Genomic DNA, 109485 nt, shown 5'->3' on the forward strand with positions numbered 1-109485 from the left:
AGCGATCTTGGCCGCCTTGCGGAACGCCTCCTTGGCGGCCGGCGGGTCCCACAGGTAGCCCTCGAGGTAGACGTGGCGGGCGCTCCGCACGGTCTCCTCGTCCACGTCCGCGGCGGAGAGGCCCTGGCAGGCGCCGAGATAGGTGTTCATGGTGCGCTCGCCGTCCGGCGTCACCAGCACGAAGCAGCGGGCGGTGGCCGGGCCTTCCGTCGCCGGGGCGACGCCGAAATGCACGCCGGTGGCGTTGAGGTCGTGGGCGAAGAGGCGGCCGAGCTCGTCGTTCCGCACCTTGCCGATGAAGGCCGCCCGCGCGCCGAGGAGCGCCGCGCCGACCGCCGTGTTGGCGCCCGAGCCGCCCGAGATGATCGTGGCCTGTCCCATCACCCCGAACAGGTGCTCGGCCCGCGCCTCGTCGATGAGCTGCATCGCGCCCTTGTGCACGCCCTCACGCACCAGGAAGGCCTCGTCGGTGCGGGCCATCACGTCGACGATGGCGTTGCCGAGGACGAGGAGGTCGAGGGAGGAGGTCATGCAGGGGCTCGCGCGCAAGGAAATGGCGCGGCTGTCGCATCCGCCGCCGGGAGGGTCAAGCGCCGCCTCACGGCTCTTCGAACAGGGATGCGATGGTGAGTTCGAGGCCCGGCGGGTCGAGGACGAGGGTGCCGTCCTGCAGGGACGTGCTGTCGATCCCGTCGCCGGCCCGGCGATGGTGGACGACCGTACGGCGATCCGGATCGACCATCAGGTAGTGATGGATGCTCGGCACCCGGAAATAGCCGGAGAGCTTCTCGCTCGCATCGGTCCGGCGGGTGCTGGGAGACAGGACTTCGACGACGATGACCGGATCGGGAATCTCGACGGAGTTCGCGTCCCTGCGTGGTCCACAATAGACCAGGGCATCCGGCTCATACGCCGTACGAGCGTCGATCCGGACGGTCATGCCATCCGGCAGGGCTCGGCAAGACAGCGCAGCAGCCCGGATGCCGCGCCTCAACGCGACGTAGACGGCGGCCTTGACCTCGGCGTGCAGCACGCGCTCCGGTGTCATCGTGTAGACCTCGCCCTGCACGAGCTCGTAGCGTCCTGGATTGGTTTGGCTCCAGGCCAGGTACTCGTCCACGTTCATGTGTCTCTGCGGAAGCGGCGTCATCGCGTCGAACCTGTCGGTGGCACTCCTGCGGCCGGCATCGTAGCACGCCGGCCACCGCCCGCCGAAGCGGTCTCTCCCCCGCGAGCGCGATGGTCCGGCCGAGAGGGCAGCCCTTCCTCGGCCCCGATCCGGGCCCCGGGCGCCGGGCGGATCGACCAGTGCCGGGATGCGATAGTCGCTTTCTGCTGAACCGCTCATTTCCGTGACGGTAGGGTTGTCAAAACAACCTCAATGCTACAATCATCGGTCGCTCCGAACGATTCGTTCGTCGCCCGGAGACCGGCAAGTACTCACGAAAACGGATCGACGTCGCTCCGAAAAAGGATGGGTGCGATCATGGATCCTGTCGTCAAGTCGATTGAGGTGATCCATGGCTGATGTGTCCGGCCTGTGGACCTATCGCAGCTACAGGAACGATCCCGCTTTGATCTCCGGTGATCCGGACAAGGCGGCGCAGAACATTTTTGGCGAGGGCGTGTTCGACCTTCGTCTCGACGGAGAGGCCGTGACCGGCATGCTCGACATGGGCGGCGGCTACGTGCTCGATCTCACGGGGAGCGCCGCGGCGGGAGCGGAGATCGCCCTCGTCGGCCTGGGCCGCGCCGGAACGCCGACGGCGGGCTGGGAATACGATTATCGCGGCGTGCCCGCCTATCGCTGGCCCAACGGCGTGGGCCAGGTCCCGGCCCTGGTCGGGACGGTGATCCGGGCAAAGCCCCATGGCGGTGCGCCGGCCGGCACCGTCGCCTCGTTCATCGCCGTGAAACGGGCCTGAACCCCCTGCGAGGCCGGCCTGCGCGCCCTCCCATCGACCCGATCAGACACGAGGCCTTGACGCATGCCGATCGACCAGGCTGGACGCCCGACGACCGGGCCCCGATCCGCTCCGCCGCGCCGGCGGCGGGCCGTGCCCCTCGCCCTGCTGGCGGCCCTCGCGGCCGGGCCGGTCGCGGCGCAGACCGGGCCCGCGGCGGCTCCGGCCGGGCCTGCGGCGGCGCCCGCGAAAAGCCCGCTCTTCGCCAACCCGCCGATCCTCGGCGAGCGGGGCGCGAGCACGCCGCGGCTCCGGGGCTTCGCCCCGGGCGCGGCGGTGACGGCGCCGGCACCGCGGCGCACGCTCGACCTCCATGTCAGGAAGATCGCCGGCACCCTGTACAACCCGGCGACGGGCCGGAACGACCAGGTCAGCCTGCGCAGCTATACCGGCGAGGGCGTCGATCCGTCGGCGCCCTACGTGGCGCCGGTCATCGAGGTCGCCCCGGGCCAGCGCGTCACCGTCGCCCTGCACAACGATCTCGAGCCCGAGCCGGATTGCGCCGGCGGCCATGCCGCGCCGAACACGCCGCACTGCGCCAACAGCACCAACCTCCACTCGCACGGCCTCTGGGTCAGCCCTGCCGGCAACGGCGACAACGTGCTGGTGTCGATCGATCCGAAGCAGAGCTTCACCTATTACTACGATCTCCCGGACGATCACCCGTCCGGCACCTTCTGGTACCACACCCACCGGCACGGCTCGACGGCGTTGCAGGTGTCGAGCGGCATGGCCGGCGCCCTCGTCGTGCGGGGGAACCGCCTGCCGCAGGCGAACGCCAACGGCGACATCGACACGCTGCTGACCAACGGCGACGGCAGCAGCATGGAGGAGCGCCTGCTCGTCCTGCAGCAGATCCAGTATGCTTGCCGCGACGCGACGGGTAAGATCAAGACGGGACCCGACGGCGGCTGGGTCTGCGATCCGGGCGACGTCGGCGGCATCGAGCTGGGTCCCGATCCGACGAATCGCTACGACCAGTTCGGGCCCCAATCCTGGTCGACCTCGGGCCGCTTCACCACGATCAACGGGCTCATGCGCCCGCATTTCGAGGCCCGGGCCGGGCGCGTCGAGCGCTGGCGCCTGATCCATGGCGGCGTGCGCGACACGATCGTGCTGGCCTTCCGGCCGCGCAAGCCGGGCGCTCCCGATCCGGTCAATCTCGGCAAGGCGCAGATCGCGCAGTACCTCGCCCGGTATTGCGACGGTGCGCCGATCGCCTACCATCTGGTCGCCGCCGACGGCCTGACCATGAAGGCGGCGTTCAAGACCACCGCCACGACCCTGCAGCCCGGCTACCGCAACGACGCCCTCGTGATCTTCCCGGAGGCGGGCGATTACTGCGTCACCAACGAGGCCGTGGTGGGCGCCGCCAGCGTCACCCAGTCCGCGCGCGAGCGCCAGCTGCTCGCCACGGTCGCGGTCGCGCCCGGCACCCCGGCGCCGGACCCCGCCGCTGCCCTGACCGAGGCGCTGGTGGCCGCGGCCGAGCGGACCATGCCGGCTTCGGTCAAGCCGAGCGTCGTCGCCGACCTGAAGGACGGTCTCAAGCTCACCCGCTTCGTGCCCCATCCCGACATCGCCGAGGGCGAGGTCACCGGCCGGCAGGAGCTGACCTTCTTCATCAAGATCGAGCCCGGCAAGCCGGCGACCTTCGAGGTCGGCAACACGTCCTTCGACCCGAAGAAGTTCGATCCGGCGACGTTCGCGCCCCGGCCCTACGATCCGAGTGTCGTCGACCGGCTGCTGCCCCTCGGCGGGGTCGACGAATGGACGCTGCAATCGGCCTTCGCCAGCCACCCGTTCCACATCCACGTCAACCCGTTCCAGATCGTCGAGATCCGCGATCCGAACGGGGTCGACGTCAGCGCGCCGGGTGCGGTCGACCAGGCCGGCGGCACCGACACGCAATATCCCGGCCTGAAGGGCGTGTGGAAGGACACGTTGTGGGTCAAGAACCTGATCGAGAAACCGGCGGACTTTCCCGCCAAGCTCGACTCCTCGACCTACACGATCAAGATTCGCACCCGCTATCAGCGCTACATTGGCGAATATGTCCTGCATTGCCACATCCTCGATCACGAGGACCAGGGCATGATGCAGAACGTCTGCGTCGACCTGCCGAACGGCAGCGGCACCAATTGCGGCCGCCTGCTGCGCCCGGACCGGGTATCGACCCCGCGCCCGCACCATTGAGGCCTCACCCGTGGCGCGCATGCGGCGCGCCACGGCTCACTGGCGATCCACTCCTCCGGACGGTCTCTTCCGGGTGGCGGATCACTGCATCGACTGCATCTCGCAGTTCGCGTAGGCCACGCTGCCGTCGGCAAAGGCCTTGAGCTTGCGCGCATAGGCCTCGGCGCCGGTGCGGTAGGGGCCGAGCTGCGCGTTGTAGGCCTTGATCCCGTCATTGTAGGTGTAGGCCTCCCAGCCCGGGCAGCCGCCCTTGGCATCGAGGCAGGCGGGCTTCTGCGGCAGGGCGGGCTTCACCGGCTTCTCGCTCGCCGGCGGCGGGGCCGGCGGGGTGGGGCAGGCTCCTTGCGCCGCGGGCGCCAGCAGCATCAGGAGGGCGGCGAGGGCTTTGCGCGGCACGGCTTCGTCTCCGGTGAGGGGCGGCCTCTCACGCCATCGTGTGGTCGGCGGATCGGGTCAAACCTCCGCTCGCGGCTTATCTGTGGCGCAGTCAGCCCTGCTCCCGGTTCCCGAATGCTCGCCCCACCCCGGATCGCCTTTCCTCGTCTGGCCTACCCTTGGCTCGACCGCGCCGGCCGCCTGTCGCGGTTCAAGCTCGCGGTCTTCCTCCTCGCGCTCGCGCCCGGCCTGTGGTTCACCGGGGCCTACGCCCTCGACCGCCTCGGCGCGAAGCCGCTGACCGCCTATCTCCACGCCATGGGCGACTGGTCGGTGCGGTTCCTGATCCTCTCGCTCGCGGTCACGCCGATGCGGCGCATCGCCAACGCGCCGAAGCTGATCCTGGTGCGGCGGATGCTGGGGCTCACCGCGCTCGCCTACGCGCTGGTGCACTTCACCCTCTACATCGCCGACCAGAAGTTCGACCTCGCCCGGGTGGCGAGCGAGATCGTTTTTCGCATCTACCTCACCATCGGGTTCGCCGGTCTGCTCGGCCTCGTCGTGCTCGGCGTCACCTCGACCGACGGGATGATCCGCCGCCTCGGCAAGGCCTGGCCGCGGCTGCACCGGCTGGTCTACCCGCTCACCGCCCTGGCCCTGCTGCACTTCTTCATTCAATCGAAGATCGACGTCTCGAACCCGGTCTACTGGAGCGGGCTGTTCCTGGCCCTGATGGGCTGGCGGCTGATGCACCACCTCAAGGTGCCGACCGCGCCGCTGCCGCTCTTGGGCCTCAGCGTGGCCGCCGGGCTCGCCACGGCAGGGCTGGAGGCCCTGTGGTACGCGCTCGCCACCGGCGTGCCCCCGCTCGCCGTGCTCGCTGCCAACCTCGACTTCTCCTACGACGTGCGCCCGGCCTGGTGGGTGCTCGGCACGGTGCTCCTGACCGTACCGCTCAACCTGTGGCAGGGCCGCGCGGCGTCGGGCGGGAGGGGGTCGGCGGCGAAAGGACCGGTGGCACGGGCTGCACGAGCCTGACGGTCTCGGGCTGACGATCGCACAGGGAGACCTGAAACCCTCCGTGTCATCCCGGAGCCGCGCGGCGGAACCCGGGATCCATAACCGCTGACTCTTCAGGATAGAGCCGGCCATGTTCAGCCTGTTCCCGAGCCGTCAGCGGTTATGGCTCCCGGGTTCTCGCCTCCGGCGAGCCCCGGGATGACGGGCAGGAAAGAATGACGAGCGTTCGACTTTGACAGGAGGTCGAGCCTTCCTTTGCCGAAGCGAAATACGAGAATAGCGCAGGAAAGCTCGGTCAGCTTTCTTGCCAATCTCGATCAATGGTCTGGAATGTTCAGAGAAGTGGTGCCCGGGGACGGAGTCGAACCGCCGACACTGCGATTTTCAGTCGCATGCTCTACCAACTGAGCTACCCGGGCGCACCGCCGCGCGAGGAGACGGTTCAGGCACCAGAGATCGTCCCCGTTCAGGGACGGCACCACCCTTACGAAAGATAAGGAAGTGGTGCCCGGGGACGGAGTCGAACCGCCGACACTGCGATTTTCAGTCGCATGCTCTACCAACTGAGCTACCCGGGCCCGCCGGCTGCGTGGGGCAGCGGCGTTGAGCGGCGGTATAGAGACGCTCGGATCGCCTGTCCAGCCGTCTCGTGCGGGCGCGCGGGCGATTGTTTGCCGGCAGCTACCTCTTGCCTCTGTCTGCCGGCAGCCGCCTCATGCCTCGGCGGTACGGCGACGGCGGGGCGCGCGGGCCGGGCTCGCAGGGGTGCGCGGGCGGCGGGTCTTGGTCGCGGCGGCCTTCTTCATGGCGGTCTTCTTGACCGGGGCCTCGCGGGAGGAGGGCGCGTTGGCCTCGCCGCCCGCATGAGCGTCGAGGAAGGCGCGGCAGGCGTTGAAGTCGGTCTCGATCTCGGGCGGCAGCGCCTCCAGGCGCTTCTCGCGGGCGAGCGAGGCGGCGAAGCGCAGCATCGCCGGGGTCGGTGGGCGGGTCGCGCCATCGCCCGTCGGAATGGTCCTGTCCTCCCCCAAGGCGGTCCTGGGCCCCGCATGGGTGTTGAGGAAGAGCCGGCAGGCGCCGGCCTCGCGGGTCGCCTCCGGGGGGAGGGGGATCCCCTTGCGGGCGGCGAGCGACTTGGCGAAGGACACCATCGCGGCGGTCGGCGCCCGGCCGCCGCGGGGCGGGGCCTCGCCCTCGACCGCCAGCCGCTCGGCGCCCGAGACCGCGCCGATCAACGCCTCGACCCGCTCGCGGGTGCGCTGGCGGAAGGCCTCGGCCCGCCGCACGGCTTCCGATTTCGTCGTCGCCCGACCGATCTCGGCCAGTTCCGATTCGAACACCGCCCGCCCGACCGGGTCGCCATAGGCCGGAAACACCCGGCGTACCGCGGCCACGAAGGCGAGGCCCACGTCCGTCACGGTGATCGCCGGGTCCTTGCCCTTGAGCAGCGTGACGTAGTGGCTCTTCATCAGCTTCGGCAGCACCGCGTCGCGGGTCGCGGCGGTGCCCAGCCCCTTCGGCTCGGTCGGGTTGGCGGGGTTCTCCAGCGCCCGCTTCAGGGCCGGATCCTCGATCTGGTCGATCAGGCGGCCCATCACCACCGGCAGCTCGCCCCGGGTGATGCGCCGGGGCGGCTCGGTCCGGGCGGTCTCGATCGTCGGTTCGCCGCCCGTGCCGGCCTCGCCGTCGCGGACCGGCGGCAGGCGCCCGGTGGTCGGCTCGTCGTCGGCCTTGGCCTTGCCGGGCACCACCTCGTCCTCGTCGGCCTCGGTGCCGTAGAGGGCGCGCCAGCCCGGCACCTTCACCACGCTGCCGGTGATGACGAAGCGCTTCTGTCCGAGCGGCGTCGCCACCTCGGCCGTCACCGTGGTGCGGGCGTCGATCCCGTCGGCCATGTGGGCGGCCAAAAAGTTCTTGGCGACGAGCAGCCACAGCCGCAACGCCTCGGGCGCGGCGTCGCCCGGGCCGGGCACCTTGCGCAGGGGCACGATGGCGTGGTGCTCGCCCGGGTCCTTGACGTAATGCCCCTTCGGCCCGCAGCGGATCTGCGGCGTCGCCGGGTTGTGGGCGGAGAGATCCTTGTCGGCCACCGCGATCGCCGCGAGCACCGCGGCGGCGTCCTTGGCTTGCGATTCCGGCAGGTGCACCGATTCGGTGCGGGGATAGCTGAGATAGCCCTTGTCGTAGAGCGCTTGCGCGTGGCGCGCCGTGACTTGGGGGTCCCAGCCGAAGCGCTTGGCGCAGGCGCGCGCCAGGGTGTCCTTCGAGAAGAGCTTGGGCGGCGTCCGGCGCACGTCCTTCTGCACCACCGCGAGGGGGCCGGCCCAGCCCTCGGCGGCGTCGCGGATCGTCTCCGCGTCCTCGATCGCGAAGATCTTGTCCTTCGGCGCGTGCCAGAGCGTCAGGCCGGCGCCGCTCTCCGTCGTCACCGGCAGGGCGACCTTATAGAAGTCGCGCGGCACGAAATTGCGGATGCGCTCCTCGAGATCGGCCAGGATCGCCAGCGTCGGCGTCTGCACGCCGCCGAAGCGCCAGGGCTCGCGGAAGGCCGGCGGGCGCAGGCGCAACGACACCGCCCGCGTGCCGTTGAGGCCGAGATGCCAATCCTCGTATTGCCGGCACAGGGCCTCGAGATAGGCGGCATAGTCGCGCTCGCCGGAATCGTCCTCGCGCGCCAGCAGCCCGAAGGCGCGGCGGATCGAAATCTCGTCGAGCGCCCCGAGGCGCAGGCGATCGACCCGGCCGCGCCAGCCGAGATGCTCCAAGACCTCCCAGGCGATCATCGAGCCCTCGCGCCCCGGATCGGTCGCGATGATCACCCGCTCGACCCCGGACAGCGCCTGGCGGATCGCCGCGAGCTTCGGCGCGTGCGACTGGCCCGAGCGGCCGTGACCGGGTGCGACCGGCAGCCGCTCCATGGCGATCGGCAGCGCGTCGAAGCGCCAGGGCTTCCAGTCCGGTCGGATCTCCCCGGGCTCGGCCACTTCCAGGAGGTGCCCCTCGGCCGCGACGCAGACCGTGCTGGGCGAGCGGAAGAACCGCTGCACCTGGCGCATCGCCGAGGGTTTCTCGAAGAAGAACAGGGTCTTGCCGCGAGGATTCGAACCGGAGGGTGAGCCGGGGGAGGTGGCCTGCGCCATGGCAGCGGGACGCTCCTGGGCGGGCGGAGGAGCCCGAACGAAGCGGGAACATACCGGAGGCTCCCGGGTACGGTCAACGCGGCGCATCGCGAAAAGAAAGGGCGCGGGCTTCTCCTCTTCCCGCGGGTGCAGGGCTGTCCGGGGAAAGATTGAGGCGCGAGTTTTCCCCTCTCCCCGCGGGCGGGGAGAGGCCTTCACCCCCCTCGTCGGGGGTGAAGGGAGCAGCGAACCGCAGGTTCGCCGCGAGGGTGAGGGGGTGTCTCAGGATGAGGCTCTTCCGGAACCTCCCCCTCACCCTCGCTCCGGCTTTCGCCTCCGCTCACTTCATCGACGACAAGGTCGATCAAGTCCTCTCCCCGCCCGCGGGGAGAGGGAGATTTCCCGCGCCTCCTCTTTTCCCCGGACAGCCCTGCCGTCCGCGGGGAGAGGGGAAACCCGGCGCCACACCGTTCCCCAGACGGCCCTTCCCCGAATGAGCGCCGCTCTCGGCTCCGCGTTCGCGCGATTCACCCTCACCGCCACGTTTCTGCCCGCGAAACGCCGCTTGCGCCCCGTGCATTCATCACATAAAGATATCTTTATGTTTCGCATCGGAGGCGAGGAGCCCCCAGTTATGACCGCCACCGTCCCCTTCGTCGACGCTTTGAGCGTGCTGCGGGCCGCCGCGGAGGAGACGCGCCTGCGCATCCTGGCGCTGCTCGGCGAGGGGGAGTTGTCGGTCTCCGACCTCACCGACATCCTCGGCCAGTCGCAGCCGCGGATCTCCCGCCACCTCAAGCTCCTGGTCGAGGCCGGGCTGGTGGTGCGCCACCGTGAGGGCGCCTGGGCGTTCTTCCGCCTGCGCGAGGGGATGGCTGCCTTGGTCGCCCCCCTCATCGCGGCCCTCGACACCGCGGCGCCGCCGCTCTCCGAGGACCGGGCGCGCCTCCAGGCGGTGCGGGCGCAGCGCGCGGAAGCCGCCCAGAGCTTCTTCGCGCGGCTGGCGCCGCAATGGGACCGAGTCCGCTCGCTCCACGTGCCGGAGGCCACCGTCGAGGCGGCGGTGCTCGACGCGCTGGGGAGCGGCCCGATCGGCAGCGTGGTCGATCTCGGCACCGGCACCGGGCGGATGCTCGGTCTCCTGGCGCCGCGGGCCGCCCGGGCGACGGGGTTGGATGCCAACCACACGATGCTCTCGGTCGCCCGCGCCAACCTGGAGCGCCAGGGCCTGACCCGGATCGACCTGCGCCAGGGCGACATCCACGCCCCGCCCTTCGGCCGGGCGAGCTTCGATCTCGTGTTGATCCACCAGGTGCTGCATTATCTCGACGACCCGGCGCGGGCGCTTCGCGAGGCCGCCCGCCTCGTCGCTCCGGGCGGCCGCCTCCTCGTGGTCGATTTCGCCCCCCACAGCCTGGAATTCCTGCGCGCGGACGAGGCGCATCGCCGCCTCGGCTTCGCTCCGGAGCAGGTCGCGAGCTGGCTCTCCGAGGCCGGCCTGGCCGACGTGCGGCTGCGCCACCTCGCGCCCTCCGGGGCCGCGGAGCACCAGCTGACCGTCACGCTCTGGCTCGCCCATCACCCCGAGGCCGCCGCCGATCAGCAGATCGGTGCCGGGCTGCCCGACCGCGCCGTCGCCTGATTCTCCCCTTTCTCGATCGTCCGCCGAGGCCGCCGATGTTCCCCTCCTCCTTCCGCCCCAGCCGCGACAGCCACCGCCCGATCCGGGTCTCGTTCGAGTTCTTCCCGCCGAAGACCGCCGAGATGGAAGCGACCCTGTGGTCGTCGATCGAGCGCCTGGCCCCCTTGGGCCCCAGCTTCGTCTCGGTGACCTACGGCGCCGGCGGCTCGACCCGCGAGCGCACCCACAACACCGTGGCGCGCCTGGTGCGCGAGACCGACCTGAAGCCCGCCGCCCACCTCACCTGCGTGGCCGCCACCAGGGGTGAGGTCGACGACGTGGTGCGCGCCTATCACGAGGCCGGCGTGCGCCACATCGTGGCCCTGCGCGGCGACCCGGCGGAGGGCGTCGGCACCGCCTACACGGCGCATCCGGGCGGCTACGAGCGCTCCTGCGACCTCGTCGCCGGCATCAAGCGCATCGGCGACTTCGAGGTCTCGGTCTCGGCCTATCCGGAGCGCCACCCGGAGGCCGGCTCCCTCGACCAGGATCTCGACGCGCTGAAGGCCAAGGTCGATTGCGGCGCCGACCGCGCCATCTCCCAGTTCTTCTTCGAGAACGATCTGTTCTTCCGCTACCTCGACCGGGTGCGGGCGCGCGGCATCAATATTCCGATCATCCCCGGCATCCTGCCGGTACAGAACTTCAAGCAGGCCGCCAACTTCGCCCGCCGCACCGGCGCCTCGGTGCCGGACTGGCTCGCCGCCCGCTTCGAGGGGCTGGAGGACGACGTCGCCACCCGCAAGCTGGTGGCCGCGGCGGTCGCCGCCGAGCAGGTGCTGGATCTCGTTGACCGCGGCATCACCGATTTCCATTTCTACACCATGAACCGCGCCGACCTCGTCTACGCGATCTGCCACCTCTTGGGCTTGCGCGCGGCGCCGGTGGTGGCGGAGAAGGCGGCGGCCTGATCCGTCTTCTCTCAAGGAGAGCCTTCCGTGGCTGAACCGCAGGACATGATCGTTCCGCTGCTGCGTGAGATGCGCGCAGCCTTCGAGCAGCGATTCGACCGGATCGACCGCAAGCTCGACGAACACGATGCGCGCTTCGACAAGATCGAGCGGCGGTTCGACAATCTTCGGCAAGCGGTCAACGGTGAGTCCATCCTCGGCCGCTATGCAGTTGCGGAAGTCGAGGAGCGCCTGGACGCGATCGAGCGACGCCTCGCCGAGATTGAAACCCGGCGCTGAGTCGGGAAAAATCTCGTATTGACCGACACAGACAAACCGGGTCGTACTGCGCGACCCGGCTCAATTTTGCATCTATTGTACTGCCCGACCCGCTGGAACCACACCCCGATGACCGATTTCCGCCCCGCCGACGGTGCCGACATCCTGACCGCCCTGCGCCGGCGCGCGGCGGAGAAGATCCTCGTCCTCGACGGGGCGATGGGCACGGTGATCCAGCGCCTCGGCCTGACCGAGGCCGATTTCCGCAGCGAGCGCTTTCGCGATCACGCCCATGACCAGAAGGGCAACAACGATCTCCTGATCCTCAGTCAACCGGACGCGATCCGGCAGATCCACCTCGACTATTTCCTCGCCGGCGCCGACGTCGTCGAGACCAACACCTTCTCGGGCACCACGATCGCCCAAGCCGATTACGGCATGGAATCGGTGATCCACGAGCTGAACGCGCAAGGCGCGCGGCTCGCCCGCGAGGCGGCGGTTCTCGCCGAAAAGCAGGACGGGCGCCGCCGCTTCGTCGCCGGCGCCATCGGCCCGACGAACCGCACCCTGTCGATCTCGCCGGACGTCAACAATCCGGGCTACCGCGCTGTCACCTTCGACCAGGTCCGCGAGGCCTATGCCGAGCAGGTCCGCGGCCTGATCGCCGGCGGCGCGGAACTCATCCTGATCGAGACGGTGTTCGACACGCTGAACGCCAAGGCGGCGGTGGCGGCGGCCTGGCAGGTTTTCGACGAGACCGGCACCCGCCTGCCGATCATGATCTCGGGCACCATCACCGACCTCTCGGGCCGCACCCTGTCGGGCCAGACCCCGACCGCGTTCTGGCACTCGCTGCGCCACGCCGAGCCGCTGACCTTCGGCCTCAACTGCGCGCTCGGCGCCCGCGAGATGCGCGCGCATATCGATGAATTGTCGCGCACCTGCGACACCCTGGTCTGCGCCTACCCCAATGCCGGCCTGCCGAACGAGTTCGGCCTCTACGACGAGAGCCCGGAGGCGATGGCCAGGCTCGTCGGCGAGTTCGCCGAGAGCGGCCTCGTCAACATGGTCGGCGGCTGCTGCGGCACCACGCCGGACCACATCCGCGCCATCGCCGGTGCGGTGGCCGGCAAGGCGCCGCGCCGGGCGCCGACCGTGAAGCCCTTGATGCGCCTGTCGGGCCTCGAGCCCTTCACGCTGACGCCCGAGATCCCGTTCGTGAACGTGGGCGAGCGCACCAACGTCACCGGCTCGGCGCGCTTCCGTAAGCTCGTCACCAACGGCGACTACGCCGCCGCCCTCGACGTCGCCCGCGACCAGGTCGCGGCCGGCGCCCAGATCATCGACGTCAACATGGACGAGGGCCTGCTCGACTCGCAGAAGGCGATGGTCGAGTTCCTCAACCTCGTCGCCGCCGAGCCCGACATCGCCCGCGTCCCGGTGATGATCGATTCCTCGAAGTTCTCGGTCATCGAGGCCGGCCTGAAATGCGTGCAGGGCAAGGCGATCGTGAACTCGATCTCGCTCAAGGAGGGCGAGGAGAAGTTCATCCACGAGGCCAGGATCTGCCGCTCCTACGGCGCCGCCGTGGTGGTGATGGCCTTCGACGAGGACGGGCAGGCCGATTCGCTCGAGCGCAAGGTCGCGATCTGCACCCGCGCCTACAAGGTGCTGACCGAACAGGTCGGCTTTCCCCCTGAGGACATCATCTTCGATCCCAACGTCTTCGCGGTGGCGACCGGCATCGAGGAGCATGACGGCTACGGCGTCGCCTTCATCGAGGCGGCGCGGATCATCCGCGAGACCCTGCCGCACGCCCATATCTCGGGCGGCATCTCGAACCTGTCCTTCGCCTTCCGCGGCAACGAGCCGGTGCGCGAGGCGATGCACGCGGTGTTCCTGTACCATGCGATCAAGGTCGGCATGGACATGGGCATCGTGAATGCCGGCCAGCTCGCGGTCTACGACGAGCTGCCCGCCGAACTCCGCGAGCTGTGCGAGGACGTGGTCCTCAACCGCCGCGAGGACGCCACCGAGCGCCTGCTCGACGCCGCCGCCCGCTTCAAGGAGGGGGGACAGGCGCGCGACAAGACCGCCGATCTCGCCTGGCGCGAGGCGCCGGTGGAGAAGCGCCTGGAGCACGCGCTCGTCAACGGCATCACCGAATACATCGAGGCCGATACCGAGGAGGCCCGCGCCGCAGCCGCCCGTCCGCTCCACGTCATCGAGGGCCCGCTGATGGCCGGCATGAACGTGGTCGGCGACCTGTTCGGCGCGGGAAAAATGTTCCTGCCGCAGGTGGTGAAGTCGGCCCGCGTGATGAAGCAGGCGGTGGCCTACCTGATGCCGTACATGGAGGCGGAAAAAGCCGCCAACGGGGGCGTCGGCGGGCGGCAGGCGGCCGGCAAGGTGCTGATGGCGACGGTGAAGGGCGATGTCCACGACATCGGCAAGAACATCGTCGGCGTCGTGCTCGCCTGCAACAACTACGAGATCATCGATCTCGGCGTGATGGTGCCGGCAGCCAAGATCCTGGACACCGCCCGCAAGGAGAACGTCGACATCGTCGGTCTGTCGGGCCTCATCACGCCCTCCCTCGACGAGATGGTCCACGTCGCGGCCGAGATGGAGCGCGAGGGCTTCGACGTGCCGCTGCTCATCGGCGGGGCGACGACCAGCCGGGTCCACACCGCGGTGAAGATCCACCCGGCCTATGCCAAGGGCCAGGCGGTCTACGTGACCGATGCCAGCCGCGCCGTCGGCGTGGTCTCGAACCTGCTCTCGCCCGACACCAGGGGGCAGACGATCGAGACGGTGCGCGCCGAGTACAAGCGCGTCGCCGAGGCCCATGCCCGCTCGGAGGCCGACAAGCAGCGCCTTCCCCTCACACGAGCCCGCGCCAACGCCTTCAAGCCCGACTGGTCGGCCTACACACCGGTCAAGCCGACGTTCACCGGCACGCGGGTTTTTCGCAGCTACGAGGTGGCGGAACTCGTCCCCTATATCGACTGGACGCCCTTCCTGCAGACCTACGAGTTCAAGGGCCGCTATCCGGCGATCCTCGACGACCCCGAGCAGGGGCCGGCCGCCCGCGCCCTGTTCGAGGACGCGCAAGCCATGCTGCGCCAGATCGTCGAGGAGCGCTGGTTCAACCCGAAGGCGGTGATCGGCTTCTGGCCGGCCAACGCGGTCGGCGACGACATCCGGCTGTTCACCGGCGAGAGCCGGACCGACACGCTCGCCACCTTCCACGGCCTGCGCCAGCAGCTCTCGAAGCGCGACGGGCGGCCCAATACCTGCCTGTCGGACTTCGTGGCGCCGGCCGAGAGCGGGCTGCCCGACTATGTCGGCGGCTTCGTGGTCACGGCGGGCCTGGAGGAGGTGCGGATCGCCGAGCGCTTCGAGCGCCAGAACGACGATTACAAGTCGATCCTGGTCAAGGCGCTCGCCGACCGCATCGCCGAGGCCTTCGCCGAGCGGATGCACGAGCGGGTGCGGCGGGAATTCTGGGCCTATGCGGCCGACGAGACCTATTCCCCGGCGGACCTCGTCACCGAGCCCTATGCCGGCATCCGCCCGGCCCCGGGCTACCCGGCCCAGCCCGACCACACCGAGAAGGTCACGCTGTTCGACCTGCTCCAGGCCGAGCCGCGGATCGGCGTCAAGCTCACCGAATCCTACGCGATGTGGCCGGGCTCCTCGGTCTCGGGCCTCTACCTCGCCCATCCGGACGCGCATTACTTCGGCGTCGCCAAGGTGGAGCGCGACCAGGTCGAGGATTACGCCGCCCGCAAGGGGATGGACGTTGCCGAGGTCGAGCGCTGGCTCGGCCCGGTGCTGAACTACGACACGGCGCGGTATCGCGTGGCGGCGGAGTAGGGGGCGGACTGGGGCCTACGGTGCCGCGGCGGGAACCTGCCGCTGCGGCATGCACTTGCGTCGGGACTCGTCCGGCTCCATCTTGGACATGAACCCCGGAGGCGCGCATGGGTGAGATCGCGAAGCTGTTCTGGGCCGACGGCGCACAGGCCGTGCGCCTGCCCGAGGGGTGGCGCCTCGAAGGCGAGGCGGTGCAGGTACGCCGCGAGGGCAATGCGGTGATCTTGGAGCCGATGCCGGGAAACTGGGATTGGCTGAAAGCTCTCGTTGGTCCGGTTGATAATGATTTCGAGGCGGCCGTTGCTGAGCAGCCACCGCTGCCGGACAGCGACATGTCCGATGTCTTTCCGTGATTTACCTCCTCGACTCTAATGCCGTGATCGGCCTGTTGAAGGGGCATGCTGGGCTTTGGGCCCGGGTCAATCAGCAAAAAGATACAGATATCGTTTTCTCAAGTGTCGTTGCACACGAACTCTTCTATGGAGCGTTCCGTAGCCAGCATCGAGCAGCCTCCCTCGCTCGCGTCGATGCCTTGCGGTTTCCGATCCTGCCTTTCGACGCCTCCGATGCCCGCCGGGCTGGGGAAGTGCGAGCGTCTCTGGCAGCTATCGGTACGCCGATCGGTCCCTACGACGTGCTGATCGCCGGACAGGCCAGCCAGCGAGGCTTGGTGCTGGTGACGCATAATCTGCGAGAGTTCCGCCGCGTCCCTGGTCTCGCGGTGGAGGACTGGGAAGCCGCAGACCTTGCCACATGACCCGGGCTTGACCGCCGCGCCCGCCCCGGCTCAAAGCTGGGCTTGAGGATGCGGGAAGGATCGGGGATGCGGACAGGACCAGGGAGGCTCGCCCTCGTCGCCGTGGCGGGCGCCGTCGCGGCGGCGGCCGGCTGCACCGAATTCTCCTACATCTCGAAGACCTATGTCGGCCTCCAGCCGCAGGTGGTCACGATCGGCTGCAACGACCCCTACGAGGTCTACGATCAGCGCCAGCAGCGCAAGGTCCTGATCGTCTCGAACAACCTGCGGGAGATCACCGGCTGCGGCCTGGAGGGCAAGGACCCGGCGCTCACCCGCCGGCGCCGCTTCTCGGAGGCCGCCGCGACCTATCTCAAGGAGACGGCGCGGGAGACCTGCACCATCGTCGGCGAGACGGTGTTCACCGATCTCCAGACCGAGTTCGTCTATTCCTGCGCCGAGCCGATCGAGAAGCCCGGCACCAAGGTGCCGCGCCTGCCGGGCCGGTACTGAATCCTCAATCGCCGTCGTGAATCGCCGGGTGCGGGAAGGTGCGCTCGGCCGCGTCGCCGGCCGCCGCCAGCATCGCCCGGGCGAAGCGGCGCGCCTCGGCCCGGTCGAGGGCGATCGCCGCCGTGACCGGCGCGCCGTCGAGGTCGGCGAGGTCCAGTTCGAGCCGTACGCCCGCCTCGGTCGGCGTCACCCGCAGGGTCCAGTCGCGATCGCTCATCCGTCCGCTTCAATTCGTTGTCCGGCGCCAATGCCCGTGACATCGGCCCTATAGACCAATTTCCGGAGAGGTCGATGGGTTCGCGCCGGTTGACGCTGCGACCGTCGCCGTGGTCGACCCGCGCCGGGATGTGAATCGAGAGAATCGGACCATGAGCGAGATCGTCTTCCGCACCGGCGAGGCCACCGTGCTGGCCGCCGATGGCCAGTACACCGACGCGATGCCCGAGGTGCTGATCGGCTCGGTGCGCGGACCGGTGGGGCAGGCCTTCGCCTCGATGATGGGGCAGGTCCAGGGCCATACGCGGATGTTCGTGGTGCGCGACCTCAACCAGCTCGTCCGCCCCGCCACCATGATGACCACCAAGGCGACGATCCACACCGCCGAATACGTCGAACTCCTCGGCGGCGTGGTCCAGGCCGCGACGGGGGACGCCATCGTCGATTGCATCATCGAGGGCATCCTGCCCCGCGACGGGCTCGACGAACTGTGCATGATCATCATGATCTGGCTCGACCCGCGCTGCCCCGAGGATCCGAACCTCGACCGCAAGGACCTCTACCGCACCAACTACGAGGCGACGAAGCTCGCCATCGCCCGGGCGCTCAAGGGCGAGCCGAGCGTCGACGAACTGATCGCCAACCGCCACACCGTGCGCCACTACGCCCTCGAGGGCGTGCTCGACGACGAGGCCTGACGGGTCTGTTTCGGCGGGCGGCTGCGCAGTTGACCGCAGCTTGACAGCGCCGCAAGGTGCGCCGCCCGCCACCTCGACTCCGCGCGCGGGCCGTCCATCACGCCTTGTGGGGCTCAAGATGCGTCCAATCCGCGCCGCGTTGATCCTGTCTGCGGCCCTGTCCGCCTGTGCCGTCCTATCCGGACCGGGTCTCGCGCAGCAGCCCCAGGGTGGCGCGCAGGCGCCGGCGGGCGGGCGCACCGCCACCCCGGCCTCGTCGCCGATCACGGTCTGGGATGCCCGCATCGCGGCCGGCGATCTCGTCGTCTCCGGCAGCGTCGGCAAGGCCGGCGTGGTCGTCACCCTCGATGACGACATCCCGGTCACCTCCGACAAGCGTGGGCGCTTCACCCTGAAGGTGCCCTACGTGCCGCAGAACTGCGTCGCGACGCTCAAGGCCGGCGAGGCCTCGCGCGAGATCGCGATCGCGAATTGCGGTGCCACCGGCGCCCCGGGCGCGAAGGGCGAGCCGGGCCCGACCGGGCCGCAGGGCATGGCCGGCCTCGCCGGGCCGCCGGGCCCGAAGGGCGAGGCCGGACCCAAGGGTGATGCAGGGCCCAAGGGTGACGCAGGGCCCAAGGGTGAGCCCGGCCCGAAGGGCGAGGCTGGTCCCAAGGGCGAGGCTGGTCCCAAGGGTGAGGCTGGTCCCAAGGGTGAGGCTGGTCCCAAGGGTGAACCCGGCCCGAAGGGCGAGGCAGGGCCTAAGGGTGAGCCCGGCCCGAAGGGCGAGGCGGGTCCGGCCGGGCCGGTCGGCTCGGCGGGCGCGACCGCCACGGCGAGCGGTGCGCTGCCGTTCCGGATGCTGCGCACCGACGGCTGCTCCAAGCCGCATTGCGAACTGGTCTGCGACGCGGGCGAGACCTTCGTGTCGGCCTATTGCCTGCGCGGCGGCACCGCGAACTTCACCCGCCGCGAGAGCGGCGAGGCGGTGGCGCTCTGCCCGCCCGACAGCTCGGGCATGGTCGGGTTCTGTGCCAAGCTGTGAGGCTGTATCAGGCCGCTGAAGAAGAGGCTTGTTGCTCTGCGGCCTGGCTCGGCGTCGTTTGGTCTGGCGGGGTGTGCCGATCCCCGGCGTCGCGGCGGCCGGTCGTGCCGGGCCGGCCCGCTGCGCTGGGGCAGGGCTCAGCGGCAGGCAGCAAGAGGGAGGTGCCGTCGCTTCGTCACGGGTCCGCTCACGCGGCCAGGAATTTCGACGCAGGCTCGTCGGCTGCATCGCAGTCTTCACCAAAAGGTTCCCGGCAATATTTGCTGCGGCCGCGCTTGCCCCGGCCGATGTCCATCATACTCTCAGAGAGTAGGCGGGACGAGGCGCCGCGAGCGGCCGACATCCCCTCGGGATCCTCTCCCGCGACCGCTCGATCGGAGGATGAACATGGCCAAGGCCGACAGGCACAACATGGGTCCCGGGGCGCAGGGCAAGGGCTCCGGCACCGGCGCGATGACCGAGCTGCCCGAGGGCATCCTCGAGGAGAACATGGTGCTGAGCAACCGCGACAAGGCCCAGCACGGCTCGGCGCGGGGCCTCGACGGCAAGTTCGTGCAGACCGAGCAGTACCACGACCACGCCGCCAACCGACGCAACTTCGACCAGACGCTGGGTGACCGGGCCGACCCGGGCAGCGGTGGCCAGAATACCAGCGGCCTGGAAGCCCCGATGACCACGGTGTCGGGTGACGACAGTGCGCTGGCGCGCCGGCAGCAGAAATAGGCGTAGGCGTCGCTCGGCGGGGGCATTCGACCCGTTCGGATGCGGGGTCTCATCGCTGATTATCGTCGGCGAGAGTCGTGGCTCGTACGGACCTTGTCGAAAGCTCGGTTGACTCGTTCATGCCAGTTGTCTGGCACAGGCATCGACACTTTCCATGGTCATCCCGGGGCTCGACGACGTCGAGAGCCCGGGATTCATAGCCGCCGACGTTCCAGGACCAGGCTACCGGCGTTCCGCTTCGCTCGGTATCGTCAGCGTTTATGGATCCGGGGTTCCGCTTCGCGGCCCCAGGATGACGTGGAGAGTCGGAGGTTTATCGGAAACCCGTCCTCGCCGATCGCCTGGACAGCAATCAGGGATTTCCCCGCAGGCCGTTCGCTAACTCGCGGTTGATCCGGATCAGCGCGGTCAGCTTGTCGGCGGTGGGCTCGATCATCGCGTCGAGGGTGCGGGTGAAGACGAAGGCGCCGAGGCGGGCCATCGAGGTCTTCAGCTCCTCGGGCAGCGGCGCGTCCGGCTCGGTCGCGGCGGAGGAGAGCAGCGTCCAGACCTTGCGGTTGAAGCCCAGCGCCTCGTTGAGGGTCGTCTGCTGGACGTCCCAATTGTCCTGGATCGCCTGCAGGCGGGCGGCTGCCTTGATCAGCACCGCGGCCTCGGCCTCGCGGGGGGTCAGCGCCACCTGGGCCGTTCTCGCGTAGGCGTTCGCCGCGTAGCTCATCGTCTGCCTCTCCGGCTGGCCTCTGAAGCGGCCACGGGGGCAGGTCTGCCATCGATTTGTTAAGCTAGGGTTGTGAAAGAAGACCGACGTTGCGGCAACAGGCTTGGCGACGGGCCGGTGATTCGCCCTCAAACCGCTACGATGTCGGCGCAAGGACCGGCCGCTATGCTGAATTTCCTCCTCGGCGCCGTCGCGGGCGCATTGATGGCCGCCGTTGCGACGGTCGCGGCCCTGCGCAATCCCGAAGCCCAGGTGAGGATGGGGATCGTGCAGCCCGTCCCGGCGACGATCCAGACGCGCCGCCCCGATCCGGTCTGTCCCCCGCCGCCGGTGCAGACCCATGTCCAGGCGGGAAGCCCGCAGGTCGGCCATCCGGACATGCTGTTTGCCCGGCGTCGGTTCTGGTCGGTGGCGCCGTAGGGTTCGGCGCCGCGCGAGCCTCAGACGCTGCTGAGCAGCAGCATCACCACGGTCGTCGCCGCGGTCGAGCCGAGGAAGCCGCAGAGCGCCGCGGTGAACGAATGCGCCCCGGCGGTCGGAGCGGAGAGGCGGGACTCGGAGGGGGTCTGGCTGGCGCTGGTCATGGCGGATGATCCGATCCGGCGCGCCTCAAGTCGCGGCAGCGCCCGGTGAGAGTGATGGGTTAATCGTGCGTGGAATGGTGTGCGTTACGGCACGCGCTCAATCGCAGCGGAAGAACCGCTTCTCCTGGCGCACCGAGCGGATGGCGCTCTTGAGGTCGACGGAGGCGACGCCGAGGCCGCAATCGTCGAGGCGGTCGCGGGCATCCTCGTAGCGGTCCTCCGCATCGCCGAGATTGTCGCAGACCCGGTCGCGGTCGCCGATCCGGGCATCCTGGCGCGCCTGGAACCTCAGGGCGCCGGCCTCGTCGATCTTGCGCTGGGCCGCGATGCAGGCCGGCTGGGCCAGGGCCGGGCCGGCGACGAGCAGGAGGGCGGCGGCGAGCGGCCAGCCGAGCGGGAGACGACGCGGTGTGGTCATCGCTGAACTCACGAACAGATTCGGGATTTGCAGCTGCGGCAATCGGCCCCATGAGTGAGGCGTGATGCCAAGCTTGCTTATTGTGACCGAGGAACGTCGAGGGCGCCCGCGGGGTTCCGCGCAAAACTGCTCAGATGGATGGCAGGGTGTCTGCCCGAGGTGAGCGCGGCGGGCTTCAGGTCGTCGGCCGCTTGCGCCGCGTCGTGCGGATCGTTTCCAGCGTCACCGGCCGGAAATCCCAGGCATCGACGCCGACATCGTATTGACGGGCAGCCGGCTTGAGCTTGCCGTGGGAATGCCCATGCAGGTCGAGGACGCCGCGTCCCATCCGGTTCCAGGTTCGGAAGGCGTAGTGGCACAGGACGAGGTGCTGTCCGTCGACGTCGATCTCGGCGTAATGCGCGATGCTGAGCCAGCCCCGCGCGGCGAGCGTCGCCGGCCCGTCGTTGTTGCCGACGATCAGGTGCTTCTGCCCGTTGAGCGCCGAGAGCAGGGCCTGGACCCGCTCCGGCGGCGGTCCCAACGCGAAATCGCCGAGATGCCAGACCGTGTCGTCCGGCTCCACCACGGCATTCCAGTTCTCGATCAAGGCCGCGTCGTGGGTGGCGAGATCGGGAAAAGGCCGGCGGTCGATGCGCAGCACCCGCGGGTCGCCGAAATGGGTGTCGCTGGTGAAGTAGGTGGTCATGCGGCATCCGATCGGTCGCCCGGCGTCATAAGCCGGGCTGCCGATCGGAAATCCCGCCGGCCGGCGGGGTTCCGCCGGCCTGTGCTCAGTTGAACCGCACCGGCAGGGTGAAGCTCTGCTGCGCGCCGGTGAATTCCGGCGGGGCGGGCGGTACGCTGCCCGAGGCCGCCGCCACGGCCGCGGCGTCGATGCTGCCGTTGCCGCTGCTGCCGGCGAGCGAGGCGCCGATGACCCGGCCGGACCGCGAGACGGTGAAGCGGACCGTCGCGGTGCCGCTCGCCCCGACGCTGCGGACCCGCCCCTGGATCGCCCCGCGCACCATCGCCCCCCAGGCCCGGGCCGCGTTGGCGCTGGCGGCGGCCGAGGCGCCGCCCTGATTCATCTGCGAGGCGGCGGCCGCGCTGCGGCGCAGGCGGGCGGCCTCCAGCCGGCGCTCGGCCGCCTTCTCGGCCTCGCGCCGGATCTCCGCCTCGCGCTTCACGTCGCGCACGGGCTTTTGCGGCGGCTTCTTCGCCTCGACCGGTTTCGGCTTCTCCACCGGCTTGGGCTTGGCGACCGGCTTCGGCACGGGTTTCGGAACCGGCTTCGGCGCCTCGACGGGCTTGGCCACCACTGCGGCGGGGGCCTCCGGACTGGTCGAGGTGACGACCTGCTCCTCGGGCTCCTGCACCGCCTGCACGGCCTCGGGCGGCTTCTCCATCGGCACCGCCTCGGCCGGGACCTGCTCGACCGGGGTCTCCTGCGGCGCCTCCTCCGCCTTCGTCTCGGGCGGCGGCGTCTCCATCGGCACCGTGTCGGACGGGGGCTCGGCCGTCGGCACGGTCTTCGGCTCGGTCGTGTCGGTGGGAGTCGGCGCGGTGTCGACGTCCTGCGCCTGGTTCGGCACGTCGACCGCCGCCATGTCCGGCGCGAGATCGATGGTGATCTCGTTCTCGCCGGGCGGGGCCGGGGGGCCGCGCCAGTAGGTCAGGGCGAAGAGGCCGCCCGCATGCAGGGCGAGCGCCACCAGGAAGGCGAGGCCGAGGCCCGCCCCCGGCTCGCGCGGCTCCGGCGCGTCGGTCGTCACGGTGTGGTTCATCGGTCTACTGCGGAGACGCCGGCGCGGGGGCGGCCGGAGCGGGCGTCGCCGCCCCGCCCGAAGGGGCGTTGGCGATCAGCGAGACCTTGGCGAAGCCGGCCTGGCCGACGAGGCCCATCACCTCCATGACACGCCCGTAGGGCACGTCCTTGTCGCCGCGCACCAGCACGGTCTGGCCCGGATCCTCGGCGGCGAGCGCCTTCAGGCGAGCGAGCGCGGTGTCGGCCGGAAGCGGCTCCTTGGCGAGGAAGGCCTGGCCGTCCTTGTCGATCGAGACCACCACCGGCTTCTTCGATTCGGAACTCTTGGCGGCGGCGGTCTTCGGCAGCTGCACCGGCACGCCGACGGTCATCAGCGGGGCCGCGACCATGAAGATGATCAGCAGCACCAGCATCACGTCGACCATCGGGGTGACGTTGATCTCGGACATCGGCGCGGCGTCGAAGCCATCCTCGTCGCCGGCGCCGGCCTGCACCGGTCCCATACCCATCTGGCGGGCCTCCGGCCGCCTGCCTCGATCACGGCAGGGGCTGTACGCGTTGAAGGGAAGAAGGGTTACTCGGCCGCGGCGCTGCGGGGATGGTGGCTGCGGTCGCGCGCCAGCCGGTTGCCCAGGGTGCCGATGCCGGCGACGAAGGACGCCTGGATCTTGCCGAGGTCGGTCGAGAACTTGTTGTAGGCGAGCACCGCGGGAATCGCGACGACGAGTCCGATCGCGGTGGCGAACAACGCCTCGGCGATGCCCGGCGCCACCACCGCGAGGCTGGTGTCCTGGCTCTTCGCGATCGACGAGAACGAGTTCATGATGCCCCAGACCGTGCCGAACAGGCCGATGAACGGCGCCGCCGAGCCGGCGCTGGCCAGGAACGGCAGGCCGATCTGCAGGCGCTTGATGTCGAGGGTCAGCGCCGCCCGCATCGCCCGCTCGATGCGCTCGCGCCGCTCGGCCCGGGTCTCGCTCGAATCCTGGTCGCGCCAGGCCTCCTGGGCGGCGGCTACCACCCGGGCGGAGATGCCCGAGCGCGCCTCCGGCATGCCGCCGGTGGCGACGAGGCGGTTGAAGGCCTTGGCCTGGCGACGGGCGCCGGCGAGGCGCACCACCTTCTCGAGGATGATCGTCCAGGAGACCAGCGAGGCCAGGACCAGGAGGATCATCACCCCCTTCACGATCGGGTCGGCCTGCAGGAAGAGCCCGAGGAAGGAGAAGTCGTGGCCGGCAGTCGCTGTCGTCGGATCCATCTCGGCGGTCTCCGGAAAGAATGGGATGAGGAGGGGACGGTCAGCGCACGAACGGCGCGGCACCCTTGGCGGAGGAGGGCTCGATGCGCTCCAGGCAGGAATCGCGGGTCAGGTCGTACCCCGACGCGTCCTTGCCGTCGCAGGCCGCCACGTCGTTGAGCAGCACCCGGCCGACCTGGGAGCAGGGGGTGGGGGAGATCTCGAACTGGCGCAGCGTCGTCTTGCGCGCCGGCAGGGGCCCGAGCTCGACCATACTGCGCTTCTGCACGATGCCGTCCGGGTCGAAGGCGTAGAGATCGAGGCGCAGCGACTTGATCGGGCCGCCCTTGCCGTTCTCGACCACCAGCACCGCCTTGCAGGCCTCCCCGGCGGTCTCGAGCTTGTTCAGCTCCACCCGCAGCGGCGGGGCGGCGGGCTGGCTCACGGCGGCTTGGGTGACGGTCGCGGGCGTCTCGGGCGCCGGTGCCTGGGTGCCTTGCGCCTCGACCGGTGCCGCCAGGGCGATCGCCATCGGCGACAGGGCGAGGCCGAGGGCCAAAGCGCGGCCGATGCGGGCCCGGGACCGGGGCAACCCTTGCGTGAGCACGTCGTGCGACTCCTCTGGGACGGCGAAAAGCCAACGGCCATCGGCACGCGGGCCGGCCGCCCAGGGGAGCGTCGGCGCGACGCCGTCCCGGCTCTCGCTCCTGTTCGTCGGACAAGGCCGGCATCCCCGAAAGACGATCCCGGGCCGCCGGCAGCACCGAACTAGCGAGGGGACCGGGCGGGATCAAGGCCGCCGGCGAAACTCAGAGGAATTCCAATCTGTTACACGATCCATCGCGGGAACGGCCGGGCGAGACAGGCAAGTCGTCTTGCCGGATTGTCCCGCCCGCTCGACCAAGATCTACTTCGCCTTCGTCTCCGGCATCTTCCCGGGGGACGTCTCGGGTGCCTTGGGTGTACGGGCCTTCTCGACGGCCTCGGCCTTCTCCTCGTCGGTGTCGCCGCTCTGGTCGATCGCCTTTTCGGGATTGGCCGCCAGGCCGCGCAGGACCGCCAGAACCTGGGCGCAGACCTGCGGGTGCCTGTAGGCGTCCAGCACCACGGCGGCGTCGCGCAGGGTGCGCAGGTCGCGCACGGTCTGCTCGTTGGCCGAGCGCTGCAATTCGGGCGACTTGGCGATCACGTCCTCGAGGCGCAGGCCGACGATGTCGCAGGTCGCGCTCGGGGCGGGGGGCGCCACTGGCGCCGTTTGTACGGGCGTCTGCTGTGCGTCCTTGGCTCCGGCCGTGAGGGCGTGGCCGGCGAGCACGAGGGCCAGGAGGCCGGAGAGGACGAAGGGCGGGCGCATCGGCTTACGGGGCTCCATCTGGGGCAGGGGGTTCCAGGTCCGGGATTTCAGTGTCCGAGGATACGGTTGGCGAGCGCCACGATCTGGCTCGGGCGGTAGGGCTTGGGGACGAAGACCGAGCCGGTCACCGCCTCGCCGTCGCCGAGCGTGTGGCGGCCGCCCGAGGTGTAGACCACCGGCAGGCGCGGGCAGTGGCGCCGCGCGTCCCGGGCCAGCGCCATCCCGTTGGTGTTGCGGGCCAGATCGATGTCGGTGAACAGCATGTCGACCCGCTCGGCCATCAGGATGCGGCCGGCCTCGACCGCGTCGGCGGCGGTGAGCACGCGGTAGCCCTCGTCCGCCAGGGCCTCGGCGGCGATCTCGCAGACCATCGCCTCGTCCTCGACCACCAGCACCGTCTCGCAGGGGAGGGCAGCGGGCGGCACCATCGCCGCAAAGGCAGACTGGATCATGACGCAACTGGCTCCAGGACGATGGGGGCCGCCTTTTCTGCCCTGAGGCGTTCCGGCGACGGTTCGAGGGAAGAACCACCGGAACCTGGGCAGTGTTCAGGCCCGATCCCTCGAATTGACGCGGTTTGGTGAGCGAAGCCTTAACCCTGCGGGACGGGCGGTTAACCCGGGCGGGAACCGCGCCCGCCCTTGCGCGGACGGGCCCCGTGTGAGAGGCCCGGCCCAAAGATTCCAGGTTCACCGGGATCAGAGGTTCACAGGAAGAGCGATGAGCGCCACCGCCGCCCCCTCCCTCACCCAGCAGGTCACCGAGATCCCGGCCGGCGCCCATGTCATCGCGGCGCACTGGCTCGGCCGGCAGCTCGCCCTGGCGCTCGGCGACGGGGCGGTGCTCCTCGTCGCGGAAGGGGGCGAGGCCACCCGGGTCGAGGCCCACCCGGAGGCCGGCATCCTGGTCGCCGCGGGCGACGGCAAGCGCCTCGTCACCGGCGGCGACGACGGACGGGTGGTCGCGGTCAAGGCCGACGGGACCCTCGAGGAGGTCGCGACGGCCAAGGGCGGCGCCTGGATCGACGCGCTGGCCCTGCATCCGGACGGCGGCGTCGCCTATGCGGCCGGCAAGCGCGTCGTCGCCCGCGACGCCAAGGGCCGCGAAAAGCTTTTCGAGGCGCCCTCCACCGCCCGCGGCCTCGCCTTCGCGCCCAAGGGCTACCGCCTGGCGGTGGCGCATTACGGCGGCGCCTCCCTGTGGTACCCGAACCTCGACACCCCGCCCGAGGCCCTGACCTGGAAGGGCTCGCACATCGACGTGATCTGGTCGATGGATGGGCGCTTCGTCATCACGACGATGCAGGAGAACGCCCTGCACGGCTGGCGCCTCCAGCCCGATCGCGGCCACATGCGGATGACCGGCTACCCGGCCAAGGTGCGCTCCACCGCCTGGTCGTCCGACGGCGACTGGCTGGCGACGAGCGGCGCCGAGGCGGTGATCGTCTGGCCGTTCGATTCCAAGGAAGGCCCGACCGGCAAGGCGCCGCGGGAATGCGGCGTGCGCCCGGCCCGGGTCTCGCGGGTGGCGTTCCACCCCAAGGCCCCGGTCCTGGCGGCGGGCTACGAGGATGGCTGCGTGCTGCTCATCCGCTTCACTGACGCCTCCGAGCTGCTGGTGCGTCCCGCGGTGCGGGGCAGCGCCGTGACGGCGATGAGCTGGCATTCGGGCGGCGAGCACCTCGCCTTCGGCTGCGCCGACGGCCAGGCCGGTCTCCTCAGCCTGCCGCGCTGACGCGATGAACCTCCTCGGCGCCTTCCGGAAGCGCCCCTCGCCGGATGCGGCGGCGCGAGCCCGGGTGGCCGAGATCGCCCGCCGCCTCGGCGGCTTCGACCCCGAGGTGACGCTCGCCGTCAACGAGATTTCTTGCGCCGATCCGGCCTGCCCGGGCACCGAGACGGTGATCCTGGTCATGGTCCCCGGCGCCCGCTCGCGCGCCTGCAAGGTGGCAAAGCCCCTGGAGTCGGTGACGGAGGAGGACGTGGCGGCGGCTTTGGACGGCTGATCCATCGCCTTCACAAAGGCGCGGGAACCGTCCAGATTCCATCCGAGGGACGTCCGGGTGGTTCCGGGCGGTCGTCTCGGCGAGGCTGGCAGCAGAGCGATGAAGACCCGACGCCCGAAACGCCGCTTGCCGCAAGGTCATGAGGCCGATACTCTCCCGCCCAGGCACATTCCGAATCGGCCGGCATGGAGCAGGCGGGTGTATGCGATCTGCTTCGATCTTGATACCGAGACGCTGAAGACTCAATACCATAACTCGTCCTGGCAGAATGGTTACCAGGACATCGCCCGGGTGCTGGAGCGCCACGGCTTCGATCGGCAGCAGGGCAGCGTCTATTTTGGCAACGACCAGGTCGACCCGGTGCGGTGCGTCCTGGCGATCCAGGACGTGGCGCGGGAATGCCCCTGGTTCCGGGCCGCCGTGGTCGACGTCCGGATGCTGCGGATCGAGGAGAACAACGACCTTTTACCGGCGCTCCAGCCGCTCCCCTGACGCGCCTCTCGCGCCGCGCCCTTCCTCAGTGTTGCGCCCCATCTACAGCGCAGGGACCGCCCTCTCGACTAGGAGGGGAGGGAACGGCGCCCTTTGGCGCCGTCATCCGGATTGGCCGCCATGCCGCGCGCGACGTCGCACACCCCCGATCCCGCCGTCGATGCGGCGGCGCTTCTGCGCCGCCTCGCCTTCTTCGGCCTGACGCTGGTGATCCCGGTCACCGCCCTGGTGTCGCGGCGCAGCGTGGTGATCCTGGCGCCGATCGGCATCGCGCTGCTCATCATCGCCGCCCTCCTCGACGGGGTTCAGCGTCCCCTCGGAGCGGGGCTTGCGCGGCTCGGAGGCGCCCGGGCGATCCTGGCCGGCGCGCTGCTGCTGGGCTGGTGCGCCCTGTCGCTGGTCTGGACGCCGTTCCCCGGCCCGGCGAGCGAACGCCTGCTCAACCTCGCTGCCACGGTCGGCCTGACGGTGGCGGGCTACCTCGCCCTGCCGGACCGGATGCGCTCGGCCAACCTCTACCTCCTGCCCCTCGGCGTCGGGGCGGCGGCGATCGGGGCGGTGCTGCTCGGGCTGTTCAGCGGCGCCTCGCTGCGCGGCGGCTTCGAGGACGACAGCTCGCTCGAACGCGGCGCGATGCTGCTCGCCCTGCTGGTCTGGCCCGCCGCCGCCTGGCTACGCTCGCGCCGGCGCGACATGGAGGCGCTCGGCCTCGCCGTGGTGGTGGCGCTCGCGCTGGTGCTCGCCCCCGGGCCGGTGCCGCTGCTGGCGCTCGCCTGCGGGGCGGCGGCCTTCGCGCTCTCGGCCTGGCGCCAGGGCCTCGGCGTGCGGGTCACGGCGGGCGTCGCGGCCGGCCTCGTCGCCCTGGCGCCGCTCCTGCCGTTCCTGCTGCGGCCGGTGCTGACGCCTCTGCTCGGACCGCTCCACCCGACGATCCTGACCCTCAAGGCCTGGCAGCGGGTGGTGACGACCGAGCCCCTGCGGCTCATCACCGGTCACGGCCTTGAGACGGCGATCCGCGGCAAGGTGATCGGCATGCTGCCGGCCAACGCCCCGGCCTCGCTGCTGTTCGAGATCTGGTACGAGCTCGGGATCGTCGGCGCCTTCGCGGCGGCCTTCGTCCTGTGGAGCGGCATCCGCCATTCCGGCCGCGAGCATCCGGTGCTGACCCCGGGGGCCATGGCCACCGCCGCCACCGCCTTCGCCTCCGCCTGCCTCGGTATCGGCACCACCGCGAGCTGGTGGTTCACCAGCGTCACCGTGGTGGTGCTGGTCTTCATCGCCGTGGAGCGGGGCCAATTCCGCACCAGCCGGCCGAAGGCGAGTGCCCTGCCGCCGCGCAGCGCGGCTTGACCTGGAGGATGGCAGCCGCGCAGCGCGGCGTGACGCCGGCCGCGTGCTGGCGAAGCCAGGAGCGGGCCTCGTCGAGGCTCCGGAAGGGGCGGGGGCGCGGCGCCTCGGCGACCCGCCCGAACCCGGCCTCCAGGAACCAGTGCCGGCCTACTCCCTCCTCCTCGTGCAGGTCCGGATCGAGATGGGTCAGGACGCCGATCAGGGCGCCGTTGCGATAGGCCAGGAGGCCGTCGCGGTCGGCGCTGCCGGTATCGACGCGCACCGGGTCGAGGATGATCGTTGCGTTCATTGCAGCACCATTCGCCTGAGCGGCGCCCGGCCGCCTCGCGGCCGAGACCGGCTCCGAATTGTCGAGGTCGCCGCATGATCTGCCGTTTCCCGGCGCCGCCATTGAGGGTGCGCTCGGGCCCGTCATCGGTCGGGTTCATGCGGATGCTTCAGCGTAGTCGCACTGGCGAGCAATCCGTATTGTTTTCGCCGTATCGGGCGCAACAATCTGCCGATATCGAGGGCGATCTCGCGATAAAGGGAATTAGCCGTCCGTCGCAGCCGCCTCGATCGCCGTCATGTCGTCGTCGGAGAGGCCGAAATGATGGCCGATCTCATGCACTAGCACGTGCGCGACGAGATGGCCCAAGGTTTCGTCGTGTTCGGCCCAGTAATCGAGCAGCGGACGGCGGTAGAGCCAGACCATGTTGGGAAACTGCCCGGTGGCGAGGTTCAGGACGCCGCCGCCCTGCGCCAGGCCGGTGCCGCGGAACAGGCCGAGGAGGTCGAACTCGCTCTCGCAGCCCATCTCCTCCAGGGTCTCGTCGTCGGGAAACTCGTCGACCCGGATCACCACCCCCTCGCATAAGGCGCGGAACGCCTCCGGCAGGCGCGCGAAGGCGGCCTCGGCCAAGGCCTCGATGGCGGCGAGGTCGGGGGCGCGGCGGGCGCTCCAGTCGGCGTCGGGCGTCTCTGTCATCGGTGTCACCAGACCTGCAATTGCCGGCCGAGCCAGTAGGCCAGACCCGCGAGCGCCACGACACCCAGGCCGCGGCCGATGCGCCGGCCCCAGATCTCGGCCGGGTCGTGCGCGTCGCGATCCTCCGGCGGGCTCACGCCGCCAGCACCGGGGCGACCCGGTCGGTCAGGAAACCCGCGAGGTCGTTGGTGATGTGGTCGATATGGGGCGCGCGCACCGCCTCCTGCTCGAAGGTCTCGCGGAACGGGTCGATGGTGCGGGGCACCACAAGCACCGTCGCCATGCCGAGATCGTGCGGGACGACGAGGTTCTTGGCGATGTCCTCGAACAGCGCCGAGCGGGTCGGGTCGACGCCGTGGCGGTTCAGGAACTTCTCGTAGGCGCTACGCTCGGGCTTCGGCACGAAATCGGCCGCCGCGATATCGAACACGTCCTCGAAATGGTCGAGGATGCCGAGCTTCGCCGCCACGTTCTCGGCGTGCCGGCGCGACCCGTTGGTGAGGATCAGCTTGCGGCCCGGCAATCCCTCGATCGCCACGCCGAGACCCGGATCGAGCGCGATGCTCGAATGGTCGATGTCGTGGGCGAAGTCGAGGAACTCGTAGGGGTCGATCTTCCACTCGGCCATCAGCGCGCGCAAAGTCGTGCCGTAGCGGTGGTAGAAATATTTCTGCAAGGCCCGCGCCGAGATCCCGTCGAGCCCGAACAGGTTCATCACGTAGAGGGTGATGCGCTCGTCGACCTGCGGCCAGACGCGGGCGTCGTGGGGATAGAGCGTGTTGTCGAGGTCGAACACCCAGGTGTCGATCCCGGAAAAGCCGCGGGCCTGAGGCGCGGTGAGGTGGCTCTCGCCTGGCAGGAGCAAGGGACGATCCGGAGACGGGGGCCCCACGGCCCCGGGCGCCTAGATTAAGCGAGGCGGGGCGGAAGGGAAGATGAAAGAAGGGAAGGACGGGTCGGGCGGCCGTGAGGTCGGCCGCCCGGTCTTGCGATCGTCGGGCGGGCGTCAGGACCGGCGGATCAGCGTGCCGGCGCCGTAATCGGTGAACAGCTCGAGCAGCACCGCGTGCGGCACCTTGCCGTCGAGGATGACCACCGCCTCGACGCCCTGCTCCAGGGCGTAGATGCAGGTCTCGATCTTCGGGATCATGCCGGCGGTGATGGTCCCGTCGGCGATGAGCCGGCGGCAATCCTCGATCGACAGTTCCGGGATCAGCTTCTTGTTCTTGTCGAGCACGCCCGGCACGTCGGTGAGGAGCAGCAGGCGCTTGGCCCGCATCGCCCCGGCGATCGCCCCCGCGAAGGTGTCGGCGTTGACGTTGTAGGTCTGGTTGTCGGCGCCGACCGCCACCGGTGCGAGGACCGGGATCAGTTCGGCCTTCAGCACCGCGTCGAGCACCGTGCGGTCGACGTGCTCGGGCTCGCCGACGAGGCCGAGATCGACGTGGCGCTCGATGTGGGAATCGGGATCGGTCACCGTGCGGGCGGCGCGGCGCGCCCGCACCATGTTGCCGTCCTTGCCGCACAGGCCGATCGCCTTGCCGCCCTCGGCCGAGATCCAGCCGACGATCTGCTTGTTGATCGAGCCGGCCAAGACCATCTCGACCACCTCGACGGTGGCCTCGTCGGTGACGCGCAGGCCCTCGCGGAACTCGGACTTGATGCCGAGCCGGTCGAGCATGCGGCCGATCTGCGGCCCGCCGCCATGGACCACCACGGGCTTGAGGCCCGATTGCTCGAGGAGCACGATGTCCTCGGCGAAATCCTCCGCCGCGGCGCGGTCGCCCATGGCGTGGCCGCCATACTTGATGACCACGACCTCCTCGTCGTAGCGCTGCATGTGCGGCAGCGCCTGGACCAGCACCTCGGCCCGCACGTGAACGTTGGGTAGCTGGACGTCGGGCTGCTGGGCGTTGGGCGCTTTGTCCGCTCCGGAATCGCTCATCGTGGCGGGTTTCCTCTCGCAAGGTCGGGCCGCGGCACTCTCGCGGCGCGCGGTCGGCGCGGGGTTCTAAGCATCATCGCGCGGCGTGTCACACCGAAATCTCACGCGCGGACTTCGACGCGACGGCCGCTCCCCTCGGGTCGCCGGGTTCTGGCGGCGGCCCGCGACGGTTCGATGACGGCGCCGGAGACCGGCCACGCTTTACCCCTGCTTAACCACGATCCGAGCATCCTGTGGACGGTCCACCGGATCTCCCAACGATGCGCCTCGCCGATTCGCTCCTGCCGCGTCCCGCCCTCACCAACCCGTCGCTGCTGGCCGCGACCGTCTCCTCGCTGAGCCGCCGCGCCGCCAGCCGCCAGGATCTCTGGCGCCTGCTGACCGACAGCTACACGGTCGACCTCGACGAGGTGGCGGCGGTGCTGCCGCGCCAGGAGCCGGAACCGGACTGGCTGCCGACGAAGCGCTGAGCGCCCGCCGCCTCAGCCTGCCACCATCCGCAGCACGTCCCCCGCCCGAATCTCACCCCGCTCGACCACCTCGGCATAGATCCCGCAATCGGCATGGCCGAGGGTCTTCTGCAGTGCCCCCGGAATCGCCAGATCCCGCTCGCCCGTGACCGGGTCGACGTTGGTGGCGGCGCAGCGCACGATGCGCTTCGTCACCTTCAGGCGCAGACCCGCCTCCGTGGCGAGTTCCGTCCCGACGAGGTCGAGTTCGGCGAAGGCGGGGAGGCCGGTGACGTGGAGGTTGCCGCGGAAGCGCAGGGGATCGACCGGTGCCCCGACCATGTCCTCGACCGCCGCTACGCTCGCCAGGTTGATGAGCGAGAGGAAGCCACTGCGCGAATCGGTGAAGCGGTAGCCGTCCGGCGCCGTCAGCACCTTCGGCGGGCCGCGCAGCTCCTTGGGGAGGTAACGGCGGAAGAACACCTCGACGGCGAGCCGTCCCTCGCGCGTCGCGAGGTCGCCGTGCGCAACCTCCCGGTCGCCCTCGCGGATCGTCAGCACGCCGCTCGCGTCGTCGAACCGCGTGGTCAGCCGGGCCAGTGCCTCGTTGCGCATCAGCATCAGGTACTTGATCTTCGGCTGATGCACCGGCGTAGCGGGATCGAAGCCGCTCGGGCCGTTCTCGATCGCGAACAGCCGGTCGCCCGGGAAGTAGCCGCCGGCCGTCAGCGCCGCCCGCGTCAGGGCCTCGGGCGAGAGACCCTTCACCGGGTAGCGGTGGAGGGCGGTGACGGTCAGGGCGGGACTGCTCATGCCCCCTGCCTAGCCGGATTCGCCGCGCGTGGGAATCGGACCCGGATGGCGCCCGTCGAGGCATCCGCACACCGCATGTCTCGTGACCGCAAATTCGAGGGCGCGCCCCTTGTGTTACCGATATGTCACACCACATGGGGGAGGCCGGTCGCTTCCAAGAAGGGCCGGCGCCCGGCGCGCGGCAGACGCGCGAGGGCGAACCCGCGGTCCCCCATCGCCTCGTCGAGAGGGCGGGAGGACCGGCCAAGGAGGAGCGAACGCATGAACTTCGAGAAATACACCGAGCGGGCGCGGGGCTTCGTGCAATCGGCGCAGTCGCTGGCCCTGCGCGAGGGCCATCCGCAGCTGTCGCCCGGCCACGTGCTGAAGGTGCTGCTCGACGATCCCGAGGGCTTGTGCGCCGGCCTGATCGACCGGGCCGGCGGCCAGTCGCGCGTGGCGCTGGCCCAGACCGAGGCGTGGCTTTCCAAGCAGCCGAAGGTCTCGGGCGGCGCCTCGCAGCCGCAGGCGACCCGCGAGCTGATGCGCCTGTTCGACACCGCCGAGAAAGCCGCCGAGAAGGCGGGCGATTCCTACGTCACCGTGGAGCGCCTGCTGCTGGCGCTCGCCGTCGAGAAGGAGTCCGAGGCGGGCAAGATTCTGGCTTCGGCCGGCGTCACCGCGGCCTCGCTCAACGGCGCCATCAATGCGCTCCGCAAGGGCCGCACCGCCGACAACGCCACGGCCGAGAATGCCTACGACGCGCTGAAGAAATATGCCCGCGACCTCACCGAGGCGGCCCGCGACGGCAAGCTCGACCCGGTGATCGGCCGCGACGAGGAGATCCGCCGCACCATCCAGGTGCTGTCGCGGCGCACCAAGAACAATCCCGTGCTCATCGGCGAGCCCGGCGTCGGCAAGACCGCCATCGTCGAGGGTCTGGCCTTGCGCATCGTCAACGGCGACGTGCCGGAATCGCTTCGCGACAAGCAATTGCTCGCCCTCGACATGGGCGCGCTGATCGCCGGTGCGAAGTATCGCGGCGAGTTCGAGGAGCGGCTCAAAGGGGTGCTGTCCGAGGTGACGGCGGCGGAAGGCCAGATCATCCTGTTCATCGACGAGATGCACACGCTGGTCGGCGCCGGCAAGGCGGACGGGGCGATGGATGCCTCGAACCTGTTGAAGCCCGCGCTCGCCCGCGGCGAATTGCATTGCGTCGGCGCGACCACGCTCGACGAGTACCGCAAGCACGTCGAGAAGGATGCAGCGCTCGCCCGGCGCTTCCAGCCGGTCTTCGTCTCGGAGCCGACCGTCGAGGATACGGTGTCGATCCTGCGCGGGATCAAGGAGAAGTACGAGCAGCACCACAAGGTGCGGATCCAGGATTCGGCGCTCGTGGCGGCCGCGACCCTGTCCAACCGCTACATCACCGACCGCTTCCTGCCCGACAAGGCGATCGACCTCGTCGACGAGGCGGCCTCGCGCCTGCGCATGCAGGTCGACTCGAAGCCCGAGGAACTCGACAACATCGATCGTGAGATCGTGCGCCTCAAGATCGAGGGCGAGGCCCTGAAGAAGGAAACCGATTCCGCCTCCCGTGATCGCCTGCAGCGGCTGGAGAAGGAACTCGGCGACCTCGAGGAGCAGTCGGCGGCGATCACCGCGCGCTGGAAATCCGAGAAGGACAAGCTCGGCCGGGCCGCGGAGCTGAAGACGAAGCTCGACGCGGCGAGGAACGAACTCGCGGCGGCGCAGCGGCAGGGCCAGTACCAGAAGGCGGGCGAGCTCGCCTACGGCATCATTCCGGGGCTCGAGCGGGAACTCGCCGAGATCGAGGCCCGCGGTGCCGACGGCTCGCGCGGCAACGGCTCGGGCATGATGGAGGAGGCGGTGACGCCGAGCCATATCGCCGGGGTCGTGTCGCGCTGGACCGGCGTGCCGGTCGACAAGATGCTGGAGGGCGAGCGCGAGAAGCTGCTCGGGATGGAGGCGGCGCTCGGAAAGCGCGTCGTCGGCCAGACCGAGGCGGTGGTGGCGGTGGCCACCGCCGTGCGTCGCGCCCGCGCCGGGTTGCAGGATCCGCACCGGCCGATCGGCTCGTTCATGTTCCTCGGCCCCACCGGCGTCGGCAAGACCGAGCTGACCAAGGCGCTCGCCGGCTTCCTGTTCGACGACGACACGGCGCTCGTGCGCATCGACATGTCGGAATACATGGAAAAGCATGCGGTCGCCCGCCTGATCGGCGCGCCTCCGGGCTATGTCGGCTACGAGGAGGGTGGCGCGCTGACCGAAGCCGTGCGGCGCCGGCCCTACCAGGTCGTGCTGTTCGACGAGGTCGAGAAGGCGCATCCGGACGTGTTCAACGTCCTGCTGCAGGTCCTCGACGATGGCCGGCTCACCGACGGGCAGGGGCGGACGGTCGATTTTCGCAACACGCTGATCGTCATGACGTCGAATCTCGGCTCGGAATACCTGGTCAACCAGCCGGAGGGCCAGGATACCGACGTGGTGCGCGACGACGTGATGAACGTGGTCCGTTCGCACTTCCGGCCGGAATTCCTGAACCGGGTCGACGAGATCATCCTGTTCCACCGCCTGCAGCGGCAGGAGATGGGGGCGATCGTCGACATCCAGCTCGGGCGCCTGGCCAAGCTCCTGGAGGATCGCAAGATCACCCTCGACATCGAGCCCGACGCCCGCGCCTGGCTCGCCGAGAAGGGCTACGACTCGGCCTATGGCGCGCGCCCGCTGAAGCGCGTGATCCAGAAGGCGGTGCAGGACCCGCTCGCCGAGCAGATCCTGGCCGGCAAGGTCCATGACGGCGAGACGGTGCCGGTGCGCCTCGGCCCCGCCGGGCTGTTCATCGGCGACCAGTCGGTGTCGCCGGACGAGCGGCGGCCGGCGCATGCTCTGCTGAACTGAGGACGATAGGGCCCGCCTCCTCGAAGGAGGCGGGCCTTTCCTGCAAGGCCTGTCCGACGGACCGATAGCATTTCATCCCACTCGCGGCCTCATCCTGAGGTGCGACTGTAAGGAGCCTCGAAGGAGGGCTCCCGATGCCGCTGCGATCCCTGGGGCCCTCCTTCGAGGTCAGTCCATCTCTGATGAACTGACACCTCAGGACGAGGTCGTGGGTTGGAATGAGGCTTACTGCGTCGCGGTCGCCGACAATCGAGCGGCTCCTCAGCAGCCGAGCTGCCGCGCCAGATCCGCCAGGTCCGACGCCGCGACATCCACCGGAACCAGGGGCGCCGGCTCGCCGGTGCCCGGGCCGCTCTCGCCGGGCCGCGCGACGTGTGCGGTGGCAAGCCCGCAAGACGCGGCCGCCGCGAGATCGGAGGAATGGGCCGCCACCATCATCACCTCGGCCGGCTCGCACCGCAAAGCCTCGACGGCGCGGAGATAGACGGCGGGCTTCGGCTTGTAGTCCTGGGCGAACTCGGCCCCGAGCACCGCGTCCCAGGGCAGACGGTTGCGGCGCGCATGCGCGATGGCGAGCCGCACATGGGCGTTCGAGCAGGGCGCCAGCAGGTATCGTTCGCGCAACCGGGCAAGCGCGTCCGGCACCTCCGGCCAGGCATCGAGCCGGTGCCAGGCGAGGACCAGTTCGCGGCGTGCCTCGGGCGGCACCGCCTCGCCGAGGGTGAGGCCGGTGAGCACGCCCTCCAGGCTCTCGGCATGCAGCGTGTCGAGGTCGGTATACGGCCGGGCACCCTGGCGGATCGGCTCCATGCCGGGCTGGTAGCGGTCGCGCCAGGCCCGGGCGAAGGCGGGACCGTCGAGATCCGGCCGGAACGGGCCTAAGATCCGCGCCGCCTCCCGGGCGACGCCGCCATGCCAGTCGAGCAGGGTGCCGAAGACGTCGAAGATGAGGGCCTGGATCGCCATGCGGGCCGCCTCCCGGATTTGGATTCGTGTCGCTCCGGGTTATCGGCCCTGTGGCCCACGCTTCAAGACCGCCCATCACCATCGGGTGAGCGGGGCCGGCACGGGGCCTGTATCCGGCGGAAATTTACCATCTGTTAACGACGCCGGCAGAGCATGCCCGGCATGTCGAGTCACCGCAAATCACCCCCGAATCCGAAGCACGACACGGCTCCGCGCAACACCATCCTGCGCGACGAGATAGACAACCTGCGACAAAAGATGCGTTCCCGGCCGACGATGATCGAGGAATGGGCGCAGGAGATGCAGCGGGATGATTCTGCCGAGGCCGCCGTATCGCGGCTGACACGGCTGAAAGCCAGCGGCAAGATGTAAGAATGATTGTGTGCGACTGCACGCGAGCATGGTGTCCGCGGGATGATTTTCCCGCAACAGTGCGTGTGGCCGTTTCCTGCACGGGAGATGCCCGCGGAAGGGCAGGCTGAATTGTCAGATACCCGACATCAAGCCTGATTATTCAGTTCGATATTCGACAAACATTGCCGGTGGCGCTACCTCCGCGCACCGGCCTGTCCGTCGGTCCTGCAATCCAGGCGTCGTCCCGGGCTCCGCTGTTGCGGCCCCGGAACGATCGGGCACGTGACGGCTCTGGCGGGGGCGCTCAGCGCCGGCGCACGAACCCGACGATGTCCTTCACCGCCGCGATGTTGGGAGCGGCAATGGCCTCCGCCCGGGCGGCGCCGTCGGCGAGCACCGCATCGATGTGGCCCGGATCGGCGACGAGGCGCTTCATCTCGGCGCCGATCGGCCCGAGCTTGGCCACGGCCAGGTCGACCAGTGCGCCCTTGAAGGCCGAGAACTGCGCGCCGCCATACTCGCGCAGCACGTCCTCGCGGCTCACGTCGTTGAGCGCCGCGAAGATGCCCACGAGGTTGTCGGCCTCCGGCCGCTTCTCGAGGCCGGCGATCTCGGAGGGGAGGGGCTCGGCGTCGGTCTTGGCCTTGCGCACCTTCGTGGCGATGCCGTCGGAATCGTCGGTGAGGTTGATGCGCGAATAATCGGACGGGTCCGACTTCGACATCTTCTTGGTGCCGTCGCGCAAGCTCATCACCCGGGCGGCGGGCCCGCCGATCAGCGGCTCGGTGATCGGGAAGAACGCCTCGCCGTGGCCCTGCTCGGCGATGGCGCCGGCGAAGTCGTTGTTGAACTTCTGGGCGATGTCGCGGGTCAGTTCGAGATGCTGCTTCTGGTCCTCGCCCACCGGCACGTGGGTGGCGCGGTAGGCCAGGATGTCGGCGGCCATCAGGACAGGATAGTCGTAGAGGCCGATGCTGGCATTCTCGCGGTCCTTGCCGGCCTTCTCCTTGAACTGCGTCATGCGGTTGAGCCAGCCGAGGCGGGCGACGCAGTTGAAGATCCAGGCCAGTTCCGCGTGCTGCGGCACCTGGCTCTGGTTGAACACCACCGAGCGGGCCGGATCGATGCCGGCGGCCAGGAAGGCCGCGGTGACTTCGCGGATCTGCCGCGTCAGCTCGGCCGGGTCCTGCCAGACCGTGATCGCGTGCAGGTCGACGACGCAGTACAGGCACTCGAACTGCGCCTGCATGGCGACGAAGCGCTTGATCGCGCCGAGATAGTTGCCGAGGTGCAGGTTTCCGGTCGGCTGGACGCCGGAGAAGACCAGTTCCTTGAACGCGGGCATCGTGATCGTGGTCCCTTGGCCGAGGGCTGTCACATTCCCGCGGGCGCGGCGTTCTGGACCGTTCCGGCAGGGGGGTCAAGCAGGAGGAATCAGGGGTGCAGGGCAGCCGTTTCCCGCGTCGCCCGCGCGCCCGTCCTCGCCTGTCCGGTGGGGCAGAGATCGAGCACGGCGCATTGCCCGCAGGCCGGGTTGCGGTGGAAGCAGCAGCGCTGCCCGTGCAGCATCAGCACCTCGTGGTTGTCGTAGAGCTTTTGCGCGTCCCAGTCCGCCGGCAGCTGCGCCCGTAAGGCGGCGTGGGAGGGGCCGACATCGACCTTCGGGCCGATCAGTCCGGTGCGCTGCGCCACCCGGTGATGATGGCTGTCGACGGGGAGCGCCGGCATCCGCAACGCGCTGAACGACAGGACCGCCGCGCTGGTCTTCGGCCCGATGCCGGGAATCGCCTCGAGCCAGGCCCGCGCCTCGGCCACCGGCATCTCGCGCAAGAAGCCGAGATCGAGGCTCCCGGCCCGCTCCTGCACCGCGCGCAAAACCGCCTGGATCCGCGGCGCCTTCAATTCCGGCCAGGTCACGCCTGAGATCAGCGCCTGCACCTCCTCGGTCGGCGCGGCGATGAGCGAATCCCAGTCGTCGAAGCGCGCCCGCAGCGCCTTGAAGGCGCGGCCGGACTCGGCGTTGCGGGTCCGGTGCGACAGGAGCGAGGAGATCAGCTCGCTCACCGGGTCGAGGTCGTGGAAATAAGCGATCGGGCAGCCATAGACCCCGCACAGGCGGCGGTGGATCATCAGGGCCTTCTCGGTGAGGTCGGTCGGGGCGGGGCTCATGACGGGGTGAATCGCCGATACCCTGCACCCGTTCCGCCTGCGGCACCGCGTCCCTATGCTTGACCGGACCCTTGGCCGGATCCTGACTTGGTTTCGTCCTTCTTGCGCTCGTAGCGCAGCAGCAGGGGAGTCTGGGCAAGGGCGAAGACGATGGTGAGCGGCATGATGCCGAACACCTTGAAGCTGACCCAGAAATCCGTGGTCTGGGTGCGCCACACCACCTCGTTCACTGCGGCGAGGAAGAAGAAGAACAGGCCCCAGCGGAAGGTGAGCTTGCGCCAGCCCTCCTGGGTGAGGTCGAACACGCTGTCGAGCACCAGGGCCAGCAACGGCCGGCCGAAGGCGAGGCCGCCGAGCAGCACCGCCCCGAACAGGCTGTTCACGATGGTCGGCTTGAGCTTGATGAACACCTCGTCGCGCAGGAGCAGCGTCAGGCCGCCGAACACCACCACGACGACGCCGGAGACCAGCGGCATGATCGGCAGGCGCCGCACCCAGACGTAATGGACCGCCAGCGCCACCAGGGTCGCGGCGATGAACAGCCCGGTTGCCACGAACAGGCGCTGGTCGGCGGCAAAGCCGAATTTTTCCGCATAGGCGTTGCCGAGGAAGAAGACCCCGAGGGGGCCGAGTTCCAGGGCGAGCTTGGCAAGCGGCGGCAGGTGGGTCTGCGGCGGGACGGCTTCGATGGGCATGGGGCGGGGGCGACGCTCCTGATTGCGCGCCGAAAGAGGCGGCTCCTCCCGCGCAGGTGGGACCGCACGGTCCCCCACGCAACGGGAGGCGAGCCCATAGACCGGCGGAGCCGATCCATCCATCCCCCGGCGACCTCGCGAGAGGCCGCTTGCGAGACCCCTCGGCCTATTGCGCCTCCGCCTCGGACCGAAGCGCGGCGGTGCGGCGGCGTTCGCAGGCGACCTTCAGGTAGGTCTCGCGTCCGCGCACGAAGCCGCTCTGCGCCGCCAGGGTCTCGCCCTGCATCAGGCAGGTGACGGGCGAGGGGGCCGGCGCCACCGCGACGTCGAGCGCCGTCTCGCGGGAGCAGTCCGGCGCGGCCAGGGTGCTGGCGCAGACCAGGGCAACGGTGAGGAATTCCGCCATGCCACCTCCGTCGGCCGCTCGCGCTACGGGTCGGGCGCAGGTCCGGGCCGGACGGGTTGCTCGCGCCGTACCGGTCCGGCGGAGCGATTCGCGTGCCAGGACCGGACCAAGGTCGAACACCGCGGCATTATGTTGCAGCGCAACATCCGGCCCGGGCCCGGGACCGTGGCGCGGCGGTCCATCCTCGCCCAGTCTTCCCGCCTCGGCCGACCTGCCCCTACGGCGCGCGCATTGCGATTTGACTCATGTACTGCCGCATCCAGCTATAAGAATTGCGTCGTGATCTTTGCTAAGAGGCAGACATGTCACGTAAACAGCTTGACACAACCCTTGATTTCTTGAAGTCCATCGACGGTGCCGGCAACCCTCTGGATGTGTGTCGGCGACTTCTTCCATTGCTCGACCGTTTGGGAATACAGAATTTCATGGCCGGAACAATTCCCCATCCGGGGGCCAATAAGCGGCAGCAATTATCGAATGTGCTGATCGATTTCTGGCCGCGGGAATGGACCGAAAGATATTTTGCGAAAAACTACATCGCCCGCGACCCGGCCATTCGGCACCTGATGACGCAGACGGGCGATTTTCGCTGGGACGAATTGCAACCCCTGTGCAGAGCCGACACGACGGCCCAGCGGATCATGGACGAGGCCGCGGATTTTCGCCTGCGCCAAGGCATCACGATCCCGTTGCTGACGATCGAGGGCGACGTTGCGGGATTTTCCTTTGCGGGAGAGAACCTGGACATCTCCCCGGAAGACTTGGGCATGCTGCGCCTCGTCGCGACCTACGCGTTCGGCCGCCTGCTCCTGATCCGCGAAACGCCCGGCACGGGCGTATCCCTGGCTCCGCGCGAGAAGGAGGCGCTGCAATGGGCGTCGGAGGGCAAGAGCGAATGGGAGATCGGCATGATCATGGGCATCTCCGAGCACGGTGCGGACAAGCACCTGCGCAATGCCCGCGCGAAGCTCGGCGTGTCGAGCCGGGTCCATGCCGTCGCCCAGGGCATCCGGCTCGGACTGATCGTCTAAATAGAAACTGGCTCTACGGGTTTGATTTCGCACGCAAATCCAAGGCGCTCGATCTGCCGCACGAGCGCCTTGGCGCGGATGGTCGGGGCCGCCTTGCGGCCGTGATCAGGCCCGGGATCGACGTAAGCCGTGCCGGCCTTGAGCATGTGATAGATCGCGGTCAACATCGAAGCGGCGACCGCGCAGATCGCCTTCTTGGGGCCGCGCCGGCCGCGCAAGCGCTGGAACTGCGCCCTGATGTAGCTCGCCTTCTTGCGCACTCCGGCCCAGGCGGCCTGCACCAAGGCCGTCTTGAGCCAGGGCGCGCCCTTGCGCAGCCGCGTCGAGCGCCGCTTGCCCGCGCTCTCGTCGTTCCTCGGGCACAGCCCGGCCCAGGAGATCAGATGGCCGGCGGTCGGGAAGCGGCTCATGTCGGGGCCGATCTCGGAGAGGATCACCTGCGCGGTGAGGTCACTGATGCCCGGGATCGTCACCAGCAGCTTCACCGCTTCCCGGAAAGGGCCGAGGTCGCGCTCCACCTGCGCGTCGATCTCCGCGATCGCTCGCCCCAACCCGTCGTACTGGCGTAGATGCACACCGAGCAGGAAACGGTGGTGATCCCCGATCCGGCCCGTGAGCGCGGCCCGGATCGCCTCGGGCGCCGCCTTCACCCGCGGGCTGACCAGCGCCTGCAGCCCAGCCGGATCGCGCTCGCCCTTGACCAGCGCGTCGAGCACGGCGCGACCGGACTGGCCCATGATGTCGGTGAGCACCGAGGCGAGCTTGAGGTTGGCCTCCTCGAGGGTCTTCTGGATGCGCTGGACGTGGCTGGCCTGCTCGCGGACCAGTTGCTTGCGGGTGCGCAGCAGGTCGCGCATCGCCTGGGTCTGGGCCTCGGGCACGAAGCTGGCGCGGATCAGGCCGTGGGCGAGCAGGTCGGAGAGCCAAACCGCGTCGGCGACGTCGGTCTTGCGGCCGGGCACGTTCTTGACATGGGCGGCATTGGCCAGGATCAGGGTGCGGCTGTCGGCGTCGAGGACCTGCCAGACCGGGCGCCAGTAGATGCCGGTCGCCTCCATGGCGACATGGGTGCAGGCGTGCTCGTCGAGCCAGGCGGAGAGGTCGAGCAGAGCGGGCGTGGTGGTGGCAAACGTACGCACCTCACGCTGAACCTCGCTGCTCTCGGCCAGACGGATGGCTGCGACGACGGTGTCCTTGTGAACATCGAGGGCGGCGCAGCGGGGGTAGAGGACCTCCATCACGATCTCCTTGCCGTCAGGCCGCCGGCGCAGGCTCCCGTGAGATCAAATCTAAATGACGCGCTCCGGGGCTGGCCCGAGGACCGGCCCGTGACGCAAGCGAGGGGACTGAAGAGGAGCCCGGATCCAACTGATACGCGGGGTCTGGCACACCAAAGACGAACCGATCTCTCCGCCGACGGCAAGTCCACTCTGCCATATGTTTCATCCGCAAGGGACCGCGAAGCCGGTGACGAACTAAATAGAAACTGGCTCTACGGGTTTGATTTCGCACGCAAATCCAAGGCGCTCGATCTGCCGCACGAGCGCCTTGGCGCGGATGGTCGGGGCCGCCTTGCGGCCGTGATCAGGCCCGGGATCGACGTAAGCCGTGCCGGCCTTGAGCATGTGATAGATCGCGGTCAACATCGAAGCGGCGACCGCGCAGATCGCCTTCTTGGGGCCGCGCCGGCCGCGCAAGCGCTGGAACTGCGCCCTGATGTAGCTCGCCTTCTTGCGCACTCCGGCCCAGGCGGCCTGCACCAAGGCCGTCTTGAGCCAGGGCGCGCCCTTGCGCAGCCGCGTCGAGCGCCGCTTGCCCGCGCTCTCGTCGTTCCTCGGGCACAGCCCGGCCCAGGAGATCAGATGGCCGGCGGTCGGGAAGCGGCTCATGTCGGGGCCGATCTCGGAGAGGATCACCTGCGCGGTGAGGTCACTGATGCCCGGGATCGTCACCAGCAGCTTCACCGCTTCCCGGAAAGGGCCGAGGTCGCGCTCCACCTGCGCGTCGATCTCCGCGATCGCTCGCCCCAACCCGTCGTACTGGCGTAGATGCACACCGAGCAGGAAACGGTGGTGATCCCCGATCCGGCCCGTGAGCGCGGCCCGGATCGCCTCGGGCGCCGCCTTCACCCGCGGGCTGACCAGCGCCTGCAGCCCAGCCGGATCGCGCTCGCCCTTGACCAGCGCGTCGAGCACGGCGCGACCGGACTGGCCCATGATGTCGGTGAGCACCGAGGCGAGCTTGAGGTTGGCCTCCTCGAGGGTCTTCTGGATGCGCTGGACGTGGCTGGCCTGCTCGCGGACCAGTTGCTTGCGGGTGCGCAGCAGGTCGCGCATCGCCTGGGTCTGAGCCTCGGGCACGAAGCTGGCGCGGATCAGGCCGTGGGCGAGCAGGTCGGAGAGCCAGACCGCGTCGGCGACGTCGGTCTTGCGGCCGGGCACGTTCTTGACATGGGCGGCATTGGCCAGGATCAGGGTGCGGCTGTCGGCGTCGAGGACCTGCCAGACCGGGCGCCAGTAGATGCCGGTCGCCTCCATGGCGACATGGGTGCAGGCGTGCTCGTCGAGCCAGGCGGAGAGGTCGAGCAGAGCGGGCGTGGTGGTGGCAAACGTACGCACCTCACGCTGAACCTCGCTGCTCTCGGCCAGACGGATGGCTGCGACGACGGTGTCCTTGTGAACATCGAGGGCGGCGCAGCGGGGGTAGAGGACCTTCATCACGATCTCCTTGCCGTCAGGCCGCCGGCGCAGGCTCCCGTGAGATCAAATCTAAATGACGCGCTCCGGGGCTGGCCCGAGGACCGGCCCGTGACGCAAGCGAGGGGACTGAAGAGGAGCCCGGATCCAACTGATACGCGGGGTCTGGCACACCAAAGACGAACCGATCTCTCCGCCGACGGCAAGTCCACTCTGCCATATGTTTCATCCGCAAGGGACCGCGAAGCCGGTGACGAACTGATACGAAATCCGGAAGAACACTTCTGGATTTCGTATCACCAGCCCGCGCGGCGCGTGAGCGAAGCCGATTTCCGCATCGCGAAGCGATCAGTCGGAAATCGTATGATGCGGTTTTCGGACGATCCGTTCGGAAACCGTATCGGCAAGCCCGCGCGGTGGAGTCGGTGGCTCCACACGCTTGAGCGATGCGGAACCCGTACGACAAGGTACGCGATCGCGTACTGCCGGGTCTCGGTGCCGGATGCTGAAATGGTGTTGCCATTTCAGGAAAGTCGCCATGATCTCCATCGTCACCGCCGCCAATATCCGCAGCTTTGCATCCGAGATGGAGCAGGCCTATCGCCTGAGACATCAGGTCTTCGTCACCGAGATGGGATGGAAGGACATCGAGAGGCCGGATGGACGGGAAATCGACCAGTTCGACGACCAGCATGCCGTGCACATGCTGGCGACGGACCGGGGCGAGGTGCTGGGCTACCAGCGGATGCTGCCGACGACCCGGCCGTACCTGCTGACGGAGGTGCTGCCGCAACTCTGTGACGGGCCGGCACCGCGGGGCCCGCACATCTGGGAATGGACGCGCTACTGCGTCAAGCAGGGGCATCGCGACCGCGGCCGGATGCTGAGCCCGATCGGCAGCGCGTTGCTGACGGGAATCGTGGAATGGGGGCTCGCCAGCGGGGTCGATCAGATCGTCATCGAGATGAACCCGTTGTGGCTCCTCCGGCTGGTACAACTGCATTTCCGGGTCACGCCCCTCGGCATTCCCCAGATCGTCGGCACCCAGGAAACCGTCGCGGTGACCGCCGCCTTCGACGAGCGGACGCTGGAGCGCCTGCGGACCGTGCGCGGCAGCGAGGCTCCGGTGATCCGGGACGACGTCCTCACGGACCGGCGGCTCTTCGGCTAGAGCATTTTCCGACGAAGTGGATGCCGGTTCGTCGCAGAAAACGCGAAAAAACAAAGACTTGGAGAGCTTCGCGATTGCAGCGCGATCGTGAAGCGCTCTAAACAGGCTTCGCAAAAGTGGCCGCCGCTTTTGCGATAAAAGCCCGCGACAAAACAGGAATCCAGCCCTGTTTGGAGCACTTTTCGACGACGTGGGCGCCGGTTCGTCGCGGACGAAGCGGCAGAACCGGAGACCGATCGCAGCATGATCGGGCGATGACCAGGGTCGATGGATCACGTCACGCCGTCAGGGGGATGTCGTTCGCGACATTCCCCCGATGGCGCTTGCCCCCGATGGCGCTCGCCCCCGATGGCGCTTGCCTGAACGCGCTCACCCTTCGGGTCCATCCCGCTCCGCCTCCGCGCCCTGCGCCGCGAGGGAGAGGATCAGCCGCGCCACCCGCATCCGGACCTCGGGCGGCGTGATCCGCCGGAAGGCTGCCAGGATCGCCTGCTCGTCCGGCAGCGGCGCATCGTCCTGCGCGGCCTCCAGCCCGACCCGGCCGATTTCCGTTGGAATGAAGATCGAATCGATCGGGCATCGCAGGATCGAGCAGATCTTCCAGAGCAATCCTGCGCTGATATGGTCCTGACCAAGCTCGTATTTCATGATCTGGTGATCCGATACGCCGACAAGGTCGCCGAGTTTCAGTCGATATATTCCGCGATCCAGTCGGAAGGCGCGAATTTTTCTTCCTATTGCGCGTTTCGTTGCGAGGTCGTCGAAAAATATGTTGTCGCCGCTCGATTTTCCATTCCCCGCACGAATATGCTAATATCTCTCGGTCGACAAAATATGGCGCAACCAAAGCTCATATCATATTCCGCAGCAGACGATAATCAAGGCGCCGGGAGTCATGACCAATTTCACCCAGATCAGTTTTGACCTGCTTTCGGCAATAAAACAAAGTTCCGACGCGGATCAGGTTTGCGCGATACTTGAGCATGCTTCGCACATTTTTGGATACGAGACGTTCGTCGTCGCCGGGGCGCCACTGAAATCTCAGGACAACCTGCAGGACCGGCTGACGCTCGGGCGGCTGCCGGCACGATGGTCCGAGCGCTACGGGGAATGCGGCTACATCCACCACGATCCCGTCGTCGCGCATGCGCGGCGGATGAACGGGCTGTTCCGGTGGTCGGACGCGCCCGTCGGCCGCGACGAGCGCCTGGCCCGGACCATCATGGGGGAGGCCTCCGAGATCGGATTGCGGGACGGATACTGCATTCCGATCCAGGACCTGACGTGTACGCGGATCGTGTCGTTCGGCGGTGCGCATCTCGACCTGCCGGACCAGGCCTTGTCCGGGCTGCACATGCTGGCCATCTACGCCGACCTCGCCGTCCGTGATCTCGCCGTCCGGGTGCCGGCCGCGACGCGGCAGCGCGCGCTCGCCCCGGGATCGCCGCGCTGCTCGCCGCGCGAGATCGAGTGCATCAAGTGGGCCGCCGCCGGCAAGACCGGCTGGGAGACCTCCGAGATCCTGTCGCTGTCGCACCGCACCGTCGAGAGCTACCTGAACACGGCGGCGCAGAAGCTGGGAGCGACCAACCGCGCCCATCTCGTGGCGCAGGCCCTGCGCCACGGAATCATCGATTGACGGGGATCGTCGGCTGAGCCGGCGATCGTAGAATCACGGGGTATCGCAACCGCCGACGAATGCCGTACCCCGCTCCGCGGAGGAGGGGCGGCGGCGGTCACGGTCGTCGACGCGGACAACAACCGTCGGAGCACCCCCTCCCGCATGCCCTGTGCCGGTTTCGGCATCGCGTCTTCGTCGAGACCACGGGGTGGCGAGATCATGATGTCGGAAGCATGCCGCAGGCCGGTTGGACGAGCGCGTGCCTCCTCCAGCCCGTTCGGGCAGGCCGCATTGCCGACGAGATCGCGCGCGCTTCTCACGATGGAGTTCGCGGCGGACAATCTATCTTGCGTTCCTCCAAGGGAGATGGGACGGCCGAGCCATGACACGCAGAACGCTTGATACCACGCTCGCATTTCTTCGCGCGCTTGATCGAGCCGCCAGCCCGCAAGATGTCGGGACTCTCCTGCGTCAGGAGCTCTCCGAATACGGAGTCGAGCACATGCTGGCCGGCATGATCCCCAGTCCAGGCGCTTCCGCCGGGCGCCAGTATGGGCACGTCCTTCTCGACGGCATGCCGCCGGCCTGGATCAAGCGATACGCTGCCAAAGGTTATATTTACCGCGACGCGACAGTACGCCGGCTCTGCTTCGATCAGGAGCCGTTCACCTGGTCGTCGGCCGTGGAGCGGTATGCCGATGATCCGATGGCGGTGCGGATCATGCACGAGGCCGCCGACCATGGCGCACGCGCGGGCCTGACCATCCCGCTGCTCACCCTTGATGCCAGCCTCGCGGCATGCAGCGTCTCCGGACGCCACTTCGACGTGCCTCCCGACAAGGTCGGCACCGTGCAACTCATCGCCACCTACGCGGCCGCGCGCCTGATGCTGCTGCGCGGGTCGGAATCGGTCGAGGTTCGGTTGACCGATCGCGAGCGCGAGGTGCTGCAATGGGCGGCAGACGGAAAGACGGCCTGGGAGACGGGTGAGATATTGGCAGTCTCGTCGAAGACGGTGGAGCATCACCTGTCGACATCGCGCCAGAAGCTCCGTGCGCTGAACGGCGTTCAAGCCGTCGCCAACGCGCTTCGGCAGGGACTCATTCATTAGGGGATTTCCCAATACACGGCCGTTGCGCAAAATGAATATTTCCCCAGTGTCGCTGGGGAAATGCCAATGATCCATGCCGTGGATGCTGCGAACATTCATCAATACAGATGCGAAATGGAGGCCGTGTGGCGGCTCAGACATCAAGTATTTGTCGAGGAAATGGGCTGGAGATATCTTGATCGTCCCGACGGGCGCGAGATCGACCAATTCGATACGCCTGCCGCCGTCCATCTCTTGGCGATCGATGACGGCCAAGTGATCGGATACAGCCGTTTGGTGCCGACCATTGGTCCGCATTTGTTGTCGGAAGTGTTTCCGCACGTCTGCGAGGAGATTCCACGAGGGCCTCACGTCTGGGAGTGGACCCGGCAGGCCGTCGCTCCATCCCATCGCGCCCGCGGCACGTCCCGCCTGGTCACGATGCGGCTGTTGGCCGGCATCGTCGAATGGGGGATGGCGAATGGCGTATCGAGCGTGACGACGCTGATGCCGATGTCGTATCTGGGACCCTTTCTCGACGCGCATTTCCGCGTCGTTCCGCTCGGCTTGCCGACCGAGATCGATGGGAAGCGCACGCTGGCGGGGCAGGCCCATTTCGACGCCCGCACCATCCGCCGGCTCGGCGAGATGCGGGGCGATCCGACACCCGTGCTCGTCCACCGTCCCGCACCGGCTCTGGTGGCGTGAAGGATTTCAACCGGCCATGACCCAGCGCCCCCTCCCGTCCGTCGACGACGTCGCCGCGATGCTGCCCGGGCTCGTCCGGGCCCTCGGGCTCATCGTCGATCAGACGGAACCCCTCGTCGAGCTTTCCCGCCGGGCGACCAACCTGCCCGAAGAGACGGCGGACAGGATGTCCGACATCGGCCACGCGTTGACGGAGCAGGCCCACCTCCTGATGCGCGAGGCGGCCGAGCGCCGGCAGTCCGGGCCGGGCCGCATCGCCCTCAAGGCTGCCTCCGGTGTGGAGACGGGCGAGACGTCCGGCGGCTAAGCGGATTTCGCAAAAGTCGCCACCGGTTTTGCGGAAAAAATCTGCGACAAAACAAGGATCTAAGCGGACGAAGCGTTGGTCTGCCGACGCAAGGCTGCTTAGGCCGGTCGCCCGGCTCGGCGGACCCGAGTTTTGTGCCTTGACGAGACGCGCGCAAACGCGGTTTATGTCGCCCCGGATGTCCGCGATTTGCCAGCCATGGCAGATATTTGCGCCGTCCAGCCGGTGTAGCACAGCGGTAGTGCAGCGGTTTTGTAAACCGAAGGTCGGGGGTTCGATCCCCTCCGCCGGCACCATTCATCCCGGACAAGGCCGCTCGGGCGGCGCCCCATCGGTCGAGGCGCGATGATGCCGTCCTTCCGCATCCGCCAGCTCCTGATCGCGGTGCCCCTCCTGCTCGCGGCGTCGGTCGGCCGACCCGAGGCCGCCGACGGTGCGGGCCGGCACCACAGGCCCGTCGCGGTCCTCGCCGACCGGAGCCTTGCGGTGGCGCCGGGCGCGCGTCTGCCGCTCTTCGCCTCCGCCGACCTGGAGGGGCGCCACCCGGAGGTGACCCGGGCGGTGATCGTGCTCCATGGCCGCCTGCGCGACGCCGCGACCTATTTCGAGACCGGCCTGTCCGCCCGGGAGGCCGCCGGCCCGGCGGGCGAGGGCACGCTGATCGTGGCGCCGCAATTCCTCAGCCGCACCGACTGGGAGGCCTACGACCTGCCGCAGGACGTGCTGCGCTGGACGCGCGAGGGCTGGGAGGGCGGGGACGACGCGCTCGGGCCCAATCTTCCCGGATCTCATCTTCCCGGTTCCAAGCCCCTCAGTTCCTTCGATGCCCTCGACGCGATCCTGGCCCGCCTCGGCGACCGGACCCGCTTCCCGAACCTGTCGCGCATCGTCGTCGCCGGGCATTCCGGCGGCGGGCAGGTGGCGCAGCGCTACGCCGTCCTGTCCCGGGCCGGCGACGCCCTGGCGCGGCAGGGCGTGCGCGTGAGCTATATCGTCGCCAATCCGAGCAGCTATGCCTATTTCACCCCCGAGCGGCCGGGCCCGACCGCCGGTTGCCCCGGCTACGACCGCTGGAAATACGGCGTGCAGGATCTGCCGCGCTACGCCGCCGGGGCCGACCCCGGGGCGCTCGAGGCGGCCTACGTCGCCCGGCCGGTGACCTACCTGCTCGGCGGCCTGGACACCGACCCGGACCACCCGGCCCTCGACAAGAGCTGCATGGCCGAGGCGCAGGGGCCGTTCCGGCTCGCCCGCGGCGAGTTCTACCGGGCGGCCCTGAAGGCGCGCCATCCCGACCTGCGGCAACCCCTCCACGTGGTGCCGGGCGTCGGCCATAGCGGTCGGCGGATGCTCGGCTCGGCCTGCGGCCTCTCGGCCCTGTTCGATATGCCGGGCTGCGGCAACGAGGCTGGCCCGGTTCGTGCCAGCCGGAGCGGCACACACACGAGGTAATCCAGCAGAATGACCGCACTCCCCAAGGTCGCCTTCATCGGGACCGGCGGCACCCTCTCGTCGGTGGGCCGCGATACCCTCGACATCCTCGACTACACCGCCACCGGCCGACGCCTGGAGGCGGAGGAGATTCTTGGCCGGGTGCCGGAGGCCGCCACCGTCGCCGAGGTGGTGCCGGTGCGCTTCCGGGCGGTGACGAGCCCCGGGATCGGCTTCTCGGACTGGCGCGAGCTGGTCCTGATCTGCGAGCGCCTGGTGGCGGAGCATCCGGACCTCGCCGGCATCGTGATCGGGCACGGCACCGCCACCCTGGAGGAGACCGCCTACGCGCTGAGCCTCACCCTCACGGTCGCGGTGCCGGTGGTGGTGGTGGGCTCGCAGCGGCCGATCAGCGCCCTGTCGAGCGATGCCCCCCTCAACCTCGTCGCCGCCCTGCGGACCGCTGCCGCGCCGGAATCCCGCGGGCGGGGCGTGCTGGTGGTGCTCAACGACGAGATCCAGGCCGCCCGCGAGGTGACCAAGACCTCGGTCGCTCGGCTCCAGACCTTCCGGACACCGGATTTCGGCGTGCTCGGCCAGGTCGACGGGCCGCATGTGCGCTACTACCGCAGGTCCGAGCGCCGTCATGCCCCCGGGACGCCGTTCGACATCCGGGGCCTCGACGCCCTGCCGCGGGTCGATATCTCCTATGCTTACGCCGATGCCGACGGCACGGCGGTGCGGGCCTTCGCGCATGCCGGCGCACGGGGCATCGTCTCGGCCGGGCTCGCTCCCGGCATGACCCCGCCGGCGGAGGCCGAGGCCCTGAGGGAGGCGGTCGCCGCCGGCCTCGCCGTGGTGCAATCGACCCGCGCCGGCAGCGGCGTGGTGCCGGACACCGAGCGGCTGGCCGAACTCGGCATCCTCAGCGCCGACAACCTGACGCCGCAGAAGGCCCGCATCCTCCTGGCGCTGGCCCTCACGACGACGCGCGACCCTGCGACGCTGCGGGAGATCTTCGCGACCTATTGAGGCGCCGGCGCCCAGGCGCGACGGCCTATCCCGTCCGGCGATTGCCAGGCGAGCCGACGCTGCTCTAGGGTCTCGACGCTAGGCCCGACGACTGCCCCCGCGGGTCGGGCCGGCGGCAGGTCGGGCCGGCGCAGTCTGAACATCTCCGTCAGCGCCCGACCTGCACGACGGGGGAGAACGACCCCCGGGGAGACGATGTCCGATGGTGCGCCTGAACGAGATCCGGGCCGGCGAGGTCGCGGTCGCGCCTCCCGCCGCGCTGGATGCCGGCCTCGTCTTCATCGGCCGCATCCGCACCCCCTGGACCGACCGCCTCGTCTGCCCGCGCCAGGGCCGGCCCGACGGGCCTCTCTGCCGGATCGAGGTCTATCCCCCCTGGCGCGAGGCCCTCGACGGCGTCGCCCTCTACGAGCGCCTGGAGGTGCTGTACTGGCTCGACCGGTCGCGGCGCGACCTCGTGCGCCAGAGCCCGGCCGGCGACGGCACGACGCGGGGCACCTTCTCGCTGCGCTCGCCCGTGCGGCCGAACCCGATCGGCACCAGCATCGTCCGGCTGATCGGGGTCGAGGACGGAAACCTGCACGTGCGCGGGCTCGACTGCCTCGACGGCACGCCGCTCCTCGACCTCAAGCCCGACCGCACCCTGTTCACTCCCCTGGCGCCGCCGCAGGCGGGGGATGCGCAGACCGGTGCCGCGTGAGGATCGTCACCGCGCTCCTCCTCGTCCTGATTGTGGTCGCATCGTCGGCACGGGCCGATGCCGTGCAGGCCGGCGAGGCAACGCCCCTGCCGATGCAGGAGGTCGCGCCGGGCGTCTTCGTCTATGCGGCGCCCTACGCACTCGCCGGGCGCGGCAATGACGGGGCCATCGCCAATGTCGGCTTCGTGATCGGGCGCGACGCCGTGGCGGTGATCGATACCGGCGGCAGCCTGCGGGCGGGGGAGCGCCTGCGCGCGGCGCTGCGGCAGCGCACGGCCCTGCCGGTGCGCTACGTGATCAACACCCACGTCCATCCCGACCACGTGCTGGGCAACGCCGCCTTCGCCACGGACGGCACGACCTTCGTCGGCCACCGCGCCCTGCCGGAGGCCCTGGCGGCACGGGCGCAGGATTACCTGCGGGCCAATGCCGACCTCGTCGGGCCCGACTTTGCCGGCACCCGGATCGTGCCGCCGACCCTGCTGGTCTCAGGCGCCCTCGACCTCGACCTCGGCGGCCGGGCGCTCCACCTCGAAGCCTGGCCGACCTCCCACACCAACAGCGACCTGACGGTCCGCGACGGGGCCACCGAGACCTGGTTCCTCGGCGACCTGCTTTTCGTCGGCCACGTGCCGGCCCTCGACGGGCGGCTCACCGGCTGGATCGCCACCTTGCGCGCCCTGCGGGCGCGGCCCGCCGCCCGGGTGGTGCCCGGCCACGGCCCCGCCGCCGTCCCGTGGCCCGCCGCCGCCGGGCCGATCGACCGCTACCTCGCGGTCCTCGAGGCGCAGGTACGGGCGATGGTGCGGGACGGGACGCCGATCGGCGAGGCCGGCCGGGCGGCGGCGGGAGAGGCGGGCGATTGGGCTCTGTTCGACGATTTCAACGCCCGCAACGCCACGACCGCCTACCAGGAATTGGAATGGGAATAGTCGACGACTTACGGTTAGGCTCGTGCGGCGAATCGTGCTCGTTCGCCGGCCAACAAGTCCGTACACGAACCGTTGATGTTGCATGGCACCATCTCGATGCTGCCCCGCAGCATGCAACGGGATATATACCTTAGTTATGAATTTGGGAGCCGCGGGAGGCCACCCTGCGGCAGGCTGGTGTGTTGACGGCGTCCCAATTTCTCTTAGAGTTCCTTCAAGCTTCGGTTTCAACGGTGCCGCCAGGGGAAGGCGGTGTTCGGTTCGCAGACACGGCAGGCCCCGCCCGGGCACCTCTCGCGCCAGTCCCGCTGGCGGCCGGTTGTGACACGCTGCCGAGGCCAACGACATCCCCAAACGCAAACAGCAGGAAACGGCTTGATGCGCCCCCATCGGGGGCGCGCAGCGGAATGCACCTGTCGGAGGAATCCATGAGAGCGGTCCATCTTCTTGCGGTGAGCGCGGGCATCCTCGGTGCCGTCCCGGCGCTCGCGAACGACGACGTCCTGAAGCGCACGGCCAACCCGGCCGAGCAGGTCCTTCAGACCGTCGACTACGCCAACACGCGCTATTCCAAGCTCGACCAGATCAATACCGGCAACGTCAACAAGCTGCAGGTGGCCTGGACCTTCTCGACCGGCGTGCTGCGCGGTCACGAGGGCGCACCGCTGGTCGTCGGCGACGTGATGTACGTCCACACCCCGTTCCCGAACATCGTCTACGCGCTCGACCTCAACCAGGAGGGCAAGATCCTCTGGAAGTACGAGCCGAAGCAGGACCCGAACGTCATCCCGGTGATGTGCTGCGACACGGTGAACCGTGGCCTGGCCTATGCCGACGGCGCGATCTTCCTGCACCAGGCCGACACCACCATCGTGTCGCTCGACGCCAAGACCGGCAAGGTGAACTGGTCGGTCCAGAACGGCGACCCGAAGGTCGGCGAGACCAACACCGCCACCGTGATGCCGGTAAAGGACAAGCTGATCGTCGGCATCTCGGGCGCCGAGTACGGCATCCGCGGTCACATCACCGCCTACGATCTCAAGACCGGCAAGCAGGCCTGGCGCGCCTACAACGTCGGGCCCGACGCCGAGATGAAGATCGACCCGGAGAAGACCACCGAGCTCGGCAAGCCGGTCGGCAAGGACTCGTCGATCAAGACCTGGGAAGGCGACCAGTGGAAGACCGGCGGCGCCTCGACCTGGGGCTGGTACTCCTACGATCCAAAGCTGAACCTGGTCTATTACGGCACCGGCAACCCCTCGACCTGGAACCCGAAGCAGCGCCCGGGCGACAACAAGTGGTCGATGACGATCTTCGCCCGTGACGCCGATACCGGCATGGCGAAGTGGGTCTACCAGATGACCCCCCACGACGAGTGGGACTATGACGGCATCAACGAGATGATCCTCACGGATCAGAAGGTCGGCGACAAGGAGCGTCCGCTCCTGACCCACTTCGACCGCAACGGCTTCGGCTACACCCTCGACCGGGCCACCGGCGAGCTGCTCGTCGCCGAGAAGTACGATCCGGCGGTGAACTGGGCCACCAAGGTCGACCAGGACAAGTCCTCGAAGACCTACGGCCGTCCGCTCGTCGTCGCCAAGTACTCGACCGACCAGAACGGCGAGGACACCAACTCCAAGGGCATCTGCCCGGCGGCGCTCGGCTCGAAGGACCAGCAGCCGGCGGCCTACTCGCCCAAGACCAACCTGTTCTACGTGCCGACCAACCACGTCTGCATGGACTACGAGCCGTTCCGGGTGAGCTACACCCCGGGCCAGCCCTATGTCGGGGCGACCCTGTCGATGTACCCGGCGCCCAACAGCCACGGCGGCATGGGCAACTTCATCGCCTGGGACAACGTGGCCGGCAAGATCAAGTGGTCGGTGCCCGAGCAGTTCTCGGTGTGGTCGGGCGCGCTGGCCACCGCGGGTGACGTGGTGTTCTACGGCACGCTCGAAGGCTACCTGAAGGCGGTCGATTCCAAGACCGGCAAGGAACTCTACAAGTTCAAGACCCCGTCGGGCATCATCGGCAACGTGATGACCTACCAGCACAAGGGCAAGCAGCAGGTCGCCGTCCTCTCGGGCGTCGGCGGCTGGGCGGGCATCGGCCTCGCGGCCGGCCTCACCGACCCGAATGCCGGCCTCGGCGCGGTCGGCGGCTACGCCGCCCTGTCGAGCTACACCAACCTCGGTGGCCAGCTGACCGTCTTCACCCTGCCGAACTGATCGCGCGGGGACCGGCAGGAGGCCGCTTCGGCCTCCTTGCCTCAGACCTAAGTCCGGGCCGGCGCGGGTATCCGCGCCGGCCTCCTTATGATTAGATTATCATCAGGGTTGCGGAACGCCGATTTGGCGGCAGCTCAATGATATCAGGGAGAAGCGTCCTTTGCGTCACCTCAGCAAAGTTGTCCTGCGGCCGCTCGCGGCCGGCCTCGCCCTAGCAACCGTCGCGATGGTTGCCGTACATGCTGAGGATGCCAAGAAGTCCGATGCCAAGCCGGATCCGGCGCTGGCCAACCAACTCAACCCCAACGACAAGACCGCCGAGCCCGACGAGAAGCTGCTCGCCAAGGATGCCGCCGTGAAGGTGGAGGACGGCAAGTACTTCGACGCCGCCGGCGCCCCGACCTTCCACGTCACCGACAACGGCAAGAAGGTCGACTGGTACGCCTATTCGGGGTACCGCCGCTATCACGCCGAGTGCCACGTCTGCCACGGCCCGGACGGCATGGGCTCGACCTACGCTCCGGCGCTCAAGGACTCGCTGAAGTCCCTCTCCTACGAGGAATTCGTCGGCATCGTCGTCGGCGGCAAGCAGGACGTGAACGCCTCGACCCAGAAGGTCATGCCGGCCTTCGGCGACAACAAGAACGTCACCTGCTACATGGACGACATCTACGTCTACCTGAAGGCGCGGGCCGCCGGCGCGATGGGCCGGATCCGGCCGGGCGAGAAGGAAGACAAGCCGGAAGCGGCGCGCAAGCAGGAGAAGGAGTGCCTGGGCGGCTGATGACGCGGGCACCTCTCACGGCACTCGTCCTGGCGGCCGGCCTCGCGCTGGCCGCCCCGGCGCGGGCGCAGAACCTGCCGGATCTCGTCACGACCGATACCCTGCGGGTCTGCGCCGATCCCGGCAACATGCCGTTCTCGGAGCGCAAGGGTGACGGGTTCGAGAACCGCATCGCGGCGATCATCGCCGACGAGCTGAAAGTGAAGCTGCGCTATTACTGGCTCACGCAGGGGCCGGGCTTCGTGCGCAACACCCTCGGCACCGGCCTGTGCGACGTCATCGTCGGCTCGGCCTTCGGCAACGAGCTGGTGCAGAGCACCAACCCCTATTACCGCTCGCTTTACGTCCTGGTGTCGCGCCACGGCACATTCGAGGGACTGACCGGGCTCGACGATCCGCGCCTCAAGGCCAAGGCGATCGGCGTGATCGTCGGCACGCCCCCGGTCGAGCGGATGGGGGCCGTCGGCCTGGTGCCGACGATGAAGCCTTATTCGCCGTATCAGTTCGACCCGGCGCGCAAGTACCAGACCGTCTCGGCCGAGATCGTCGCCGACGTCGCCTCGGGCAAGCTCGACGCCGCGGTGTTGTGGGGGCCCGCCGCCGGCTGGCTCGCCAAGGAAGCCGGCAAGCAGGCCGGCGGCCTCGACCTGGTGCCGCTGCTGCGCGAGCCCGACCGGCCGCCGTTGACCTACCGCATCGCCATGGGCGTGCGGCACGGCGAGAACGAGTGGAAGCGGATCCTCAACACCGCTTTGCGCAAACGCCGGGCCGAGATCGAGGCGGTGTTGCGCGACTACGCCGTGCCGCTCCTCGACGAGGAGGAGAACCGGCTGCTGCCGGCGGAACCGAAACCGTGAGGCGGCCACTCGCGGTCCTTGCTCTGATGCTCTCGGCCCTGGTGCCGGCCGCGACCGTCCGCCGCGCGGCCGCCGCGCCGCCCGAGCCCGACGGGTACCGCCAGGAAGACTTTCGGAGTCCGACGCCCGCGACCCTGCGCGGCGCCCAGACGGTCACGACGCCGGAGGCCGAGCGGCTGTGGCGGGCCGGCGCCGCCTTCGTCGACGTGCTGCCGCGCCCGCCCCGGCCCACGACCCTGCCCCCCGGCACGATCTGGCGCGACGCGCCCCACGACAGCATCCCGCACGCCCATTGGTTGCCCAATACCGGCTTCGGCGCGCTGGCGCCGCAGACCGAGGCGTATTTTCGGAGCGGCCTCGCGGCGGCGACCGAGGGCCGGCTCGACACGCCCATCGTGCTGTTCTGCCAGCGGAATTGCTGGATGTCGTGGAACGCCGCGAAGCGCGCCCTGGCGCTGGGCTACCGCCACGTCCACTGGTACCCGGACGGCACCGACGGCTGGGGCGAGGCCGGCCTGCCCGTCGAGAGGCTGAGCCCGGCGGCGCCGTGACGCCCGGGCCCGCCCGTGGCATGCAGGCGGCGTCGAGAACCGGGAGCAGCATCATGAGCCACGAGCGCGTCGCCATCGTCACCGCCGGCGGCAGCGGCATGGGGGCCGCGGCCGCCCGCAAGCTGGCGGGGGAGGGGTTCCGGGTCGCGATCCTGTCCTCGTCGGGCAAGGGCGAGGCCCTGGCCGAAACCCTCGGCGGCTTCGGGGTGACGGGCTCGAACCGGTCGCCGGACGATCTCGCCCGCCTCGTCGAGGGCACGATGGCGCGGTGGGGACGGGTCGACGTGCTGGTCAACAGCGCCGGCCATGGGCCCAAGGGCCCGCTGCTCGACCTGACCGACGAGGACTGGACCCGCGGGATGGAGGTCTACTTTCTCAACGTGGTGCGGCCGACCCGCCTCGTCACGCCGATCATGCAACGCCAGGGCGGCGGTACGATCATCAACATCTCGACCTTCGCGGCCTTCGAGCCCGAGCAGGCCTTTCCGACCTCGGGCGTCTTCCGCTCGGGGCTCGCCGCCTTCACCAAGCTCTTCTCCGACCGCTACGCCCCCGACAACATCCGGATGAACAACGTTCTGCCGGGCTTCATCGACAGCCTGCCGGAGAAGCCGGGCATCCGCGACCGGATTCCGATGGGCCGCTACGGACGCGAGGACGAGATCGCCGCCGTGGTCGCCTTCCTGGCCTCCGAGGGGGCGGGCTACATCACCGGGCAGAACCTGCGGGTCGATGGAGGGATCACGCGGTCGGTATAGGCTGCCTCAGGTCCGGGCCCGGGACCCTCGAATCCGGCGATGATTCGGGACCGAGGGTCGTCGTCTCGCGACGGATGGTGCGATGCCCCGCGCGAGGCGCACCCGCCGCTCATCCCGGAGGAGCGGCCTCCGCGGCGGCGCGCAGGCCCGACAGCGTCACCGAGCCCTCGCCGAGCCCGACCCGTTCCCGCCCGCTCGCCAGCATCAGGGCCAGGGCGTCCTTGAGCGAGGCGTCCGCGGGAAGGCGCGGCGCGTCGCCGGCGGCCTCGCGCTCGGCGTGGTCGCGGGCAGGGAGCAGCGAGAGGCGGCGCAGCAGCCGGTCGCCGCCGACGAACTCCGCCGCGAAGGCGTCGGCGGGGGCGGCGAGCAGGGTCTCAGGCCGCGCGACCTGGACGAGGCGCCCTTCGCGCATCAGCGCGACCGTGTCGCCCATCCGCACCGCCTCATCGATGTCGTGGGTGACCATCAGCACGGTCTTCTTGAGTTTGACCAGGATCCCCCGGACCTCGTCCTGCAGGCGGGCGCGGGCGACCGGATCGACGGCACCGAACGGCTCGTCCATGAGCAAGACCGGCGGGTCGGCGGCGAGCGCCCGGGCGACGCCGACGCGCTGGCGCTGCCCCCCCGAGAGCGCGTCCGGCCGCCGGTCGCGGTACTCGCCGGGGTCGAGGCCGACGAGGTCGAGCATCGCGTCGACCCGCTCCCGGATCCGGGGCCGGGTCCAGCCGAGGAGGCCCGGCACGGTCGCGACGTTCTGGGCCACCGTGCGGTGCGGAAACAGCCCGACACCCTGGAGGACGTAGCCGACGCGGCGGCGCAAGCCGATCGGATCGAGTCCGGCAACGTCGCGCCCCTCGACCCAAACCCGGCCGACACTCGGCGACACCAGGCGGTTGACCATCTGCAACGCCGTCGACTTGCCGCAGCCCGAGGGGCCGATCAGCACGCAGGTCGTGCCGGCCTCGACCGCGAGGTCGAAGGCGTCGAGCGAAGGCCTGGTCTGCCCGGGATAGGTCTTGCCCGCACCCTCGAAGCGGATCATCGGCACGCCTCCCGCGTCGGACGCCCGGCCGGGCTCAGCAGCCGTGGCAGATCGACCCGAGGGTGCGCTTCATCCGCACGTCCCAGGCCTTGTCGCGGGCCGCGGTCGCGGCCTGGGCCTTGCGCAGGGATTCCGCCGAGTCGGGCTTGGGAGCGGCCGGCTTGGCCGCTCCTTGCGCGGCACCGTCGACCCGGCGCGGCTGGCGCCGGCCGGCGGCGGGCGGGGCCGGCGCCGCGTCGGGCGCGGTGACGCCCGCGGGTGGCGTGCCGAGCGGGGCGGGGGCCTCGGTCTGCGCCGAGGCGGTGCCGGCGGCGAGGGCGAGGAGGGTGGTGGCGAGGAGAAGGCGCATGGTGGGTCTCGGGCGCCGCCCGCTGGGTCGCGGGACGGCGGAACGGGCAATCGTCCTCCCTTATGCATCTTTCGGCCGGCAGGGACACCGGCGCCGATCGGCGCATCCGGGTCGGTGTCTGGCGCGCGTCCGCACATGTCCTCACTCGTCGCCGGTTGGCACCCGCGTGCCCGGGGGTGACAGGACCGGCCCGCTCCGGCAGGGTCGGCCTCCCGCCCGCGAAGGACGCCGATGACCCGACGCCCCGATCCCGCGCCCCGCGCGGTCCCCACGCGCCGCGAGGCGGTCGAGGCGACGCTCGCCCGCCTCGCCCCCAAGGTGCCGGCCTTCGAAGCGGAAGCGATCGTCGACCGGGCGCTGGCGAGCACCGGCCTGCGGAACGCGGCGCCGGAGACCGCCGCCTGGCTCGGCCTGGTGTCGTATGCCCGCCACGTCTTCACCGAGTACGATTCCCTCCTGGAGGAGGGCTACGACCAGGACAGCGCCCGCCACTTCGTCCTCGACGACCTCAACGCGATTCTCGCCGAATGGGGCGTGCGGCGGCGGATCGGCGAGAACGACGAGGCGTCGGGATCGGAGGCATCCGGCGGCGCGCCGGCGTGACCGTTCCTATATGAACGGGTGATGCCGCCCGACTGCACAGCCCGATGACCGCCCCGATCGCCGACGTCCTGATCCCGCTCGCCCTCGACCAGGCCTATAGCTACGCCGTGCCGCCCGAGCTGGCGCTGGCGGAGGGCGACGTGGTGCAGGTGCCGCTCGGGCCCCGCGAGATCGTGGGTGTCGTGTGGAGCCTGCGCGACGGCGCCGGCTCGAACCTGAGGCGGGTCACCGGCCGGATCGGTGTCGAGCCTCTGAGCCCGGCGCTCCGCCGCCTCGTCGAGTGGATCGCCCGCTACACCCTGGCGCCGAAGGGCTCGGCGCTCGCCATGGCGCTCCGCCTGCCGGAGGAGAGCCGCACCGAGACCGCCAAGGTCGGCGTCCGCGCGACCGGCATGCCGCCGAGCCGGATGACTCCGGCGCGGGGCAAGGTGGTGGCGGTGGCGGCCGACGGCGTGGTGCGGGGCAAGCGGGCGCTCAGCCTGGAGGCCGGCGTCAGCGCCAGCGTGGTGGACGGGCTGATCGACGACGGCGTGCTGGAGACCGTGGCGCTCGCCCCCGAACGAATCGCCGAGCCGCCCGATCCCGATCATCCGCACGATCCCCTCTCCGAGCCCCAGTCCGAGGCAGCTCGCGCCCTGATCGCCACGCTCACTGCCCCGCCCGTCGGCGGGGGGGCGGCGGGAGAGGGTGGCGTGACGCTGCTCGAAGGCGTGACCGGGTCGGGCAAGACGGAGGTCTATTTCGAGGTCGTGGCCGAGGCCCTGCGCCGGGGCGTGCAATCCCTGGTGCTGATGCCGGAGATTGCGCTCACGGCGCAGTTCCTCGACCGCTTCGCCAAGCGCTTCGGGGTCAGGCCCGCCGCCTGGCATTCCGGAATCGGCGGGCGTCGTCGCGAAAAGATCCGGGCCGGCGTGGCCTCCGGCGAGGTGCAGGTGGTGGTGGGCGCCCGCTCGGCCCTGTTCCTGCCGTTCGCCAAGCTCGGGCTGATCGTCGTCGACGAGGAGCACGAGGGCGCCTACAAGCAGGATGACGGCGTCTGCTACCACGCCCGCGACATGGCGGTGGTGCGCGGCAAGCTGGAGAATGCCGCCGTGGTGCTGGCCTCGGCCACGCCCGCGATCGAGACCCGGGTCAATGCCGAGCGCGGCCGCTACCGCCGGGTGGTGATGCCCGAGCGCTTCGGCGGACGGCGCCTGCCGGAGATCCGCGCCATCGACATGCGGGCCGAGAAGGTGCCGCGCGGGCGCTACCTGTCGCCGAGCCTCGTCTCCGCCATCGCCGAGACCAACGCGCGGGGCGAGCAGGCGCTGCTCTTCCTCAACCGCCGCGGCTACGCCCCGCTCACCCTGTGCCGGGCCTGCGGCCATCGCTACCAATGCCCGAACTGCTCGACCTGGCTCGTCGAGCACCGCTTCCGCCGGGCGCTGGTCTGCCACCATTGCGGCCATGCCGAGCGGCGCCCGGAGGCCTGCACCGAATGCGGCACCTTCGACAACCTGACCGCCTGCGGGCCGGGCGTCGAGCGCATCGCCGAGGAGGTCTCCGCCACCTTCCCGGACAAGCGGGTGATCGTCCTGTCGAGCGACTTTCCCGGCGGGGCCGAGCGGTTGCGGGCCGAGCTCCAGACCGTGGCCGAGGGCGGCTGCGACATCGTGGTGGGCACCCAGCTCGTCGCCAAGGGCCACAACTTCCCGCACCTCACCCTCGTCGGCGTGCTCGATGCCGATATCGGGCTGACCTCCGGCGATCCCCGCGCGGCCGAGCGCACGTTCCAGCTGCTCCAGCAGGTGACGGGCCGGGCCGGGCGCGGCGAGAAGCCGGGCCGGGCGCTCGTCCAGAGCTACCAGCCCGAGCATCCGGTGCTCTCGGCGCTCATCTCGGGCGATGCCGAGCGCTTCTATGCCGAGGAGACGGCCGCCCGCGAGGTCGCCGGCCTGCCGCCCTTCGGGCGTCTCGCAGCCTTGGTGATCTCCTGCACCGACCGCGAGGCGGCCGAAGCCCATGGCCGCGCGCTCGCCCGCGTCGCCGAGCCGCCGCCCGGCGTGATGGTGCTCGGCCCGGCGGAAGCGCCGCTCGCGCTGGTGCGCGGCCGCTACCGCTTCCGCCTCCTGGTCAAGACCGAGCGCGAGATCGACCTCCAGAGCTATCTGCGCGATTGGCTCGCCCGGGGGCCGAAGGTGCGGGGGAATCTCAGGGTCGGGATCGATGTCGATCCGCAGAGTTTTCTGTAGCGCGGAAACTCGAACACTCTGACCTTGCAGAGGACCGCTGGGGGGTGGGCAGACGTTAGATTTCGGCAACGGTTGGCGTTCCCTGATGGAATGCCATCTGCCAGTTGCCGTCGATCAGCTTCCAAACCGAACTGCGCAGCGTATGCATGTCCGGTACTCCTTCCACCTTCCGAACGGTTCTATAGGTTAAAAGCACGACGCCCGCAGAGAGGGTCCTCAGCTCGTATCCGTAGGCGGTCAGCTCCGATCGCTCGCATTCCTGCTCCGCAGCCAGTCTGCGAACGACTTCATCTTTCCCGTATGCTCCACCAGATCTTCCGAATTCAAGAAAATCATCTGCCAGCAGTGCGGCCACCTTATCTTGTGAGCTACGAATGGCGGGATCATGCAGACGCTCTTCCAAGGCTCTCACAAGATCCAGTTCGCTGGGCGAAGCCGTCCTCATATCCACTACCATCCTGGGTCAGCTTGCTCGAAATGTCCGCGAGAGGTCGAAGGTACCTACTCATATCGCCAGACTGATCCCATCCTGGCCTCGGGTCACCCCGGCACCGCCGCAGCCCCTACCGCTCGGCAGGTCCCTCCGGTCCCGCCGAGCAGCCGGTCCACCGCCGCATCGAGCTGCGGGTCGCGTCCCTCGGCCCAGGCGGCGGGGTCGGCCGGGCTCGCGAGGTCCGGCAGCACGTCGGTGTTCTCGAGCCGGGTGCCGTCGGTGCGGTAGAGCGGGATCTGCGGCAGCCCGTAGGTGAGGCGCGGCACGATCGGCGAGGGCACCCACCAGACGAAGGTGCCGGTGCCGGCCACCGGCTCGCCGACGAGCGGGCCGATGCCGAGATCGTGGTAGCCCTGCGGGAAGATCGAGGCGTCGGAATAGCTCGCGCCGTTCATCAGCACGGCGGACGGGCGGATCCAGCGGTCGCGCGGGTCGCTCTGGACCGGGCCGGAGCGGGGCGCGAAGGTCAGGTAGGGCCGGCCCGAGAGCATCGTGAGCAACTGGTTGTGCAGGTTGCCGCCACCGTTGAAGCGCACGTCGACCACCAGCCCCTCGGCCTGGCCGAAGCGGCCGAACACCTCCGCGAAGGTGCTGCGGTAGGAGGCGGCGTTCATCGCCCGCACATGGACGTAGCCGAGGCGGCCGCAGGAACGGGCCGCCACCGCGTCCCGGCGCCGCCGCCGCCAGCGCTCGAAGGCGAGGTCGCGCTCGCGCTCCAGGCTCACCGGCACCCGTCGCTCGCGCAACGCCGTCCCGTCCGGCTTGAGGAACGCCACCTCGATCCGCCGGTCCTTCGTGCCGCGCAACAGGCGGCGCAAGCCGCCTTCCTCGGGCACGGCCTCGCCGTCGATCGCCGTGATCACGTCGCCGGGGGCGAGCCGCGTGTCGCCGGCATCGAAGGGGCCGGCGGGCAGGATCGCCGCCACCCGCATGCCGGGACCGGCATAGGTCTCGTCGTAGAAGAGGCCGAGGGAGGCGGTCTCCTCGCCCGGCGGCACGCTCGGGCTCAGGAAAGCGCGGGTATGCGAGGCGTCGAGCTCGCCCGCCATCTCGGACAGGAGTTCGGCGAGGTCGCGGGCGTCCGCCAGCGCCGGCAGGAAGCGGGCGTAGCGGGAACGCACCGCGTCCCAATCGACCCCGTGCATCCCGGGATCGAGGAACTTCGCCCGCGTCAGGCGCCAATACTGGTCGAAGCCGGCCGCGAGACGCGCCGCCGGATCGTGTCCCGCCTCGGCCTCGACCCGGACATGGCGCGAGGTGCCCTTGGTCAGGTCGATTTCGGTGAAGCCGTTGCCGGAGAGGAACGAGAGGGTGCGCTGGTCGCGGCTCAGCCGCACCGGGGAATAGCGCTTGGCGGGCACGTCCGAGAAGACCGTCCGGCGGGTGCCCTGGCGCAGGTCGCGGATCGTGCCGGTGAGCGCGTAGCCCTCGCCCTTCGGCCGCTCGCTCTGCTCGACGACGAGCAGGCTCATGCCGTCGCGCAGCATCATGGCCTGGACGACGTCGACATGGCCCTGCGACAGCCGGTGCTGGCGGTCCTCCAGCCCGTCCGGGTCGAAGGCCTGCGGCTCGGGTGCCGGGCGGGCGGCCATCCGCTCCGGCGCGGGACCTGCCGCTCCCGGCTCCGCCGCTCGGCCCGGTGCGGAAGTCGTGGCCGCCTCGGGCAGGACCGGCGCGCGCAGGCGGGCCTCGAAGGCGTCCCGGGCCCGGCGCGAGGCGAAGACCGCGTCGATGTCGGCGGGCTCGGCGGCGCCGGAGGCGGAATGCAGGTCCTCCGGCTCGCTGCGCCAGACCAGCATCCCGCCATCCGGGCTCCACTGCGCCTCGCCCTGGCCCTCGCCCGCCGGCGCCACCCGCCGGGGCGGTAGCGAGCCGTCCGCCGGCACCACCGCGACGTTGTCGGTGAAGCCCCGGTCGAGCTGGACCGGCAGCGCCAGCCAGCGCCCGTCCGGCGACCAGGACAGCCACCACGACGCATCGCGATAGGGATAGAACCGCCCCGGCGGCACCACCTCCCGGTCGGCGCCGGTTGCCGGGTCGAGGACGTGGACCGCGCTGCGGTCGTGGATATAGGCGATGCGGCTTCCGTCCGGCGACCAGGTCGGCCGGAAGGCATCGCCCGGCGGGGTCGGCAGCGCCCGCTCGATCAGCCGCGTCGCCTGCGCGAATCCTCGCTCGTCGGCTTGCGCCGGGGTCGCTTCGTAGAGGCCCCAATGGCCGTCCCGCTCGGCGGCGTAGACGAGGCGGCGGCCGTCCGGCGAGAAGGCAGGGCCGCGCTCCTCGCCGGCCGTGCGGGTGATGCGCTTGACCGACTTCCCGTCCCGCGAGGCGACGTAGATCTCGCCCTGGGCCACCAAGGCGACCTCCTGGCCGCCCGGCGAGGCGATAAGGTCGTTGAAATCCGAGAGGCGGGCCGGCACCTCGTCGGAAAAGGTCGCCTCCGACACCGTGACCGGCACGGGCTCCGGTGCCGCAGCGCCCCGGCGCAGGCGGTAGATCTGCCCGTCCCGCGCGAAGGCGAGGTCGCCGTCGCGGGAGGCGGAGAGGAAGCGCACGGGCGCGCCGTCGAAATGCGTGACCGGGTGCGGCACCCTGTCCGCCAGGGACAGGCGCCAGACGTTGAGCGTGCCGGACGCCTCGCCGAGATAGGCGATCTCCCCGCCCGGCAGCCAGACCGCGCCGCGGTTCTCGCGGGTGCCGTCGGTCAGGCGCTCGTGGCGGCCGGTGGCGGCATCGTAGAGCCAGACCTGGCGCACCGCCTGCGACACCTGATGCTGGCGGAAGCGCTGCTCGATATTGGGGCTGGTATAGAGCAGGCGCCGCCCCTCCGGGTCCCATACCGCGTCGAGGGCGGCGTTGGGCAGCACCATGGTCTCGCGCCCGCCCGCCAGCGGCACGGAATAGACCTGGGCCGCGTATTCGGAGATGCCCGGCGGCGCGAAGGTGCGGGTCGCGTCGCCGAGGCGCCGTGAGGCGAACAGCACCGCCCGCCCGTCGGGCGTGACGCTCATCGGCCGCTCGTCGAGGGAGGACCAGGTCAGGCGGCGCGCCTCGCCGCCCTCGGTCGGGGTGCTGTACAGGCTGAGGGCGCCGGAGCGGTCGGCGGCGAAGGCGAGGTTCTGTCCGTCGGGCGACCAGAGCGGCGTCTCGGCATGGAGACCCGCGGGGGTCAGCGCCCGCGCCTCGCCGCCGGCGGCGGGCACGGTCCAGATCCGGCCCCGGACGCGGAAGGCGATCCGGCGGCCATCCGGCGACAGGGCCGGCTCCCGCAGCCAGAGTGGCCGCTCGGCGGCGCGGCCTTCCGTAGCGCACAGGAGGAGCATAAGGACGAAGCCGACTTGCGTCGGAAGGCCGACGCTCCGTCCGCCGATGTTTCTGTCGTGTTGCAGATTTTCGCCGCGAGACCGGCCACCGATTTTGCGAAATATGCTCAAGAGCCTGCGCATGCCGGACCGCCGGTGACTTGTTGCCGTCGCTCTATCCTTGCGTAAGCCAGGAATCCGGCGCTGTCGAGCGTCAGGCCACCTTTCGCGAGGCAGGAATCCCGTTGCGGCTTGTCCCGGTCTGGCGATGCGCCTCCTCGAACAGGTCGTTGAGCGCCTTGCCGGCGCTGCGGGCGATGCGGGTCGAGGCGGTTCCCTCGCTCTTCTCCGCGACGATCGCCCGGAGCGCGTCCGCGGTCCGCGCCTCGATGGCGTGGAACAGGCCCGCGGCCGCCTTGGCGTCGACACCGAGCAGCACCGCGGCGAGGTCCCGATAGGCTTCCCCCAGGAGATGATGAGCCAGGCGCTCGGCCGCCTGCGCCTCCGTCGGCGCGTCGTCGCGCATGCGTTCATCCCTCCTGCCAGCAGGGATGCACGGTGCCTCCGCTGGATTGCGCGGAGCTTTCCCGCCGGGGTCTCCGGACAGCCGCCGACCGGTGAAAGTCGGTGCTGCAAGAACCGGTCGCGGCCCTCGATCCCCCCGAGTGGCGAAACGATGCGTTTCGATCGTTTCCATTTTCAAATCGTCCGTTAGGCCTCAATCTCTTGCCGATCCGACGCGCCCGGACCGACACAGGGCGCAGGACTCAGCGAGAAGGAGCACGCGCGATGAGCTGGCACAGTGCCGACGATCCGGTTCCCGGCGATCATTTCAGCTGCGACGCGATCCGGACCCTGATCGTGCCGCGCTCGCGCGACCTCGGCTCCTTCGCGGTGCGCCGCGCGCTGCCCTCGACCCAGTGCCGGATGGTCGGCCCCTTCATCTTCTTCGACCAGATGGGGCCGTCGGAATTCCTGCTCGGGCAGGGCATGGACGTGCGGCCGCATCCGCATATCGGGCTGTCCACCGTCACCTACCTGTTCGACGGCGAGATCATGCACCGCGACAGCCTCGGCACCGAGTTGCCGATCCGCCCGGGCGAGCTGAACTGGATGACGGCCGGGCGCGGCATCACCCATTCGGAGCGCACCGGCAGCGCCCTGCGCCAGACCGGCTCGCGGCTGTTCGGCCTCCAGAGCTGGGTCGCCCTGTCGGCGAACGACGAGGAGACCGCCCCGGCCTTCGAGCATTACGACGCCGCGTCGCTGCCGATCGTCTCTGCCGCGGGCAAGACCGTCCGGCTGATCGCCGGCGAGGCCTACGGCGCGCGCTCGCCTGTACGGACCTCGACCCCGATGGTCTATGCCGACGTGGCGCTCGAGGCCGGCGCCGTCCTGCCGCTCGATGCCGATTACGACGAGCGCGCGATCTACACGGTGTCGGGCGCGATCGAGATCGCCGGCGACGGCTTCGGCCCTGGCCAGCTCCTGGTCTTCCGCCCCGGCGACCGGATCAGCGTGCGGGCGAGCGAGGCCTCCCGCTTCATGGTGCTGGGCGGCGAGCCGATGGACGGGCCGCGGCACCTCTGGTGGAACTTCGTCTCCTCGCGGCCCGAGCGGATCGCCCAGGCCAAGGAGGATTGGCGCCAGGGCCGGTTCGACACGGTGCCGAACGACGCCGAGTTCATCCCGCTCCCCGAGGACCCGCCACCGGTGCGCTATCCGTGACCGGGGCAAGCGTCGTCGTCTCGCGACCGTCGGCATGACACCGTGAGGACGGCCCGGATCGGACGCCGTTCCGGACCCGGCATGCTATCGTCGTGAGCGTGCCGAACCGACCGGATCGCCCATTCGCAGCACGCACCGCCGAGGACGTCCGATGGCCCAGGAAGACTTGAATGTCTCTCTTCTGACGAATGCCTATGCCGAATGGTCCGCCAGCAAGGCCGCGAACGGCCGGTGCTGGCTGGACCTGATGGCCGATAATGCGACACTCAGATCGTTGCCGGACGGCGCCCCGGAACTGGCGTTCACGGCCCGCCGGACATCGCGGGCCGAGATCGAGGCCTATCTCGACGACCTGGTGAGAGATTGGGAGATGATCCACGCGCACATGACCGAGTTCATCGCCCAGGGCGACCGGGTGGTCGTGCTGGGCGACGTCGCGTGGCGGAACCGGGCGACGGGCAAGGTCGTGCAGACCCGGAAGGTCGATGTTTGGCAATTCCGCAACGGCAAGGCGATCCACTTCGAGGAGTTGTTCGACACCGCGGCGGCGATGGCCGCCGCGACGCCCGGCCCGGACGCCGCGGCCGCTTCGGGAACCGGAGCGGCCGTGAGGCCGCGGGACTGACCGTGTCGCCGGCGCTCGACGGGAAACGTCCCCGAGGCGGCGGATCCGCCTCGGGGATGGAGGGGCGCGTCAGCCCGCGAGCGCCCGCAGGGCCGGGTATAGGCCGCGATAGTGCGCCAGCCGCTCCGCATAGGCCTCCGCCAGGCCGCGATCCGGCAGCACCGCCGCCCCGCGGGCCGGCGCCGTGCAGATCGCCTCGGGGGCCTCGCCCGTCACCGCCAGGCGCGCGAGGCGGGCTGCCCCGAAGGCGCCGCCGTGCTCGCCCTCGGCGAGGGGGCTGAGCGGCAGGTCCAGCACGCTCGCCAGGATGCGGATCCAGGCCTGCGACCGCGACCCTCCGCCGATGACGTCCGCGGCCTCGATCCGCGTGCCGGAGGCCCGCAGGGCGTCGAGGCCGTCGCGGAGCGAGAAGGCCACGCCCTCCATCACGGCCTGGGTCAGGGCCGGCCGCTCCAGGCCCGCCGACAGGCCCGCGAAGGCGCCGCGCACCGCGCCGTCGTTGTGCGGCGTCCGCTCGCCGGCGAGGTAGGGCAGGAACAGGGCCTCGCTCGGTCGCTCGACCGGGCCGATCTCCGCCACCAGGCCCGCCTCGTCCCGGCCGGCGATGCCGGCCCACCAGGCGAGCGAGGCGGCGGCCGAGAGGGTCACGCCCATCTGGTGCCACAAACCCGGCAGGGCGTGGCAGAAGGCGTGGACGGCGCCGTCCGGATAGGGCCGCGCCCCGTCGGTGACGGCGAACAGGACACCCGAGGTGCCGAGGGACACGAAGGCATCCCCGGGCCGGATCGCCCCGAGCCCGACCGCCCCGGCGGCATTGTCGCCGGCCCCGCCGGCAAGAAGCGGCGGGGTCGTCATGCCCCAGCGCCGAGCGAGGTCCGGGCGCAAGCGTCCGGCCGGTGCCGAGCCCTCGACGAGGCGCGGCATCGCGCCGGCATCGAGCCCGGTGGCGGTGAGCGCCTCCGGCGACCAGGCCCGGGCGGCGACGTCGAGCCAGAGCGTGCCGGAGGCGTCCGACATCTCCTCGACGGCCTCGCCCGTCAGCGCGAGGCGCAGCCAGGCCTTCGGCAGCAGGACGCGGGCGGTCTTCGCGAAGATCTCAGGTTCGTGCGTGCGGACCCAGAGCAGCTTCGGGGCGGTGAAGCCCGGCATGGCGATGTTGCCGGCGACCCGGCGCAGCTCCGGGAAGGCCGTTTCCAGGGCGGTGCATTCGGCGGTCGCCCGGGTGTCGTTCCACAGGATGCAGGGGCGCAGCACGCGGTCGCCCGCGTCGAGCAGCACGGCGCCGTGCTGCTGGCCCGACAGGCCGATGCCCCGGACCGCCGCGAGTTCGGCCGGATGGCGGCCTTTGAGGGCGTCGAGGACCTGCTCCAGGGCCGCCCACCACTGCGCCGGGTCCTGCTCGCTCCAGCCCGGATGCGGGCGGCTCACCGCGAGAGGCGCGGTGGCGCTGCCGATCACGGCTTGCGCCTCGTCGACCAGGACGGCCTTGAGGCCGGAGGTGCCGAGATCGAGACCGAGATACATCAGGACACCATCAGGCGAGGGCCGATAGCAGGTCGGCGCGGGTCGGCAGGTCGGCGCCGAGGCGGGTGCAGGTGATGCCCGCCGCCGCCACCGCCTCGGACAGGATGTCCCGCAGGGTGCCGGCGTCGAGGGCGAGCAGCGCCTCGCGGGAGAGCCGGCCGTCGCGGTCGAGGCGCGCGAGCAGGGCGGCGTGGAAGGTGTCGCCGGCCCCCACCGTGTCGATCACCGTAACCGTGCGGCCCGGGACGGTGACGGGGCCGCCGGCATGGTAGGCCCGGGCTCCGTCGGGTCCGGCCGTCACGACCACGAGGGCGATGCCGGCCGCGAGCCAGCCCTTTGCGATGCCCTCCTCGTCGGCCCCGGCCCCGTAGGCGGCGCGCAGGTCCTCGTCCGAGAGCTTCACGATGTCGGCATGGGTCACGAGGTCGTCGAACCGGGCATGCCAGCGGGCGAGATCGGGGATCAGGCCGAGGCGCAGGTTCGGATCGAGGCTGATCACCCGCCGCCGCGCCTCCCGGGCGGCCAAGGCCGCATAGGCCGTGCCGACGGGCTCGGCCACCAGCGAGAACGACCCCATGGCGATCGCCCGGACCGTCTCGGGCAAGGCCGCCGGCAGGTCGGCGGGCCTGAGATCGGCATGCGCGCAGGCTTCGGCGTGGAAGCTGTAGGCGGGGTGGCCGTCCGCGCCGGTCGACACGATGGCGAGCGGGGTCGGCCGGGGGCTCTCACGGGCGAAGGCGAGGTCGACGCCCTCGGCCGCCAGCCGGTCGGCCAGCATCCGCCCGAAGGCATCGGAGGACAGGCCGGCCAGGAAGCCGCTCTGCGCGCCGAGCCGGCGCAGGCCGATCGCCAGGTTGAACGGCGAGCCCCCCGCCACCGCGAGCGCCGGCAGGCCGCCGCGCTCGGGGGCCGGGCGCCCGGCCTCGACGAACAGGTCGATCAGGGCTTCGCCGCAGACCAGGATCATGGGGGTATCCTCACGCCGCCAGCGGGTGCCGCGACCGGTGCGGCAGGGCGCGGCCGTCGCCGTCGAACAGGTGGGTTGCCGCCGGGTCGACCGTCAGGCGGATCGCCTCGCCGGTGCGGACCGGGGCGCTGCCCTCGATCTGCGCCACCACGGTGGCGCCGTCCGCGACCGCCACATGCGCCAGCGTCAGGCCGCCGAGGCGCTCGACATGGGCAACCTCGCCGGCGAGCGCCCCGTCGGATCCGGGCTTCAGCGCCTCCGGGCGGATGCCGAGCGTCACGGCGCCGCCGGGCGCCGCGCGGGCGCCGTCGACCGGCACCGCCACCTCGCCGCCGCTGGCTAAGGCCACCCGCACCCCGGCCGGATCGGTGCCCGTCACGCGCACCGGCAGGAGGTTCATCCGCGGGCTGCCGATGAAGCCGGCGACGAAGAGGTTCGCCGGGTGATGGTAGAGTTCGAGCGGCGAGCCGACCTGCTCGATGCGCCCGGCATTGAGCACCACGATCTTGTCGGCCATCGTCATCGCCTCGACCTGGTCGTGGGTGACGTAGATCATCGTCGCGGCGAGGTCGCGGTGGAGCCGCGCCAGCTCGATTCGCATCTGGCCGCGGAGCGCCGCGTCGAGGTTCGAGAGCGGCTCGTCGAACAGGAAGATCTTGGGGTGCCGCACGATCGCCCGCCCGATCGCGACGCGCTGGCGCTGGCCGCCGGAGAGATCCTTCGGCTTGCGGTCGAGATAGGCGTCGAGCTGGAGGATGCGCGAGGCCTCCGCCACCTTGGCGGCGCGCTCGGCCTTCGACGCGCCGGCGAGCTTGAGGGCGAAGGCCATGTTGTCGCGCACGCTCATGTGCGGATAGAGCGCGTAGGACTGGAACACCATGGCGAGCCCGCGATCGGCCGGCCCGACCTCGTTGATGCGCTGGCCGTCGATGAACAGGTCGCCGTCGGTGATCTCCTCCAGGCCGGCGATCATCCGCAGCAGCGTCGACTTCCCGCAGCCCGACGGGCCGACGAAGACCGCGAATTCGCGGTCGGCGATGTCGAGGTCGACGCCCTTGATGATCTCGGTGGTGCCGTAGCTCTTGCGCAAGCCGCGCAGGCGAAGGGTTGCCATGGCGAGGGCTCCTACTTGACGGCGCCGAAGGTGAGGCCGCGCACCAGCTGGCGCTGCGACAGCCAGCCGAAGACCAGGATCGGCGCCACCGCCACCGTCGAGGCGGCGGACAGCTTGGCGAAGAACAGGCCTTGCGGGCTCGAGAACGAGGCGATGAAGGCGGTGAGCGGGGCCGCCGCCGAGGAGGTGAGGTTGAGGCTCCAGAACGCCTCGTTCCAGCACAGGATCAGCGAGAGCAGGCCCGTCGAGGCGACGCCCGGCAGGGTCAGCGGCAGGAGCAGGTGCCAGACTTCCGCCCCCGTGCGTGCCCCGTCCATCCGCCCGGCTTCCAGGATGTCGTGCGGCACCTCCTTGAAGAAGGTGAACAGCATCCAGACCACGATCGGCAGGTTCATCAGCGTGTAGACGAGGATGAGGCCGAGCCGCGTATCGAGGAGGCCGAGGGTGCGGAACACCAGGTAGATCGGCACCAGGACGCCCACGGAGGGCAGCATCTTGGTCGAGAGCATCCACAGCAGCGTCGAGCGGGTGCGCTTCGTCGGGTGGAAGGCCATGACGTAGGCCGCCGGAATCGCCAGCGCGAGCGCCAGCACCGTGCCGCCGACCGAGATCAGCACCGAGTTGAGGGCGAAGGACAGGTAATCGGCCCGGGCCAGCACCTCGCCGTAGCTCTGCAGCGTCGGCGTGAAGGTCAGCGACGGGTTCACCGCCTCCGGCTCGCTCTTCAGGCTGGTGAGCAGCATCCACAGCAGGGGGAAAAACAGCACGAAGGCCGCGCCCCAACCGAGCACCGCGATGCCGACGCGCTTCGGGAGACTTTGCTTGACCATCCTACACCTCCAGCCGGCGCGCGATGGTGCGCACGAGGAAGAACGCCACGATGTTGGCGAGGATGATCGCCACCACGCCGCCGGCCGAGGCGCCGCCGACGTCGTATTGCAGCAGCGCGCGGGCGTAGATCAGGAAGGCGAGGTTGGTGGTGGCGTTGCCGGGCCCGCCCGCGGTCGTCACGTAGATCTCGGCGAAGACCGTGAGGAGGAAGATCGTCTCGATCATCACCACCACGCTGATCGCCCGCGAGAGATGCGGCAGCACGATGTAGACGAACTGTGCCAGCGCCCCGGCCCCGTCCATGCGGGCGGCCTCCAGCTGCTCGCGGTCGAGGGACTGGACGGCGGTGAGCAGGATCAGGAGCGCGAAGGGCAGCCACTCCCACGACACGATCAGGATGACCGAGAGCAGCGGATAATCGGCGAACCAGTCGACGGCGGGCAGGCCAAGGGCGCGAGCCACGGCGCCGAAGACGCCGTAGATCGGATGCATCATCAGGTTCTTCCAGATCAGCGCCGCGACTGTCGGCATGACGAAGAACGGCGCGATCGCGAAGAGGCGCGCGAGATTGCGGCCCGGGAACGGCTGGTCGAACAGCACCGCCAGCAGCGTACCGCCGACCACCGTGATCACCAGCACCGAGCCGACGAGGAGGAGCGTGTTGGTGAGCGAGGCCCAGAAATCCGGATCGGTGACCAGGAACTCGTAATTGTCGATCCCGGCAAAGCCCGTCACCGTCGGGTCGAGCAGGTTGTAGCGCTGGAGCGAGAACCACACGGTCATCACCAGCGGCACGATCATCCAGATCAGCAGCACGGTGACCGAGGGGCCGATGAACGGCAGGCCGTTGAAGCGGCGGCCCTTGGCGGGACTGGGCGCCGGGGTGGTGAGGGTGGCCATGGCCGTCGTCGCCTCGCGCGGATTTTTGAGGTCGGGGTAGTCCCGCATAAGAAAAGGCGCGGGATCCCCTCTTCCGTTTGGGAGAGGGGGACGCGCCATTCCTGTCCAAGCACAGGGTCAGGGGGGCGCTCGGTCCTACTTCGGATACCCGGCCTGCCGCATCGTCCGCTCGGTGGCCGATTGCGCGGCCTTGAGCGCCGCATCGATCGTCTGCTGGCCGGTCAGCGTCGCCGCGACCGTCTGGCCGACCTGGGTGCCGATGCCCTGGAACTCGGGGATCGCCACGAACTGCGCCCCCGTATAGGGCCGCGGGTTCCTGGTCTGGCCGTTCGGGTTGGCGCTGTCGATCGCCTTCAGGACGAAGCCCGCGAAGGGCGCGGCCTTCTGGTAGTCGGGGCTCTTGTAGGTCGATTCGCGGGTGCCCGGCGGCACCGCGACCCAGCCGTTTTCCTTCGCCACGCTCTCGACATAGGCTTTGCTGGTCGCCCAGGCGACGAAGGTCTTGGCGGCGTCCTTCTGCTTGGAGGAGGCCGGGATGCCGAGGTTCCAGCTCCACAGCCAGGTCGGCCCGCCCTTGAAGCTGCCGGTCGGCATCGGCGCGAAGGCGACCTTGTCGGCGACCTGCGACTGCTTCGGATCGTAGAGCAGGCCGGCCGCGACGGTCGAGTCGATCCACATCGCGCAGCGACCGCTGGCGAACAGCGCCAGGTTCTCGTTGAAGCCGTTCGAGGTCGCACCGGGCGGGCCGTAATTCTTCAGCACGTCGGTATAATACGTCAGTGCGTTCTTCCATTCCGGCGTGTCGATCGTGGTCTTCCAGCCCTCGCCGAACCACTGGCCGCCGAAGGTGTTCACCAGCGAGGTGACGTAGGCCATGTTCTCGCCCCAGCCCGGCTTGCCGCGCAGGCAGAGGCCGTAGGTCTGGCTGGCCTTGTCGGTGAGCTTGGCGGCGAAGCCCTTGATCTCGTCGTAGGTCGGCGCCTCCGGCATGGTCAGGCCGGCCTTGTCGAACAGGTCCTTGCGATAATAGGTCATCGCGCTCTCGCCGTAGAACGGCAGCGCGTAGAGCTTGCCGTCCCGGCTCACGCCCTCGCGGACGGTCTTGAGGAGATCGTCGGCGTCGTAATCGGCCGGCAGGCCGTCCATCGGCTCGAGCCAGTTTTGCTTGGCCCAGATCGGCACCTCGTAATTGCCGATGGTCAGCACGTCGAACTGGCCGGCCTTGGTGGCGATGTCGGTGGTGACGCGCTGGCGCAGCACGTTCTCCTCCAGCACCACCCAGCGCAGCTTGATGTCGGGATGCGCCTTCTCGAAGGCCGAGGACAGCTTCTGCATCACCACCATGTCGCCGTTGTTGACCGTGGCGATGGTGAGCGTCGACTCGGCGAGCGCGGGTGTGCCGGCGAGGAGGGAAGCGGCGAGCAGCAGGGTTCGCGTCCGTGTCACGTCATGTCCTCCCGTCGCGCCACTCTTCCCGCAGGGGTGGCGGCCTTGCGCGCAATTGGTGAGGGTCCGGCGGGACGGCGTCAAGCGGGGAGGGGGCTCGGACGTGCCGCTGCGGCATCGCCTTCCACGGGTTCTCGGTGGATGATCTCTCGTCGCGGAGTTGTGGGACGACGGGATGCCGAGAGATCGTCGCCCCTTGAGATGGTTGTTCGAAGGAGAAGTGCGGGAATCGAGGACGGCGACCCCGCCCTCGTCACCGCCGCGATCGGTGGCATCGCCCGGGCGTGGAGTCGGTCGAGGGCCGTCCAGGAGACCGACCCCTCGGCCTGGAACCCACCGTCGCGCCGGTGACCGGGGCGGCCCGAGAGACCGCCCCGCCGCGCATCACCGCGCCCGCCGTGCCGCCTCGTCCAGGGTCGCCTGGATGCCCTGGCGATAGAGCATCCCGAGCCACTCCGCGACCGGCGCGACGAGGCGCGGGTCGTCGCCGAGTTCGCCGAAGAGCGGGCGGATGCCGAGGAGCGGGCGCGGATCGGGGCCGCCCTCGATCGCCTTCTCGCGCAGGAGCGCCGCCATCGGGTGGCGGACCTCGATCGCGCCGCCGGTTTCGTCCTCGCCGCGCACCCGGCGCAGCCATGCGGCGAGCGCGAGCGCCAGGAACTCGATGCTCCCGCCCTGCGCCAGCCGGCCGCGGATCGGGTCGACCAGGACGTTGAGCGGCGCGTCGGTGTTGACCCGCTCCACCGTGTCGCGGATCGCCGGGTTGGCGAAGCGTGCGACGAGGGTGCGCTTGTACGCGGCGAGATCGATGCCCGGGACCGGCGGCACGGTCGGGCCGGTCTCGCGGTCCATCAGCGCGGTCATCACGGCGCTGATGCGGGAATCGGCCATCGCTTCGTCGATGGTGACGGTGCCGGCGAGCCGGCCCAACCCTGAGACCGCGAGGTGGCTGCCGTTGAGGAGCCTGAGCTTCATGAACTCGTAGGGCGCCACGTCCTCGACGAACTGCGCGCCGACCTTTTCCCAGGCCGGACGCCCGGCGGGGAAGCGGTCCTCGATCACCCACTGGGTGAAGGTCTCGCTGAAGACCGGCCAGCCGTCGGCGAGGCCGTGGCGCTCGGTCAGGCCTGCGACATCCGCCGGCGCGGTCACCGGGGTGATGCGGTCGACCATGGTCGAGGGGAAGACGACCTCGGCGGCGATCCACGCGGCGAGAGCGGGGTCGCGCAGCCGGGCCAGCGCCACCACCGCGTCGCGCAGGACGTCGCCGTTATGCTGGATGTTGTCGCAGGTGAGCGGGGTGAACGGCGCCAGGCCGGCGTCACGGCGCCGCCGCAAGGCCTCGACGATGACGCCGATCGCGCTCTTCGGCTGCGCCGGCTCGGCGAGGTCGGCCCGGATCAGCGGGTGGTCGGGGTTCAGCCGCTTCGTCGCCGGGTCGAGGCAGTAACCGTTCTCGGTCACCGTGAGGCTGACGATGCGGATCGCCGGGTCGTCGATCGCGTCGAGCACCGCCACCGTGGTCTCGCCCGCGAAGGCGACACCGGCGAGCGACCCGATGACCGTCACGGTCTCGTCCGCGCCCTCGCGCTCGACGAGGGTGTAGAGCGCGTCCTGCGGCGCCAGGGCGTCGATCATACGCCGGTCGCCCGGCATCAGCCCGACCCCGAGGATGCCGAAGGCGAGGGCGTCCGGGTCGCGCTCCATCAGGTCGTGGGTGTAGCGGGCCATGTGCGCCCGGTGGAACCCGCCGAGCCCGAGATGGACGATGCCGGCCCGCACCTGCGCCACGTCGTAGGCGGGGACCCGCACGCGCGGGCCGAGGGAGGCCAGCGTGGCGCGGCGGAGGGGCACGGGGGCGCGGTCGGTGCTCATGGGGCGTGGCTCGGGCTGGCGGCGGGCGTGGAGTGCCCGGCTTTGGCCCTGATTAATCCGCCGTTGCCGCAGCGTCGATGGTGCGCCTGGTCGTTCGGGCGCCCGAGCCGCAACCCGACGTTCCGCCGACCCCCACCCCGGGGCGCCCGGAGCGAGGCCGCTCAGAGGCCGGTCGAGTACCGGCCCGCGCCCCCGGCCAGCCGGGCGTCGAACACGGCGCTCGCCGAGCGCACCAGGCTGCGCATCTCTTCCGGCACCGCGATGCGGTTGCCGGCCCGCCGCACGACGCCCAGGCGGACGAGCTCGGCGAGGGTGTCCAGCTCGGTCGCGAACGCGGTCTCGGGCACGACGCCGTGCCGGGCGCAGATCGCATCGAGATCGACGGCGAGGTCGCACATCAGCCGCTCGATGACATCCCGGCGCAGGCGGTCCTCCGGCGTCGGCACGAGGCCCCGGGCGGTGGCGAGGCGGCCCTGCCGTACGGCATCCCCGTAGGCGGCGATGTCGGCGATGTTCTGCGCCAATCCGCCGGGCAGGCTGGAGATCGACGAGGCGCCGAAGCCGACGAGCGTGTCGGCCGCGTCCGCCGTATAGCCCTGGAAGTTGCGGCGTAAAGCGCCGCCCGCCATCGCGAGAGCGAGGGGGTCGTCGGCGCGGGCGAAGTGATCGAGGCCGATGCGGACGTAGCCGGCACGCACGAGCCGCGCGGCCGCCGCCTCGAACTGCGCGTGGCGCTCGCGCGGGCCCGGCAGCGCCGCCTCGGGCAGCGCCCGCTGGTGCGGCTTCATCCACGGCACGTGCCCGTAGCCGAACAAGGCGACCCGGTCCGGCTCCAGCGCCACGGCGTGGTTCACCGTGGCGAGGACGTTCTCGACGCTCTGGTGCGGCAGCCCGATCATCAGGTCGACATTCACCGCCTCGATGCCGGAGAAGCGCAGCCAGGCCACCGCGCGGGCGGTCTCCTCCACCGACTGGAGCCGGCGGATCGCCCGCTGCACCTCGGGGTCGAGGCTCTGCACCCCCAGGCTCGCCCGGGTGACGCCGATCGCCGCCAGGGTCTCGACATCGGCCGGCGTCAGCGTGCGGGGATCGATCTCGACCGCGATCTCGGCGTCGGGGGCGACCGTGAAGGCGCCGCGCAGGCGCGCCATCAGCCGGCGCATGTCCGAGCCGCGCAGCATCGTGGGGGTGCCGCCGCCCCAATGCAGGTGGCGCAGGACCGGCCGGCCGGCGAAACGGCGCGCGACGAGGTCGATCTCGCGCTCCAGGTCGGCGACGTAGGCCTCGACCGGGGCGTAGCGGCGCGCAACCCGGGTGTGGCAGCCGCAATAGAGGCACAGCTCGGCGCAGAACGGCACGTGGATATAGGCGGAGACAGCCTCGCCCGCCCCGATGCCCGCCAGCCAGTCGCCGACCTGCTCGGGCCCGACCTCGGCGGTGAAGTGCGGCGCGGTGGGATAGCTGGTGTAGCGCGGGACGCGCGCGCCGCCGAGGCGGTCGATCAGGTCGGGGGAGATCATGCGGGGGATCGGGTCCGGGGAGCCTTCGTCCCGGAGACTGACCCGCGCTGTGGCGCTTCGCCTTGCGGTGGATCAATCGGGACATGGTGCCTCGCCTCCCCGGCGGGGCGTGCCCCCGCCGTCCGGCCGCCGCGATGCGTCCGGGGCAACCCGCTCCCCCGGCCCACCGCCTTGCTTTTGCATCATTTTGCCTGCCCATGCTGGCCACGACGCGAGGGGCCGCGCCGGGCTTCCGCACGATGATGCATGAGGTCCGATCTTGACCGCCTCTTCGCCAGCTTCTTCGCCAGCTTCCCTGGACCGCCTCGGCTACGCCCGCAGCCTGCTCGAGCGTCACTCCGCCGAGCGCAGCGGCCCGACCCCGACGCTGGCGGACGCGCCCGATGCGAGCCTGCTGCTGTTCTGCGGCGACGTGCCGGTGCTGCGGGTGAGCGAGGGCGGCGCCACCTGCCTCCTCGACCCCGCCGATGCGGCCCGGGCCGGGGCGCCGGCGCCGGAACTGTTCCTCGGCCGGGTCGGCGGGCGCCCGGCCTTCGCGGGCGCGCTGCCGGCGGATGCGGCGGCACTGTTTGCCGACGATCCGGCCTTCCGGGTGCTCGATGCCCGCTCGGTCGCCGTCGAGGGCGCGGTGCCGGCGCCCGAGATGGGGGTGCTCGCCACGGCGAAATCGCTGCTCGGCTGGCACGCCCGGCACGGCTTCTGCGCCAATTGCGGCAATGCCACCACGCTCTCCTGCGGCGGCTTCCGCCGCGACTGCGCGAGTTGCGGCACCGAGCATTTCCCGCGCACCGATCCCGTGGTGATCATGCTGGTGACGCATGGCGAAAGCTGCCTGCTCGGCCGCCAGGCCCGGTTCGCGCCCGGCGTCTATTCCTGCCTCGCCGGCTTCCTCGAGCCCGGCGAGACCATCGAGGATGCGGTGCGGCGCGAGACCTTCGAGGAGGCCGGTGTGCGGGTCGGCGCCGTGCGCTACCACCTCTCGCAGCCCTGGCCGTTCCCGTCCTCGCTGATGATCGGCTGCGAGGGCGAGGCGCAAGGCGACGCCCTGGTGCTCGACCGGACCGAGCTGGAGGATGCCCGCTGGTTCACCCGCGACGAGGTGCGGCTGATGCTGGATCGCCGCCACCCCGACGGCCTGATGACCCCGCCGCCGATGGCGATCGCCCATTCGCTGGTGCGCACCTTCGCGGAGCGCTGAGAGATGGCACGCTTCGAGGGCATCATCCCCTACCTCGTCACCCCGCTCGATGCGGAGGGGCGGGTCGAGGCCGGGGTGATGGCGTCGCTCTGCGACGACCTGATCGCCGCGGGCGTCCACGGCCTGACCCCGCTAGGCTCGACCGGCGAGTTCGCCTATCTCGACGAGGGGCAGAAGCGCGAGACCGTGGCGGCGGTGGTCGCGGCCGCCGGAGGCCGGGTGCCGGTCCTGCCCGGCGTCGCCTCGACGGCGATCCGCGGCGCGGTCGCGCAGGCGAAGGCCTGCCGGGCGGCGGGGGCGGACGGGATCGTGCTGATCCTCGACGCGTATTTCCCGCTCACCGAGGCGGAGGTCGAGCGCTACTTCCTCACCGTGGCCGATGCCACCGACCTGCCGATCATCCTCTACACCAATCCGAACTTCCAGCGCGCCGACCTCTCGGTCGCCTCGATCGCCCGGCTCGCGAAGCACCCGAACATCGTCGGCATCAAGGACGCCTCGACCAATACCGGGCGCCTGCTCTCGATCTTGAACCGTGTCGGCGACGACCTCGACGTCTTCGCCGCCTCCTCGCACATCGCCGCCAGCGTGATGATGCTCGGCGGCAAGGGCTGGTTCGCCGGTCCCGCCTGCGTCATCCCGCGGGAATGCCTGGCGCTCTACCGGCTGTGCCGGGAGGAGCGGTGGACGGAGGCGGTGGCGCTGCAGAAGCGGGTCTGGGCCTTCAACGAAGTGTTTGCCCGCTACAACCTCGCGGCCTGCGTCAAGGCGGCGCTCCAGATGCAGGGCTACGCCGTCGGCGATCCGGTGCCGCCCCAGAGCCCGGCCTCGCCGGAGGCGCGCACGGCCATCGCGACGGCGCTCGCCGCGGTGAGGGCCGCACCGTCGCATCCCTGACATCGCCGGCCGTGCAGGACGGCCGCCTCTCTCTTTCGAAGGACCGATCATGACCATCGATGCCGCCCGCGCGCGCTACGACGCCGCCCTCGCCATCGCACGCGCCGCCGGCGAGACCGCGCTCGGGTTCTTCAACGCCCGCGACGAGCTGGTGATCGAGCAGAAAAGCGGCGCCCAGGACCTCGTCTCGCAGGCCGACCGCGAGGTCGAGCTCCTGATCCGCGCCCGCATCGCCGAGGCCTTCCCCGAGGACGGCGTGATCGGCGAGGAGCACGCCCCGGTCCCGAGCCGGTCGGGCTTTACCTGGGTGGTCGATCCGATCGACGGGACCAGCCCGTTCCTCAACGGCCAGCCGAACTGGTGCGTGTCGATCGGCGTGCGCGGCCCCGAGGGGCTGGTGGCCGGCGTGATCGAGGCGCCGGTCCTGCGCGAGACCTATGCGGGTCTCGCGGGGCAGGGCGCGACCGTGAACGGCCGGTCCCTGCGGGTCGACCCCGCCGCGGTGCTGACCTCCGCCAATATCGGCTTCGGCGCCACCCAGAAGACCCCCGCCGCGGAGGCCGCCGCCTTCGTGCGCGGCCTCTACGACGAGGGCGGGGTCCTGTTCCGCAACGGCTCGGGCGCCCTGATGCTGGCCTACGTCGCTGCCGGGCGGCTCGCAGGCTACTACGATCCCGGCCTCAATGCCTGGGACTGCTATGCCGGGCTGCTGCTCGTGCGCGAGGCCGGCGGCGTCGCCGACTATCTCGGCTCCGACGACATGCTCACCGGCGGTCTGCTCTATTCCGGCACGCCGGCCGTGGTGGCCGACCTGCGCCGGCTGGGAGACGCATCGCGGCGGGGGTGAGGCCCGCCCCTCACGCCAGCGACCCGAGCGCGGCGGCAAGCGTCACCGCCGCCGCGAGCGGCGCCATCCAGAGCAGCGCCCGCGGCCGGTACGACTGGACGACGATCAGGAGAAGACCCGCCCCGATCAGCGATCCGAGCCAATCGACCGGGCCGAAATTCCAGCCGTCGAGCCGGATCGCGGCGGCGAGGGACAGGCCGAGCAGCGCCCAGCCGGCGGCGCGCAATGCCAGCACGCGCCTGCGGTCCGGCGTGCCCGCCCACAAGGCCTGATGGTGCCGGGCCATGCTCAGGCACAGGGCGGCAAGCCCGAGGAAGCCGAGGCCCGAGCCGATCAGCAGCGTCATGCCCGCCCCATCTGCGGCGCGGCCGCGGGCTCGTCCGCGATCCGGCGCGCCCGCCGCGGTGCGGCGAAACGGGCGACCTTGTGCGAGATGAGCGCGAAGCCGGCGGAAAGCGCCAGCAAGGCGGCGTCGAAGCCGAGGAACCAGGCCGGATCGTCCCAGAGCATCCGGGCGGTCGCGACGTCGGCGAGAACCGCCGCGACGAACAGGGCCGCCACGAGGGCGAGTGCCCCGCGCCAGGCCCGCCGCGGTGCCGGCCACGCTCCTGCGAGCGCCACGGCGATCCAGGCGCCGAAGAACACCCGGACCTCCCACTCCGCTCTGGCGCCGAGGTCGAGGGGCAGGAGCCGGTTGGCGAGGAGATAGGCGGCGATTGCGGCCGGCAGGCCCGCGATGGTGCCGAGGTTCAGCGCATGGACGAGGCGCCAGCCGAATCCCGCCGCGGCTCCGACCTTCGGCAGCCGCGCCACGGTCCACAGCACCAGCCCGCTCCCCACCATGGCGCAGCCCATAAGCCCGCACAGGAAGAACAGCATCCGCAAGGCCGCTCCGGCGAAATGCGCCTCGTGCAGGCCGACCATCGTGGTGAAGGTCTTGGCTGCCGGACGCAGCCCCCCGGACAGGACCTCGACCACCTCTCCGTTCGTACCCGCGAAGGCGACCTGCGGGTGCTCGTGCGAGAGGCCGTGCGGCTCCTCGAACACCGCCACCACCGTGGAGTTCGCGTCGCGCGGGTTGACGATGGTCAGCCGCTCCAGCGTCTCGGGGATGGTCGCGCGGGCCTTCACCACCATCGGCCCGACCGGGGCGAGGGTGCCGGGTTGTCCGGAGGCCGGGCGGTTCGTCGTGATCTGACCGGTCTCGGCGAAGTAGGCCTGCTGGTCGCCCTTGTAGGCCGCCGTGATGCCCCAGGGCATGTACATCAGCGCCAGGGTGACCACGCCCGTATAGGTGATCATCAGATGGAACGGCAGCGCCAGCACCCCGCTGACGTTGTGGGCATCGAGCCAGCCGCGCTGCGCCGCCTTGTCCCGGCGCAGGGTGAAGAAATCCGAAAAGATGCGCCGGTGGGTGACGATGCCGCTGACCAGCGCCACCAGCATCACCATCGCGCAGATGCCGACGATCCAGCGGCCCCAGAACGGGGGCAGGTTCAGTTCGAAGTGGAAGCGGTAGAAGAAATCGCCGCCGCGGGTCGCCCGAAGCGCGGCGGGCGCACCGGTCTTCGGATCGAGGAGGACGTGGCCCGGGGGCGTGCCGGGCGCGTTGCGCCAGAACAGCTCGACGAGGGGCCGCTCGGGCGTCGGCAGGCCGACGAACCACGTCCGCGCGTGCCCCGCATGGGCCTCCAGATGCGCGACCGCGAGGTCGGCCGAGGCCGCCAGGGTTTCGGGCGCGATCGTGGCGTGCCGCGCCAGTTCCGGCTGCATCCAGCGCGAGATCTCGGCCCGGTAATAGGTCGCGGTGCCGGTGACGAAGACGGAAAACAGCACCCAGCCGACGACGAGGCCGGACCAGGTGTGCAGCCACGCCATGGACTGGCGGAAACCCTGCTTCATGGCGCGAGTCTCAAGCGGTTTTCGAGTGGAGTAAAAATATCCCGGTGTCTCTGTTCGATCCCAACTACGACCTCATCCTGAGGTGCGACTGGAAGGAGCCTCGAAGGAGGGCTCCAGGGATCACAGCGATATCTGAAGCCCTCCTTCGAGGTCAGTCCATCTCCGTTGGACTGACACCTCAGGATGAGGTCGCGGGTGGGAGAGAGAAGGACATGCATCGGGCGCGTGCTCTCAGGGTGCGTGACCGAGCGGGAAGAGCCCGATGACGGCGGCGAGAGCTACGCCGAGCACGAGGGCGACGCCGCCGACGATTCCGGCGGCGCGCCCGAGCGAGCGGGCCGCGAAGACGACGACCACGACGCCGACCATGATGGCGAAGCTCGCGAGCGTCGCCATCGTCACGGCCTCCGCCCGGGGCATCGGCAGGGTCAGGGACAGGAGGGCGGTCGCGAGCGCCGCAACCCCGTAGCCGCCCCCAGCGGCGAGGACGACGCGTCCTGCCACCGCGGCCCGGTCCGAGAGCGTGGGTGAGCGGGTCATCGGTGTGGGGGGCATCGCGCCCCCTTACCAGCGGTAGCGCAGGGTCGCATAGACCGTGCGCGGCAGGCCGTAGAAGCAGGTCGCATAGGAGAAGCAGCCGGTCACGGTGCGATCATCGAGGAGGTTCTGGGCGTTGACCTGAAGGTCGAAGCCGGTGAGCGTCGGGCTCAGGTGCTTGAGGTCGTAAGCCGCCACCGCGTCGACCAGCACGGCTTCCGGCACCCGGAAGGTGTTGGCCGGGTCGCCCCAGGAGCCGCCGAGGTAGCGCACGCCGCCGCCGAGGCTCAGGCCCATGAGCGGGCCGGACTGGAAGCGGTAATCGACGAACAGCGAGGCGGTGCGGTCCGGCACCTGGACCGGACGCAGGCCCACGATCGGCACGTTCCGGCCGGTGACCTGGTTGAAGGTCGTGTTGGTGTCGCGCGTGTTGCGCACGTCGAGGAAGGAGACGCCGCCGACGAGGTTCAGCCCCTCGGCCAGCGTCGCCCGGGCCTCGAACTCGACGCCCTGCACGCCGATCTCGCCGGTCTGGAGGCTGAAGGTCGGGCCGTTCACCGGGTCCGGCGTCAGGGTGTTCGAGCGCTTGATGTCGAAGGCGGCGGCCGTGAGCAGGATGTCGGTGCCCGGCGGCTGGTACTTGATGCCGGCCTCGTATTGCCGGCTCGAGATCGGATCCGGGATCCGCCCGGTCGTGCCGAAGGCCGGATCGTAGATGCGCCCGCTCGCGATCGGCTCGAATGCCTCGCTGTAGGAAACGTAAGGCGCCACGCCGCCGTCGAAGCGGTAGAGAAGGCTCGCCCGGTAGGTGAGCGCGTCGGAGGGCACGTCCTGGAACGCCACGGCGCCGGTGGCCAGCGTCCGGGTCGGCCCGGCCTGCCGGGCGGTGTCGTAGCGCCCGCCGAGCGTCAGGACCAGGCGGTCGACCTTGATCTGGTCTTGCAGGTAGACGCCGGTCTGCTGCGCCGTGATGCGGGCATTGCTGGTGAATCCCGGCACCGCGATGTTCATGTCGTAGTTCGGCGTCAGCGCGTTGAGGTCGGGCGCGGCCGGGAACGGGGTCTGGAGCGTGCGGGTCTTGATCGTCTGGTGGTCGACGCCGAACAGGGCGGTATGGGCGAAGGGGCCGGTGTCGAACTTCGCCTCGACATAATTGTCCATCGTGTAGGCGTCGATCGCCACGTCGGTGGCGATGCGCGAGCGGTTGATCAGCGGCCCTGTCGTCAGCGCCGTGGCCGGGAAGAGCGGGGTGTTGCCGCTGAAGGCGCCGTAGACGCTGCGATACTGCCCTTCCGTCCGCAGGAAACGGCCCGAGGAGTGGAAGCGGAAGGCGTCGTCGAAGCGGTGATCGAGGACATAGGTCACCGCGGCCTGCGTGCGGTCGGATTGCTCGAAATTGCGGTCGCCGTCGTAGAAATCGACCGGCAGGCGCCCGACGATGCCGCTGCCGAAATTGCGCGGAAAGACCGTGCCGTAGGCCGGGAAGCCGCCGTAGAAGCCCGAGAACGGGTCGCGCTGGTAGAGGCCGAGCACGGTGAGCGAGGTGTCGGCGGAGGGGCGCCAGGTCAGGCTCGGCTGGATGAAGGCGCGCTCGACCCGCGTCGTCACCGCGGGCCCGTCGCCGTTCCAGCCCAAGGCCGTCACCCGGTAGGCGAATTCCTCCGTTCCGGGAATCGTCGTCTCCGAGGTGATCGGCCCGCCGACATCGAAGCCGCCCCGCACCTCGCTGAAGCCGCCGCCCTGGACGAAGACCTCGCCGTGGCGGACGAATTGCGGCATCTTCGACGTGAGGTTGACGATGCCGCCGGGGCCGGACTGGCCGTAGAGCACCGAGGCCGGGCCCTTGACGATGTCGATCCGCTCGATCCGGTAGGGATCGACCGACGGGAAGGCGTCGCGGGAGGTCGGCAGGCGCATCCCGTCGAGGAAGAGCGGGGCGGTGAAGCCGCGGATCGCAAACTGCTCCAGCCGGGTCCCGCCGGCGCCGCCGCGCTGCTCGGTGGTCACGCTCGGGCTGTAGCGCAGGGCCTGGTTGATGGTGAGCGCGTTCTGGTCCTCGATCTGCTGGCGGCCGATCACGGTGATCGATTGCGCGGTCTCGAGGATCGGCGTGTCGGTCTTCGTCGCCACCACGCTGCGCGCGGCGACGTAACCCGGAACCGGCCCCCTTGCGCCGCCGGCCTGCGTCCCGGCGGCGGTCGCCGTGGCGGGGCGGGCGGTGCCCGCGACGCTGATCGTGTCGAGGGCGATCTCGGCGTCCTGGCCGCGGGCCCCCGCAACGACGCCGGACGACAGCACCACCCCCGACAGGAGCGACCGGGTCAGCCGACGCCCCGCGCGCGAGAGGGGAGTGGCACGACGCGACGACGGAGCGGGCATGATACAATCCAGGACGAGCGGGAACGCCGATCGCGGCCAGAAAATCCATGGAACGAGCAGGGACGGCCGCGGCTGGAAACCGAATGGCAAAATCGTTTGACGCTAACAAGAGCTATGTTTTTTAGCTATTACAATGAGAGTATTAGCGGATTTCTATGGATCGATCATACAGGACTTGATGGAAATTGTCACTTGTTCCGGTCAAGCTGTGGGGCAGTACCCGCGAGAAGGGGCAACGGCCGGAGCGCTGTGTGGCCAGCACAGGTGGGCCTCCGACGCAGGGTCACGCGGGACTTCGCCATAACCGGTTAGTCCGAAAGACATAGGCGATGCCTCGTCGGCGGGTGCGGCTGGCGGCGGGGAGGCCAGGATGGTCGTTCTGGTCGGGACATGACGCCCGGTGCGGCGGGGCATTGCGCGCGATCCGCGCCTGTTGATGGGCGAGCCGCGATCGGTCCGATCCTGCGCCCTGCCTGAGCCGCATCGTCGGGCGCCCCTGCACGGGCGCTGATTCGGCTCGACGCATCTCGGACCCTCCACGTCATTCCGGGGCCGCGCAGCGGAGCCCGGACCCGAAGGCGCGCGAAGCGCAATCCAGAACCTCGGGTGGGACTGGATGAAGCGGAACGCGATCCGCGTTTTTCTGAACTCTCAGTGGCTATGGATTCCGGGCTCCGCTACGCGGCCCCGGAATGACGAGGAGGGTGTCGAGGCTGTTGAGAAAACCGGAGCCGGTTCGACTCGCGATGGCAGCATCACAATGAAATGACAGCTCAGGACGAGGTTGCGGGTGGGATGGAAATCCTGCATCCATCAAGGCGTCGTCTTCGACGAACCGCCATCCACCTCGCCGAACCACGCTCCAGGCCGCGCGCCCCACGCCCCGTCAGGCCGTCTGGCCGCTCAGTCGCGCCAGCGCCCGCTCGCGCCCGATCAGCGGCAGGAGGCCGGCGAGGTCCGGCCCGTGGTCGAGGCCGGTCAGCGCGAGGCGCAAGGGCAGGAACAGCGCCTTGCCCTTGAGGCCGGTCGCCGTCCGCACCGCCTCCGTCACAAGCTTCCAGGTCGTGGCATCCCACGGCTCCGGCGGCAACGCATCGCGCGCGACGGCGAGCAGGTCCGGCGCCTCGCCGGTCACCGGCGTCACCGGGCCCGCGACCACCCGCCACCACTCGGCGGCGTCCGACACCCGGGTCAGGTTCGCCCGCACCACCTCCCAGAAGGCGGGCGCCCGCTCGGGCGCGACGCCGAGGGCGGAGAGCCGTCCGGCCACCGCCGCATAATCGAGGCCATGCACGACGCGGGCGTTGAGGCCGTCGAGCTCGTGCTCGTCGAACTTCGCGGGTGCGCGCGAGACGTGGGAGAGGTCGACGAGGGCGGCGAGCTCGTCGAGGTCGCAGACCGGCCGCACCGCCTCGGCCGAGCCGGTCAGCACCGCGAGCGCCGCCACCGCCATCGGCTCGTAGCCGGAGTCGCGCAAGCCCCGCAGGGAGAGGTGACCGAGGCGCTTCGACAGCCCCTCGCCGCTCGCCGTGGTGAGCAGGTTGTGATGGGCGAAGACCGGCACGGCCGCGCCGAGGGCGGAGAAAATCTGGATCTGGACCGCGGTGTTGGTGACGTGGTCCTCGCCCCGGATCACGTGGGTCACGCCGGTCTCGGCGTCGTCGACCACGGAAGGCAGGGTGTAGAGGTAGCTGCCGTCCTCGCGGATCAGCACCGGGTCGGACAGGCTGTCGGCCTCGACGTGGCAGGGCCCGCGCACGAGGTCGTCCCAGGTCACGGTGCCGGGATCGAGGCGGAAGCGCCAATGCGGCCGGCGCCCCTCGGCCTCGAAGGCGGCGCGCTCCTCGGGGCTGAGCTTGAGGGCGGCCCGGTCGTAGACCGGCGGCAGGCCGCGGCCGAGCTGGCGCCGGCGGCGGCGCTCCAGTTCCTCGGCCGTCTCGTAGGCCGGGTAGAGCCGGCCCGAGGCCTTCAGGCGCTCGGCGGCGGCATCGTAGATCGCGAGGCGCTCCGACTGGCGAAACATTCCGTCCGGGACGATGCCGAGCCAGCCCAGGTCCTCCTCGATCGCCGCGGCGAATTCGGCCGTCGAGCGCGCCGTGTCGGTGTCGTCGAGGCGCAGCCAGAACCGGCCGCCGGACCGGCGGGCGAACAGCGCGTTGAACAGGGCCGGCCGGGCATTGCCGATATGCAGGAAGCCGGTGGGCGAGGGAGCGAAGCGAACGACAGGTGCCATGGCGGCACTCGTAGAGCATCGGCGGAGCGGGGCGCAATCCGGCGTTTCTCCCCGGGCCGCCGGAGACCGGATCAGGCCAGCCAAGACGTCACGCCAGCCAAGACGTCGCGCCAGCCAGGACGTCACGCCAGCCAGGCGACGAGCAACGACACCGTGACGACCGAGGCGATGTGCGAGAGGAGGATCGCCCCCGAGGTCACGCCGGCTTCGAGCCCGTAGAGCTTGGCGAGCGTGAACGGCCCCGAGCCGATCGGCAGCGCGCTGAGCAGCAAAGCGGCGCGCGCCCACAGGTCCGGCACCGCGAAGACCTTGTAGACGAGGAAAGCGGTCACCGCCGGCTGCAACACGAGCTTGAGCACGACCAACACCGCCATCGGCCTCGTGTCCGAGAGGACCACCCGCTCCTGCGCCAGGAAGAGCCCGATGCAGACGAGCGCGCAGGGCGAGGCCGCACCGCCGAGGAGCGCGGCGAACCGCTCGATCGGCGCCGGCACGGTGAGCCCGGTGAGGCCGACCGCGAGGCCGGCGAGCGGCGCGATCAGGAGCGGGTTGCGCACCAGCGCCAGCACCACCTTGCGGCCGGTGCCGGACCCCGCCCCCTTCTGCAGGTCGAGCTCGATCAGCACGATCGCGAACAGGAACAGCACGCAGGCGGTGAACAGGGTGGCGATCACCGCCGCCGGCAGGCTCGCCGGCCCGAACACCAGCAGGCAGAGCGGGATACCCATGAAGCCGACATTGCTGTAGCCGGCATCCAGCCCCTCGATGCAGGCCTGGGCGCTGCTCAAGGACCGCCCGCGCCCGAGCCCATAGGCCACCGCGAAGGCCGCCGCGATCCCGCCCGCGAAACCCGCCGCGAACCCGACCTGGGCGACTTGGTCCGGCGTGATCTTCGCCATCGCGCCGAACATCAAGGCCGGCAGGGCGAGGTAGATCGCGAACCGGTTCAGGCTGTCGGCGGCGGCCGGCCCGAACAGGGCGGTGCGGCCACACAGGAAGCCCGCCAGGATAAGCGCGAAGATCGGGAGCGCGGCGTTGAGGACGGCCTGCATCGGGAAAAGCCGGAGTGGGAAAAGCTGGGGCGGGAAAAGCTGGGGGGAGGGGTGCCGGGACCCGGCGGGACTCGCTTTGGTCCAGCTTGCCGGAGGGCGCAAGGGCAGCAGGAGGGTAGGAGGTCTGCGCCTCCGGCGGGCCATCGTGAAACGCGAGGCGCCCCGCCACCTGACGGGGGCGGGGCACTGCGATGGTCGAGCGTGGGTCGATCGACCCGGGCGGATCAGCCCAGGTTGCCGGCGCCGAAGGTGGTGTCGCCGAAGGTGGAGCGGCCCTCGAGCGCGCCGTATTGCAGGTAATGCTGCATCGGATCGAGCTTGGCCTTGGCGACGTCGGCATAGGCATCGAGATACGCCGTGGAGTCGAAGCCCTTCGACGGGTCGCGGCCTTCCTTCCAGCCGTACTGGTCGTAATGCATCAGCGGGTCGATCCCGGCCGCCTTCACGTCGCCATAGGCGTTCAGGTAGCCCTTGGTGTCGAACACCGCGTTGGGGTTGCGCCCCTCCTTCCAGCCATAGGTCTGGTAGTGCTGGTAGGCGTAGGCCGACGAGTCGCCGCCCGCCGCGATGGCCGCGCGGGCCACGTCGGGGTTCGACAGGAGGTAGTACTCGGCGTCGAAGCCCGGATGCGCCGCCAGATCGGCGGTCTTGCCGATCGCCGCATAGGCCTGCCGGCCCTCGTCCTGGCCGTACTCGATGAAGTGCTTGAGCGGGTCGATCCCGGCGGCCTTCACGTCGGGGTTGCGGGCGAGGTACAGCTCGTTGTCGAAGGCGGCGGAGGGGTCGCGGCCCTCCTTCCAGCCGGTGGCATCGTACTGATCGAGCGGGTTCTGGCCCGCGGCGCGGACGGTCGGGTTGGCGGCGAGGTAGCCGGTGGTGGAGAACAGAGCGTTGGGGTCGCGGCCCTCCTTCCAGCCATAGGCGGCGTAGTGGGTGTCGGCGTCCTGGCCGGCGGCGAGCACGTCCTTGTTGTTGGCGAGGTAGAACAGGTCGTCGACGAGGGGGGAGCCATCGGCGACGACCACCGTGGCGTCGGTGAACTGGTAGCGCTCGAAGCCCGTCACGGTGCTGCGGGTGGTGCCGGCACTCACCACGTCGCGACCGTTCTCGGCGCTCACCCGGGCCTCGGTAAGGCGGAAGTCGAACATCGCCGTATCGGTGCCGGTGCCGCCCGACAGGACGTTGGTGCCGGTGCCGCCGTTGATGATGTCGTTGCCCGCACCGCCGAGGATCAGGTCGTCGATGGCGCTGCCGATCAGGGTGTCGTTGCCGGCGGTGCCGCGGATCGTGCGGTCCTGGGTCATCAGCATCAGCTGGCCGCCCTCGACCAGCTCGCCGCCCAGCGTGTAATGCGCCTGGGTGTCGAGGAGGTAGGCCTGCCGGCCCGGCGCGCCGAAGATCGTGCTGACGTCGACGATGCCGGAGGATTCCTCGTCCTGGTTGAACGGCGCGGTCGGCGTCGTGCCGAAGCGGGCCGGATCGTGCTGGGCGAGCTCGGTCAGGGAGCCGTTGGCCGGATCATACTGGAAGACCTTCGAGATGCGGGCATTGTTGCCCGGATCCTCCTGCAGGAGGACCTTCCCGTCGGCGGTGACCGTCATGTTGTCGAGCATGACCTGGCCTTCGGTCCCGCGCAGCACCTCCTTGATGGTGCCGCCGAGTTCCGGCCGGGTGACGTCGGTGAATTCGAGCGCCCAGAGCCGCGACGGGCTGGTGATGGCGTTCGTGGTGTTGAAGTAGAAGCGGTTGGAGTTGCTCGGATCCCAGGCGCCGTCCTCGGGCCGCAGGAAGGTGGTGACGCCCTCGGCGTCGCTCTCGGTCTGGAGCTGGGCGCCGGTCATCCGCGAGACGTCGCCGTTCGGGCCCATCTCCTGCAACGAGAAGGCGGCACCGGCGGCGTCGAGCGAGGTGGCGTTGGTCTCGACCAGCACCGACGGCACCTTGATGCCGTAGAGCTTGCCGTTGGTCAGGCCGGCCTTGTCGATCTCGGAGCCGGTCGCCTGCTTGGTGCCGACATAGACGTAGAGCTGGCCGGTCGAGGAATCGTCGGTGCCGATCGTCACCGTCTTCACGCCCGTGGCCGGGTTCGCCAGGGAGTTCTCCATCGAGAACTTGCCGAGGCGGGGCAATTCGTAGATCCGGCCGGCCTCGGGGCCGTTCACCACCCAGGCGAGCGCCCGGCCCTCGGCCCCGGTCTCCTCGCCGTTCATGAAGATGCGGGCCTGCGTGCCGAGCCCGGTCGCCGCATCGTAGAAGGCCGAGACCGCCGGCAGGTCGGCCGAGCACAGGCGGGCGAGCGCGGTGGTGCCCTGGACGTAGGAGCCGGTCGCGGTGTTGAAGCCGTAATAGCTGGTGCCGAGGTCGCCGGCCGAGAGGACCTTCAGGCTCGCCTTGTCGACGACCAGCCGGTCGACGAAGGCGCCGGCCGAGCCGTGCGCCCGGACCACGCCGGAGGTGGCGCCGATCTCGTGGTTGACCAGCACCGTGGCGGTGCCGTCGCCGTTGTCGAAGGCGCCGATGCCGTCCGGGATGCCGACGAAGCGCCAGGGCGTGCCGTCCGCCTTGACCGAGCCGGGCACGGTGTCGCCCACGCTCAGGATCGACGTGAAGCCGATCGCGCCGGTGCTCGGCACGAGGTAGGGGGTCTGCGTCGTCGAGGGACCGGTGGCCATGGGGACTTCCTTGGAATGTTTCCAGGCCGGCCTATAGACGCGCTTGAGCAACGGTTCGGTGACGTTCGGTGACGTTGCACGTTCAGTCGAACGGCTTAATCCGCTCGCCGCAGCCGCGACGAGGCGCGCGGTGGAGAGTGGCCGGGCGATGCTCTAGAACGAAAAAAGAACAGACGGGCCGGAGCCTTACGGTCGCGCCGACGTCTCGGGTTTCGGGTGAATGGTGGCGGGAGAGCGGGAATGACGATGCGGACGACCTTCATGGTGCAGACGTTCGAGGTGCATCGGAAGCGGTTGCGGCCGGGCGCGCGCGACGTGGCGCCGACGGAGAGCGGGGCGCTCAAGCGGGCGGAGGCGATCGCCGGGCGGATGCCGGGCGCGGCCGCCCTGCGCATCGTGGCGGATGACGAGACCGGCGAACTCGAGAGCGTGACGATCCTCGGCACCTTCGGCGAGATCCCGGAAGACTTCGCCGAGCAGGTCGGCGGCGGTTGAGCGAGGGAGAAAGAGATGGCCTTCAAGCCGAAATCCGCGGCCGAGACCAAGGCGGCGGAACTGGCCGCGATCCTGATCCGGATCGCCGACCGGGAGGGCGCGCCGGTCCAGGTCGGCGTCGACGCGCTCCGGCGGGCGAGCCCGCGGCTGACGCCGCTGGCGATCGGGCAGATGTTTCGCCGGCACCGCGACGACCTGGAGGCGGCCCTGGCGGAGCGCGGCTACACCCTCGTCGACTATGCCGATCAGGGGCCGGGGCGCGGGATGGAGTTCGAGATCGGACCGGCCTGACCCGGCCACGGCCGCGCTTCATGCGCCGCGCGCATGGCACCCCGCACGAAAGTCCGGATTGTGCAGTGCGAAAAATCATGGGATACACAACTCACGCAAGGACGCGATGGCGTCGCGGACTTGCCAGCCCTCTTGGGCGTTTCCTCCCTAGACTTCGGGCCGCTCGCAAGAGTGGCCTTTTTCTTTTCAGCGCCTGCTTTGCGCGTCGTCTCTTGCCGCGCTCCTTCGGGGCGGGCTGGGGCCAGCCGAGGGCATGGCTGCGCCCGTCGCCGTCCAGCCTTCGGCCCTGCCCGACGCGAGACCGCGCATCCCCTTCCGGCGAACGCGCCCTAGTTACGGCCGTGGGACGGAGCGCCTCGACGAGACATCGTTTCCTCGCCCGCAGCGGCCGGGCCGCTCGCGGCGCAAAGCGCAGGAGCAGCGTATCATGACGGGCCGCACCGTTGCCGATCTCTGCATCGAGACCCTGGAGCATGCCGGCGTCGAACGCGTCTACGGCGTCGTCGGCGACAGCCTGAACGGCCTCACCGAGGCGATCCGCGCCAGGGGCAAGAACCCGGGAAGCATCCGCTGGGTGCATGTGCGCCACGAGGAGGTGGCGGCCTTCGCGGCCTCCGCCGAATCGCAAGTCACCGGCGGGCTCGCGGTCTGCGCCGGCTCCTGCGGGCCGGGCCACCTCCACCTCATCAACGGCCTCTACGACGCCCACCGCACGCGCACGCCGGTGCTGGCGATCGCCGCCCACATCCCTTCGGCGGAGATCGGCACCGGCTACTTCCAGGCCACACATCCCGAGGAGCTGTTTCGGGAGTGCAGCCACTATTGCGAGATGGTCTCCGATCCGGCGCAGCTTCCTTTCGTCCTGGAGATCGCGATCCGCACGGCACTGGGCAAGGGCGGCGTCTCGGTGGTGGTGATCCCGGGCGACGTCGCCCTGAAGGACGCGCCCGCCCGGGCGCTCGCCGCGCCCGCGACCCTGGCGCCGAAGCCCCCGATCGTCCTGCCGCCGGCATCCGAGCTCGACGCGCTGGCCGAGCTCCTCGACGGCGCGAAGACGGTGACCCTGTTCTGCGGCCGCGGCTGCGCCGGGGCGCGGGACCAGGTGATCCGCCTCGCCGAGACCCTGAAGGCACCGGTGGTGCACGCGCTCGGCGGCAAGGAGCATGTCGAGCACGACAACCCCTACGATGTCGGCATGACCGGGCTGATCGGCTTCTCCTCCGGCTATGCCGCCATGGAGGCCTGCGACGCCCTGCTGCTGCTCGGCACCGACTTCCCCTACCGCCAGTTCTATCCCGACCATGCGAAGATCGCCCAGATCGACATCCGGCCGGAGAATCTCGGCCGCCGCTGTCGGCTCGATCTCGGCCTCGTCGGCGATGTCGGGGTGACGATCGCGGGCCTGCTGACGCGGCTGACGCCGCGCGACGATTCCCGCCACCTCGAACGCTGCCTCAAGCACTACGCCAAGGCCCGCGAGGGTCTCGACGAACTGGCGACCGGCAAGCCCGGAAGCGGGCCGATCCACCCGCAACACCTGACCCGGCTGGTGAGCGAGGCGGCGGCGCCGGATGCGGTGTTCACGGCGGATGTCGGCACGCCGACGATCTGGGCGGCGCGCTACCTCGCGATGGCGCAAGGCCGGCGGCTGATCGGTTCCTGGGTGCACGGCTCGATGGCCAACGCCATGGCGCACGCGATCGGCTTGCAGGCCGCGCAACCGGGCCGTCAGGTGATCGCGCTCGCGGGCGACGGCGGCTTCACCATGCTGATGGGCGACCTCCTCACCCTGGTGCAGGAGAAGCTGCCGGTGAAGGTGGTGGTGTTCAACAACGGCACCCTCGGCTTCGTCGAACTGGAGATGAAGGCCGCCGGCTATCTCGAGACCGGCGTCGCGCTCCAGAACCCGGATTTTTCGGCCATCGCCCGCGCCGCCGGCCTGCACGGCCGCCGGGTCGAGGATCCGGGCGATCTGGAGGGCGCCATCGCCGAGATGCTGGCCCATGACGGCCCGGCCCTCCTCGACGTGGTGACGAACCGCCAGGAACTCGCCATGCCGCCGCAGATCAAGGCGGAGCAGGTGAAGGGTTTCAGCCTCTGGATGATGCGGGCGGTGATGAACGGCCGCGGTGACGAGGTGCTCGATCTGGCGAAGAGTAACCTGATCCGGTGAGGGACGGATCGCGGGACCGGTGAAGAGGCGCGGGATCCCCTCTCCCACTCGTGAGAGGGGAGACGCGCTTTTTTCTTTCCTCGGACAGCTCTGCCGCAGAGGGGGGAGGGGGAAACCCCCGCCTTTTCCCTTCCCCGACTACCCCACCACCGGCCACGCCCTCAGCGCCGGCCGGATCCGCTCGAAGGCCCGGGCCAACCGCAGCACCCCGACATCGTCGAAGCGCCGGCCGGCGATCTGAAGGCCGACCGGCAGCCCGTCCGGCGTGAAGCCCGCCGGGACCGAGATCGCTGGCTGCTCCGACATGTTGAACGGCACCGTGTAGGCGATGTGGGCCATCGCGCGCGCCGGGTCGTTGGTCGGCGAGGCGTGCTCGGCCGGGAAGGGCGGGTTGGGCGAGACCGGGCCGATCAGGAAGTCGAACGGGCGGATCGCCGCCAGCGCGGCGTCGCGCATCGCCGCCATCTGGCTCATGCCGTGGAACACGGCCGCACCGGTCAAATCCCGGCCGCCCGCCGCCCATTCGCGGATGAACGGCAGCACCCGGGCGCGGCGGTCCTCGTCCAGCGCCTCGATGTCGAGGGAGGCGCGCTGGCGCCAGAACAGGTCGAGCCCGTCGAGCATCTCTGGCGTGAGGAGGGCTGGGACCGGCTCGACCGTCGCGCCCGCCTCGGCGAGGAGCCGGACCGCCGCCTCGATCACCGCGCGGTTGGCCGGATCGAGGGGAAGCCCGGCCCCGGCCTCCATCACCAGGCCGAGGCGCAGGCCCTTCGGTTCGAGACCGTCGAGATCGAGCCAGGGCAGGTCGGCTGGTGGCAGGCCGGTGGGATCGCGGTCGTCCGGGCGGCTGATGCTGCGCATCGCCAGCGCCGCATCGGCGACGCTGCGGGTGAGGGGGCCCGCGCAGCGGCCGTAGAAGGCGTTGTCGAGGGGCACCCGGCCGTGGCTCGGCTTGTGGCCGACGACGCCGCACCACGAGGCGGGCAGGCGGATCGAGCCGCCGATATCGGTGCCGAGGTGGATCGGGCCGTAGCCGGCGGCCGCCGCCGCGCCCGAGCCGGCCGACGAGCCGCCCGGCCCCCTGCTCAGGTCCCACGGGTTGCGGGTGAGGGGGTGGAAGCTCGACAGCCCTGAGGACAGCATGCCGTAATCCGGCATCGTCGTGGCGGCGAGGATGACCGCCCCGTCCTCGCGCAGGCGGGCGGTGGCCGGTGCATCGCCCGGGCTCGGAGGTGCGTCGTCGCGGGCGGCCGTGCCGAGCGGCATCGGCACGCCCTGTCTGGCGATGTTCTCCTTGATGGTGACCGGTACCCCGTCGAGGGGCCGGGCCTCGCCCCGCATCCACCGGGCCTCGGACGCGCGGGCGGCGGCGAGCGCGGCCTCCGGCGTGAAGGCGTAGAGGGCGTGCAGCTGCGGCTCCGCGGTCTCCGCCCGGGCGATCACGGCCCGGGTCACCTCGACCGGCGAGAGGGCGCGGCGCGCATAGAGGTGCAGGAGCTCGGTGGCCGCCAGGTCGGCGAGGTTCGCGGCGGAGGGCTGGGTCGCCATGGTGTCAGCGCGCCTCGGGCGTCTTGTCGGGGCGCCCGGCGAGCGCGATGTAGAAGCCGAGCCCGTCCTGGGACGGCAGGGTCTGCAGCCGGTCGACCCAGCCGCGGCGCTTGGCGTCGAGGAGTTGGCGGCCGACAGGCTGGAACAGCGTCTCGCCGCCGCCGGGCGTCGGCGCGTCGAGGCGCACCGCCACGGTCTTGCCCTTGGCGAAGCGGCTGCGCTCCAGCATTTCGGCCAGCGAGGCCTCGGCCTGGGCCCGGGGTGCGCCGCGCAGGTCGAGCACCGACTCGGCGTCGGTCACCCCGAGGGTGCCGCGCAGCTTGTTGGCGTAGAATTCGTCGAAATGGGGCAAGGGCGGCTCGGACGTCAGAGGGGAAGGCCGTGATACAGGGCGGCAACGGGGATTTCCCCGCCGAGATCGGGCAGCGGGATCGTATCGTCGCGGCTGAGGACGCGCAGGGACCAGTCCGGGCCGTTCCCGCGTGACCAGACCTCCACCCGGGCCTCGTCCTGATAAACGATCAGGTAGGCGCGCAGGGTCTGGAGGCCCTGGTAGAACGCCGCCTTGCGACCGCGGTCGTTGTTCATGGTGGACGGGGACAAGACCTCGGCGACGATCAGTGGGTCGCGCGCGTAGCCGTCGGAAAGAAGCGGGCCGCATCGCACGACGAGATCGGGGATCGGCGCGTAATCGTCGACGAAATCGTTGCGCAGGCCGAGCCCGGGCAGAGCCCGGCATCCCAGCTTCTCGGCCAGGGTCGCGAGCTGGCGACCCAGATTCATGACGATTTGCTGATGCCGCTCACCCGGCGGCGCCATCAGCACGGCCTCGCCGTCGAGAAGCTCCCAGCGCTCCTCGTCCGGGCGGTCGCGGATCATGGCGATGAAGTCGGCGACCCGCATCCGCGGGGCGCGCCTGAGCGCGAGCGACATGACGGCTCCCTGTCACCGCCAGGATGGTAGCACCGGGCGGGGACGGGCGACAGTCTCGCTGCGCTGCGGCACCGCGCCCGAACGAGGGGGGTGCGATGCCGGATCGCGGGGCGGTTTTACGCGCCGTGCACCAGCACGTTGCGGAACTGCCAGGGATCGCTCTCGTCGATGTCCTCCGGGAAGAGGCCGGGGCGACCGGAGAGCGGGGTCCAGTCGGTATAGACCCCGATCACGGGCCCGAGATACGGCGTCTGCACTTCCAGGCAGCGGCGGAAATCGACCTCGTCGGCCTCGACGATGCCGGCCTCCGGGTTCTCCAGCGCCCAGACCATGCCGGCGAGCACGGCGGAGGTCACCTGGAGGCCGGTGGCGTTCTGGTAGGGGGCGATCCGGCGGGTCTCCTCGATGGAGAGCTGCGAGCCGTACCAGTAGGCGTTCTTGCCGTGGCCGTAGAGCAGCACGCCGAGCTCGTCGATGCCGTCGACGATCTCGTTCTCGTCGAGGATGTGCTGCGTCTCCTGCACCTTGCCGGCCTGGCCCCACATCTCGTGCAGCGAGAGCACCGCCTCGTTGCAAGGGTGATAGGCGTAGTGGCAGGTCGGCCGGTAGACCGCCTGACCGTCCTGGCGCACCGTGTAGTAGTCGGCGATCGAGATCGCCTCGTTGTGGGTCACCAGGAATCCGAACTGCGCCTGGGCGGTCGGGGTCCAGGAGCGCACGCGGGTGTCGGCGCCGGGCTGGAGCAGGTAGATCGCCGGGGCGTCGTTGGGCAGCGTGCGGCCGTTCTCCGGCATCCAGGTCTCGTGGGTGCCCCAGCCGAGCTCGGCCGGCTGGTTGCCCTCGGAGACGAAGCCCTCGACCGACCAGGTGTTGACGAAGACGCCCTGCGGCTTCTCCGACTTGGCGCGCTGGGTGTCGCGCTCGGCGATGTGGATGCCCTTGACGCCGGTCTCGCGCATCAGCGCGGCCCAGCCCTCGCGGGTCTTCGGCTCGGGGGTCTGGAGGCCCAGATCGGCCGCGACGTTGAGGAGCGCCTGCTTGACGAACCACGACACCATGCCGGGATTGGCGCCGCAGCACGACACCGCGGTCGGACCGCCGGGCTTGCGGCGGCGGGCATCGAGCACCTGCTCGCGCAAGGCGTAGTTGGTGCGGTCGGCGGGGCCGGCATTCTTGTCGAAGTAGAAGCCCGGCCACGGCTCGGCGACGGTGTCGATGTAGAGCGCGCCGATCTCGCGGCACAGCTCCATGATGTCCCGCGACGAGGTGTCGACCGAGAGGTTGACGCAGAAGCCCTGGCCGCCGCCCTCGGTGAGGAGCGGGGTGAGCACCTCCCGGTAATTGTCCTTGGTCAGCGCGACCTGCTCGAAGCGCAGGCCGTGCTTGTCGGCGAGCGCCTTGTGGGCATCCGACGGCTCCACCACCGTGAACCGGGCCTTGTCGTAGGTGAAGTGGCGCTCGATCAGGGGCAGGGTGCCCCGGCCGATCGAGCCGAAGCCGATCATCACGATGGGGCCGCTGATGCGGCCGTGGACGGGCCAGTCGGTCATGGCGCTCGAGATCTCCGGGTTGTCGTTGACGGTGTGCCCCGCCCGCGGGGAAATCCCCCCGGTCGGTCGGCTCGCCTAGCAGGCCAGCATGACGCGCAGGCGACGGGGGCAGGCGAGGGGTGATTGACGTGTCGGGTCCGCCGGGTCAACCCCGGTCAACCCGTTGGTCCGCAACGCGCAAGCGTAACCGTCGGGTTAACCCGGCTCCCGGATCGGGCATGCCGGAATCGCATGGCGCCGCTGCAGCCGCCACGCTTGTGTGCAGCGCGGGAGCGTCCATATTGCGTTGCAACAAGAACACCGGAAACGCCCGCGCGCAATCTCACAGGAGATCCCCATGCTCGCGGTCATCACTCACTCGCTCATCTCTCCCACCATCGACGAGCGCTCCGATATCGAGCCCGGCATCCTCACCCTCGTGAGCCGCATGGTCCACGCGATCCACGCCGCCAATCAGCGCCGCCTGGAGCGCCAGATCGGCGAGTACGTCGAGACCAACGGCGGCCGCATCACCGACGATCTCGAGCGCCGCATCGGTCAGTTTTTCTGCTGATCGCGCCGCCCCGGTTCGCCGGGGTGACGTTCTCGATGGTTCAAGCAAGGCGCCAGGGGCGAAATCGCCCCTCGGGCGCCTTCTTGGTGTTTGGGGTGATGCTTCGGTACGAGGTGCGTCAGCCATCACAGTACACGACACTGGTGCAAAGCCCGCGATCATCAGGCTTTTCCCTTCTGCAACCTCATCCTGAGGTGTCATACGATTTCCGACTGATCGCTTCGCGATGCGGAAATCAGCTTCGCTCACGCGCCGCGCGGGCTGGTGATACGAAATCCGGAAGTGATCTTCCGGATTTCGTATCAGTCCATCCTTCATGGACTGACCTCGAAGGAGGGCTCCAGAAGTCTGTGCGATCCCTGGATTTCTCCTTCGAGGTCAGCCGATTTTCAATCGGCCAACACCTCAGGATGAGGTCGTGGGTGGGAAGGGTCGGCGACGCTGGGAGCAGCTTCCGTCGTGTGCCGTGCTCCGTCATATCGCATCAGCGATCTTGCGCCCGGATGCTCGACAGGAGATCGGCTATCTCATCTCCGCTTCTGAGGCGCGTGATCGTGCCTGCCGCGCTCCAATGGGCAAGCTCCGCCTCGATTCGCGCACGCTGCTTGGCGTCGAACTGCCAAGCGTCCCGTACGAGTTCGACCGCATTCTTCACGTTCCCTTCGCGACATCCTGCCGGAAGGTCGGGCCTGTCCGTGGTTCGCATGCTTCGCCAAGCGACGCGGAGGGCACAGATCAGGCGTGGAGTATCGAGCCAGACGGTCAGTTCGGCGCGCGGCATGCGGAGCGCGAACGTCTGCGAGGCGTAGTTGCCCTCGCAGATCCACGCTTCTCCGCTCACCGCCTGCTCGACACGCTGTCGGAAGACCGCTTTGTCGGCCTTCTGCCATCCCGGCTCCCAGAACAGTCGGTCCAGATTGATGATCGGAAGATGCAGCTTTTCGCCGAGCCTGCGGGCGAGGGTGGATTTTCCACTCCCGGCACTGCCGAGAATGTTGATTCGCCTCACCTCAATCCCCCACCACCGCCAAGTCGTCCCGGTGCACCATCGCGGCGCGGCCCGGATAGCCCAAAACCGCCTCGATCTCCCGGCTCGACCGCCCGAGGATGCGGGCCGCATCCTCGCTGTCATAGGCCACGAGGCCGCGGGCGAGCACCGTCCCGTCCTCGGCCCGGATCGTCACCGCGTCGCCGCGGCTGAAGCTGCCCTCGACGCGCCGGACGCCGACCGGCAAGAGGCTCGCCCCGCCCTGGAGCGCGCGGGCCGCGCCGGCATCGATCGTGAGCGTCCCGCGCGGCTCCAGCGAGCCGGCGATCCAGGTCTTGCGGGCGGCACCCGGCGTCGAGCCGGCGAGGAACCACGAGCAGCGCGCCCCGTTCGCCACGGCCTTCAGCGGGTTCTTCGCCCTCCCGTCGGCGATCATCATCTGGGTGCCGCCCGAGATCGCGATCTTGGCCGCCTCGACCTTGGTGCGCATGCCGCCGCGCGACAACTCCGAGGCGGGACCGCCCGCCATGGCGTCGATCTCCGGGGTGATCCGGGCGATGACGGGCAGGTGCTCGGCATTCGGGTCGCTTGCCGGCGGGGCGGTGTAGAGCCCGTCGATATCGGAAAAGAGCACCAGCAGGTCGGCGCCGATCATCGTGGCGACCCGGGCGGCGAGGCGGTCGTTGTCGCCGTAGCGGATCTCCGAAGTCGCCACCGTGTCGTTCTCGTTGACGACCGGGACGGCGCGCTCCTCCAGGAGCTTCAGGGTGGTCGCCCGGGCGTTGAGGTAGCGCCTCCGCTCCTCGGTGTCCTGCGGCGTCACCAGGATCTGGCCGGCGACGATTCCGTGATGGGACAGCGCCTCCGACCAGTGCCGGGCGAGCGCGATCTGCCCCACCGCCGCCGCGGCCTGGCTTTCCTCCAGGCGCAAGGGGCCGGGCGCGAGATTGAGCACGGTGCGCCCGAGCGCGATCGAGCCGGAGGAGACCACCAGCACGTCGACGCCGCGGCCATGCAGCTCGGCGATGTCCTCGGCGAGCGCCGCCAGCCAGGCATGGCGCAGCCGCCCCCGCGCCCGGTCGACGAGGAGCGCCGAGCCGACCTTGAGCACGATGCGGCGGAACTGGTCGAGGGTGGGGGTCTCGGGCGAGCGGGGGGCGGGGATCGTGGACATGGAACCGGGGATCAGGGGGCGGCGGGGATGAGGTCCGTGTGGACGACGACATTCCTCTTGGAGAGGAGCGGCAGGTCCTGGGTCCGTGCCACGGGGTTAAGCCATGCCGTCCCCCCTGTTCAACCGCGCCGGATGTCCATGGCCGCAACCGGAGCGGCGAAACGAGCCGATGGCTGCGTGATCGCAATGAGCGCGGGCGTGTCGAGCGCGATCAGACCGGCAGGCCGTTCCCGTCGTAGAAGTCGGAATGGTCCGAAGTCGCGCCGGGCTGCCTGTACCGGGCCACGTCCTGCACGAGGGCACGCAAGATATCGTAATCCGCCTGCTGGGCGGGGGTGAGTGCGGCATACGCGGACGCACGCGATGCGGAGTCGTTCAGGAGGCGCGGCAAGCCTTCAGAACTCTGATGATTTGCGGTTTCTTCATCGGTCGCTCCATGGCTGCCCGAAACCGACACCCCAGTGATCCTTGAGCCGAAGAGGCTCGGAGACGACTTCGGAACGCAGTGAACTTGGTCGATAACAGGTGTTACGAATCGAAGTTCACGGCAGGCACGAGGTCCGTCCTGCTGAAATCGTTGCCTTTGAACAGCAGAGGAAGATCGTCGCGCTTCGCGACTGCGTAGGATAGGCAGTCTCCGAAGTTGAGGGAAGCGGGGTGTCCCATGCCCTTGCCGTAGCGATCGAAGGCCTGCCTCGCCAGGAAGGTATGTGCCGCAGTGAAGGGGAGAAGCGCGAGGCGAGGTAGCAACATCAGTTCCTGGAAAGCCAGGGTCGCACGCATCGAGCCGCGCCGTGCAACGACGATGTGCGCCTCAAGGGCTATCGGTGTGCCGAGGACCCAGTCGGATTGCACGAGAATGTCGAGGAAGGTTTGTGCCTCCGGTTCACCGAAGGCGATTGCGAGCAGCGCCGACGTGTCCACCGCGATCATCGCGGAAGGCCGTCCTCGTCGTACAGATCGCTGTGGTCTGAGTTCGTTCCCGGCGGAAGCTCGGCCCGTGCGGCGGCGCCGAGAGCAAGGATTTTTGCGACGAGGGCTGCCTGATCTCGAAGAGGCGGTCGCCGACGCAAGAGGGCGGATGCCGCCGCCGGCATCTCGTCATAGGCCCGCAACGCCTGCGCCACGGCATCGCCCGGCGTCGTCCCGAGACGCTCCGCGAGGCGCCGGGCGAGAAGCAAGGTCTCGTCGCTGTCGATGATCAGAGGCTCGGTCATGGGGGCGACTCCCGATGGCGTCGACTCTAGCGCCTCCCCCACGCCTCCCTCAAGGCTGCCAGGCCGCGCGCTCCACCGGCGCTTCCGCCGCCGCCGCATCCATGCGGGCCATGAGCGCCCGCAGGGCGTCCGTCACGCCCTGGCGGGTCGCCGAGGACAGGACGAGGGACTTCTGGCCGCACTCCTCCTCCAGGCGTTCGAGCTGCAGCGCCAGGGTCTCGGGATCGAGGGCATCGGCCTTCGAGAGGGCGACCACCTCGGGCTTGTCCTCCAGGCCGTGGCCGTAGGCCTCCAACTCGTTGCGCACCAGCCGGTAGGCGGCGCCGGCATCCTCGCTCGTGCCCTCCACGAGGTGCAAGAGCACCCGGCAGCGCTCGACATGGGCCAGGAACTTGTCGCCGAGGCCCACGCCCTCGTGCGCGCCCTCGATCAGGCCCGGGATGTCGGCGAGCACGAATTCCCGGGTATCGACCCGGACCACGCCGAGGCCCGGATGCAGGGTGGTGAAGGGGTAATCGGCGATCTTGGGCTTGGCCGCCGTGACGGTGGCGAGGAAGGTCGACTTGCCGGCATTGGGCAGCCCGACGAGGCCCGCATCGGCGATGAGCTTGAGGCGCAGCCAGATCCACTGCTCCTGGCCATCGAGGCCCGGATTGGCGTGTTTCGGGGCGCGGTTGGTCGAGGTGGTGAAGTAGGCGTTGCCGAAGCCGCCATTGCCGCCCTTGGCGAGCCGCACCCGCTGGCCGACGGTCGTCATGTCGGCGAGCAGGGTCTCGTGGTCCTCGGCCAGGATCTCGGTGCCGGCCGGCACCTTGAGGATCACGTCCTCGCCCTTGCCGCCGGCGCGGTTGCGGCCCGAGCCGTGCTCGCCCTTGCGGGCCTTGAAATGCTGCTGGTAGCGGTAGTCGATCAGGGTGTTCAGCCCCTCGACGCATTCGATCCAGACGTCGCCGCCCCGGCCGCCGTCGCCGCCGTCGGGCCCGCCGAACTCGATGAACTTTTCCCGCCGGAACGAGACGCAGCCGGCGCCGCCGTCTCCCGAGCGGACGTAGACCTTGGCCTCGTCGAGGAACTTCACGGGACAGAACTCCGAAAAAGGGAAGGGCGGCCGGGGAGGGGCCCCGGCCGCCGAGAGTGTATCAGATCAGGCGCCGACCCGGCATTCCGGCCGGTCGTGACGCTCGAAGACGAGCCCGGCGGCGTGCCAGGTCTTCAGGCTGTCCCAGGCCCGCCGGTCGAGCCGGAACCGGTCGACCGGGAAGACCCCGCCGCGTGCCGGAAAGGCCTGGAGGCCGGAGCCGACCGAGGCGAAGCCGCACTTCTCCAAGACCCGCCGCGAGGCCGGGTTGACCACCCGGGCCGAGGAGGACAGCTCCTCGCCCTCGGTATAGGCGAAGAACGCGTCGATCATCGCCCGCGCGGCCTCCGTGGCCAGGCCCTGCCCCCAATGCGGGGTGCCGAGCCAGTAGCCGAGATGGGCCGAGCCGCTCTCCGCATCGGGCTCGATGCTGACGACGCCGATCGCCTGGGTCGGGTGGCGCCGCGGCGTGATCGCCATGACCAGCGCCCGCCCCTCCGCGTTGGCCCGCCGAGACTCCAGGATGAAATTGTCCACGGAGGGCGGATCGAGCGGATGCGGAATTCGGGCGGTCATCCCGGCTACGGCTTTCTCACCGGCGAATCGGACGAGGGCTTGCGCATCGGCCTGACGGGCCCAGCGCAGCCACAGCCTCCGGGTCTCGAGCCGGAAGACATCGTCGCGGGTGAGGTCGGGAAACATCGCCTGACTCCGATCCGAACCCAGAGCCTCCCGCCCGGGCGCGGTTACGAGAACGACGAAAGGGAAGGTGGTTCCCCACCTTCCCCTCGTGATCTCGCTCGGAGCTTGGCCGTTTTACGGGCCTCAGGTGAGCAGGAGTCGCCGGGTCGGTGTGGGGACACCGGCGGAGCTCCCTCGTCACTGGCTCCGTCGGGTTATTCTGCGGCCTCCAGGGCCGGGGCGGCGTCGTTGGCAACGACCGTTACGAAGGCGCGGCCTCGTTTGGTAATGAATTGCACCTTGCCGGCGGTCATGGCGAACAGGGTATGGTCGGTGCCCATGCCGACGTTGACGCCGGGGTGCCACTTGGTGCCGCGCTGACGCACGATGATGTTGCCGGCAATCACGGACTCGCTGCCGAACTTCTTCACGCCGAGACGACGACCGGCCGAATCGCGACCGTTGCGGGACGAACCGCCTGCCTTCTTGTGAGCCATGGGGCTAACTCCTGAATTCTGGAAAAAAGGGCTCGCAGCCAGCTTCAGGCGGCGCTGATGCCCGTGACGCGGACCACGGTGAGGTCCTGGCGGTGACCGCGCTTGCGGCGCGAGTTCTGGCGGCGGCGCTTCTTGAAGGCGATGACCTTCGGGCCGCGGGCCTGCTTTACGATCTCGCCGGCGACGCTGACGCCGGAGACCAGCGGGGCGCCGACCTGGGTCGCGCCGGCGCCGTCGGTGAACAGCAGCACATCGCCGAAGGTGACGGCGGTGCCGGCCTCGCCCTCGAGCTTCTCGATCGTGATGACGTCGTTGGCGGCGACGCGGTACTGCTTGCCGCCGGTCTTGATCACTGCGAACATCGTTCTCGTCCGTGTTCCATCCGGCCTCCGGCTTCAGCCGGGGTCGTCTTTTTGGCAATTGACGCTCGGGAACCCCTGAAGGCCGCCGCGAACGCGACGGCGCGCGGACCGTGCAGTCCGCGCGCCAGATGTCACCGTTACGGGCATGGGGGCCGTCTGTCAACGCCGTCGCGTCCCGGTTTTGCCGGGCCCGCCTTGATTTCACGCTGCCCTTCGCCGAAGACCGCCCGGCGTGCCGGCCGGTCGGTTGCGCGCGAGACGTGCGGGAGACCACGATGGAAGAGCTTGTTGCCCGGGTGACGCAGGCCACGGGCCTGGACGCGACCACGGCCCAGAAGGCGATCGGGCACATCCTGGCCTTCCTGCAGAAGGAAGGCCCGGCCGAGGAGGTCAATCAGCTGATCGCGGCGATGCCGGGCGCCGATGCGGCCCTCGCCCAAGCCGGCGACGGCGGCCCCGGCGAGGGCGGCGGCGGCCTGATGGGCATGCTCGGCGGCATGATGGGCGGCGGCGTGATGGCGCTCGGCCAGAAGCTGATGTCCGCCGGCGTGCCGATGGGCCAGATGCAGCCGCTCGGCCGCGAGCTGTTCGCCTATGGCCGCGAGAAGGCCGGCGAGGACGTGATGGGCCCGATCGTCGGCTCGATCCCGGGGCTGAACCAGTTCGTCTGACTTTTCCGGCGGCGGGGCGGTACCGCCCCGCCAACCGTTTGGAAACCTTCGTAAACCCCTGTCATATTCCCGTGCGGGGTTTCGTGGTGTTGTGTCGCCACGCGGGGCGGTCGCGGCGACCGCTCCCCGGGCGCCCGGTCGGCGCCGTACGGGATGCCTCGACCATGGTTCCGTTCCTCACCCGTGGCCCGGCCGGCGACGGCCGCGACGCTCCGCCGCCCGGCATCCCCCTCACGCGCCTCCTCGGCCGCGCCGCGGAGGGCGGCATCCAGCTCAAGGGGCTGGCCCAGCCCTCGCGGCTCTTCCCGCGCCTGAAGCACTTTCCGACGCCCGGCCTCGACCCCCTGCTCGGCCGCATCGGCTCCCTCGAGGTGCGCCTCGCAACGACGCCGAAGGAGGTCAAGCGGGCCCAGCGCCTGCGCTACCGCGTCTTCTATGAGGAGATGGCGGCGATTCCGACCGGCATGGCCCTGATCAAGCGCCGCGACGCCGACGAGTACGACGCGGTCTGCGACCACCTCCTGGTGATCGACCACGCCGCCCAGGAAACCAAGCCCTTCCGCAAGCCCAAGCCCCGGGTCGTCGGTACCTACCGCCTGCTGCGCCAGGAGCAGGCCGACCGGCATTTCGGCTTCTACACCGCCGGTGAGTACGATCTCGGCCCGGTGCTGGAGGCCAATGCCGGCAAGAGGGTGCTGGAACTCGGCCGCTCCTGCGTGCTCAAGCCCTACCGCACCAAGCGCACCGTCGAGCTGCTGTGGCACGGCATCTGGGCTTATGTGCTGCATCACCGCATCGACGCGATGCTCGGCTGCGCCAGCCTGGAAGGCACCGATCCCGACCGTCTCGCGCTGCCCTTGAGCTTCCTGCACCACTTCGCCCGCGCCCCCGAGGGCTGGCGCGCCCGCGCGCTGCCGGACCGCCACGTCGCCATGGACCGCTTGAGCCGCGAGGCGATCGACCCGAAGGCCGCCCTCCAGGCCCTGCCGCCCCTGATCAAGGGCTACCTGCGGGTCGGCGCCACCTTCGGCGACGGGGCGGTGGTCGATCGCCAGTTCGGCACCACCGACGTGTTCGTGGTGCTGCCCGTGGAGGCGATCGCCAAGCGGTATATCGGGCATTTCGGCGCGGAGGCGGGGCGGCACGCGGCGTGAGAAGGCGGTAATTGGCGCCGTGGATCTCGGCGCTTTCAGATGGATGCCGCCTCGGACATCTCCCGGGGCGTGATTCTCGACAAGTCGGTCGTTGCCTGTGCATTTGCCAAGTCGTGAGCCGCCTGTAGGTTGACCCAGAACTGTGCCGTCGTGCCAAAGTACCGGCCTAAGCGGAGTGCCGTATCGGCCGTCACGCCACGACGCTCGCGGACGATATCGCTGATCCGGTTGTGTGGGACATCGAGCGCGTCCGCGAGTTGCCTGGCGCTGAGGTTTAGTGGCTTGAGATACTCCTCAAGCAGATATTCTCCTGGGTGAATGCGTTTCCGAGGCATGTCGAAACACTCTGATCAATGGTGATAATCAACGATCTCGACGTTGTGAGGGCCTTGCTCCGTCCAGTGGAAGCACAGCCTCCACTGGTCGTTGATGCGGATGCTGTATTGTCCCGCACGATCCCCTCTGAGAGCTTCCAGTCGATTGCCGGGCGGGCTCCGCAGGTCGTCAAGCTTGATTGCTGCGTCCAGAGCGTCGAGCTTGCGCAGTGCGATGCGTTCGAAGCTGCGCCATGATGGGTGACAGATGCCATCTTCATGGAACACGCGGGTCCGTCTGTCCGCGAAGCTCTGTATCATAGAAGGTCGTTGCGTGGTGCGCAACACGTAACATGCCGAATGCAGAATGCAGTTTGATAAGCAGCCGCAGGTTGAGTGCGGCTGCGATCGCATACGGGATACCAAACGGGAGGTGACTGCCTACACCAACCCCCGCAACCCCTCCCGATAGGTCGGATAGGCCAGTTCCACCCCCAGCTCCTCCCGGATCCGCCGGTTTCGCACCCGTTTGTTCTCGCCGTAGAAGCTGCGGGCCATCGGGCTCAAGTTGGCCGTGTCGAAATCGACGGCCGGCGGCAGGGCCAACCCGGCAAGCTCCGCCGCGAAGGCCGTCACGTCCTGCGGCGGGGCCGGCTCGTCGTCGGTGACGTTGTAGATCGCCCCCGGCCGCGGCCGGTCGAGGGAGGCGGCGAGGGTCGTGGCGATGTCGTCGACGTGGATGCGGTTGAACACCTGGCC

General features: G+C 69.9%; 113 protein-coding genes and 3 tRNA genes (2 of these 116 cut by a window edge). 50 read left to right on the forward strand and 66 right to left on the reverse strand.

Features of this window, described 5'->3' with window-relative positions; all coding sequences use genetic code 11:
* Both HBB12_RS13790 and HBB12_RS13795 read right to left on the reverse strand, forming a co-directional pair.
* Positions 1–531 carry the 5' portion of an adenosine kinase gene (locus HBB12_RS13790; RefSeq protein ID WP_236989867.1) on the reverse strand. Its footprint begins 465 nt before the window's first position, so 531 of the gene's 996 nt are visible here — the first part of the coding sequence; its start codon is at positions 529–531; its stop codon lies beyond the left edge, outside the window.
* A 67-nt stretch (positions 532–598) separates the two neighbouring features.
* A complete protein-coding gene (locus HBB12_RS13795) occupies positions 599–1150 on the reverse strand; it encodes a Uma2 family endonuclease (RefSeq protein WP_236989868.1) in 552 nt (183 codons plus the stop codon).
* A 370-nt stretch (positions 1151–1520) separates the two neighbouring features.
* On the opposite strand from HBB12_RS13795, the gene HBB12_RS13800 reads away from it, so the two are divergent.
* Positions 1521–1925, forward strand: a complete 405-nt coding sequence (locus HBB12_RS13800; RefSeq protein WP_236989869.1) for a hypothetical protein — start codon at positions 1521–1523, stop codon at positions 1923–1925.
* 63 nt (positions 1926–1988) lie between these two features.
* A complete protein-coding gene (locus tag HBB12_RS13805; protein WP_236989870.1) occupies positions 1989–4160 on the forward strand; it encodes a multicopper oxidase family protein in 2172 nt (723 codons plus the stop codon).
* Between the two features lie 81 nt (positions 4161–4241).
* Here HBB12_RS13805 and HBB12_RS13810 read toward each other — a convergent pair whose 3' ends face one another.
* A complete protein-coding gene (locus HBB12_RS13810) occupies positions 4242–4526 on the reverse strand; it encodes a hypothetical protein (protein WP_236992774.1) in 285 nt (94 codons plus the stop codon).
* Positions 4527–4670: 144 nt separating this feature from the next.
* On the opposite strand from HBB12_RS13810, the gene msrQ reads away from it, so the two are divergent.
* Positions 4671–5573 carry a protein-methionine-sulfoxide reductase heme-binding subunit MsrQ gene (gene msrQ, locus HBB12_RS13815; protein ID WP_236989871.1) on the forward strand — a complete coding sequence of 301 codons (903 nt, stop codon included), beginning with the start codon at positions 4671–4673 and terminating at the stop codon, positions 5571–5573.
* A gap of 325 nt (positions 5574–5898) precedes the next feature.
* Here the strand turns inward: msrQ and HBB12_RS13820 are convergent.
* The 3 genes from HBB12_RS13820 to HBB12_RS13830 all read right to left on the reverse strand — a co-directional run bounded on the left by HBB12_RS13820 (position 5899) and on the right by HBB12_RS13830 (position 8692).
* Positions 5899–5974: transfer RNA gene (locus HBB12_RS13820), tRNA-Phe, on the reverse strand.
* Between the two features lie 83 nt (positions 5975–6057).
* Positions 6058–6133 (reverse strand) — tRNA-Phe (locus HBB12_RS13825).
* Positions 6134–6268: 135 nt separating this feature from the next.
* On the reverse strand, positions 6269–8692 hold the full coding sequence (locus HBB12_RS13830) for a type IA DNA topoisomerase (protein WP_236989872.1): 2424 nt from the start codon (positions 8690–8692) through the stop codon (positions 6269–6271).
* A gap of 613 nt (positions 8693–9305) precedes the next feature.
* Between HBB12_RS13830 and HBB12_RS13835 the strand changes: the two genes are divergently transcribed.
* The 7 genes from HBB12_RS13835 (at position 9306) to HBB12_RS13865 (ending at position 16649) form a co-directional block, all read left to right on the forward strand.
* Positions 9306–10313 carry an ArsR/SmtB family transcription factor gene (locus HBB12_RS13835; RefSeq protein ID WP_236989873.1) on the forward strand — a complete coding sequence of 336 codons (1008 nt, stop codon included), beginning with the start codon at positions 9306–9308 and terminating at the stop codon, positions 10311–10313.
* A gap of 35 nt (positions 10314–10348) precedes the next feature.
* On the forward strand, positions 10349–11263 hold the full coding sequence (gene metF, locus HBB12_RS13840; protein WP_236989874.1) for a methylenetetrahydrofolate reductase [NAD(P)H]: 915 nt from the start codon (positions 10349–10351) through the stop codon (positions 11261–11263).
* A gap of 27 nt (positions 11264–11290) precedes the next feature.
* Positions 11291–11542 carry a hypothetical protein gene (locus HBB12_RS13845; protein WP_236989875.1) on the forward strand — a complete coding sequence of 84 codons (252 nt, stop codon included), beginning with the start codon at positions 11291–11293 and terminating at the stop codon, positions 11540–11542.
* 108 nt (positions 11543–11650) lie between these two features.
* Positions 11651–15400: a methionine synthase gene (gene metH, locus HBB12_RS13850; RefSeq protein ID WP_236989876.1), complete on the forward strand. Its 3750-nt coding sequence runs from the start codon at positions 11651–11653 to the stop codon at positions 15398–15400.
* 107 nt (positions 15401–15507) lie between these two features.
* The gene (locus HBB12_RS13855) at positions 15508–15753 is read left to right on the forward strand and encodes an antitoxin (protein ID WP_236989877.1); all 246 of its coding nucleotides are present in this window, start codon (positions 15508–15510) and stop codon (positions 15751–15753) included.
* On the forward strand, positions 15750–16157 hold the full coding sequence (locus HBB12_RS13860; RefSeq protein WP_236989878.1) for a type II toxin-antitoxin system VapC family toxin: 408 nt from the start codon (positions 15750–15752) through the stop codon (positions 16155–16157). The genes HBB12_RS13855 and HBB12_RS13860 overlap by 4 nt, the downstream gene beginning before the upstream one ends.
* 66 nt (positions 16158–16223) lie before the next feature.
* Positions 16224–16649: a hypothetical protein gene (locus HBB12_RS13865; protein ID WP_236989879.1), complete on the forward strand. Its 426-nt coding sequence runs from the start codon at positions 16224–16226 to the stop codon at positions 16647–16649.
* 4 nt (positions 16650–16653) lie between these two features.
* Here the strand turns inward: HBB12_RS13865 and HBB12_RS13870 are convergent, their stop codons facing one another.
* On the reverse strand, positions 16654–16866 hold the full coding sequence (locus HBB12_RS13870; protein WP_236989880.1) for a hypothetical protein: 213 nt from the start codon (positions 16864–16866) through the stop codon (positions 16654–16656).
* Positions 16867–17017: 151 nt separating this feature from the next.
* On the opposite strand from HBB12_RS13870, the gene HBB12_RS13875 reads away from it, so the two are divergent.
* From HBB12_RS13875 to HBB12_RS13885, 3 genes are all read left to right on the forward strand, one after another.
* On the forward strand, positions 17018–17563 hold the full coding sequence (locus HBB12_RS13875) for a formaldehyde-activating enzyme (protein ID WP_236989881.1): 546 nt from the start codon (positions 17018–17020) through the stop codon (positions 17561–17563).
* Between the two features lie 118 nt (positions 17564–17681).
* Positions 17682–18587, forward strand: a complete 906-nt coding sequence (locus HBB12_RS13880) for a collagen-like domain-containing protein (RefSeq protein ID WP_236989882.1) — start codon at positions 17682–17684, stop codon at positions 18585–18587.
* A gap of 387 nt (positions 18588–18974) precedes the next feature.
* Positions 18975–19310 carry a hypothetical protein gene (locus HBB12_RS13885; RefSeq protein WP_236989883.1) on the forward strand — a complete coding sequence of 112 codons (336 nt, stop codon included), beginning with the start codon at positions 18975–18977 and terminating at the stop codon, positions 19308–19310.
* A gap of 352 nt (positions 19311–19662) precedes the next feature.
* Here the strand turns inward: HBB12_RS13885 and flaF are convergent, their stop codons facing one another.
* The gene (gene flaF / locus HBB12_RS13890) at positions 19663–20028 is read right to left on the reverse strand and encodes a flagellar biosynthesis regulator FlaF (RefSeq protein WP_236989884.1); all 366 of its coding nucleotides are present in this window, start codon (positions 20026–20028) and stop codon (positions 19663–19665) included.
* Between the two features lie 165 nt (positions 20029–20193).
* On the opposite strand from flaF, the gene HBB12_RS13895 reads away from it, so the two are divergent.
* Positions 20194–20448: a hypothetical protein gene (locus HBB12_RS13895; protein ID WP_236989885.1), complete on the forward strand. Its 255-nt coding sequence runs from the start codon at positions 20194–20196 to the stop codon at positions 20446–20448.
* A 20-nt stretch (positions 20449–20468) separates the two neighbouring features.
* Here the strand turns inward: HBB12_RS13895 and HBB12_RS13900 are convergent, their stop codons facing one another.
* The 9 genes from HBB12_RS13900 to HBB12_RS13940 form a co-directional block, all read right to left on the reverse strand.
* Entirely contained in the window at positions 20469–20612 is a 144-nt protein-coding gene (locus HBB12_RS13900; protein ID WP_236989886.1) for a hypothetical protein, read from the reverse strand.
* 97 nt (positions 20613–20709) lie between these two features.
* Positions 20710–21030: a hypothetical protein gene (locus HBB12_RS13905; RefSeq protein WP_236989887.1), complete on the reverse strand. Its 321-nt coding sequence runs from the start codon at positions 21028–21030 to the stop codon at positions 20710–20712.
* A 175-nt stretch (positions 21031–21205) separates the two neighbouring features.
* Positions 21206–21718, reverse strand: a complete 513-nt coding sequence (locus HBB12_RS13910) for a metallophosphoesterase family protein (protein ID WP_236989888.1) — start codon at positions 21716–21718, stop codon at positions 21206–21208.
* 85 nt (positions 21719–21803) lie between these two features.
* Positions 21804–22796, reverse strand: coding sequence for an energy transducer TonB family protein (locus HBB12_RS13915; RefSeq protein ID WP_236989889.1), 993 nt, complete (start codon positions 22794–22796; stop codon positions 21804–21806).
* Between the two features lie 4 nt (positions 22797–22800).
* Complete coding sequence (gene tolR / locus HBB12_RS13920) at positions 22801–23286, reverse strand: protein TolR (protein ID WP_236989890.1); 486 nt, start codon at positions 23284–23286, stop codon at positions 22801–22803.
* Between the two features lie 65 nt (positions 23287–23351).
* Positions 23352–24035, reverse strand: a complete 684-nt coding sequence (locus HBB12_RS13925; RefSeq protein WP_236989891.1) for a MotA/TolQ/ExbB proton channel family protein — start codon at positions 24033–24035, stop codon at positions 23352–23354.
* Positions 24036–24075: 40 nt separating this feature from the next.
* Entirely contained in the window at positions 24076–24621 is a 546-nt protein-coding gene (locus tag HBB12_RS13930; protein WP_236989892.1) for a Tat pathway signal protein, read from the reverse strand.
* Positions 24622–24921: 300 nt separating this feature from the next.
* Entirely contained in the window at positions 24922–25368 is a 447-nt protein-coding gene (locus HBB12_RS13935) for a photosystem reaction center subunit H (protein ID WP_236989893.1), read from the reverse strand.
* Positions 25369–25415: 47 nt separating this feature from the next.
* On the reverse strand, positions 25416–25820 hold the full coding sequence (locus tag HBB12_RS13940) for a response regulator (RefSeq protein WP_236989894.1): 405 nt from the start codon (positions 25818–25820) through the stop codon (positions 25416–25418).
* A 268-nt stretch (positions 25821–26088) separates the two neighbouring features.
* On the opposite strand from HBB12_RS13940, the gene HBB12_RS13945 reads away from it, so the two are divergent.
* From HBB12_RS13945 to HBB12_RS13960, 4 genes are all read left to right on the forward strand, one after another.
* Positions 26089–27102 (forward strand): WD40 repeat domain-containing protein, encoded by a 1014-nt coding sequence (locus tag HBB12_RS13945; protein ID WP_236989895.1) that lies wholly within the window; start codon positions 26089–26091, stop codon positions 27100–27102.
* 4 nt (positions 27103–27106) lie between these two features.
* Entirely contained in the window at positions 27107–27373 is a 267-nt protein-coding gene (locus HBB12_RS13950) for a hypothetical protein (RefSeq protein ID WP_236989896.1), read from the forward strand.
* A gap of 198 nt (positions 27374–27571) precedes the next feature.
* Positions 27572–27865: a virulence factor gene (locus tag HBB12_RS13955; RefSeq protein ID WP_236989897.1), complete on the forward strand. Its 294-nt coding sequence runs from the start codon at positions 27572–27574 to the stop codon at positions 27863–27865.
* 120 nt (positions 27866–27985) lie between these two features.
* On the forward strand, positions 27986–29215 hold the full coding sequence (locus tag HBB12_RS13960) for a peptide ABC transporter permease (protein WP_236989898.1): 1230 nt from the start codon (positions 27986–27988) through the stop codon (positions 29213–29215).
* On the opposite strand, the gene HBB12_RS13965 is transcribed toward HBB12_RS13960, so the two are convergent.
* The 5 genes from HBB12_RS13965 to argB form a co-directional block, all read right to left on the reverse strand.
* Positions 29139–29504 carry a hypothetical protein gene (locus HBB12_RS13965; RefSeq protein ID WP_236989899.1) on the reverse strand — a complete coding sequence of 122 codons (366 nt, stop codon included), beginning with the start codon at positions 29502–29504 and terminating at the stop codon, positions 29139–29141. The two genes, HBB12_RS13960 and HBB12_RS13965, sit on opposite strands and share 77 nt — an antisense overlap.
* A 243-nt stretch (positions 29505–29747) precedes the next feature.
* Complete coding sequence (locus HBB12_RS13970; RefSeq protein WP_236989900.1) at positions 29748–30182, reverse strand: metallopeptidase family protein; 435 nt, start codon at positions 30180–30182, stop codon at positions 29748–29750.
* A gap of 5 nt (positions 30183–30187) precedes the next feature.
* Positions 30188–30319, reverse strand: coding sequence for a hypothetical protein (locus HBB12_RS34285; protein WP_272913270.1), 132 nt, complete (start codon positions 30317–30319; stop codon positions 30188–30190).
* On the reverse strand, positions 30316–31047 hold the full coding sequence (locus HBB12_RS13975; RefSeq protein WP_236989901.1) for a pyrimidine 5'-nucleotidase: 732 nt from the start codon (positions 31045–31047) through the stop codon (positions 30316–30318). The genes HBB12_RS34285 and HBB12_RS13975 overlap by 4 nt, the downstream gene beginning before the upstream one ends.
* Positions 31048–31188: 141 nt before the next feature.
* Entirely contained in the window at positions 31189–32127 is a 939-nt protein-coding gene (gene argB, locus HBB12_RS13980; protein WP_236989902.1) for an acetylglutamate kinase, read from the reverse strand.
* Positions 32128–32387: 260 nt separating this feature from the next.
* On the opposite strand from argB, the gene HBB12_RS13985 reads away from it, so the two are divergent.
* Positions 32388–32597, forward strand: a complete 210-nt coding sequence (locus HBB12_RS13985; protein WP_236989903.1) for a hypothetical protein — start codon at positions 32388–32390, stop codon at positions 32595–32597.
* A 12-nt stretch (positions 32598–32609) separates the two neighbouring features.
* On the opposite strand, the gene HBB12_RS13990 is transcribed toward HBB12_RS13985, so the two are convergent.
* Positions 32610–33389 (reverse strand): MOSC domain-containing protein, encoded by a 780-nt coding sequence (locus HBB12_RS13990; RefSeq protein WP_236989904.1) that lies wholly within the window; start codon positions 33387–33389, stop codon positions 32610–32612.
* A gap of 261 nt (positions 33390–33650) precedes the next feature.
* Here HBB12_RS13990 and clpB point away from each other — a divergent pair, with 261 nt between their 5' ends.
* The gene (gene clpB / locus HBB12_RS13995; protein ID WP_236989905.1) at positions 33651–36290 is read left to right on the forward strand and encodes an ATP-dependent chaperone ClpB; all 2640 of its coding nucleotides are present in this window, start codon (positions 33651–33653) and stop codon (positions 36288–36290) included.
* A 261-nt stretch (positions 36291–36551) separates the two neighbouring features.
* Here clpB and HBB12_RS14000 read toward each other — a convergent pair whose 3' ends face one another.
* A complete protein-coding gene (locus tag HBB12_RS14000) occupies positions 36552–37256 on the reverse strand; it encodes a haloacid dehalogenase type II (protein WP_236989906.1) in 705 nt (234 codons plus the stop codon).
* Between the two features lie 153 nt (positions 37257–37409).
* Here HBB12_RS14000 and HBB12_RS14005 point away from each other — a divergent pair, with 153 nt between their 5' ends.
* Positions 37410–37628: a hypothetical protein gene (locus HBB12_RS14005; protein WP_236989907.1), complete on the forward strand. Its 219-nt coding sequence runs from the start codon at positions 37410–37412 to the stop codon at positions 37626–37628.
* Between the two features lie 286 nt (positions 37629–37914).
* Here HBB12_RS14005 and trpS read toward each other — a convergent pair whose 3' ends face one another.
* The 4 genes from trpS to HBB12_RS14025 all read right to left on the reverse strand — a co-directional run bounded on the left by trpS (position 37915) and on the right by HBB12_RS14025 (position 40880).
* Positions 37915–38955 (reverse strand): tryptophan--tRNA ligase, encoded by a 1041-nt coding sequence (gene trpS, locus HBB12_RS14010; RefSeq protein ID WP_236989908.1) that lies wholly within the window; start codon positions 38953–38955, stop codon positions 37915–37917.
* An 89-nt stretch (positions 38956–39044) separates the two neighbouring features.
* Complete coding sequence (locus HBB12_RS14015) at positions 39045–39779, reverse strand: endonuclease III domain-containing protein (protein WP_236989909.1); 735 nt, start codon at positions 39777–39779, stop codon at positions 39045–39047.
* Positions 39780–39832: 53 nt separating this feature from the next.
* Positions 39833–40474, reverse strand: coding sequence for a septation protein A (locus HBB12_RS14020; RefSeq protein ID WP_236989910.1), 642 nt, complete (start codon positions 40472–40474; stop codon positions 39833–39835).
* A 166-nt stretch (positions 40475–40640) separates the two neighbouring features.
* On the reverse strand, positions 40641–40880 hold the full coding sequence (locus tag HBB12_RS14025; protein WP_236989911.1) for a hypothetical protein: 240 nt from the start codon (positions 40878–40880) through the stop codon (positions 40641–40643).
* 302 nt (positions 40881–41182) lie between these two features.
* Between HBB12_RS14025 and HBB12_RS14030 the strand changes: the two genes are divergently transcribed.
* Positions 41183–41911 (forward strand): autoinducer binding domain-containing protein, encoded by a 729-nt coding sequence (locus HBB12_RS14030; RefSeq protein ID WP_236989912.1) that lies wholly within the window; start codon positions 41183–41185, stop codon positions 41909–41911.
* Here HBB12_RS14030 and HBB12_RS14035 read toward each other — a convergent pair.
* Positions 41908–43149, reverse strand: coding sequence for an IS110 family RNA-guided transposase (locus tag HBB12_RS14035; RefSeq protein ID WP_236987753.1), 1242 nt, complete (start codon positions 43147–43149; stop codon positions 41908–41910). The genes HBB12_RS14030 and HBB12_RS14035 overlap by 4 nt on opposite strands.
* A gap of 237 nt (positions 43150–43386) precedes the next feature.
* Entirely contained in the window at positions 43387–44628 is a 1242-nt protein-coding gene (locus tag HBB12_RS14040) for an IS110 family RNA-guided transposase (RefSeq protein ID WP_236987776.1), read from the reverse strand.
* A 517-nt stretch (positions 44629–45145) separates the two neighbouring features.
* On the opposite strand from HBB12_RS14040, the gene HBB12_RS14045 reads away from it, so the two are divergent.
* Positions 45146–45778, forward strand: a complete 633-nt coding sequence (locus HBB12_RS14045) for an acyl-homoserine-lactone synthase (RefSeq protein WP_236989913.1) — start codon at positions 45146–45148, stop codon at positions 45776–45778.
* A 369-nt stretch (positions 45779–46147) separates the two neighbouring features.
* Here HBB12_RS14045 and HBB12_RS14050 read toward each other — a convergent pair whose 3' ends face one another.
* Positions 46148–46585 (reverse strand): helix-turn-helix transcriptional regulator, encoded by a 438-nt coding sequence (locus tag HBB12_RS14050; protein WP_336886965.1) that lies wholly within the window; start codon positions 46583–46585, stop codon positions 46148–46150.
* A gap of 88 nt (positions 46586–46673) precedes the next feature.
* Between HBB12_RS14050 and HBB12_RS14055 the strand changes: the two genes are divergently transcribed.
* From HBB12_RS14055 to HBB12_RS14120, 14 genes are all read left to right on the forward strand, one after another.
* The gene (locus tag HBB12_RS14055) at positions 46674–47417 is read left to right on the forward strand and encodes a LuxR family transcriptional regulator (protein ID WP_236989914.1); all 744 of its coding nucleotides are present in this window, start codon (positions 46674–46676) and stop codon (positions 47415–47417) included.
* Between the two features lie 364 nt (positions 47418–47781).
* Complete coding sequence (locus HBB12_RS14060) at positions 47782–48510, forward strand: helix-turn-helix transcriptional regulator (RefSeq protein WP_236989915.1); 729 nt, start codon at positions 47782–47784, stop codon at positions 48508–48510.
* A gap of 66 nt (positions 48511–48576) precedes the next feature.
* Positions 48577–49197, forward strand: coding sequence for an acyl-homoserine-lactone synthase (locus tag HBB12_RS14065; protein WP_236989916.1), 621 nt, complete (start codon positions 48577–48579; stop codon positions 49195–49197).
* Between the two features lie 16 nt (positions 49198–49213).
* On the forward strand, positions 49214–49504 hold the full coding sequence (locus HBB12_RS14070; protein WP_236989917.1) for a hypothetical protein: 291 nt from the start codon (positions 49214–49216) through the stop codon (positions 49502–49504).
* Positions 49505–49725: 221 nt separating this feature from the next.
* Positions 49726–49800, forward strand: a tRNA-Thr gene (locus HBB12_RS14075).
* Between the two features lie 49 nt (positions 49801–49849).
* A complete protein-coding gene (locus tag HBB12_RS14080) occupies positions 49850–50956 on the forward strand; it encodes an alpha/beta hydrolase (protein ID WP_236989918.1) in 1107 nt (368 codons plus the stop codon).
* Positions 50957–50965: 9 nt separating this feature from the next.
* Positions 50966–51967: an asparaginase gene (locus HBB12_RS14085; RefSeq protein ID WP_236989919.1), complete on the forward strand. Its 1002-nt coding sequence runs from the start codon at positions 50966–50968 to the stop codon at positions 51965–51967.
* A 202-nt stretch (positions 51968–52169) separates the two neighbouring features.
* The gene (gene tsaA / locus HBB12_RS14090) at positions 52170–52667 is read left to right on the forward strand and encodes a tRNA (N6-threonylcarbamoyladenosine(37)-N6)-methyltransferase TrmO (protein ID WP_236989920.1); all 498 of its coding nucleotides are present in this window, start codon (positions 52170–52172) and stop codon (positions 52665–52667) included.
* Positions 52668–52693: 26 nt separating this feature from the next.
* A complete protein-coding gene (locus HBB12_RS14095; RefSeq protein WP_442919359.1) occupies positions 52694–53599 on the forward strand; it encodes a quinoprotein relay system zinc metallohydrolase 2 in 906 nt (301 codons plus the stop codon).
* A 428-nt stretch (positions 53600–54027) separates the two neighbouring features.
* Positions 54028–55830, forward strand: coding sequence for a lanthanide-dependent methanol dehydrogenase XoxF5 (gene xoxF5 / locus HBB12_RS14100; RefSeq protein WP_236989922.1), 1803 nt, complete (start codon positions 54028–54030; stop codon positions 55828–55830).
* Positions 55831–55990: 160 nt separating this feature from the next.
* Positions 55991–56614, forward strand: coding sequence for a c-type cytochrome, methanol metabolism-related (locus HBB12_RS14105; RefSeq protein ID WP_272913271.1), 624 nt, complete (start codon positions 55991–55993; stop codon positions 56612–56614).
* Entirely contained in the window at positions 56614–57471 is an 858-nt protein-coding gene (gene xoxJ / locus HBB12_RS14110) for a rare earth element methanol dehydrogenase accessory protein XoxJ (protein ID WP_236989923.1), read from the forward strand. The genes HBB12_RS14105 and xoxJ overlap by 1 nt, the downstream gene beginning before the upstream one ends.
* On the forward strand, positions 57468–58022 hold the full coding sequence (locus HBB12_RS14115; protein ID WP_236989924.1) for a PQQ-dependent catabolism-associated CXXCW motif protein: 555 nt from the start codon (positions 57468–57470) through the stop codon (positions 58020–58022). The genes xoxJ and HBB12_RS14115 overlap by 4 nt, the downstream gene beginning before the upstream one ends.
* A gap of 53 nt (positions 58023–58075) precedes the next feature.
* A complete protein-coding gene (locus tag HBB12_RS14120) occupies positions 58076–58780 on the forward strand; it encodes an SDR family oxidoreductase (RefSeq protein WP_236989925.1) in 705 nt (234 codons plus the stop codon).
* A 109-nt stretch (positions 58781–58889) separates the two neighbouring features.
* Here the strand turns inward: HBB12_RS14120 and HBB12_RS14125 are convergent, their stop codons facing one another.
* Positions 58890–59822: an ABC transporter ATP-binding protein gene (locus HBB12_RS14125; protein WP_236989926.1), complete on the reverse strand. Its 933-nt coding sequence runs from the start codon at positions 59820–59822 to the stop codon at positions 58890–58892.
* A gap of 34 nt (positions 59823–59856) precedes the next feature.
* Positions 59857–60171 (reverse strand): hypothetical protein, encoded by a 315-nt coding sequence (locus HBB12_RS14130; protein ID WP_236989927.1) that lies wholly within the window; start codon positions 60169–60171, stop codon positions 59857–59859.
* Between the two features lie 231 nt (positions 60172–60402).
* On the opposite strand from HBB12_RS14130, the gene HBB12_RS14135 reads away from it, so the two are divergent.
* Both HBB12_RS14135 and HBB12_RS14140 read left to right on the forward strand, forming a co-directional pair.
* Positions 60403–60774, forward strand: a complete 372-nt coding sequence (locus tag HBB12_RS14135; protein WP_236989928.1) for a DUF2293 domain-containing protein — start codon at positions 60403–60405, stop codon at positions 60772–60774.
* A gap of 44 nt (positions 60775–60818) precedes the next feature.
* Positions 60819–63005: a primosomal protein N' gene (locus HBB12_RS14140; RefSeq protein WP_236989929.1), complete on the forward strand. Its 2187-nt coding sequence runs from the start codon at positions 60819–60821 to the stop codon at positions 63003–63005.
* A gap of 55 nt (positions 63006–63060) precedes the next feature.
* Here HBB12_RS14140 and HBB12_RS14145 read toward each other — a convergent pair whose 3' ends face one another.
* The 3 genes from HBB12_RS14145 to HBB12_RS14155 all read right to left on the reverse strand — a co-directional run bounded on the left by HBB12_RS14145 (position 63061) and on the right by HBB12_RS14155 (position 67326).
* The gene (locus HBB12_RS14145) at positions 63061–63450 is read right to left on the reverse strand and encodes a nuclear transport factor 2 family protein (RefSeq protein WP_236989930.1); all 390 of its coding nucleotides are present in this window, start codon (positions 63448–63450) and stop codon (positions 63061–63063) included.
* Between the two features lie 95 nt (positions 63451–63545).
* Entirely contained in the window at positions 63546–66821 is a 3276-nt protein-coding gene (locus HBB12_RS14150; protein WP_236989931.1) for a S41 family peptidase, read from the reverse strand.
* A 193-nt stretch (positions 66822–67014) separates the two neighbouring features.
* Complete coding sequence (locus tag HBB12_RS14155; protein ID WP_236989932.1) at positions 67015–67326, reverse strand: hypothetical protein; 312 nt, start codon at positions 67324–67326, stop codon at positions 67015–67017.
* A gap of 263 nt (positions 67327–67589) precedes the next feature.
* On the opposite strand from HBB12_RS14155, the gene HBB12_RS14160 reads away from it, so the two are divergent.
* Together HBB12_RS14160 and HBB12_RS14165 are read left to right on the forward strand one after the other, a co-directional pair.
* Positions 67590–68528, forward strand: a complete 939-nt coding sequence (locus HBB12_RS14160; protein WP_236989933.1) for a pirin family protein — start codon at positions 67590–67592, stop codon at positions 68526–68528.
* Between the two features lie 151 nt (positions 68529–68679).
* Positions 68680–69153 (forward strand): nuclear transport factor 2 family protein, encoded by a 474-nt coding sequence (locus tag HBB12_RS14165; protein WP_236989934.1) that lies wholly within the window; start codon positions 68680–68682, stop codon positions 69151–69153.
* A 69-nt stretch (positions 69154–69222) separates the two neighbouring features.
* Here the strand turns inward: HBB12_RS14165 and xylB are convergent, their stop codons facing one another.
* The 8 genes from xylB to hemN form a co-directional block, all read right to left on the reverse strand.
* Positions 69223–70677: a xylulokinase gene (xylB, locus tag HBB12_RS14170; RefSeq protein WP_236989935.1), complete on the reverse strand. Its 1455-nt coding sequence runs from the start codon at positions 70675–70677 to the stop codon at positions 69223–69225.
* A gap of 10 nt (positions 70678–70687) precedes the next feature.
* Entirely contained in the window at positions 70688–71644 is a 957-nt protein-coding gene (locus tag HBB12_RS14175; protein ID WP_236989936.1) for a carbohydrate kinase family protein, read from the reverse strand.
* Positions 71645–71654: 10 nt separating this feature from the next.
* Positions 71655–72758: an ABC transporter ATP-binding protein gene (locus tag HBB12_RS14180; protein WP_236989937.1), complete on the reverse strand. Its 1104-nt coding sequence runs from the start codon at positions 72756–72758 to the stop codon at positions 71655–71657.
* A gap of 11 nt (positions 72759–72769) precedes the next feature.
* Positions 72770–73588, reverse strand: coding sequence for a carbohydrate ABC transporter permease (locus HBB12_RS14185; protein ID WP_236989938.1), 819 nt, complete (start codon positions 73586–73588; stop codon positions 72770–72772).
* A gap of 1 nt (position 73589) precedes the next feature.
* A complete protein-coding gene (locus tag HBB12_RS14190; RefSeq protein WP_236989939.1) occupies positions 73590–74489 on the reverse strand; it encodes a carbohydrate ABC transporter permease in 900 nt (299 codons plus the stop codon).
* A gap of 135 nt (positions 74490–74624) precedes the next feature.
* Positions 74625–75935, reverse strand: a complete 1311-nt coding sequence (locus HBB12_RS14195) for an ABC transporter substrate-binding protein (RefSeq protein ID WP_442919263.1) — start codon at positions 75933–75935, stop codon at positions 74625–74627.
* Positions 75936–76319: 384 nt separating this feature from the next.
* Positions 76320–77810, reverse strand: a complete 1491-nt coding sequence (locus tag HBB12_RS14200; RefSeq protein ID WP_236989940.1) for a mannitol dehydrogenase family protein — start codon at positions 77808–77810, stop codon at positions 76320–76322.
* A gap of 161 nt (positions 77811–77971) precedes the next feature.
* Entirely contained in the window at positions 77972–79330 is a 1359-nt protein-coding gene (gene hemN, locus HBB12_RS14205) for an oxygen-independent coproporphyrinogen III oxidase (RefSeq protein WP_236989941.1), read from the reverse strand.
* 259 nt (positions 79331–79589) lie between these two features.
* Between hemN and nudC the strand changes: the two genes are divergently transcribed.
* From nudC to HBB12_RS14220, 3 genes are read left to right on the forward strand one after another with little or no spacing between them, the layout of a single operon-like run.
* The gene (gene nudC / locus HBB12_RS14210) at positions 79590–80528 is read left to right on the forward strand and encodes an NAD(+) diphosphatase (RefSeq protein ID WP_236989942.1); all 939 of its coding nucleotides are present in this window, start codon (positions 79590–79592) and stop codon (positions 80526–80528) included.
* 3 nt (positions 80529–80531) lie between these two features.
* Positions 80532–81425 (forward strand): dihydrodipicolinate synthase family protein, encoded by an 894-nt coding sequence (locus tag HBB12_RS14215; protein WP_236989943.1) that lies wholly within the window; start codon positions 80532–80534, stop codon positions 81423–81425.
* A 49-nt stretch (positions 81426–81474) separates the two neighbouring features.
* Positions 81475–82272 carry an inositol monophosphatase family protein gene (locus HBB12_RS14220; protein ID WP_236989944.1) on the forward strand — a complete coding sequence of 266 codons (798 nt, stop codon included), beginning with the start codon at positions 81475–81477 and terminating at the stop codon, positions 82270–82272.
* Between the two features lie 10 nt (positions 82273–82282).
* Here HBB12_RS14220 and HBB12_RS14225 read toward each other — a convergent pair whose 3' ends face one another.
* The 7 genes from HBB12_RS14225 to HBB12_RS14255 form a co-directional block, all read right to left on the reverse strand.
* Entirely contained in the window at positions 82283–82618 is a 336-nt protein-coding gene (locus HBB12_RS14225; protein WP_236989945.1) for a DUF3325 domain-containing protein, read from the reverse strand.
* Entirely contained in the window at positions 82615–84174 is a 1560-nt protein-coding gene (locus HBB12_RS14230) for a PepSY-associated TM helix domain-containing protein (protein WP_236989946.1), read from the reverse strand. Before HBB12_RS14230 ends, HBB12_RS14225 begins: the two co-directional genes overlap by 4 nt.
* Before the next feature lie 231 nt (positions 84175–84405).
* Positions 84406–84714: an iron transporter gene (locus HBB12_RS14235; RefSeq protein WP_236989947.1), complete on the reverse strand. Its 309-nt coding sequence runs from the start codon at positions 84712–84714 to the stop codon at positions 84406–84408.
* 24 nt (positions 84715–84738) lie between these two features.
* Positions 84739–87090 carry a TonB-dependent siderophore receptor gene (locus HBB12_RS14240; RefSeq protein WP_236989948.1) on the reverse strand — a complete coding sequence of 784 codons (2352 nt, stop codon included), beginning with the start codon at positions 87088–87090 and terminating at the stop codon, positions 84739–84741.
* A gap of 886 nt (positions 87091–87976) precedes the next feature.
* Complete coding sequence (gene gltX / locus HBB12_RS14245; RefSeq protein WP_236989949.1) at positions 87977–89323, reverse strand: glutamate--tRNA ligase; 1347 nt, start codon at positions 89321–89323, stop codon at positions 87977–87979.
* Between the two features lie 122 nt (positions 89324–89445).
* Positions 89446–90375 (reverse strand): AEC family transporter, encoded by a 930-nt coding sequence (locus HBB12_RS14250; RefSeq protein ID WP_236989950.1) that lies wholly within the window; start codon positions 90373–90375, stop codon positions 89446–89448.
* 224 nt (positions 90376–90599) lie between these two features.
* The gene (locus tag HBB12_RS14255) at positions 90600–93047 is read right to left on the reverse strand and encodes a calcium-binding protein (protein WP_236989951.1); all 2448 of its coding nucleotides are present in this window, start codon (positions 93045–93047) and stop codon (positions 90600–90602) included.
* A 240-nt stretch (positions 93048–93287) separates the two neighbouring features.
* On the opposite strand from HBB12_RS14255, the gene HBB12_RS14260 reads away from it, so the two are divergent.
* The 3 genes from HBB12_RS14260 to poxB all read left to right on the forward strand — a co-directional run bounded on the left by HBB12_RS14260 (position 93288) and on the right by poxB (position 96006).
* A complete protein-coding gene (locus HBB12_RS14260; RefSeq protein WP_236989952.1) occupies positions 93288–93542 on the forward strand; it encodes a hypothetical protein in 255 nt (84 codons plus the stop codon).
* A gap of 15 nt (positions 93543–93557) precedes the next feature.
* The gene (locus HBB12_RS14265) at positions 93558–93833 is read left to right on the forward strand and encodes an adenylosuccinate synthase (protein WP_236989953.1); all 276 of its coding nucleotides are present in this window, start codon (positions 93558–93560) and stop codon (positions 93831–93833) included.
* Between the two features lie 427 nt (positions 93834–94260).
* Positions 94261–96006, forward strand: a complete 1746-nt coding sequence (poxB, locus tag HBB12_RS14270; protein ID WP_236989954.1) for a ubiquinone-dependent pyruvate dehydrogenase — start codon at positions 94261–94263, stop codon at positions 96004–96006.
* Between the two features lie 138 nt (positions 96007–96144).
* Here the strand turns inward: poxB and HBB12_RS14275 are convergent, their stop codons facing one another.
* The 4 genes from HBB12_RS14275 to HBB12_RS14290 all read right to left on the reverse strand — a co-directional run bounded on the left by HBB12_RS14275 (position 96145) and on the right by HBB12_RS14290 (position 100037).
* Positions 96145–97554 (reverse strand): amidase, encoded by a 1410-nt coding sequence (locus HBB12_RS14275; protein WP_236989955.1) that lies wholly within the window; start codon positions 97552–97554, stop codon positions 96145–96147.
* A gap of 4 nt (positions 97555–97558) precedes the next feature.
* Positions 97559–97906, reverse strand: coding sequence for a hypothetical protein (locus HBB12_RS14280; protein ID WP_236989956.1), 348 nt, complete (start codon positions 97904–97906; stop codon positions 97559–97561).
* 14 nt (positions 97907–97920) lie between these two features.
* Positions 97921–98487: a Uma2 family endonuclease gene (locus HBB12_RS14285; protein ID WP_236989957.1), complete on the reverse strand. Its 567-nt coding sequence runs from the start codon at positions 98485–98487 to the stop codon at positions 97921–97923.
* 116 nt (positions 98488–98603) lie between these two features.
* Positions 98604–100037, reverse strand: coding sequence for a homospermidine synthase (locus tag HBB12_RS14290; protein WP_236989958.1), 1434 nt, complete (start codon positions 100035–100037; stop codon positions 98604–98606).
* A 337-nt stretch (positions 100038–100374) separates the two neighbouring features.
* Between HBB12_RS14290 and HBB12_RS14295 the strand changes: the two genes are divergently transcribed.
* Positions 100375–100590 (forward strand): hypothetical protein, encoded by a 216-nt coding sequence (locus HBB12_RS14295; RefSeq protein ID WP_236989959.1) that lies wholly within the window; start codon positions 100375–100377, stop codon positions 100588–100590.
* A 484-nt stretch (positions 100591–101074) separates the two neighbouring features.
* On the opposite strand, the gene HBB12_RS14300 is transcribed toward HBB12_RS14295, so the two are convergent.
* From HBB12_RS14300 to rplU, 8 genes are all read right to left on the reverse strand, one after another.
* On the reverse strand, positions 101075–101599 hold the full coding sequence (locus HBB12_RS14300; protein WP_236989960.1) for a P-loop NTPase family protein: 525 nt from the start codon (positions 101597–101599) through the stop codon (positions 101075–101077).
* A gap of 1 nt (position 101600) precedes the next feature.
* Positions 101601–102752 (reverse strand): glutamate 5-kinase, encoded by a 1152-nt coding sequence (proB, locus tag HBB12_RS14305; protein WP_236989961.1) that lies wholly within the window; start codon positions 102750–102752, stop codon positions 101601–101603.
* A 528-nt stretch (positions 102753–103280) separates the two neighbouring features.
* Positions 103281–103685: a type II toxin-antitoxin system VapC family toxin gene (locus HBB12_RS14310; protein WP_236989962.1), complete on the reverse strand. Its 405-nt coding sequence runs from the start codon at positions 103683–103685 to the stop codon at positions 103281–103283.
* Positions 103682–103969: a type II toxin-antitoxin system VapB family antitoxin gene (locus tag HBB12_RS14315; RefSeq protein ID WP_236989964.1), complete on the reverse strand. Its 288-nt coding sequence runs from the start codon at positions 103967–103969 to the stop codon at positions 103682–103684. Before HBB12_RS14315 ends, HBB12_RS14310 begins: the two co-directional genes overlap by 4 nt.
* A gap of 49 nt (positions 103970–104018) precedes the next feature.
* Positions 104019–105047 (reverse strand): GTPase ObgE, encoded by a 1029-nt coding sequence (gene obgE / locus HBB12_RS14320; RefSeq protein WP_236989965.1) that lies wholly within the window; start codon positions 105045–105047, stop codon positions 104019–104021.
* A 66-nt stretch (positions 105048–105113) separates the two neighbouring features.
* Positions 105114–105749 (reverse strand): GNAT family N-acetyltransferase, encoded by a 636-nt coding sequence (locus HBB12_RS14325; protein WP_236989966.1) that lies wholly within the window; start codon positions 105747–105749, stop codon positions 105114–105116.
* A 194-nt stretch (positions 105750–105943) separates the two neighbouring features.
* On the reverse strand, positions 105944–106225 hold the full coding sequence (gene rpmA, locus HBB12_RS14330) for a 50S ribosomal protein L27 (protein ID WP_236989967.1): 282 nt from the start codon (positions 106223–106225) through the stop codon (positions 105944–105946).
* A 44-nt stretch (positions 106226–106269) separates the two neighbouring features.
* Positions 106270–106587 carry a 50S ribosomal protein L21 gene (rplU, locus tag HBB12_RS14335; protein ID WP_236989968.1) on the reverse strand — a complete coding sequence of 106 codons (318 nt, stop codon included), beginning with the start codon at positions 106585–106587 and terminating at the stop codon, positions 106270–106272.
* Positions 106588–106862: 275 nt separating this feature from the next.
* Between rplU and HBB12_RS14340 the strand changes: the two genes are divergently transcribed.
* Together HBB12_RS14340 and olsB are read left to right on the forward strand one after the other, a co-directional pair.
* Entirely contained in the window at positions 106863–107258 is a 396-nt protein-coding gene (locus HBB12_RS14340; RefSeq protein ID WP_236989969.1) for a DUF2267 domain-containing protein, read from the forward strand.
* Positions 107259–107422: 164 nt separating this feature from the next.
* The gene (gene olsB / locus HBB12_RS14345) at positions 107423–108412 is read left to right on the forward strand and encodes a l-ornithine N(alpha)-acyltransferase (protein ID WP_236989970.1); all 990 of its coding nucleotides are present in this window, start codon (positions 107423–107425) and stop codon (positions 108410–108412) included.
* A 35-nt stretch (positions 108413–108447) separates the two neighbouring features.
* On the opposite strand, the gene HBB12_RS14350 is transcribed toward olsB, so the two are convergent.
* The 3 genes from HBB12_RS14350 to HBB12_RS14360 form a co-directional block, all read right to left on the reverse strand.
* Positions 108448–108747 (reverse strand): HigA family addiction module antitoxin, encoded by a 300-nt coding sequence (locus tag HBB12_RS14350; RefSeq protein WP_236989971.1) that lies wholly within the window; start codon positions 108745–108747, stop codon positions 108448–108450.
* A gap of 15 nt (positions 108748–108762) precedes the next feature.
* On the reverse strand, positions 108763–109047 hold the full coding sequence (locus tag HBB12_RS14355) for a type II toxin-antitoxin system RelE/ParE family toxin (RefSeq protein ID WP_236989972.1): 285 nt from the start codon (positions 109045–109047) through the stop codon (positions 108763–108765).
* Positions 109048–109167: 120 nt separating this feature from the next.
* A protein-coding gene (locus HBB12_RS14360; protein WP_236989973.1) for an SDR family oxidoreductase crosses the window boundary here: on the reverse strand, positions 109168–109485 show its final stretch. Its footprint extends 519 nt past the window's final position; only the last 318 of its 837 coding nucleotides appear in the window; its start codon lies off the right edge, out of view; it ends in the stop codon at positions 109168–109170.

Origin of the sequence: Methylobacterium sp. SyP6R (assembly GCF_019216885.1) — a bacterium.
Taxonomy (GTDB): domain Bacteria; phylum Pseudomonadota; class Alphaproteobacteria; order Rhizobiales; family Beijerinckiaceae; genus Methylobacterium.

What these genes read in the sequence shown, in the direction of transcription:
- HBB12_RS13795 (WP_236989868.1), bottom strand. Translation starts at nt 1,150, where the DNA reads ATGACGCCGCTTCCGCAGAGACACATGAACGTGGACGAGTACCTGGCC.
- HBB12_RS13800 (WP_236989869.1), top strand. Translation starts at nt 1,521, where the DNA reads ATGGCTGATGTGTCCGGCCTGTGGACCTATCGCAGCTACAGGAACGAT.
- HBB12_RS13805 (WP_236989870.1), top strand. Translation starts at nt 1,989, where the DNA reads ATGCCGATCGACCAGGCTGGACGCCCGACGACCGGGCCCCGATCCGCT.
- HBB12_RS13810 (WP_236992774.1), bottom strand. Translation starts at nt 4,526, where the DNA reads ATGCTGCTGGCGCCCGCGGCGCAAGGAGCCTGCCCCACCCCGCCGGCC.
- msrQ (WP_236989871.1), top strand. Translation starts at nt 4,671, where the DNA reads ATGCTCGCCCCACCCCGGATCGCCTTTCCTCGTCTGGCCTACCCTTGG.
- HBB12_RS13830 (WP_236989872.1), bottom strand. Translation starts at nt 8,692, where the DNA reads ATGGCGCAGGCCACCTCCCCCGGCTCACCCTCCGGTTCGAATCCTCGC.
- HBB12_RS13835 (WP_236989873.1), top strand. Translation starts at nt 9,306, where the DNA reads ATGACCGCCACCGTCCCCTTCGTCGACGCTTTGAGCGTGCTGCGGGCC.
- metF (WP_236989874.1), top strand. Translation starts at nt 10,349, where the DNA reads ATGTTCCCCTCCTCCTTCCGCCCCAGCCGCGACAGCCACCGCCCGATC.
- metH (WP_236989876.1), top strand. Translation starts at nt 11,651, where the DNA reads ATGACCGATTTCCGCCCCGCCGACGGTGCCGACATCCTGACCGCCCTG.
- HBB12_RS13855 (WP_236989877.1), top strand. Translation starts at nt 15,508, where the DNA reads ATGGGTGAGATCGCGAAGCTGTTCTGGGCCGACGGCGCACAGGCCGTG.
- HBB12_RS13865 (WP_236989879.1), top strand. Translation starts at nt 16,224, where the DNA reads ATGCGGACAGGACCAGGGAGGCTCGCCCTCGTCGCCGTGGCGGGCGCC.
- HBB12_RS13870 (WP_236989880.1), bottom strand. Translation starts at nt 16,866, where the DNA reads ATGAGCGATCGCGACTGGACCCTGCGGGTGACGCCGACCGAGGCGGGC.
- HBB12_RS13875 (WP_236989881.1), top strand. Translation starts at nt 17,018, where the DNA reads ATGAGCGAGATCGTCTTCCGCACCGGCGAGGCCACCGTGCTGGCCGCC.
- HBB12_RS13880 (WP_236989882.1), top strand. Translation starts at nt 17,682, where the DNA reads ATGCGTCCAATCCGCGCCGCGTTGATCCTGTCTGCGGCCCTGTCCGCC.
- HBB12_RS13885 (WP_236989883.1), top strand. Translation starts at nt 18,975, where the DNA reads ATGGCCAAGGCCGACAGGCACAACATGGGTCCCGGGGCGCAGGGCAAG.
- flaF (WP_236989884.1), bottom strand. Translation starts at nt 20,028, where the DNA reads ATGAGCTACGCGGCGAACGCCTACGCGAGAACGGCCCAGGTGGCGCTG.
- HBB12_RS13895 (WP_236989885.1), top strand. Translation starts at nt 20,194, where the DNA reads ATGCTGAATTTCCTCCTCGGCGCCGTCGCGGGCGCATTGATGGCCGCC.
- HBB12_RS13900 (WP_236989886.1), bottom strand. Translation starts at nt 20,612, where the DNA reads ATGACCAGCGCCAGCCAGACCCCCTCCGAGTCCCGCCTCTCCGCTCCG.
- HBB12_RS13905 (WP_236989887.1), bottom strand. Translation starts at nt 21,030, where the DNA reads ATGACCACACCGCGTCGTCTCCCGCTCGGCTGGCCGCTCGCCGCCGCC.
- HBB12_RS13910 (WP_236989888.1), bottom strand. Translation starts at nt 21,718, where the DNA reads ATGACCACCTACTTCACCAGCGACACCCATTTCGGCGACCCGCGGGTG.
- HBB12_RS13915 (WP_236989889.1), bottom strand. Translation starts at nt 22,796, where the DNA reads ATGAACCACACCGTGACGACCGACGCGCCGGAGCCGCGCGAGCCGGGG.
- tolR (WP_236989890.1), bottom strand. Translation starts at nt 23,286, where the DNA reads ATGGGTATGGGACCGGTGCAGGCCGGCGCCGGCGACGAGGATGGCTTC.
- HBB12_RS13925 (WP_236989891.1), bottom strand. Translation starts at nt 24,035, where the DNA reads ATGGATCCGACGACAGCGACTGCCGGCCACGACTTCTCCTTCCTCGGG.
- HBB12_RS13935 (WP_236989893.1), bottom strand. Translation starts at nt 25,368, where the DNA reads ATGCGCCCGCCCTTCGTCCTCTCCGGCCTCCTGGCCCTCGTGCTCGCC.
- HBB12_RS13940 (WP_236989894.1), bottom strand. Translation starts at nt 25,820, where the DNA reads ATGATCCAGTCTGCCTTTGCGGCGATGGTGCCGCCCGCTGCCCTCCCC.
- HBB12_RS13945 (WP_236989895.1), top strand. Translation starts at nt 26,089, where the DNA reads ATGAGCGCCACCGCCGCCCCCTCCCTCACCCAGCAGGTCACCGAGATC.
- HBB12_RS13950 (WP_236989896.1), top strand. Translation starts at nt 27,107, where the DNA reads ATGAACCTCCTCGGCGCCTTCCGGAAGCGCCCCTCGCCGGATGCGGCG.
- HBB12_RS13960 (WP_236989898.1), top strand. Translation starts at nt 27,986, where the DNA reads ATGCCGCGCGCGACGTCGCACACCCCCGATCCCGCCGTCGATGCGGCG.
- HBB12_RS13965 (WP_236989899.1), bottom strand. Translation starts at nt 29,504, where the DNA reads ATGAACGCAACGATCATCCTCGACCCGGTGCGCGTCGATACCGGCAGC.
- HBB12_RS13970 (WP_236989900.1), bottom strand. Translation starts at nt 30,182, where the DNA reads ATGACAGAGACGCCCGACGCCGACTGGAGCGCCCGCCGCGCCCCCGAC.
- argB (WP_236989902.1), bottom strand. Translation starts at nt 32,127, where the DNA reads ATGAGCGATTCCGGAGCGGACAAAGCGCCCAACGCCCAGCAGCCCGAC.
- HBB12_RS13985 (WP_236989903.1), top strand. Translation starts at nt 32,388, where the DNA reads ATGCGCCTCGCCGATTCGCTCCTGCCGCGTCCCGCCCTCACCAACCCG.
- HBB12_RS13990 (WP_236989904.1), bottom strand. Translation starts at nt 33,389, where the DNA reads ATGAGCAGTCCCGCCCTGACCGTCACCGCCCTCCACCGCTACCCGGTG.
- clpB (WP_236989905.1), top strand. Translation starts at nt 33,651, where the DNA reads ATGAACTTCGAGAAATACACCGAGCGGGCGCGGGGCTTCGTGCAATCG.
- HBB12_RS14000 (WP_236989906.1), bottom strand. Translation starts at nt 37,256, where the DNA reads ATGGCGATCCAGGCCCTCATCTTCGACGTCTTCGGCACCCTGCTCGAC.
- HBB12_RS14005 (WP_236989907.1), top strand. Translation starts at nt 37,410, where the DNA reads ATGCCCGGCATGTCGAGTCACCGCAAATCACCCCCGAATCCGAAGCAC.
- trpS (WP_236989908.1), bottom strand. Translation starts at nt 38,955, where the DNA reads ATGCCCGCGTTCAAGGAACTGGTCTTCTCCGGCGTCCAGCCGACCGGA.
- HBB12_RS14015 (WP_236989909.1), bottom strand. Translation starts at nt 39,779, where the DNA reads ATGAGCCCCGCCCCGACCGACCTCACCGAGAAGGCCCTGATGATCCAC.
- HBB12_RS14020 (WP_236989910.1), bottom strand. Translation starts at nt 40,474, where the DNA reads ATGCCCATCGAAGCCGTCCCGCCGCAGACCCACCTGCCGCCGCTTGCC.
- HBB12_RS14025 (WP_236989911.1), bottom strand. Translation starts at nt 40,880, where the DNA reads ATGGCGGAATTCCTCACCGTTGCCCTGGTCTGCGCCAGCACCCTGGCC.
- HBB12_RS14030 (WP_236989912.1), top strand. Translation starts at nt 41,183, where the DNA reads ATGTCACGTAAACAGCTTGACACAACCCTTGATTTCTTGAAGTCCATC.
- HBB12_RS14035 (WP_236987753.1), bottom strand. Translation starts at nt 43,149, where the DNA reads ATGGAGGTCCTCTACCCCCGCTGCGCCGCCCTCGATGTTCACAAGGAC.
- HBB12_RS14040 (WP_236987776.1), bottom strand. Translation starts at nt 44,628, where the DNA reads ATGAAGGTCCTCTACCCCCGCTGCGCCGCCCTCGATGTTCACAAGGAC.
- HBB12_RS14045 (WP_236989913.1), top strand. Translation starts at nt 45,146, where the DNA reads ATGATCTCCATCGTCACCGCCGCCAATATCCGCAGCTTTGCATCCGAG.
- HBB12_RS14055 (WP_236989914.1), top strand. Translation starts at nt 46,674, where the DNA reads ATGACCAATTTCACCCAGATCAGTTTTGACCTGCTTTCGGCAATAAAA.
- HBB12_RS14060 (WP_236989915.1), top strand. Translation starts at nt 47,782, where the DNA reads ATGACACGCAGAACGCTTGATACCACGCTCGCATTTCTTCGCGCGCTT.
- HBB12_RS14065 (WP_236989916.1), top strand. Translation starts at nt 48,577, where the DNA reads ATGATCCATGCCGTGGATGCTGCGAACATTCATCAATACAGATGCGAA.
- HBB12_RS14070 (WP_236989917.1), top strand. Translation starts at nt 49,214, where the DNA reads ATGACCCAGCGCCCCCTCCCGTCCGTCGACGACGTCGCCGCGATGCTG.
- HBB12_RS14080 (WP_236989918.1), top strand. Translation starts at nt 49,850, where the DNA reads ATGATGCCGTCCTTCCGCATCCGCCAGCTCCTGATCGCGGTGCCCCTC.
- HBB12_RS14085 (WP_236989919.1), top strand. Translation starts at nt 50,966, where the DNA reads ATGACCGCACTCCCCAAGGTCGCCTTCATCGGGACCGGCGGCACCCTC.
- tsaA (WP_236989920.1), top strand. Translation starts at nt 52,170, where the DNA reads ATGGTGCGCCTGAACGAGATCCGGGCCGGCGAGGTCGCGGTCGCGCCT.
- xoxF5 (WP_236989922.1), top strand. Translation starts at nt 54,028, where the DNA reads ATGAGAGCGGTCCATCTTCTTGCGGTGAGCGCGGGCATCCTCGGTGCC.
- xoxJ (WP_236989923.1), top strand. Translation starts at nt 56,614, where the DNA reads ATGACGCGGGCACCTCTCACGGCACTCGTCCTGGCGGCCGGCCTCGCG.
- HBB12_RS14120 (WP_236989925.1), top strand. Translation starts at nt 58,076, where the DNA reads ATGAGCCACGAGCGCGTCGCCATCGTCACCGCCGGCGGCAGCGGCATG.
- HBB12_RS14125 (WP_236989926.1), bottom strand. Translation starts at nt 59,822, where the DNA reads ATGATCCGCTTCGAGGGTGCGGGCAAGACCTATCCCGGGCAGACCAGG.
- HBB12_RS14130 (WP_236989927.1), bottom strand. Translation starts at nt 60,171, where the DNA reads ATGCGCCTTCTCCTCGCCACCACCCTCCTCGCCCTCGCCGCCGGCACC.
- HBB12_RS14135 (WP_236989928.1), top strand. Translation starts at nt 60,403, where the DNA reads ATGACCCGACGCCCCGATCCCGCGCCCCGCGCGGTCCCCACGCGCCGC.
- HBB12_RS14140 (WP_236989929.1), top strand. Translation starts at nt 60,819, where the DNA reads ATGACCGCCCCGATCGCCGACGTCCTGATCCCGCTCGCCCTCGACCAG.
- HBB12_RS14145 (WP_236989930.1), bottom strand. Translation starts at nt 63,450, where the DNA reads ATGAGGACGGCTTCGCCCAGCGAACTGGATCTTGTGAGAGCCTTGGAA.
- HBB12_RS14150 (WP_236989931.1), bottom strand. Translation starts at nt 66,821, where the DNA reads ATGCTCCTCCTGTGCGCTACGGAAGGCCGCGCCGCCGAGCGGCCACTC.
- HBB12_RS14155 (WP_236989932.1), bottom strand. Translation starts at nt 67,326, where the DNA reads ATGCGCGACGACGCGCCGACGGAGGCGCAGGCGGCCGAGCGCCTGGCT.
- HBB12_RS14160 (WP_236989933.1), top strand. Translation starts at nt 67,590, where the DNA reads ATGAGCTGGCACAGTGCCGACGATCCGGTTCCCGGCGATCATTTCAGC.
- HBB12_RS14165 (WP_236989934.1), top strand. Translation starts at nt 68,680, where the DNA reads ATGGCCCAGGAAGACTTGAATGTCTCTCTTCTGACGAATGCCTATGCC.
- xylB (WP_236989935.1), bottom strand. Translation starts at nt 70,677, where the DNA reads ATGTATCTCGGTCTCGATCTCGGCACCTCCGGCCTCAAGGCCGTCCTG.
- HBB12_RS14175 (WP_236989936.1), bottom strand. Translation starts at nt 71,644, where the DNA reads ATGATCCTGGTCTGCGGCGAAGCCCTGATCGACCTGTTCGTCGAGGCC.
- HBB12_RS14180 (WP_236989937.1), bottom strand. Translation starts at nt 72,758, where the DNA reads ATGGCAACCCTTCGCCTGCGCGGCTTGCGCAAGAGCTACGGCACCACC.
- HBB12_RS14185 (WP_236989938.1), bottom strand. Translation starts at nt 73,588, where the DNA reads ATGGTCAAGCAAAGTCTCCCGAAGCGCGTCGGCATCGCGGTGCTCGGT.
- HBB12_RS14190 (WP_236989939.1), bottom strand. Translation starts at nt 74,489, where the DNA reads ATGGCCACCCTCACCACCCCGGCGCCCAGTCCCGCCAAGGGCCGCCGC.
- HBB12_RS14200 (WP_236989940.1), bottom strand. Translation starts at nt 77,810, where the DNA reads ATGAGCACCGACCGCGCCCCCGTGCCCCTCCGCCGCGCCACGCTGGCC.
- hemN (WP_236989941.1), bottom strand. Translation starts at nt 79,330, where the DNA reads ATGATCTCCCCCGACCTGATCGACCGCCTCGGCGGCGCGCGCGTCCCG.
- HBB12_RS14215 (WP_236989943.1), top strand. Translation starts at nt 80,532, where the DNA reads ATGGCACGCTTCGAGGGCATCATCCCCTACCTCGTCACCCCGCTCGAT.
- HBB12_RS14220 (WP_236989944.1), top strand. Translation starts at nt 81,475, where the DNA reads ATGACCATCGATGCCGCCCGCGCGCGCTACGACGCCGCCCTCGCCATC.
- HBB12_RS14225 (WP_236989945.1), bottom strand. Translation starts at nt 82,618, where the DNA reads ATGACGCTGCTGATCGGCTCGGGCCTCGGCTTCCTCGGGCTTGCCGCC.
- HBB12_RS14230 (WP_236989946.1), bottom strand. Translation starts at nt 84,174, where the DNA reads ATGAAGCAGGGTTTCCGCCAGTCCATGGCGTGGCTGCACACCTGGTCC.
- HBB12_RS14235 (WP_236989947.1), bottom strand. Translation starts at nt 84,714, where the DNA reads ATGACCCGCTCACCCACGCTCTCGGACCGGGCCGCGGTGGCAGGACGC.
- HBB12_RS14240 (WP_236989948.1), bottom strand. Translation starts at nt 87,090, where the DNA reads ATGCCCGCTCCGTCGTCGCGTCGTGCCACTCCCCTCTCGCGCGCGGGG.
- gltX (WP_236989949.1), bottom strand. Translation starts at nt 89,323, where the DNA reads ATGGCACCTGTCGTTCGCTTCGCTCCCTCGCCCACCGGCTTCCTGCAT.
- HBB12_RS14250 (WP_236989950.1), bottom strand. Translation starts at nt 90,375, where the DNA reads ATGCAGGCCGTCCTCAACGCCGCGCTCCCGATCTTCGCGCTTATCCTG.
- HBB12_RS14255 (WP_236989951.1), bottom strand. Translation starts at nt 93,047, where the DNA reads ATGGCCACCGGTCCCTCGACGACGCAGACCCCCTACCTCGTGCCGAGC.
- HBB12_RS14260 (WP_236989952.1), top strand. Translation starts at nt 93,288, where the DNA reads ATGACGATGCGGACGACCTTCATGGTGCAGACGTTCGAGGTGCATCGG.
- HBB12_RS14265 (WP_236989953.1), top strand. Translation starts at nt 93,558, where the DNA reads ATGGCCTTCAAGCCGAAATCCGCGGCCGAGACCAAGGCGGCGGAACTG.
- poxB (WP_236989954.1), top strand. Translation starts at nt 94,261, where the DNA reads ATGACGGGCCGCACCGTTGCCGATCTCTGCATCGAGACCCTGGAGCAT.
- HBB12_RS14275 (WP_236989955.1), bottom strand. Translation starts at nt 97,554, where the DNA reads ATGGCGACCCAGCCCTCCGCCGCGAACCTCGCCGACCTGGCGGCCACC.
- HBB12_RS14285 (WP_236989957.1), bottom strand. Translation starts at nt 98,487, where the DNA reads ATGTCGCTCGCGCTCAGGCGCGCCCCGCGGATGCGGGTCGCCGACTTC.
- HBB12_RS14290 (WP_236989958.1), bottom strand. Translation starts at nt 100,037, where the DNA reads ATGACCGACTGGCCCGTCCACGGCCGCATCAGCGGCCCCATCGTGATG.
- HBB12_RS14295 (WP_236989959.1), top strand. Translation starts at nt 100,375, where the DNA reads ATGCTCGCGGTCATCACTCACTCGCTCATCTCTCCCACCATCGACGAG.
- proB (WP_236989961.1), bottom strand. Translation starts at nt 102,752, where the DNA reads ATGTCCACGATCCCCGCCCCCCGCTCGCCCGAGACCCCCACCCTCGAC.
- HBB12_RS14310 (WP_236989962.1), bottom strand. Translation starts at nt 103,685, where the DNA reads ATGATCGCGGTGGACACGTCGGCGCTGCTCGCAATCGCCTTCGGTGAA.
- HBB12_RS14315 (WP_236989964.1), bottom strand. Translation starts at nt 103,969, where the DNA reads ATGACCGAGCCTCTGATCATCGACAGCGACGAGACCTTGCTTCTCGCC.
- HBB12_RS14325 (WP_236989966.1), bottom strand. Translation starts at nt 105,749, where the DNA reads ATGTTTCCCGACCTCACCCGCGACGATGTCTTCCGGCTCGAGACCCGG.
- rpmA (WP_236989967.1), bottom strand. Translation starts at nt 106,225, where the DNA reads ATGGCTCACAAGAAGGCAGGCGGTTCGTCCCGCAACGGTCGCGATTCG.
- rplU (WP_236989968.1), bottom strand. Translation starts at nt 106,587, where the DNA reads ATGTTCGCAGTGATCAAGACCGGCGGCAAGCAGTACCGCGTCGCCGCC.
- HBB12_RS14340 (WP_236989969.1), top strand. Translation starts at nt 106,863, where the DNA reads ATGGAAGAGCTTGTTGCCCGGGTGACGCAGGCCACGGGCCTGGACGCG.
- olsB (WP_236989970.1), top strand. Translation starts at nt 107,423, where the DNA reads ATGGTTCCGTTCCTCACCCGTGGCCCGGCCGGCGACGGCCGCGACGCT.
- HBB12_RS14350 (WP_236989971.1), bottom strand. Translation starts at nt 108,747, where the DNA reads ATGCCTCGGAAACGCATTCACCCAGGAGAATATCTGCTTGAGGAGTAT.
- HBB12_RS14355 (WP_236989972.1), bottom strand. Translation starts at nt 109,047, where the DNA reads ATGATACAGAGCTTCGCGGACAGACGGACCCGCGTGTTCCATGAAGAT.